Raw genomic sequence first — 115,343 nt, 5'->3', positions numbered from 1 at the left:
ATGGCATACGTACCAGCGGTTGTCGCCTTGAATACCATCGGCACCACATCGACTACTTCAAACGGAAGCGCTTTACATTGAATCGCCAACTTCTGGTTATCCACAAAAGTGTACAGTTGCGTCGTAGCTTCCACGATGGTATGCGCATCAAGCCCTTCATCATAATTATTGGTCGCACCATCCACATAACCCACTACTGTCTGGCAGAACGCACCGGTAGCATTGGTGACATTCAACCAGATGCGATGGTTTTCTGCATCGGCCGGCGAAGCAGACGCACCGGCCGGCCGGAAAAACTGATTGGCGTTATTGCCTACGCGCATGGCGTTGGTGAAACTTACGTTATTGCCGGATGCAGTGGCTTCCACGAAGAAACCTTGCCCAGTCTGAATGATACCCTGCAAATCATTTACTGCATCTTCGCCGTTGGTGACGAACGTTCCGCCTGCTGCCGGCGACCAGATACAATATGGATTGTTGTTGACGTCGCCATTGGTTTCTCGCCAGAAGTACAATGTTCCGGTAATGCCGCTATTGGCCTGTACGAACGCTTGCGCTGAGATGGGCGACGGATACGGGTTGCCCACCAGATTGTATCGTTTGCCCGCACCATTATTATACAAGGTGTAATTATAGGTTCCATTGTGCGGTACGCCATTGAACTGGCCGCTCCATATCCATGGGAATGTCGGGTGGTTGTTTGCGACACGGATCAAGTAGCCTTTTGCATCGGTGAACGATGTGGCGCCCGGAGCCGTTATCGAATTGTAAACATTGTCCTCTGAATTGTACTGGTAGAAACGGCTGTTTGGCGATGTGACGGTCAGCGGTGAAAAAGCAAGTAAACCTTGTCCTGAAACCGGCGACGCCCAAAGTGTATAATCCTGCCTGCGGATGGCCGATGAATTCCGTTTCACGATAATGTTGCCTGAATTGGCAGCGTTGGTCGTTTGCAAAAGGTTGGCGTTGTTCTCCAAGGTAAAGCTTCCCGAAGTTACCGTCAGCGGACCATTCAGGCTTACATCGTAACCCGACGGAATGACCACGACTGCATTGCCGTCAACGGTCAGGCTGCAAGCCGACAAATCCGCCGCGACGCTGTAGCTGCCCGTTATCGTTGCAGTCATATCTGACGTTGGCGCACCGTTGCTCCATGCCGATCCGTTCCACGTCGTGCTGCCGCCCAGGCCAACCATCACCGAACCCGACGTGGTCGACGGACAAACACCGCTGGTGGCCACAACCCGGTAATAGGTTGTTCCGATAATATTAGTCGCCAGATAAGTGGCGCTGGTTGCACCCGAAATGTTGGCAAACGTAACGTTGTCTGAAGAGGATTGCCACTGCACCGCGCCTGTGTAGCCCGAAACCGTCAACACAAGATCGCTGCCTGCGCAAACCGTTCCTGCACCAGAAATCGTTCCGGCGACTGACACCGGGAAAACGTCGATCACTTCGCTGGCCGAGGTCACAGAAGCGCAAACGCCACTGGTCACTCGGACCCGGTAAAATGTGGTCGCCGTCAGGTTGGTGGCCGTATAAGTTGTTCCCGTCGCGCCCGAAATATCGGTAAAAGTAACGTCGTCGGCTGAAGACTGCCATTGAATACTGCCTACATGTCCGCTTACCGACAACAGCGTACTATTGGTTCCAGAGCAAACGCTGTTCTGGTCTGCCGTTACGGTTCCAGCCACTGACGTCGGATTGACAACCACCGATACCGACGTCGTGTTCACAGATGCGCAAACGCCGCTGGTCACTACAGCCCGATAATAAGTAGTCGCGGTCAAATTGGTCGCCGTAAAAGTAACGCCAGTCGCACCTGAAATATTGGTGAAAGTCGTGTTGTCTGGTGACGATTGCCATTGGATACTTCCCATGTAACCTGAAAGCGTCAACAATGTGCTGTTGGTTCCCGAACAAACCGTCGCCGCACCACTAATGGTTCCAGATACCGAAGTCGGGCTTACGGTAATTTCAGCACTCGCAAAAGTCGTGGCTGCAGAGCATGGTGAACTGGTCACTACCGCCCTATAGTAAGTCGTCGTTGAAAGGTTGGTCGCCGTATAGGTTGCCGAGGTCGCGCCGGAAATATTCGCAAAAGTAACGTTGTTTGTAGATGACTGCCACTGAATGGTACCAGTATAACCACTTAAGGTTAATGCAGTCGTGTTGGTACCGGCGCAAACCGTTGTCGCGCCACTGATGCTCCCGGCTACAGACACAGGCGAAACGTTCACCACGACGCTAGCCGAAGTTGCCGATGAACACGGTGCACTCGTAACGACCGCGCGATAATAAGTTGTCGCAGACAAATTCGTCGCTGTATAATTAGCTGAAGTTGCGCCTGGAATATTCGTAAAGGTTGTGTTGTTGGGCGAAGATTGCCACTGGACGCTTCCGGTGTGCCCGGCAAGCGTCAAGGCCGTTGAATTGGTCCCTGAACAAACCGTACCGCCACCACCGGAAATCGTTCCTGCGACGGATATCGGCGAAACATTCACGACGACACTCGCCGAAGTCGCCGATGAACAAGGCGTGCTGGTCACGACCGCTCGATAGTATGTGGTCGCGTTGAGATTCGTCGCCGTAAATGAGGCCGAGGTCGCACCCGAAATATTGGTGAATGTCGTGTTGTTGGGCGAAGACTGCCATTGTATCGTGCCGGTGTAACCCGACACGGTGAGTACGGTGGAATTTGTCCCAGAACAAACCGTTCCGCCGCCGCCAGAGATTGTTCCTGCCACAGATACCGGCGAAACGTTTACTGCTGCTGATGTTGCAGTTGTGGTGCATCCGTAACTGTTGGTCACGGTAACGGTATATGTCGTATTTGCCGTTGGTGCCACATTAGTCGGGTTCTGCTGTGACGAGGTGAAGCCCGCCGGGGTCGATGTCCAAGCGTATGTCGCGATGATGTTCGACACGCCCGAAACCGTTACATTGTCGATACACCAATAGTAGTCAAAGGTGGCCGCGTAACGGAATCTGACGTAAACGGTTGGCTGGTTCAAATAAGCATCCAGCGAAATCGTCGGATTGGCGAAAGCACCGCCTGCGCCCTGTGTCGTATTGTACACCGCCAGGGGATTCCAGTTCGTCCCATCGGTCGATACTTCCACATTGCCCGACTCGCCACCATCCCAATACCGGTAAAAATGGTAAAACGACAACGAAGCCGTAGTCAAACCGACGGTACTGAATGCAGGAGATTGCAAAATCGTACTGGTGGTAGTACCAGTACCGGGCGCGTCACTATTAGACATGTAGAACTGGCTGTTGTCGTTGGAGTTGAAAACCACCGTGGTCGAGGTAGAATACGAATATCCATTTGGCCGCAGTGTCCAAGCCGCTGCCGTTGGCGTGCCGCTGGTCGTCCAGTTGTTGGTTCCCGCGTTGAAGTTCTCCGTCAAAACCGTCACGGGCACCGAAGAATTTGGCGAACCGGACGCCGTAAGGTTAATGGTTTGCCCAGCACAAATCGATGTGGCACTTGGCGTGGCCGTAAAAGCCGTCGGCACCGGATTGACTGTTACGGCTACGCTGGCCGATGTAGCCGCCGGACAAGGTGCACTCGTTACAATTGCCCGGTAATATGTAGTCGCTGTTAAATTGGTCGCCGTATAGGTTGTGTTGGTGGCGCCCGAAATATTTGTAAACGTCGTGTTGTCTGGAGAAGACTGCCACTGGATACTTCCTGTTTGCCCGCTCAGGGTCAGGAGTGTCGAATTTGTTCCCGAGCAAACCGATCCGGCGCCGCTAATACTTCCCGCCACCGACGCTGGGTTGACCGCAATCGTTACGCTTCCGGTTGTGGCGGCAGCACAGGTTCCGTTGGTAACCACCGCGCGATAGTACCGGGTCGCCGTAAGATTGGTTGCTGTGTAAGTAGCGTTGGTCTGGCCGGCGATATTGGTAAACGTCGTATTGTCTGGGGATGATTGCCATTGGATGGTTCCGGTGTGGCCGCTCAAAGTAAGTGTGGTGGAATTCGTACCCGTACAAACCGTTGCAGCACCTGAAATGGTTCCGGCGACAGTCGGCTGAAAAACCGTGAAAGAACTGTCACTTGAACCTGTACCATTCGCATTGGTTACGGCAACGACGCCGGTTGAATTGCCGCTTGCAACCGTAGCCGTAATGCTGGTGGCTGAATTTACAACGTACGACGCCACTGCGGTGCCGTTGATGGTCACACCGGTAACGCCAGTAAAGTTGACCCCAGTGAGCGTCACAGCAGACCCGACGCAGCCACTTGTTGCCGAAAGTCCGGTCACATCTGGGATGGCCGTTCCGGTCAAAGTTGCTGCATCTATGAGGAACGTCCGGGCGTTGTTGGCATTGGACGTTTTGTAAATCTGGATGCGCACGTCCGTATTGTTGTTGGCTGCCGACGGAAATGTGCTCGTGGTTAGCGTGCCGTTCGAGGTTGCGGGCGTAAAGGTGTTGAGCACCGTAGTCCAGTTGGTGCCACCATCGGTACTGACGCGAACAATGAATGTTCCAACGGCCACGTTATCGGTACGGTTACAAAAAGAAAACGACAAGTTACCGTAGCCTGTGGTGTTTACCGTGAACTGATGGAAATCGCCGTTGTCCCAGTCGTTGGCCGTGTACATGCGGGCGCCCTGACATGGCGTTGTAGTCGTGTAACCTGCTCCCGCGATGCCGGTTGAACTAAAAGCAGGCGTTCCCACCGCGTTGTCGGTAGATGGCGCGGTCGTGTTCTCGAAATTGAATTGAAATACCTGGGAGAACCCGGCCGTCGAAAAACACAAAAAAGCAAAAATGAAGAACGTTTTTAGTGTAGGGTTTCTTTTCATGATTTGGTGTTCGTAAAATCGCCCCAAAACTACGTTAACCAACTAGCAATCAGCAAACTTCATCGGCAAAAGACACTATTTGTCGTCCAACAACCCATTTAAAAATCCTACAAAAATTTACTAACAAATCTATTAACAATCTAATCCGTTGATACCAAGCAAAAAACCCTTCCGATGACTCGAAAGGGCTTTCAGCAAATATTAAAACAAAATTAAAATCAATTCATCACTTTACGTGTCGCAGTCTGGCCGTCAACGCTTGTGATTTTCACAATCAGGACTTGGTTGGCTTCACCCACGGTAAATGTAGCTTGTGATGCATTCACATCCTTCAATTCCGCCAACAACCTGCCACGAATGTCAAATACTTTCACGTTGTCCATGGTGGTTAAGCCACTGTTGATCACGAATGCGCCGTTGGTCTTGATGATGTTAACCGAACCCTCTAAAGTTGGGTTGGCCGTACCGAGCGCAGCTTGATAAACGATTTCAAACCTTGATGCAAACTCGCCTGTTTCCGTTGTGAAAGAATATGCGCCGTTGTTGAGCAAATGCTGCGTACCAAGTGCATTGTCCTTCAGATAAATGTTCTGGCCTGCAGTGAACAATCCGTCTACGTGGTCAATAGTGATGTTGTATGTTCCGGCCGTATTGGTATTGAATACGAGCGGCACCACATCGGTTACGTCGAACGGAAGTGCCCTGCCTTGGATGCCCAATTTTTGGCCATCTACTTGAGAATACAATCCGGTATTGGCAATGAGGATGCTGCGCGCATCGACACCTTCTTCATAGCCATTGGTCGCTTCTTCGGTATAAACTACAGCGGTCTGGCAGAAAGCACCCGCATCGCTGGTCACGTTGAGCCAAACTTTTGCATTTTCCGATGCCACAGAAGCAACTCCGGCAGGACGGAAGAATTGGTTGGCGTTGTTGCCCACACGCATCGCATTGGTGAAACTCACCGCACTTCCCGTAGCGGACGCTTCCACGAAGAATCCTTGACCGGTCTGGATGATGCCTTGCGGATCTATCACAGATGCTTCACCGTTGGTAACGAACGTACCACCGCCGGCCGGTGACCAGGTGCAATACGGGTTGTTGTTCAGGTTGCCGTTAGTTTCTCTCCAGAAATAAAGCGTTCCGGTGATGTCTGAACTGTTGGCCGACACGAAGCTGGCCGCAGAGATTGGCGACGGATATGGGTTACCCACCAAGTTGAAGCGGTTGCCGTTACCACCATTATACAAGGTGAAGTTGTAATTGCCGTTGTGCGGTACGCCTGTAAACTGGCCGTTCCAAATCCAAGGGAATGTCGGGTGGTTGTTGGCCACACGGATCAAATAGCCCTGGGCAGCGGCAAAATTCGTTGAACCCGGAGTGGTAATCGAATTGTATTGGTTTGTTGATGAGTTATACTGATAGAAACGGCTCGTTGGCGAGGTCACCGTAAGTGGTGAGAAAGCCAACAACCCTTGGCTGGCCACCGGTGAAGACCACAAGGTGTAATCTTGCCTGCGAACGGCCGATGAGTTGCGTTTTACGATGATGTTGCCCGAGTTCGATGCGTTGGTCGTTTGCAACAGGTTCGCGTTGTTTTCTAATGTAAAGCTACCGCCCGTAACGGTAAGCGCGCCGTTGAGGCTTACGTCAAATCCTGATGGAATGACAATAGCGCCACTGGTCACCGTGATGCTACACGCGCTCAAATCAGCAGCAGCGGTATAGTTTCCGGCAAATGTTACAGCAGAGGAAGACGTTGGGCTGCCATTGCTCCAGGCCGACCCGTTCCAAGTTGTGGCGGTGCCGCCTGCAACAGAGACGGACGCCGAAATATCGGTACAAGCACCGTTGGTCACCACTACCCTATAGTACATCGTGCCGCTGATGGTTGCGTTGTAGGTTGCATTGGTCTCGCCACCGATATTCGTGAACGTAATGTCATCTGATGACGATTGCCACTGGATGCTTCCGGTGTAACCGCTTACGGTAAGTGTGGTGTTGCCACCGCCGCAGAATGTGCCGCCACCTGAAATCGTTCCGGCTACCGCTGCTGAACTGACATTTACGACAACGCTGGCACTTGTATCGGCCGCGCATGACGAATTGGTCACCACAACACGATAATAGGTTGTAGCCGTCAGGTTGGTGGCGCTGTATGATGTACCGGTTTCACCGGAAATATCAGTAAACGTAGTATTGTCCGGAGAAGACTGCCATTGGATGCTTCCGGTATGGCCAGACAACGTCAAATTGGTGTTGTTGGTGCCGGTACAAACGGTTCCGCCGCCGCCAGAAATAGTTCCGGCTACAGAAGCAGGATTAACCGTAATCGTTACACTCGCCGTCGTCGCAGCCGAACACGGCGCACTGGTCACTACCGCACGGTAATATGTCGTCGCGGTCAGGTTGGTAGCCGTGTAAGTGGTTCCGGTTTCACCCGAAATATTGGTAAATGTGGTATTGTCTAGAGAAGACTGCCACTGGATGCTGCCGGTGTGGCCGCTCAACGTCAAGTTTGTGCTGTTGGTTCCGGTACAAACGGTAGTCGCGCCGCCGATACTACCCGCTACTGACGTAGGATTTACCGTGATGGTTACACTGCCTGTTGTGGCCGAAGAACACGGCGCACTCGTCACGACCGCACGATAGTAAGTGGTGACAGTCAAGTTGGTGGCGGTGTAAGTGGTTCCGGTCTCGCCAGAAATATCAGTAAATGTGGTGTTGTCTGGAGAAGACTGCCACTGGATGCTGCCGGTGTGGCCGCTCAAGGTCAAATTGGTACTATTGGTACCAGAACAAACCGTTCCGCCACCGCCAGAAATTGTTCCAGCCACAGAAGCAGGACTTACGGTTATGGCGACGCTTGCCGAAGTCGCAGATGAACACACGCCGCTGGTGACCACTACCCTATAGTAGGTAGTTGCGGTCAGGTTGGTTGCCGTATAAGTTGTTCCTGTTTCGCCAGAGATATTGGTGAACGTGCTGTTGTCTGAAGACGCTTGCCATTGGATGCTTCCGGTGTGGCCGCTCACCGTCAGGTTCGTACTGTTGGTACCGGTACATACGGTGGTCGCGCCGCCGATGGTTCCTGCAACAGAAACCGGATCTACATTGATTACAACGCTCGTGGTATTCACCGGTGTACAAACACCGTTACTTACCACTGCGCGATAATACGTAGTAGAAGTAATGTTAGTAGCGGTATAAGTCGTACTTGTCGCACCAGAAATATTGGTGAAAGTAGTATTGTCTGAAGACGACTGCCATTGGATGGTGCCAGAGTGGCCGCTCAGGGTAAGTCCTGTAGAGTTCGTACCCGCGCAAACCGTTCCGCCGCCGCCTGAAATGCTTCCGGCTGTTGGCGCCGCATCCACAGATACAGACACGCTGCCGGTCATCATCAGGTTCAAGCCGCTACAAGAACCCGTTGGATTAAACGCTTCCACGGTATAGGTTCCGGCTACAGTTTGGTTCAGGAAAGAAATGGCAGAACCGGTACCCGCAATTGGTGAATCCACGTTGGTGCCGTTGCGCTTTAATTGGTAACTGATGCCTACTTGAGAACCCGACAAGCCAACCGCTACACCACTTGGGTTTGACGAGCAATACGTACCACCACCTGTAACATTGTAAAGGTCTGGTTGGATACAAAATACATTACCCGAAAATGTAAAATCGTTAACACTATAAGTTGCACCGGAGGCCATGCTGAAACCATACAACCTAAAAGTGATCGAACCAGTTACGTTTTGATAGCTCGCCCCCGAAAGAGAGATTGTCGCCCCCGCAGTCGCCGGCGAACCGATATTGGAAACATACGAATCTTTACTCGAACGGAAAGCGAAACTAGGCGTACCAGAAGAAACTTGTCCGGTATACGTGAACGAGCTAAAATCAATCTCGTATCCAGTATTGGCTGTCAAAGTAAATTCAAAATAATCGTTGGCATCCACGCTTCCGGCGGTTGTCCATGCAGTAGCATTGTACCTGTTTGACCCAGCGTTCCCAGTAAGACCCGAACCTCTTGAAATACCTGAAACGCTAATGTTCGTATCAAAGGTTTGTCCAGTTGTATAAGGACTGGTGAGGCCTGGATCTGTCCCTGTAATTGGGTTTGTCCAAATAGTAACAGGAACAGCCGTAATCGTAATGATGCTGCTTGTTGCTTGGGCCAAGCCCGTTGAATTCGCATTCAATGTGTATGACCCCGCAGCTCCGAATTGAACCGTGCTGAACGTAGCCACGCCCGCAGACGCTGCTACCGTCAATGTTCCCGAAACACCGCCCGGGCCAGTCGCCTTGCTCAAGACAATGTTTCCGGTATAGGACGTATCGACACTTCCGTTCGGCCTTCTGGCTTCAACAGTAAATGAAGTCACGGCAGACCCGACGGTACCGCTCGATGGGAAACCAACGAAAGCGAGTTGCGATGCCGGCGCGCCCACTTCAAAAGGTGCGCTGACGCCGTCGGTCAATGGATCGCCGCTGAAACCGATAGCCGTGATGGTTACGCCAGTAGCTGCGGTTGGCAACAAAACACCGGTTACCACTTTGGTATTCGTACCTGATGCAATCACATCATTTTGTGTACCGCCGGTTAAATCGCCTGCAAGGCCATTCGTATCAAAATAAAAATCTGTATCCTGAGTGACGTTGGTTGGTACGCCTGCCGCATTCTGCGACTGTACCGTCACGCTGAAGGTTTTGCCTGCGGTAGGGGTCGACGGTGTGATTGCAGTGATGACGAACTTCGTAGCCGCCTGCACGGCAAGGCCGTTGTCTTTCCCTACACCGAAGTATTGCGTGCCCGATGTAACATCACTTGGCGTATGTGCCGTACTAGTGGTTGCCGTGAACGGATTGGCACCTGCCAGCGTTGCCGATTGAATTTGCCAAGACGATCCATTGTAAAACCCAACGTTCGGATTGCTGGCGGCATTAAATCCTGAACCCTGTTCGCCGGTATTGTATTGTGCTACAACGGTGAGGTTGCTACCGCCCGCCACCGCTTCTGAAAGCTGCCAACGGCGGTTGATGATTTTGGTCGCATCGTTTACTGTAAACGTACCGTCGAGCACATTGATGCCGTATACGTCTGACGTGCCACCTGTATTATTTAAGGTAATCGGGTTGTAAGCCGAGTTGCCCACCGGGAAGAGTACCGATGAACCGCCGACCGTCCTTTTGAGTTGGCCTGTTCCGGTGGTAGCCACATAAGCGGTTGAAGATTGACCTGAGGTGGAAGCCGAAGCGCCCAAGGTCAAGTTGTTGCTGCCCAAAGTAATCTTACCGGCAGTAAAAGTAAGTGTGCTGTTTACGGTGATGCTGCTGTTGAGCGTCAAACCGTTCGTGTTGTTGATGCGGAAGAAATCAAACGTATTGGCACCGGTTAAGGTTTGCGCGGTCGTTCCGTTGAAACTGACCTGGCGCGATGCCGGGGTAAACGTACCGCCGGTATAATTCCAATTTCCTACCAGGTTGAGGTCGCCACCTACCGAAGACGAAAGCTGAAGCGTTCCGGCCGAAAGGTTGACGTTGCCCGTTACCGTAGTGGACGATGTTGACGTATCCAATGAATACAAACCGCCCGAGATGTTCAGGTTGCCCGCCACGTTTACGGCGTTGGCTGCGCTGGTGTTCCCCAGATAAATGCTGCCCGCGCCCACATTCAGGTTACCGCCGATGGTCCAGGCGCCGGCTGCACCGCCTGTTCTTGATATCTGACGGCCCGAGGAGTTCATGGTGAAATCCCAAACTGCAATAGGCCCGAAGGCGTTGTCGTCTGATGTACTATTGAATACGTAACTGTTTCTTGAGAATGGCGGTGTAGAACTGCCTACCGTAGTCGTGCTTACGGTATAGTATCTTCCGTAACGCGCGCCCGTACCGATGCTGCCGCCTGCATTTTCTGTTGGTACTTGTCCATAGACAAAACCGCCACTGCTGGTGACATAGCCAAACCAGTTGAACGACGTTGGCCTGCCGCCGATGGCCGACCACGGAATAGAGAATTCCCTGACGTTGCTGCCGTTGTCTGCGTAGCTACCAAAAGCCGACGTTTGTGCGCTCCAACCGTTCGAGCCATCGGCCGTACGGTATTCGCGGTAATTGTCTTTTACGTAAAGGACCAAATCGGCCCTGAACTGCAATGCGGCGAAACTAGTACCATCATAATTGAAACCTACATTGGTGCCGTTGGCATTGGTACCGCCGTTGACGAGCGCCTGCGGATCTTTATCGAGATACAATACGTAAGCTTCCGCCCGGTTGGCCGCGCTCACGCCCACATACAAATTGGTGTTGTCCCAAGTCATATAGGTAACAGTCGTGCCACTCGTTTGTTGGTTGTTGCCGTCGGTGTGGGTGCCGTATTCGTTTGTGCCGATAACACCATTCTGCACAGGTGCAGCGGTACCCTGAACGGTGAAATCGTCAATCCTGAAGTTTCCGGCGACCGTTGTATTCGGCGTGGTTCCATTGAACCGGAATCTTAAATTGGCTTGACCTGCTGCACCAGCCGGCAGCGAAATCCTTGTACCACCATTAACGAGCGCCCAACTGCCATTAAAAGCCACGTTCGTGTACGTAACGTTGTTCCACGTAGTTCCGTCGCTACTCCATTGGAACGAAATGGTACCATTGAATGAAGCAGAACTTGCGCGTGCACCCCAAAGCACCGTAATGTTCGAATAACCCACGGTGGACAATGAGTTGCTATAGGTCAACGTGTGCGTGGTATTCAGTGCTCCCGTGTTGTTGAAGATAGCATTGGCGTTGCCCGACGCACCCGTGTAGCCGGAGGAAACCGATACAGTACTATTTGACCAACCATTGGTCGTGTTAGAGCTCGTCCAACCTGTGGGCAAGGTACCGGTAGTACCGAAATTTTCGGTAAGAAGCGTCGTCTGCGCATTCACCGTTCCGGCCACAAGCACACAGAGCGCAAACAAAAATTTAGAAAAAGAGCGAGTAATGATCTCCATAAATAATACGTTTTAATATGATAAACACAGTAGGGTTTGTTCAATAAACCATTGTACGCTTGCGCGTTACGGCTTGGACATGATTTGGGACGGTAAATTTAGGATTTTTTTATGAAAGACCTCATTAAGAATTAATTATTTCTACCGAAAACGTTTGCGTATTCATAAGTTGTGCGGTTTTTACCGAGAACAGCTACCGTTGCGCAGACCTTTTCCATTTTCCATCCTGGCGACTACCGCTTGGCCATTTCCACGAAAGCCCAAAGAATTTGGTTGACGATGCGCGTCTTTTCGTCGGGTTGGCCATCGTGTTCCTGTGACAAACGCATCAGTTCTCCGGTGAGCATGTTGTAATGATCTGCCGCATACCGGAAACGCGCGAGGTCTTTCTCTAACCCGGTCTGGCGCGCCGCCGAAGCATCCATGTTGCGTTTGTGTTCCTCGAGAATGGCATCGGCTGCCGCCCTGAAATTTTGCATGACTATATATTAAGGTGTAATGTGATCGATATGGCAAAAATACGGCATCGGTCGCGTATGGGTTTCCTAAATCAGGAAATAAAAAACGGCCCGGCTAAAATCTTGCTTAAAAAACGGGCAAAGATGACCGCGCGCACCAAAACGCCGGTTGCGATTTGTTACCTTTAGGACAAACACAACAACTATGGACCAGAAAGTAAACATCGACAATTATCTCGACACGCATTACATCCACCGCAGTAACTGGTTGCGGGCAGCCGTCTTGGGCGCAAACGACGGCATCATCTCGGTATCGAGCCTTGCCATCGGCATCGCCGCGGCCACGACAACCCGCGAACCGATTGCCTTGGCCACTTTGGCCGGATTGGTGGCCGGCGCGCTTTCCATGGCGGCGGGCGAATATGTATCGGTGAGTTCGCAAACCGACATCGAAAAGGCCGACATTGCCCGCGAAGCGCAGGAACTCGAGGAAATGCCCGAAGAAGAATTGAAAATCCTGGCGCAAATCTATGAACGACGTGGCCTGTCTAAGGAAACGGCCATGAAAGTGGCGTTGGAATTGACCGAAGCGGATGCCTTGGCCGCGCATGTTCGGGACGAACTCGGCATCACCGAGATGAGCCAAGCAAACCCGATACAAGCGGCATTCGCCTCGGGTGCGGCATTCACGGCAGGTGGCGTTTTGCCTCTGTTGGTGGCACTTTTTGCCCCTGTCCCGCAAATGGAATATTTCCTTTACGGATTTACGATTTTGTCTTTGGTCGTACTTGGTGCCGTATCGGCCAAGACCGGCGGCTCGGGCATGAGAAAAGCGGTGTTGAGGATTACCATCTGGGGCACGGTGGCCATGGGCGCATCGGCACTCGTGGGTTATCTTTTTGGCGTGAATGTCTAACTAAATTCCTATATCATGAATGATGCACACTGGCATTTGGTGGTGAACCACTTGCCCATTATCTTTCCAATGGCCGCGCTGATTGTCTTGGCGACTGGCTTGGTCTCTAAATCTGAAGCGGTGAAACGAACCGCGTATTTACTTTTCGTCATCGGCGCGTTGACATCGGCGGCCGCGATGGCAACCGGCGAAGGTGCCGAAGAAGTCGTGGAAAACCTCAACGGCGTGTCTGAGAATTATATTGAAACGCATGAAGAAGCCGCGGAAACGTTCGCGCTGATGTCTTACATCTTGGGCGTATTGAGCATTATCGGGCTTTGGGCGAATTTCCAAAAGAAATCGTTTTCAAAATGGGTGTCGATAGCTGTGGCCTTGTTTGCGCTGGTCGTATTGTTCTTCGCAAAAGCCACGGGAACAACGGGCGGCGAAATCCGGCATTCTGAAATCAGGGCCAATGCACCAGCGGTGGGAATCGAAAAACATCAGGAACACGAGCACGAATGATGGTATAAACCCCAAAGGTTTTGAAAACCTTTGGGGTTTCCCCACAAAAAAAGCCGCTCCAAACGAAGCGGCTTTTTTCATTAACAAACTATAACCTATCTTTTAATGACGCGAAGCGTCTTGGTTTGTTCACCCTGCGTGACGATGACGTTGTACACGCCTGCCGGATAACGTTCCCCGATCTGGAGCGATTCTACCCTTGCCGCTTTCACGCTTTGGTCTTCGAGCAACCTGCCGGCCATGTCGTAGACCTTGACGTTGATGGCTCGGTCTGACGATGTGGTGACGTTTATGCCAAAGTTGTCCGCGAACGGGTTCGGATACGCCACGGCATCGAAACGATCGTCAATAGAATCCCTGAATGCGCCCGGCGTCACAATCGTACACGCCTTGCCGAACGGCCCAATCGGGTCGGCCATATTGAATACCAACCTGACTTTTACCGTGTAAGTTGCCCCCGGAACCAAGCCCGTGAAATCGGCCAAGGTGAAGGAACGCGTTGATTTGGTGACCTCAACACCTGTCGGATAGCCCGGCCCGGTGAGCTGGAACACGTAGGCGACGGCGCCCGGATGCGAAATGGCGTACAGCGGCGTGGTCATGCTCGGCACATTGTAGCTGTTGCATTGCGAATCCTGTAGTGACGTGGTCGGGAAAATCGGCGTGGTCACGTTACAAATGCTTCCGAACGTCAGGTAGGTGCCGTCTTGATTCTTCACGGCAACCTCAACGTTGTACACTTTGCCGTACTGCACCGCAAAGGCCGTAATCTGGTTCATCCTGAACTGGCGCGTGTTCGTGTCGATGTTTTGCGTGTTCGATGGGTTTACCGGATCGGTCACTTTGAAGCGGTAACCCGCCGCGAACGATACCATGTTGGCGTTAATCGCATCGGCCATGGCCGAGAGTTGCTGGCTGCAATTCGTGAGTGACGTGCTCGGCGACGGCGTAGTAACCGTACAATTCGATACCCCGAACGGCTGCGGATAACCTGCGTAGAATACGCCAACCTCAACCTTGTATTGCGTCGCAAAGGCGTAGTTGACCAACTGCGTGAGTTTCATGGTACGTAACGCCGTATCAAGGACTTGTACTTGTCCGGTGTTCGGTCCGGTAAGTGTCGTAATTTGCCAACGGTAGCCTTGTGCGCCCGCCACGATATTGGCCACAAGCGGCGTATCGATGGAAGCGAGCGTAATTCCGCAGATCGCGCCTTGAACCACCGTCACTTTCGGCACGAAACCTTCGTCGGTCTGGCCGTCACAGTCGTCGTCAATCAGGTTGTAACCGATCTCGGTCGCACCCGGATGAACCGTATTCTTGGTATCGTCGCAATCGTCTCCATTGGCTACATACCCGACCGGCTGTTCGCAAGCGGTTATCGTTGCCACTGGGTTTCCAAAGCCATCGGCGTCGGCGTCGACATAGAAAACAGTACTGCCCGCACCATTGGTAATCGTACCGCTGGCCGTTGCCGAAAGCCCCGTGTTGTCGGTTACCGTTACGTTATAGGTTCCGGCTGCAGCGGTAAGCGTCGGGCCATTGTAGCCGTTTTCCCATTCGTAAGTATATGGTGCCGTGCCGCCCGAAGGTTGTACGGTAAGCGTACCGTTGTCTAATCCTGTACAAGCGGTTGTAGATTGGAACGTCAAGCCCATTCCGCCCAACACGGTAGTCGATTCGTTGTCATCATAAGTAAATTCAAGCACCGATGCATTGATGATTTTAACGACAATAGTCGTGGATGGATCGAGCACTGCCCAAGGGAATTGGATGTTCAGGTTGCTGTTGTTGGCCACCGAAATGTGCATTGATCCGATTAGTTCCTGCTGTAGTCCGTCAGTCATGTAAAAGAACTGTACGTCGGCCTCCACGTCTAAATCACCATTGTTGCCGATGGTGGCGTTGATGGTAATTGGCGCGCCCATCGATGGCGACGGGTTACTCGCGGCCAGACTCACGAAATACAGGTTAGCCGCTTCGCCCACGACAATCGCGCGGGTAGCTTCGTTGTTGGTTTCGTTCGATTCGGCCACTTGGTTGTTGCTGTCGATGATTGTCCGGATGATGTGCGGCCCGACTACGGTTGACGACCACGGCACCGGAATGGCGACCGTAGCATTTTCGCCCGTGCCCAAACCGGTAACCGGAACGGATGCCAGCGGCACGTCGTCTACGAGCACGCTGAGTTGCATGGTGTCGGCCAAGTTGGTCGTACCGATGTTTTCATAGGTTACCGCCAGGGAAATCGGTTCGCCCGGTTCAGGGTTCAGCAATGACGGATTGATGTATTGCGACAAGACACGCATGTCCGGCAAACGGGTCACAGTGACTTGACGCACGATGACGTTGTTGCTTTCGTTGCATTCTGTATAAGCGTTATTCGGATCGACGGTCATCGTAAAGGTGTACACGCCTTCTTGCGGGAATACGAAACTATACGGCAACACGGCACTGGCCGGACAATAACAGGTTTGCTCCAGATTGGTGGCCACGGCATTGCCCAAATCTATCGTTCCCGACAATCCAGGGCCGCTCACTTGGAAACGCACATCAACCGAGGAAGCATCGTACATGCCGTACTGGTTAACGGCTACAGATAAATACACCGGCTGGTTTGCGATTTGGGTGTAGTCCCAGAAATTGCTGCCACAAGGATATACGCGATCTACCGGTTGGAAATCCCAACACAATGAATTGCTGATGCTGTTGTTGCCTTCAGACCATTCCTCGATGGCGTTGTTGTAATCCACCGTTGCGGTCAGGGTTTGTGTAGCAGGTGCTACCGATGGCGCATTCACGCTTACCGTGACCGTTTGCCCCGCCGCGATGTTTCCGTTATAAGTGGTGTTGTACACTTGTCCGCCCGACAAGTTGAAACGCACGGCGATTGGCCCAACAGCCGTAGCGTTGCCGCCGTTCTGGATGGTGGCGGTGTAGGCTACGCTGCCCGGGAATTGCGGATCTACCGGCGACACGTCGAAGTTTTCGCAGCCTAAGAGCGATAAATCTGGCTTGAACACGCAATCATAAGCCGTTACGCTATACGTCACAGTGTTGTTGGTTTCGTTTACTTCCGATACGATTCCGTTTGGCGTTGGCACGTCGCATTGCAACTCGAAAGAATAGTTTCCGGCCGATGCATACGTGAAAGGCAAACTGAAGCCATAGAAACTCAGCGCATTGATGTTTGGAACCGTATGATGCAAAGTCGTCAATACCACATTGTCTTTGCGGACGATGACATCCACGTTGAAACTGCCGGTCACCGCGCCGCCGCCGTTGTAGAGCGTAAAGCCTAGGCTGTTGGCTGAACATACCGCCGCTGTGTTGGTTGGGCCATAGTACGGATAGATATCCGGCTGGTTCGGCAAAACGTTGATCGTGGTGCATGTGGCGTTGTTTTCATTGACTTCCGAAATGGCGTTTCCACCGTCTGCCGTTGCACAAATCATGTATTGGCCCGGCGTATTGAAGACGATGTTGCTGAAGTTCGTGCTGTAGCTCGCACCCGAAGCCAAGGCCGGAATGTTCACGTCGGCGATGGCCGAACCGCCGTTCTGCGTCACGTCAAGGATTGAGGCACCAACCGCCGCGCAGCCGTTGTACACGGTGAATGTACCCGAAATGCTTTCACCGGCCAAAATCGTATTTGGCGGGATGTTGTCAGCAACCATCGCGGTGTTGTTCGACGTCTGGATGGATGCCCAAACATCCGTCGTACACGGCTGTACATAGACAATCCTTTCGAATTGCGAAGTAAAATTGCCCAAGAACGTAAAGTCGGTCATTTCGCCCGTGATGTGATACACGCCCGGTGTGATCGGCGCCGGGAAAGACTGGCTGAAATAGCCGCTCGAATTGGTATAGGTGGAATACGTGGCGCCCGTTTCCACAATGGTGAACGTCACCGTTGCGCCGGCCACGCTTGGGTCTGGCAGCGGTGTCGGCGTGCCATAGTACAGTCCGCGTCCGAAAACAGTCACCGCATCGGACGATGACGTGATGTACGAAACCGTCGGGCTTGCACCTACGTTTACGACTTCGATGCCGCCCAGTAAATTATAGTTGCCGTTGATGAACGGACGAATGGCTGTGTTGTCGAGTTCGTCACTCTCCGAAATGACGTTGGTGTTGTCAACAATCACTTGCATCGGGCACCAAGCCGGAACAGCAGGCGTTGTGATGTTCCAGGTGACGGTCGTTGTCCCGTGCGGTGGCACATTCGACACCAGTACATCACCATACACAATGCCCGGATCAAATTGGTTGACGAGTTTCACGTAGAAGTTCTCAGCCGGGAAATCACTGATGTTGTGCACCACGGCATTCACGGTCAGTGGCGATGCCGCAGCCGGATGGTTGCTGCTGAAGGTGATGTCGTTGGCGAAGATCTGCAGGTCAGATTGGACTTGCACGTCCGGATAATTGAACGGCCCGATCTCGGTGATGCACGCGCCGTTTTGCACCTGTACGCGCGTTTGCCAGTTGGTGCCATACGCGAGCCCATTGATGGTGCCGATGTAGCGTTTGCCATCGGCTGTATTAGTATCGTTCACGTCATAAGGCGTCATGATGACCGCGCGATCGTTGGCACCGTTGAATGACCCGTTGCCTTCGTAATCCAGATACACGCGCGGGAATGTAGCCGGCGGCATTTGGTTGTTGGCGTCGTAATACGTCACTTCAAAGGTGAAATTTGTATAGAGCGTCCCGTTGGTTGGCGCGATGACCGACGAAGTGAAATTGGTCGCACCGGAAAATTCGAGTCTTTGCGCCACAGGATTGATCGTAGGATTGTTGTCGTTGCAATCTCCAGTTGGTGAAGTCAATTCGTTGGCGAAGAAACCTTGTAGCGGACGTGTACAGGAAACCACTGTCGCGCCCGAACCGTAACCGTCGTTGTCATTGTCGAGTATCCAAACCTGACCCGGATATAACTGATCGTTTGCGTCATCGCAATCGGTGTTGTCCAAGACGTAGCCAACAGGTTGTGCACAAGCCAATACGCTCACGGCAATGTTGCCAAAGTTGTCGCCGTCGGCATCGGCATAATACGTCGTCTGATTAGCCGATGCCACCGATGGATCGTTGCTGTCGATCAAACCGTCGCAGTCGTCGTCGATGCCGTTGCAGATTTCAACAGCATTCGGATTGATAAATGCGTTGCCATCGTTACAATCAGCCGAATTTGTCACGCCGCAGCCCACGAGCGTCATCGAACCGAAACTGTCGCCGTCCGCATCAAGGTATTGCAGTTGGTTGTCGTTACAGTCATTGTTGTTGGTCACACCGCACGCCACAAAGACATTCGCCCCGAAACCGTCGGCGTCCGCGTCGAGATANTGGATNTGGCTGTCGTTGCAATCTNANTTATTCGCCACGCCGCAACCCACGAGCGTCATCGAACCGAAACTGTCGCCATCGGCATCGAGGTATTGCAGTTGGTTGTCGTTNCAATCTGCATTGTTCGTCACGCCGCACGCCACNAAGACATTCGCCCCGAANCCGTCNNCGTCCGCATCGAGATATTGGATCTGGCTGTCGTTGCANTCNNANTTATTCGACACNCCGCAACCCACNANCGTCATCGAACCGAANCTGTCGCCNTCNGCATCGAGGTATTGCAGTTGNTTGTCGTTGCAATCTGCATTGTTCGTCACGCCGCACGCCACAAAGACATTCGCCCCGAANCCGTCGGCGTCGGCATCCAAGTATTGCAGTTGGCTGTCGTTNCAATCGGAATTATTCGNCACACCNCAACCCACCAACGTCATCGAACCGAANCTGTCGCCGTCGGCATCGAGGTATTGCAGTTGATTGTCGTTGCAATCTGCATTGTTCGTCACGCCGCACGCCACGAAGACATTCGCGCCGAAGCCATCGCCGTCGGCATCCAAGTATTGCAGTTGGCTGTCGTTGCAGTCGTCGGAATTCGTCACACCGCAGGCCACCAAGGTATCAGAACCGAAGCTGTCGCCATCGGCATCGAGATATTGCAGTTGGTTGTCGTTGCAGTCGCTGGAATTGGTCACGCCGCAAGCCGCCACCTGCGTGGAACCGAAGCCGTCGCCGTCATTGTCGGCATACAACACCTGATTGTCGTTGCAATCGTTGTTGTTTACTGAATAGCCTGCAGGCGCTGATGGGCCCGGTGTGCAAAGTGTAACGACATCGCCGGCGCCATAGCCATCATTGTCATTGTCCACATAGAACGGATAGCCGAGATAAATGCCCGGATCAGACGGCGCACAATCTAGATTATTCAACGAATAACCTACCGGCGGTGTGGTGGCATTGAGCGCACAGACGTTTTCAACGAGGCTTCCGCTGCCATAACCGTCGCTGTCTGCATCTACATAGAACGAATAGCCGGAATGCGCAGCCGCATTGTTGTCATTGCAATCTGTACCGTTGGTAGTGAGCGCATAGCCGGTCGGCGCGGTGTTGCCATAACAAACTGTCTGGCTGCCTGCATCATATTGGTCGCCGTCGGCATCCACGTATAGTGTTCCTTGCTGGAACGCATTGGCGTTGGCAGGCGCGCAATCCGTGTTATTGGTGGCGTAACCTACCGGTGTGATTTCGGCGCTTTGCGCGCAAGCTTGTACCACGCTTCCGGCGCCGTAGCCATCGCCATCGGAATCGGCGTAGAAAGGATAAGTGGTCTGTTTGAGCGGATCGTTGTCGTCGCAATCAGCGCCATTGGTCGTCGCGGAATAACCCACAGGAACGTTCGCGCCATAACAAACAAAGCTGTTTCCGTTGTTGTAATTGTCTCCGTCGATATCAATGTAAAGTGTCGCAGCGACAAAAATGCTTGAATTAAATGGTGAACAATCGGTATTGTTCAAAGAATAATAAGGCGGTGCAATCGCGGCACTTTCGGCGCACGCCTGTACAAGATTGCCCGTGCCGTAGCCGTCTTGGTCTGCATCGTAGTAAAATGCAAATTCCTCGTGGTATAACGGTTCGTAATCGTTACAGTCCGGGCCATTGGTCACGAGCGAATACTGAGGCGGCAGTGTCGCGCCATAGCAAACACTCGTAAGTCCGGCATCATAGCCATCTTGGTCATTGTCTGAATAGACGTTTTCCGCGTAATTGTAAATCGTCGGGTCATAGTCGTAACAATCAGTATTGTTGGTCACATAACCGACAGGCAAGCCCGCACAGGCTGCAATGGTATCATACAAGTTACCGAATGTATCGCCGTCAAAATCGCGATAATAGGTAACCGCCGGAGAAACCGTAAGCGCGACCGTATTGTCACTGGTCAGCGTCAGTGTTCCGGTCATGACATCGATCCGCTCCAAGCTGACAAGTGTCAACGTCTGCCCATTGTTGGCGACGGAAACCGTCAGGCTGAAAGGCGCGTTGCCCGAAGCATCGGCGTAAACATTCGTTGTAAACGTATCGACGCCGTTAAAGGAATAAGTGAGTAACGAAATGCTGTCCGGCACCAATCCACTCAAAGTCACACTCAGATTCTGTCCGTCGCAAACGGCTGCCGACATTGGCGAAACAGCCGTAAACGTTGGCGGTTCGCCGTTGCCGCAGGCCACTTGCACTTCCGTAGATGAATTGCAACCCGTAGCATTGCCGCTGATGTAGTTGCTGCCGCCGTTTGAGAGGAACGCACAAATATTCGGCAGTGCGCAAGTGGAAAGCGCGGTCGAAGAATACAAATTCAGTCCATACAAGTAGTTCGGATTGAGGTTTTCTATACCGGAAAGGCTGGTCAGGATGTTGTTGCCGGAAACAGAGATGTAGCGCACCTGAGTCAGATTATTCAATCCGGAAAGGCTGTTGAGCGATGCATTCTCGGAAACCGTCATGGAATACACCGAACTGAAATTGCCCAGCGACCCGAACGATACTAGTGCGTCGTTGTTGTGGATCGTGACATAGCCCGGCGTGGTGACGTTGGTAAAGGTGACGAGCGACGTGAGCGCATCGTTGTTGGATATGGTGATGTTGCCGAAAATCGGCAGGTTTTGGATGCCGTTGAGCGAGGTCAGCGCATCGTTGTTGTCGATGCTGACGCTGTAGCAATTCGTGTTTAGGTTCGACAAAGCCGCCAGCGACGTCAGCGCCGAATTGTTGCTGATGGTGAGCGCGCCCACAAAATTTAAATTATTCAGCCCGGTCAGGTTGGTGAGCAACGGGTTATTGTCGATGACGAGCGGATTGGCGATGTACGTGATGTTGGCCAGGCCATTGAGATTGGTGATGTCGGCACCCGAAATGGTCACGTACGAAGGCAGCGATGTACAACTCGGGTACGCCAAAATGAACTGGTCAATCTGCGACTGGCTCGTAAAGGTAAGCGCACCGGTCGGGCATGTCCCGGTCGGGCCGCACGCCAATTGCAGGTCAAAGGTGTTGTTGCAACCGCTCGCATTGCCCGAGATGTTGGCCGAACCGCCGTTGGTAAGATACGTACAAATGTTAGGCAAGTCACAGGTCGAAAGGCTGTTGGATGATTGTAACGAGAGGTAATACAGTTGCGACGGAAACACGTTTTCCAGACCGGCCAACGTGGTCAGTGCATCGTTGTCATTGAAGTAGAAATACCGCAGCTGCGTGAGCGACGACAAGGCAGCCAAACTGGCTAGCGACGGGTTGCTGTTGATGGTGAGGTTGTAAATCGACGTCAGGTTTTCCAGTCCCGAAAGGCTCGTCAGTGAGGCGTTCCCGATAATCTGGAATGTTGTCGATGGCGCATCGGCCAACTGCTGCAAGCCATTGAGATTGGTCAAGGAATCGTTGTAGCCCAGCTGCAAGTTATAGACTTGTGTCAAGTTGCCCAGCGCCGCCAAACTCGTCAAGGCCGTATTTCCGGAAATATTGAGATTAGACAGCGTGGTCAGGTTGTTCAAACCGGTCAGCGACGTCAACGACGTATTGTCGGTGAGGTACAAGTCATTGATGGTCACAATGGGCGACAGCGATGAGATATCGGTAAGCGACGGATTGTTCGCGATGGTCAAATTGTACAGGCTCGGCGACGACGCGTTGAAGCCCAGCGACGTCATGGCCTCGTTGCCTTCGATGGATGCATAATCGAGCGAGGTCAACCCAGACAAGCCGGCCGCCGATGGCAATGCATCATTGTTAGACAAATACAGCGACTGTACCGACGTCAATCCCGACAAAGCCGACAGCGAGGCCAGCGCCGGGTTGTTGGTGATGCTCATACTGCCGTAGACGCTGGTCAGATTTAAACCGGCCAAGCCCACGAGCGCATCATTGCCCGAAATGTTTAGGTTGCCGCCCGGAAGGCTTGTAATGTTGCCCAAAGCCGATAAACTTGTGAGCAATGGGTTGTAGTTGATGTTCAATGATCCGCCCACACTGGTCAGTGCCGACAAACCATTCAGACTGGTCATCACGGCATTGCTTTCTACATTGACGCTGTATTCTACGGATGAAAGCGCAGTTAAACCGGTCAGGCTGGTGAGCGCATTGTTATTAAACACTTGCAGATCGCCGCGAATCGTAGTAAGCGATGACAAGCCGGCCAGCGAAATCAGCGCATCATTGCTGTTGATGCTCAGCGACCCGTTGATGGAAACGATGTTGGAGAGCGGAGACAAATCCGTAATGTCTATCCCGGCTATGGTAAGCGAGCCGCCCACAATCGTACAGGTAGGGAAATTCACCGCAAAGTCGTCCACTTCGGCCTGCGTTGACAGCAAGACATCTGTTGTTGGGCAACCAGCGTTACAAACCGCTGCGAGCGCCGCGTAATCTTCGCAACCCACGGCGTTTTCACTAATGCTGTGGCTGCCGCCATTGTTCAGGAACGAACAGATGTTGGGCAGCGTACATAGCGCCAGCAACGGATTGGAATAGATATTAAGACTGTTCAGGTTGGCCGGATTCAGGTTTTCCAGACCGGTCAGGCTGGTGAGTGCGCCGTTGTTGCTGATGTATAGCGAGCCATCCACCGAAGTCACCGAACCGAATGCCGAAAGGCCGGCCAACAGGTCGTTGTCGCCGAGACTTAAATCGCCGCCGATGGTGTTCAGCAATGGCATTCCGGAAACATCCAGCAGGCTGTCGTTCGAGTAAATGTAAAATTGGCCGCCTACGGACGTTAAATTAGGCAAGCCAGGCAAATGTTCCATTGTCGTGTATTCGACGTAGAAATTGCCTCCTATGGACGTGAGAGACGGCAATGACGGAAAGGTCGTCTGCGTCTGACCGTTAATCTGGAGATTTCCGCTCAAGGAAGTGATGTTCGACAAGCCGGAAACATCGGTCAGGCCGGATACGTAAGAAAATTGGATGCTCTCGGCGGAAGTAATCATCGACAAGCCGTCGAGGTTCTGGATGTCCGAGCCCGAAATGTAGATCGTTCCTACGGCCGTGCAACCGTAATTGTAGCTGTAATTGTCCACGTCGTACTGCGAATACAAAGACACGTAACCGCAATTCTGTGGCTGGCCGCAGCCCACGCGCACCTGGGTGTAATTGCCGCAGCCGGGCGCATTTCCGTAAATGGACGCGCCGCCTCCGTTGTCGAGATACGCACAAATCGACGGGAAGCTGCAAACCGAAAGCAACGGCGAATACGCGATGTTGAGATAAGTCATCCCCGAAAGGTTGTCAATCCCGGAAAGGCTCGCGAGCGAATTGTTGCTGTAAAATTCCAACGTACCGTTCATGCTGCTCAGGTTGGACAAAGCCGATAGGTTGGTGAGCGCGCCGTTGTATGAAATGGAAATGCCCTGCCCGACCGACGCCAGATTGTTCAGCCCAGACAGCCCAATCAGCGAATCGTTGCCTTGAATAGACAAATTGCCGCCCACCGAAGTCAGGCTAATCGTGCCCGGCAACGCGGTGAGCAATGCGTTGTAGGTAATGTATACGTTTCCGCCAATGCCGGTGACGTTGCTCAGTCCGAGGAAATTGACCAGGTTGTAGCAACTCGAAATGCTTACGCTGCCGCCAATGGCAGTCACGCCCGACAAAGCATTGATGGTAGCTGCCGTAGCGCCGCCGATGTTCAGGTCTTGTGTAATCGTATGGATGTTGTTCAGCCCGGAAAAATTGGTGAGTGCCGGTACGTCATAAATGTTCAGGTAACCTACTTTCGTGACGGCCAACAGACCATTGAGGTTGGTGACATCGGCACCGGTGATGTACAAAGTGCCATTGATGATGGAACACCCAAAATTCGTCATGAAATTGTCTACGTCGGCTTGGCTGTACAAATAAACATCCGAGCAAGTGACGGGAAGCCCGCAGGCCATTTGCAGCTGTTGGATGTTGTTGCAACCCGGCGCATTCCCAAAAATATCGGCAGTGGCGTTGGCCAATACCGAACAAATGCCCGGCGCATCACAAACGGCCAACTGCGGATTGTAATAAATGGCGACGTAACTGGCCGAAGTCAAGTTCAAAAACTGCGGAATGGCCGTGAGCGTATCGTTGTAGTAGATATAGAGATTGTTTACCGATTGCAACGCATTGAAACCCGAGAGCGATTGCAAACCGCTGCCGGTCTGGATGATCAGGTTGCCGCCAACACTGGTGACGCCGTTCAACCCTGACATCGCCGTCACACCAGCATTGCCGATAAAGCAATCGTTCACGATGGTCGTCAGGTTGTTGAGCCCAGACAGGTCAGACAGCACGCTGTTCCCGTAAATGTTCAGGTAGCCCACCGATGTGATGGCATTGAGACCGGCCAGACTGGTGATGTCAGCCGAATCCAAAATCCCGAGTTCGCCCGTGATGGAGGTTACGCCGGGATAATTCACCGAAAACTGATCGACATCGGCCTGTGAATAAAGATAGATGTTGCCGTTGTATTCGACATCATCAAGTACACTTTTGGCGATTTCGCGTCCGGCATGGTGTTCAAACCCCGCGCGCGCATAAATGGTTCCGGCGCAGAACGCCCAAATCATCAACAATACGTAAAACTTTTTCATCGTGAAATGTTTTGGTAACTATTATTCGGTTTTGCCGCTTCCGGGAATGGCATTACACGCCCGGGAGACCAAGACTGGGTGCATGACAAAACTGCGACTAATGTCCAAGAGGTTCAATACGGAGAATTACGTATTTTCCGGATACGAAAAAAGGCCGCCCGCAGGCAGCCTTCTTTTTCAAAATCAAAACATTTATCGTTTCACCACACGGAGTGTCTTCATTTCGTCACCTTGCGTAACTACTAAATTGTACACGCCCGATGGCAGTTGGTTGCCGGTTTCAATGTCCGCGCCCGGTTTCACCCTGCGGTCTTCGAGCAGCCTGCCGGTCATGTCGTACACTTTGATGTTTACGTCGAGCGTCGAGGCTGACTGCAATGCAACCAAGAAGTTATCCGTAAACGGGTTCGGATAGGCCACCGCATCGAAAGCTGCCTTGGTTGCCGCTGTACGCGATGCGCCCGGTGTCGTAATAGAACACGTCTTGCCGTATGGCCCGGCAGGATCAGAAAGGTTGAAGACGAGACGCACTTTGACGTTGTAAGTCGCACCTGGGAGAATCTGCCCAGCGAAGTCGTTCAACGTGAATGTCCTAGCGCTCTTGGTGACCTCAATCGGCGATGGCAAACCGCCGCCGCTGAGTTGGAATACATAGGCAATGGCGCCCGGATACGAAATCGCATAGATTGGTGTGCTGTTGCTTGGCACGAGATAGCCGTCGCACTGCGAATCCTGCACCGATGTCGTGGGGAATACCGGCGTAGTCACTTGGCAATCTCCGCTGTATGACATCCACGAACCATCGGTATTCCTGACGCTTACTGCCACGTTATACGTCTTGCCAAACTGTACGACGAAGTTGGTGATTTGCGTCATCCTGAAATCACGTACCGAACGCTCCAATACCTGCGTATTAAGCGGGTTAATCGGGTCGGTGATCCGGAAACGATAACCCGTTGCATAAGGAACGATGTTCGCGTAAATCGCGTTGGACATCGCCGTCAAGGTTTGCGTACAATTGGTCAGGCTCGTGATGGCTTCCGGTGTGGTCACGTTACAGAACGACGCATTGTATGGCTGCAGGAATCCGGCGAAATAAACCGCCACTTCCACTTTATATTGCGTATTGAATGCATAACTGAGAAGCTGCGTGAGCTTCATCGTGCGCAATGCCGTATCCAACGTCTGGATTTGGCCTGCGTTCGGACCGGTCAAGGTCGTAATCCTCCAGCGGTATCCTGTAGCGCCGGCCACAATGTTGGCCACGATTGGCGTATCGATGGCAGCCAGCGTCAAGCCGCATTGCGTGCCATTCACAATCGTGATTTTCGGCGGGAAGCCTTCGTCAATCAAACCGTCGCAGTCGTCGTCGATCACGTTGTAACCGATTTCAGTCGCGGCTGGGTTGACAGTATTTCGGGTATCGTCACAATCTGTTCCGTTGGTGGTCAGTCGGTACCCTGCTGGAATGGTGGCGCCATAGCAAACGGTCTGTTGTCCGGCATCGTAGCCGTCGTTGTCTGCATCAACAAACAACAATGCGCTTTGGTAAATAGCGGCGTTGCCGTCATCGCAATCGGTATTGTCGGTCACATAGCCTGAAGGCGCGCCGGTGCAACTGGTTTGCGATTCACTTGGGTCGCCATACAAATCGTTGTCGCTATCGGCATAATAAACCACCGTAAGCGAACCGGTTCCCGACAGGTTGGAAAGTACCGGCGCGTTACTGCCTGGTGTGGTTGTGTCTATGGTAATGGTGGCTGTACGGTTTCCGGCTGCAGATGGTGTAAAGGTCACGTCGTAGGTTACGAATCCGCCAAACGGAACCGTGGTAGACGACAAATTGCTCACCACAAATTCTGGGTTGTCTGACACTACACTCACATCGGTTGCATCGCCGCCGGTGTTTGAAAGAATGTAGGTGATGGTCGTGGCCGCCGTGCCCACACAAGCATTCCCGTGATCGGTGCTGCCCGGGTTCAAGGCGAGTACCGGGCCTGAAGGCGCCAACTCACCCGATGGCAAGATAATGGCCGGACCCGAATATCCTTGAAAAACAATTTGCGAAAGTTGTTCGGCACTCAATCCACCAGAGCCTACCAAAATGTGTCCGCCAGTAGGGTTCATCTGATCTATGGCACCCGTCCAACCGGTAATGGTGAGCGTGCCCGACCATGGTTCCTCGCTGCTGTTGTTGAAAATCAGGTAGTGCAGGCTGCTGCCCAAAGCGATGGTCGAGTTCGAATCGACGACCAATAAGTTCATTCCTGATCCAAACCCATTGGCGTCGAATGTACCGCCGCTAAGGATCAGGTTGGACGCCAAAGGAACGGCGCCGCTGGCACCCAATCTCAACGTAGCACCAGCATTGACGACCGTATTTCCGGAATAGGTGTTTTGGGCAGATAGTGTAGTCGTTCCTTCAGCGACTTCCAAACCGCCCGATCCAGAAATGATACCCGACATGATTTTGTTGGCCGAGCCCGTCAAACGCACATTTCCCGACAAGTTAAATGTTCCTGTAAACGTTGTTTCCTGGTTTTCATAGATATCGCGTTTGGCTCCGTTATTGGCGGCAATGTTGAAGTTGTTGGAAACGGTTCCGCCCCAAAAAACTTCAAATAACGCATCGAATAGTGAATCTGCCCCCGCGTTATTCTTTCCGAGATTGATGGTGGCCGTCCCGAAAGAAGATGGGAAACCACCGTAAATCTTGCCCCTTGAAACATTATATGTCCCTGCAAAATTACTGGTAGCGCCAAACGAACATTGCTGAATGGCGTCAACTTGCCATTTTCCAGTTCCGGAATGAACGCCGTAGAGTGCAATGGTACCCGTTGAAGTCGTCGTCAGTTCTGCTGTAGCATCTACCGACACTGCATTTGGCTGTGGCAATGCCGAATTGATGGTTGCGATGGCGCCGGCCGGAAGCGTAATCTGGCCACTTCCGAAAGCGTACTCGGCATAACCGGTGAGCTTCCCTGACTGTAAGGTCACGCCGCCGCTGAAAAAACTTTCTGCGCCCAAATCGAGTTCGTTGCTGCCGGTTTTGATCAGGCTACCGGTACCGCTGATTTGGCCGCCCGAAGAAATTCTTTGCGTGCCGCCGAACGTGAGGACATTGTTGTTAAGATTAATGTCGACGCCGTCCAGGAACAGCCAATCTGAAAAGTCGGCTTGGATGCGCGAATTACTGGCCACATTGATCGTGCCGGAAAAAGAATTCAAGCCGCCAACATTCCGGATGGCACCGTTGGCGCCGTTCTGACCATTTCCGTTAAGGGTAATGTTGCGGGTTCCGTAAAAGATGCCTACCGGCGAATACAGTGAGATTGCACCATTGTTGTTTACCGTAACGCCTGAGGTCGAACCCAATGCGTTGGGCGATTGCAACTCGGCGCGGGCGAAGGCGTTCACCGTCGTCGCACCGGTGTACGTGTTGGGCTGGTTAAGGATGACCGTGGTTCCTGAATCTCCGCCTATATTGAGCGCGTTAACAGAAACTGCTGAAGTGGAATTCGCTGCCAACCCGTTGGTGATTTTTCCCGGCGTGAAGGTTCCCGAGGTTAAAAAGTAACCAAGATTAACCGATGTATTGGCGCGGACTTCGGTCACCTGTTTCCAATAGACGTTGGCGTTGGCCGAGCCGTTGTAATCGTCGGAAAGATACAAGGCGAAACCGGTGATGTTCGCGCCCGCCGTACCGTTCATGGTACGATTGAAAAGCCGCTTGGTCACCGATCCGTCAACGATAAGTTCAACGTCGCAAGTGGTTTCGGATGTGATGTACACTTTGAACAGATAGTTCCGGTACGTACTGCTGACGTTGTAGTCAAGCGTTTGGTTTCCGGCGCTGCTGTTCACATACCATGAACCGTTGGTGCCGTCTTCTTGGACATACAGTCGGCTGTTGGTGTGGCGCGTAGAATAATCGGTCGTGACATTGCTCGTGTTAAGCGAAAACCCGATGTGCCCAAACGCCGAACTGGCCCATACCTGCAGGGAAAAGATGTCTCCTACCTGCAGTGCCCTGACCGACCCGGTGTTGTCTCCTGCCGTCTTGAAATCACGGTAGGCGACGACATTCTTGGTACCGCCGCCGTTGGAATACATAGCCAATTCTGCGGTTCCGCTCGGGAGAAATGTTCCCGAAGTACCGGTTGTCCGGATGGTATAATACCCATTGTTCCCTAGCGTATAGGTAACGGTGGTTTGCGCCCCGACTTGGGTTGCGAACACCGAGACAAACAGCATCAGCAATGTCCTGGCGAAAGGCGCTTTAATAAATTGAGAGGAAATGTGCTCCATAAAATAAGGGATTAATTACTAACTTACTCTTTATGGATTTGGGGCGCACGCCGGCAGAACCGTTTGGATTCCAGCCAACTAACAGACTAAGTTAGCCTTTTCTCTTAAAAACCAAGTACGACAATTGTGAAAGTGATGCGCGAAAACGTTTTCGTGTTGATAAATTGTTATGATTGCATCACCAAAAGTGACAACATACAAAAGCCACGAATCCAAAAACAGCGGTCTGGATTTGTGGCTCAAAAAAAACGGCTGCAATTGCAGCCGTTTCTTAATTATGCTTGACCGGTCGGGCCAAAATTCAGTGGAATGGGCGGTACTTCCGATTCCTTGATTTCGCCGTTCGCCGATTCGTAGCGGTGGATGTTCTCGCCCATCGCGCGGAGCAGCCTTTTGGCGTGCTGTGGCGTGAGGACAATCCTTGATTTTACTTTCGCCTTTGGCGCACCTGGCATGATGCAGACAAAGTCCAATACAAACTCCGATGGAGAATGATTGATGATGGCCAAATTGGAATAAATTCCTTCCGCCGTCGCCTCGTCCAACTCAATGTTGATCTGGGCTTGCTGTGGTTGCTTCTGGTCCATTTTAATAATTGTATTCTTCTTTGTTCGCCATCATTTCATTGTAGTCGTCTTTTGAGCCTACGATTACGTTGTCGTACTGGCGCATACCCGTACCAGCCGGAATGCGGTGTCCTACGATGACGTTTTCTTTCAAGCCTTCCAGATCGTCCACCTTGCCGGCAACAGCCGCTTCGTTGAGGACTTTAGTCGTTTCCTGGAACGATGCCGCAGAGATGAACGACTTGGTCTGCAACGACGCACGCGTAATCCCTTGTAGGATCGGTGTAGCGGTAGCCGTGACCACGTCGCGGGCGGTGACCAGATTCTTGTCTGAACGTTTCAGGATCGAGTTTTCGTCACGCAATTCACGCGGTGTAATAATCTGTCCTGGTTTCAGGGTTTCTGAATCGCCGGCGTCTTCTACGACCTTCATACCGTACAACCTGTCGTTCTCCATGATGAAATCTTTGGTATGGATCAATTGCTCCTCGAGGAACAATGTATCGCCCGGATCTTCCACCATGACCTTGCGCATCATCTGACGAATCACTACTTCAAAGTGCTTGTCGTTGATTTTTACGCCTTGCAGACGGTACACTTCCTGGATTTCGTTCACCAGGTATTGCTGTACCGCAGCCGGGCCTTGGATGCGAAGGATGTCTTCCGGCGTGATGGCACCGTCAGAAAGCGGCGAGCCTGCGCGTACGAAGTCATTCTCCTGCACCAGGATTTGGTTCGAGAGTTTGACGAGATATTTCTTGATTTCACCGAATTTCGACTCGATGACGATCTCACGGTTGCCACGCTTGATTTTGCCGAAGGACACCACACCGTCGATTTCCGAAACGACCGCCGGGTTAGACGGGTTACGGGCTTCGAGCAATTCGGTAATCCTTGGAAGACCACCGGTGATATCGCCTGCTTTGGATGAGCGACGCGGAATCTTGACGAGGATTTTTCCTGCCTTGATCTTTTCGCCGTCTTCAACCATCAAGTGCGCACCTACCGGCAAGTTGTACGAACGGATGAGTTCGTTGTCTTTGCCATAAATGAGGAGCGTCGGGATGAGTTTCTTGTTCCTTGATTCGGAGATTACCTTTTCCTGGAAACCGGTCTGCTCGTCGATCTCCACCTGGAACGATTGTCCTTGTTCGAGGTCTTCGTACGCGATTTTTCCGGTAAATTCAGAAATGATAACGCCGTTATACGGATCCCATTTACAGATGGTGGCACCTTTGCCCACGACGTCGCCGTCTTTCACAAAAATGCTCGCACCATAAGGGATGTTGTTTGTACTTAAAAGGATTCCGGTTTTTTCGTCGATCAATTTCAGTTCGGTTGAACGTGAGATGACGATGTCTACGGTATTGCCTTCGCTGTCTTCGCCTTTTACGGTTTTCAAATCCTCGATTTCAAGACGGCCACCGAACTTCGCGATGATGCTTGATTCCTCAGAAATGTTACCTGCCGTACCACCCACGTGGAACGTACGAAGCGTCAACTGTGTACCCGGCTCACCGATGGACTGCGCAGCAATTACACCAACAGCCTCACCGATTTGCGTCATGCGTCCTGTGGCCAGGTTACGGCCGTAACACTTCGCGCAGATGCCTTTGTAAGCCTCGCAAGTGAGCGGTGAACGCACTTCGACTTTTTCTACCGGCGATTCCTCGATCAATCGGACGATTGCCTCGGTGATTTGCTGTCCTGCCGATACCATGATTTCGTTGGTCAATGGGTTGATGACATCCTGCAACGCCACACGGCCCAGGATACGCTCGCCCAAAGATTCCACGATTTCCTCATTTTTCTTGAGTGCCGATACTTCAACGCCACGTAAGGTTCCGCAATCGTCCATGTTGACGATAACGTCCTGCGAAACGTCGTGCAGACGGCGTGTCAGGTAACCGGCGTCGGCCGTTTTCAAAGCCGTATCCGCAAGACCTTTACGCGCACCGTGCGTCGAGATGAAGTATTCCAAGATCGAAAGACCTTCCTTAAAGTTAGACAAGATCGGGTTTTCGATGATCTCGCCACCGCCGGCGGTTGATTTCTTCGGCTTGGCCATCAAACCACGCATACCGGTGAGCTGACGGATCTGTTCTTTGGAACCACGGGCACCCGAATCAAGCATCATGTACACCGAGTTGAAGCCTTGCTGGTCTTCGCGGATGTTTTTCATCGCGAGTTCCGTCAAGAGCGCGTTGGTCGATGTCCAGACGTCGATGACCTGGTTGTAACGCTCGTTGTTGGTGATCAGACCCATGTTGTAGTTCATGGTAATGCCTTCCACTTGTTCGTTGGCGTCGGCGATGAGTTCTTCTTTGCGTTGCGGGATGATGATATCACCCAATGAGAACGACAATCCGCCCTTGAATGCGAATTTGTAACCCATGTCTTTCATCGAATCGAGGAACGCAGCCGTAGTCGGTACGTCGGTTACGGCCAAGATTTTACCGATGATGTCACGCAATGACTTCTTGGTCAAGACTTCGTTGATGTAACCGGCAGCTTCCGGCACCACTTCGTTGAAGAGCACACGGCCTGCGGTAGTCTGGATGATTTTCCAGACCAGTTCTCCGTTTTCGTTGAAATCCTTCGCACGGATTTTCACGCGGGCGTTCAATTCCAAACGGCCTTCGTTGAGGGCGATATTCACTTCCTCCGCCGAATAGAACGTCAAGCCTTCACCTTGGATTTTCAATTCAGGGGTTGACAAACGCTCTTTGGTCATGTAGTACAGACCGAGTACCATGTCCTGAGATGGAACGGTAATCGGCGCACCGTTGGCCGGGTTGAGGATGTTGTGTGAAGCAAGCATCAAAAGTTGCGCTTCCAGGATTGCTTCAGGGCCGAGTGGCAAGTGAACCGCCATCTGGTCACCGTCGAAATCCGCGTTGAACGCCGTACATACGAGCGGGTGCAACTGGATTGCTTTTCCTTCGATGAGTTTCGGTTGGAAGGCCTGGATACCCAAACGGTGAAGCGTTGGGGCACGGTTCAGGAGCACCGGATGTCCTTTGATGACGTTTTCCAGGATGTCCCAAACTACAGGCTCTTTCTTATCGATGATTTTCTTTGCAGACTTTACCGTCTTCACGATGCCGCGCTCGATGAGTTTGCGGATCACGAATGGTTTGTAGAGTTCGGCGGCCATGTCTTTCGGCAAACCGCATTCGAACAATTTCAATTCAGGCCCCACGACGATGACCGAACGCGCAGAATAATCCACACGCTTACCGAGCAAGTTCTGACGGAAACGGCCTTGCTTTCCTTTCAATGAATCGGAAAGGGATTTCAACGGACGGTTCGATTCGGTCTTGACGGCCGAAGCTTTACGCGTGTTGTCGAACAATGAATCCACAGATTCCTGCAACATACGCTTCTCGTTACGCAAAATCACTTCCGGCGCCTTGATTTCCATCAATCGCTTCAAACGGTTGTTGCGGATGATGACGCGACGGTACAAATCGTTCAGATCCGAAGTCGCGAAACGGCCACCGTCCAGCGGCACGAGCGGACGCAATTCAGGCGGAATGACCGGAACGACTTTCATGATCATCCACTCTGGCTTGTTCTCACGGTTTTCGTTGGCTTCACGGAACGATTCCACCACTTGCAAACGCTTCAACGCTTCGGTTTTACGCTGCTTGGAGGTTTCATTGTTGGCCGAGTGACGCAACTCATAAGACAAGGCGTCGAGGTCGATGCGCGCGAGCAAATCCATGATGCACTCTGCGCCCATCTTTGCGATGAACTTGTTCGGATCGTTGTCGTCGAGGTATTGGTTTTCCTGCGGCAACGAATCGACGATGTTCAAATACTCTTCTTCGGTAAGGAAGTCAAGTTTGTGCAACGGTTCGCCGTCCGGGCCGGCAGCAATACCAGGCTGGATCACGACATAACGCTCATAATAGATGATCATGTCGAGTTTCTTCGATGGCAATCCGAGCAAGTAACCGATTTTGTTCGGCAATGAACGGAAATACCAGATGTGCGCAATCGGGACGACCAAGTTAATATGGCCGACACGGTCGCGACGGACTTTTTTCTCGGTTACTTCGACACCGCAGCGGTCGCAGACGATGCCTTTGTAACGGATGCGTTTGTATTTACCGCAGGCACATTCAAAATCTTTTACCGGGCCGAAGATCCTTTCACAGAAAAGGCCGTCGCGCTCTGGCTTGTGCGTACGATAGTTGATGGTTTCCGGCTTGAGGACTTCCCCGCGCGACTCGGCGAGGATGGATTCAGGCGACGCGAGGCCGATTGAAATCTTGTCAAACCTTTTGACCATTTGTTTTTCTTTATTATTTCTAGTGTTCATCATAATGAATGACTCTTGATATTAAATTGAAAGCTGTTGATTTTAGTTGCTAGTTGTTAGTTGCTAGTTGCTAGAAAAATCTTCTAACAACTAACAACTATAAACTATAAACTATTCCTCCAAACGAATATCCAAGCCCAAGCCCTTCAATTCGTGCATCAATACGTTGAACGATTCTGGCAAGCCCGGTTCCGGCATGGTTTCGCCTTTCACGATGGCTTCGTAGGTTTTCGCTCTTCCGATGACGTCGTCAGACTTCACGGTCAGGATTTCACGGAGTGTGCTCGACGCGCCGTACGCTTCAAGCGCCCAAACCTCCATCTCACCGAAACGCTGGCCACCGAACTGTGCTTTACCACCGAGCGGTTGTTGCGTGATGAGTGAGTATGGTCCGATAGAACGGGCGTGCATCTTGTCGTCAACCATGTGGCCGAGTTTCAACATGTAAATCACGCCTACGGTAGCCGGCTGGTGGAAACGCTCTCCGGTGCCGCCGTCGTACAGGTACGTGTGGCCGAAACGCGGCACGCCTGCTTCGTCGGTCAGGGCATTGATCTGGTCTAAGGACGCACCGTCGAAAATCGGGGTCGCGAACTTCTTGCCCAGCTTCTTGCCTGCCCAGCCCAGTACGGTTTCGTAAATCTGCCCAATGTTCATACGCGATGGTACGCCCAGCGGGTTGAGTACGATGTCTACCGGTGTTCCGTCTTCGAGGAACGGCATGTCTTCTTCACGGACGATACGCGCTACGATACCTTTGTTACCGTGACGGCCCGCCATTTTATCACCTACTTTCAGTTTGCGTTTCTTCGCGATATAGACTTTCGCCAGTTTCAGGATTCCGGCAGGCAATTCGTCACCTACGGTAATCGTGAACTTCTCGCGGCGCAATGCACCCTGAAGGTCGTTCAATTTAATCTTGTAGTTGTGGATCAAGTCATTCACCAGCTTGTTGGTCTCGTCGTCGGCAACCCACTGACCTTTCGAAAGGTGTGCGAAGTCTTCTACGGCGTTGAGCATTTTCTGGGTGTATTTCTTGCCTTTTGGCAACACTTCCTCACCCAGATCGTTCATGACACCTTGCGACGTTTTACCATTGACGATGGCGAACAATTTGTCTACTAACTTGTCTTTCAATTCCTGGAACTTCACCTCGAATTCCATTTCAAGCGCGCCCAAATCGTCTTTGTCTTTGGTGCGTTTGCGCTTGTCTTTCATGGCGCGGGCGAAGAGTTTCTTATCGAGCACGACACCGTTGAGCGATGGAGAAGCTTTCAATGAAGCGTCTTTTACGTCGCCGGCCTTGTCACCGAAGATCGCGCGGAGGAGTTTTTCTTCCGGCGTCGGGTCAGACTCGCCTTTCGGGGTAATCTTACCGATCAGGATGTCGCCAGGCTTGACTTCGGCACCGATACGGATCATACCGTTTTCGTCCAAATCTTTAGTGGCTTCTTCCGAAACGTTCGGGATGTCGTTGGTCAATTCTTCGTTACCCAGTTTGGTATCGCGGACTTCGAGCGAGTAATCATCGATGTGGATCGACGTAAAGATGTCGTCGCGCACCACTTTCTCAGAGATTACGATCGCATCCTCGAAGTTGTATCCTTTCCATGGCATGAACGCCACTTGCAGGTTGCGGCCCAAGGCCAATTCACCGTTCTGCGTCGCATAACCTTCGCACAACACTTGCCCCGGTTTCACGCGGTCGCCCTTGCGGACAATCGGCTTGAGGTTGATGGACGTGCTCTGGTTGGTCTTGCGGAACTTGATGAGTTGGTAGGTTTTTTCATCCGGATCAAACGAAACCATACGCTCTTCTTCGGTACGGTCATATTTAATCGTGATGATGTTGGCATCTACATATTCTACGGTACCGTGGCCTTCGGCGTTGATCAAAACCCTAGAGTCTGAGGCTACCTGCTGCTCGAGCCCGGTTCCGACAATCGGTGCTTCAGGACGCAACAATGGTACGGCCTGGCGCATCATGTTCGAGCCCATCAACGCACGGTTCGCGTCGTCATGCTCCAAGAACGGAATCAACGATGCCGAAATCGAAGCGATCTGGTTCGGGGCAACGTCGGTGTAATGTACCACATTCGGCTCTACTACCGGGAAGTCGCCTTCCTCACGGGCAATAACGCGTTCTGCAGTGATGTCTCCGCCGTCGTTCATTTCGATGTTGGCCTGCGCAATCATTTTGCCTTCTTCCTCTTCGGCAGAAAGGTAAATGGGTTCTGAGGTCAAATCTACTTTGCCGTTCTTCACTTCGCGGTAAGGCGTTTCAATGAAGCCCATACCGTTGACTTTCGCATAGACGGAAAGCGACGAAATCAGACCGATGTTCGGACCTTCCGGCGTTTCAATCGGACACAGACGGCCGTAGTGTGTATAGTGTACGTCTCGGACCTCAAAGCCTGCACGCTCACGTGACAAACCGCCTGGCCCGAGGGCAGACAGACGACGCTTGTGCGTAATCTCGGCCAATGGGTTGGTCTGGTCCATGAACTGCGACAGCTGGTTGGTGCCAAAGAACGAGTTGATGACAGAGGAGAGTGTCTTCGCGTTGATCAAATCGATCGGAGTAAACACTTCGTTGTCGCGGACGTTCATCCTCTCGCGGATGGTACGCGCCATACGGGCCAAACCTACGCCGAACTGTTGGGACAATTGCTCGCCTACAGTACGCACACGACGGTTTGACAAGTGGTCGATATCATCGATTTCCGCCTTAGAGTTAATCAACTCAATAAGGTATTTTACAATCGTGATGATGTCTTCCTTGGTCAAGACCTGTTTCTCCATCGGGATGTCCAGGTTCAACTTTTTGTTCATCCGGTAACGGCCCACTTCGCCGAGGTTGTAACGCTGGTCGGAGAAGAACAACTTCTCGATGATGCCGCGCGCGGTTTCCTCATCAGGCGGTTCTGCGTTACGCAACTGGCGGTAGATGTGCTCGACGGCTTCCTTCTCGGAGTTGGTCGGGTCTTTCTGAAGCGTGTTGTGGATGATGGCGTAATCGGCTTGATTGTTATCTTCCTTGTGCAACAAAATCGACTTCACGTTGGAGTCAATGATTTCCTCCACGTTGTCTTTGTCGATGATGGTGTCGCGGTCGAGGATGATCTCGTTACGCTCAATCGATACGACTTCTCCAGTATCTTCGTCCACGAAGTCTTCGTGCCAAGTGTTCAAGACACGTGCAGCGAGCTTGCGGCCGACATACTTTTTCAGGCCTGTTTTAGACACTTTGATCTCTTCGGCCAAGTCGAAAATCTCGAGGATGTCTTTATCCCTTTCGAATCCGATGGCACGGAACAACGTGGTTACAGGTAATTTTTTCTTACGGTCGATATACGCGTACATGACGTTGTTGATATCGGTCGCGAATTCAATCCATGAACCCTTGAACGGGATGACACGTGCTGAATATAATTTGGTTCCATTGGCATGGAATGACTGTCCGAAGAACACGCCCGGCGAACGGTGCAACTGCGATACAACAACGCGCTCGGCGCCATTGATCACGAAGGTTCCGCTTGGCGTCATGTACGGAATGGTACCGAGATACACATCCTGTACGATGGTTTCAAAATCCTCATGCTCCGGATCTGTACAGTACAGCTTGAGGCGCGCCTTAAGCGGCACACTGTAAGTCAGTCCTCTCTCAATACACTCTTGAATGGTATAACGCGGCGGATCAACAAAGTAATCCAGGAACTCCAATACAAATTGATTTCTGGTATCTGTAATTGGGAAATTTTCCATGAAGGTGTTGTAGAGACCTTCGTTGCTCCTTTCGTCGGATTTGGTTTCCAATTGGAAGAAATCCTTGAAAGATTTGACCTGAACATCAAGGAAATCCGGGTAGTCCGGGATGTTTTTGGTCGAAGCAAAATTTAATCTTTCAGTCTGATTTGTTATCATCAATGGATAAAATTTTGATTTAAAAAAAAGTAGTTTTTTGTGTGGACACACTGTTTTTGATACTTTCTTTTATTGCGGGTACATCTTTGAAAATGACTAAAGTATCGTTTCATTTTCTGTCTTCGTACCGGCTAAAAGGGGTTTCGTATTTCTGAAAATTCATTATACGAAAAATGGTTTAGGCCGTTGGACGCTTTGTCCAAGGCCTAAACCTGGTTTTTCAGAACGTGTAAGCTTACTTAAGCTCTACAACAGCTCCGGCTTCTTCCAAAGACTTTTTCAGGCCTTCAGCCTCATCTTTAGAAACGCCTTCTTTTACGTTGGCTGGAGCAGCATCAACGAGATCTTTAGCTTCTTTCAAGCCCAAACCTGTAAGTTCTTTTACAGCTTTAACGACTGCCAATTTAGAAGCACCAGCATCTTTCAATACTACGGTGAACTCAGTTTGCTCAGCAGCGGCTTCGCCACCACCAGCAGCACCACCAGCTGCAGGACCAGCAACTACAGCAGCAGCTGCAGGCTCGATACCATACTCTTCTTTCAAGATTGTAGCCAGTTCGTTAACTTCTTTTACTGTCAAGCCAACCAACTGTTCTGCGAATTGTTTCAAATCTGCCATTTTTTCTATCGTTTTAAATAGTTCGTAAAATATAATTTATTAATAGTGCGCTATGCATTGTCGAAAGTCAAAAGTCGAAAGTCAAAAGAAAGCGACCCGACTTTTAATCTTTCAATGTTATCTTTCGGATAACGTTTTAACGAGTCCCGCAATTGTAGCTCCGCCAGACTTAAGGGCAGAAACAACGTTCTTCGCAGGCGACTGCAACAAGCCGATTACTTCGCCGATCATCTCTTCTTTAGATTTCAGGGCTACGAGTGCGTCAAGTTGGTTGTCACCGATAAAGATCGCCTGATCGATAAACGCGCCTTTCAACAAAGGCTTGTCAGACTTCTTGCGGAATTCTTTGATTACTTTCGCAGGAGCGTTTCCGTTGGTAGCAATCATAATAGAAGTATTTCCTGCCAACACCGACGGCAAATCGCCGTAGTTGTTTTCAGACGCTTCCATGGCTTTTTCAAGCAGGGTGTTTTTCACTACATTCAACTGGATGCCTGCTTTGAAGCAAGACCTTCTCAGGTTTGAAGTGGTTTCTGCGTCCAGACCAGAAATGTCGGCCAGATAGACGACATTGGTTGCGGCCAATTGTGCAGTCAAATCTTCAATAACTCTTGATTTTTCTTCTCTTGTCATGATTTAAAATTTTAACTGCCCGTTAGACTGCTTTTGGATCCAGTGCAATCGCAGGACTCATTGTGCTAGACAAATGGATACTCTTGATGTACTGGCCTTTGGCAGCTGTTGGCTTCAATTTAATTAATGTCTGGATGATTTCGTGGGCGTTGTCTGAAATCTTGTCGGCGTCAAAAGACACGCGGCCGATTCCGGCGTGAACGATACCGGTCTTGTCAACTTTAAAGTCGATTTTACCAGATTTGATGTCGTTAACTGCCTTACCAACTTCCATCGTAACGGTACCAGTTTTTGGGTTTGGCATCAATCCGCGAGGACCGAGGACACGGCCGAGTGGGCCGAGTTTACCCATAACTGCAGGAACAGTAACGATTACATCGATGTCTGTCCAGCCGTCTTTGATTTTCTGGAGATAGTCGTCCAAACCTACGTGGTCTGCACCAGCTGCCTTTGCTTCGGCTTCTTTATCTGGCGTAACCAGGGCCAAAACCCTTACGTCTTTACCAGTACCGTGCGGCAAGGTTACAACGCCACGTACCATTTGGTTTGCTTTACGCGGGTCAACGCCCAAACGTACTGCGATGTCAACAGACTCGTCAAACTTTGCAGAAGCAACTTGTTTTACGAGCGCTGAAGCTTCCTTCAGGTTGTACAGCTTGTTCTTTTCGATCTTCGCTGCAGCTTCTTTTTGTTTCTTCGTCAATTTTGCCATGTCTTAAGCTTTTAATGGAGATTCTCCAGTTACTGTAATACCCATTGACCTGGCTGTACCTGCGATCATGCTCATGGCTGACTCAACGGTGAAAGCATTCAAATCGGCCATTTTGTCGTCAGCGATCGTGCGGATTTGATCCCACGAAATGCTGCCCACTTTCTTACGGTTTGGTTCACCTGAACCTCCTTTAAGTTTAGCGGCTTCCATCAACTGCACGGCAGCTGGTGGCGTTTTTACGACGAAATCGAACGATTTGTCTTTGTACACGGTAATGACTACCGGGCACACTTTACCGGGCTTATCCTGGGTTCTCGCATTAAATTGCTTACAGAACTCCATGATGTTAACGCCGGCAGCTCCCAAAGCAGGTCCAACCGGTGGCGATGGATTCGCGGCACCTCCCTTAACTTGTAGTTTAACTACTTTACTAACTTCTTTTGCCATTGTTTAAGAAAATTTAGCACATCTATCAATTGGAAGCGATTGATGTGAATATTGATTGTAACAAATTATACTTTTTCAACTTGCATAAAGCTGAGCTCCAGCGGCGTCTTCCTTCCGAAGATTTTCACCATCACTTCCAGCTTACGCTTCTCTTCGTTGATCTTCTCAACGGTACCGTTGAAGCCGTTGAATGGCCCATCGACCACTTTTACGGTTTCGCCGATATTGAATGGGATCGCATGCGTATCTGCCTTGACAGACAACTCATCGACTTTGCCCAACATACGGTTCACCTCGGCCAAACGCAATGGCACCGGATCGCCGTTTTTGGTTTCGCCCAAGAACCCAATCACACCCGTAATAGACTTGATGGTGTGCGGGATTTCTCCGACGAGCGTGGCTTCAATCATTACATAACCTGGAAAGTACACCCTGTCTTTGGTGATTTTCTTCCCGTCGCGCACTTGGACTACCTTTTCGGTCGGTACGAGTACTTGCGAAACATAGTCTGACATGCCCAGCCTGTTGATTTCGGTTTCGATGTAATTCTTAACCTTGTTCTCCTGGCCGCTCACAGCCCTGACAACATACCATTTCTTTACGTTATTGTCTGACATGACCATGAATTAAGAACCTTTTATCCAGTTAAAGAAACCGGCCAATGCTTTAGTGAAAAGCTCATCGACACCGGCTGTGGCCAGCGCGAACACTACCGAAAACACCGCCACGATGATGGTCAATCTTTGGACTTCTGCCCAAGCTGGCCAAGTCACGTTGTCTTTCAGTTCGGTGAACGCTTCACCTATGTAATTAAAAACCTTCATTGTATCTTGTTTTTGCACGGGCAGAGGGATTCGAACCCCCATCAACGGTTTTGGAGACCGCTATTCTACCCTTGAACTATGCCCGTTTGTTAAAAGCCAGTAGCTTCCGCAGAAACTACTGGCTTCATTTTATGCTAATGGTAATTAGTCAAGGATTTCAGTTACCTGACCAGCACCAACTGTACGGCCACCTTCACGGATTGCGAAACGCAAACCTACGCTCAAAGCGATTGGGCTCAACAATTGTACTTCGATAGTCAAGTTATCACCTGGCATAACCATCTCAACACCTGCAGGAAGCGAAATTGTTCCTGTTACGTCAGTTGTACGTACGTAGAACTGCGGACGGTAGTTGTTGTGGAATGGCGTGTGACGGCCACCTTCTTCTTTTTTCAAGATGTAAACCTCAGCCTTGAATTTAGCGTGTGGCTTAACAGATCCCGGCTTGATGATAACCATACCGCGTTTGATGTCTGACTTGTCGATACCACGCAACAACAAACCTACGTTGTCACCAGCTTCGCCACGGTCAAGGATCTTACGGAACATCTCAACACCTGTGATGGTAGATGTCAACTTCTCAGCACCCATACCGATGATTTCAACAGCGTCACCAGTGTTGGCGATACCAGTTTCGATACGGCCTGTTGCTACAGTACCACGACCAGTGATCGTGAACACGTCTTCAACCGGCATCAAGAATGGCTTAGCGTTGTCACGTACTGGCTCTTCGATCCAGTTGTCAACAGCTTCCATCAATTCAAGGATTTTTGGAACCCAGTTCGGGTCAGCGTTCAAGCCACCCAAAGCAGAACCTTGGATAACTGGGCTGTTGTCTCCGTCATATTCGTAGAAAGACAAGAGGTCACGGATTTCCATTTCAACAAGCTCGAGGAGCTCAGCATCGTCAACCATGTCCACTTTGTTCATGAACACAACAATACGCGGAATACCAACCTGACGGCCCAAAAGGATGTGCTCGCGGGTTTGTGGCATTGGTCCGTCAGTAGCAGCTACTACCAAGATAGCGCCGTCCATCTGAGCAGCACCAGTAACCATGTTCTTTACGTAATCCGCGTGACCTGGACAGTCAACGTGTGCGTAGTGACGGTTAGCAGTTTCGTACTCAACGTGTGAAGTGTTGATGGTAATACCACGCTCTTTTTCTTCCGGAGCGTTGTCGATCTGGTCGAAAGATTTTGCAGCAGTTTTAGAGAAACCAGCTTCAGCCAAAACTTTAGTGATAGCAGCGGTCAAAGTGGTTTTCCCGTGGTCAACGTGACCAATCGTACCGATATTCAAGTGCGGCTTGGTCCGGTTAAAATTCTCTTTTGCCATTTTAGTTAATTTTTAATCTTAGTTATATATTAGTGTTCAATTTAATACAGTTGAGCCAATGACGGGATTTGAACCCGTGACCTCTTCCTTACCAAGGAAGCACTCTACCCCTGAGCTACACCGGCAAGTTTAAAATTCTAATTTTGAACCAGAAACAAGTGGAAGCTGTTTAAGGTTCAAAAGTTAGAATCTGGCAAGCCCGAAGACTTGCCGTAAAACCTTTGTAACAAGGTTTATTTTTTTAGGGATAATCTGAATTTCAGAAGTATTACCTAATTTTCGGGTGACGAGCCCGACAGTTTTATGTCTGTTTGGATCCACAGGATTACAAGCGAAGCCTGTGATCCGTAAGGGTGAACCCTTACTACTTTTTTTGAGCTCATGCGCTTACGAAAGTGAAACTTTCGACGCGCGTTCGCTCAAAAAAACTGTGGGAAGAGCAGGATTCGAACCTGCGAAGGTTTCCCAACGGATTTACAGTCCGTCCTCGTTGGCCGCTTGAGTATCTTCCCTAACCTTTTCATTATTTATAAGAACATCACCGAGGTGATTCTATTGAGCCGATGGAGGGACTCGAACCCACGACCTGCTGATTACAAATCAGCTGCTCTAGCCAACTGAGCTACACCGGCGGCACAATAAAAAAAGTCCGCTATTTCTAACGGACTGCAAATGTATATCTTTTTGTTTGTTAAACCAAACAGAAAATTAAAAAAAAATTCTTATCAGATGTAAGTCCTGATTTTTTCTTTTCTTTTCAATAATAACCGCTCTAATGCTTCTGCAGATTGGTCTGTCGCCTCTTCAAAACTCTTGCATTGTTTGGTCACCAAAAAGTCGTCTCCAGGAACAATCATTTTAATCTCTACCACTTTATTTTCCTTCTCACTTGTCTTTTCCACTTTCAGATAAACGTCGCACGAAACGAGTTTGTCATAGTATTTTTCAAGTTTGTCAATGCGCTCTTGGATAAAATCTACCAATTTTCTGTCGACAGTAAAGTTAACTGCATGAACATTTACCTTCATAATCTAAATTTTTAGGGTTAAACATCGCGAAGTCATTTTTGGTTTCTCGGATGCGCGGCACCATACACTTTCTTAAGCTCAGCCAAGCTGCTGTGCGTATAAACCTGTGTAGAAGCCAGGCTGGAGTGTCCTAATAATTCCTTCACTGAATTGAGGTCGGCTCCGTTGTTTAGCATGTGTGTGGCAAACGTGTGCCTCAGGATATGCGGGCTTTTTTTTACCTTCTCGGAGACATTACTAAAGTAGGTATTTATTAATCGATACACAAAAGAATCCGACAATTTAACGCCTTTTTCGGTCAAGAAGAAATAATCAGGATCCGCAATCCGCTCAAGTTTAGCACGCTGCGAAAGATACACGCTACATTGCGCTGCGGTAACTGTTAAAACAGGAATGATGCGTTCCTTATTGCGTTTGCCCAACACCTTAAGTGTTGTCGTGTCGTAGTTGCTGATTTTCAGGTTTATAAGTTCCGCGCGCCTGATACCCGTCGTATAAAACAAGTCGATGATGAGCTTGTCGCGGATGCCTTCAAAACCGTCCGGATATTTGATTTCGTTCAATACCGCATCCAGCTCTTTTTCGGAAAACGGGATTTGCAGTTTCTTCGGCACCTTTAAAGATTGGTGCTTCAAAAGCGGGCTCACTTCAATCTGCTTTATTTTCAGCAGGAATTTATAAAAGGCTTTGAGCGACGAAATTTTCCGGTTCACCGAACGGTTAGACACGCCCGAATCCACCATCGACACGATCCAGTTCCTGATTTGCGGATACTTCACGGCAACCAAATCAGCCTCGCCAAACTCCGTCTCCAAGAATTCGGTAAAAAATTGGATGTCCTGCAAATACGCATGGACCGTGTGGAGCGAATATTTCTTCTCCAATTGCAGATAGTTCCGGAATGCCTGAACGTTGTCCATAAAAAAACTGTTGGTCAAATGTAATGAATTTGCCGACGGTTCCGGTCTCAACGTGATTTCCCGCACTCCCATTTTTGACAGTCTCGGTTTTGCCGTCGGAAAAGACTTTACCATTCGCGCCCTTTCCAGCCATAAAAAAACCGCCAAGCCTGAACTTAGCGGTTTCTATATGTTGCAAAAACATTTTCTAGTTCTCTGCGCTATCACGCAATCCCTGAATGTAAGAAGCTTTCTGTACTTGAGCCCTACGCTTCACAGATGGTTTAACGAAAGCCTGGCGCGCACGCAACTGACGTACAGTTCCGGTCTTGTCAAATTTCCTTTTGTAGCGCTTCAACGCGCGGTCAATGTTTTCTCCGTCTTTAATTGGAATAATCAGCATAATCGAGACACCTCCTTTCGTTTGGACGGCAAAGGTAGGATTTTATTTTAAATTAGAAATTTTAAATTTTAAATTATTTTTTTGGGCGTTGCCTGCGGCCCGGGCTATCGGCAGTCGCTTTGCAGACCTCTGAGGTTTTAAAAACCTCAGAGGTCTTGCAAGAGCTCCAACACCCGAGCCCGAAGGGCGAACTGAGCGTTAGCTAATGCCTCTATCCCTAACGCAGCCTATTCAAGTGCTGACGCACGAGACAGACTCCAAAAAAAACGACCACACAAAGTGGCCGCCTTTATCTTCCTATATTAAGAATTATGCCTTCATCAGATTCCGAGAAATCACCAACTTCTGGATTTCGGTCGTGCCTTCGCCAATCGTACACAGTTTCGAGTCGCGGAAGAATTTCTCCACCGGAAAATCCTTGGTGTAACCATATCCGCCGTGAATCTGAATCGCCTCGGTTGACACCTTTACGCAAACCTCTGATGCATACATTTTGGCCATCGCACCGGCAGAAGTCACCGGCTGGTGCGCTTCTTTCAAATAGGCCGCTTTGTGCAACAACAATTCAGACGCTTCGATTTCGGTCGCCATATCGGCCAATTTAAACCCAATCGCCTGGAATTCGCCAATCGGTTTCCCAAACTGGTGGCGCTCCTTGGCGTATTTCAACGACGCTTCATACGCGCCTTTCGCGATGCCTAACGACAACGCGCCGATGGAAATGCGTCCGCCGTCCAGAATCTTCATCGCCTGGATGAAACCCTCGCCTACTTCGCCCAAACGGTGCGAATCCGGCACGCGGCAATTGTCGAACACCAATTCTGCGGTTTCGCTGGCGCGCATACCCAATTTATTTTCCTTTTTGCCAGACGAGAATCCGGGCATTCCTTTTTCAAACACGAAGGCCGTCATGCCGCGCGAATCGCCTTTGGCACCGGTACGCACAATCACTACGGCAATATCGCCCGAAATGGCGTGCGTGATGAAATTCTTCGCCCCGTTCACGATCCAGTGGTCGCCGTCTTTCACCGCCGTCGTAGACATGCCGCCCGCGTCAGAACCGGTGTTGTGCTCGGTCAAACCCCAAGCGCCGATGTGTTCTGCTGTGGCCAGTTTCGGGATCCAGCGTTTCTTCTGCTCTTCATTCCCGAAGGTCAGGATGTGGTTCGTACAAAGTGAATTGTGCGCCGCCACAGACAACCCGATAGACGGATCCACTTTCGAGATCTCCTCGATCACCGTGATGTATTCGTGGTAACCCAAACCCGATCCGCCGAGCGATTCCGGAACCAAGACGCCCATAAAGCCCATTTCGCCCAACTTCTTGAAAAGCGGCACCGGAAAGGTTTGGGCTTCATCCCATTCCATGATGTTCGGACGGATGTGTTGTTCAGCGAAGTCTCTGATGGATTGGGCAATCATTGATTGCGTTTCATTGGATTGGAAGTTCATGGATTTGCTTGTTTTTTCAGAACTCCAAATATAAGGCAATTATGCTGATTTTATCAAGCGGAAAATTTTTGATGTTTTTCAAATCATCGGCGTTTCGTATCGCGCCGTTCATGCTCCGACAGGTCACGATTTCCTTGGCCAACGCATAACGGAAATACGGAAATTGCGCCAATTCCTTTATCGACGCGTCGTTGATCTTGATTTTCTTCACAGCAGGAATTGCCCTAACGGCAAATCGTTGTTTTAGCTTTTCGACCACATCGCCCTGCAAACCCCAGACGTCGTGCATTTGATCCATCGAAACGAAACCACCCAAGATGTCACGCTGTTTTAGGATGCGGTCAGACAGCGCATCGCCAATGCCGTACACAGCCATCAGTTCATCTTTCGTGGCCGCATTGATGTCAATCTGCGGTTTGCGTTCTTCCCTGAACACGGGCGCCTGAACTTTGCGGCTTTTCCTGACCCAGTCCGGGAATTTGAAATCAGCAGAAATGACGGCCAATAAAGAATCAGACACTTTGGTCACCGATTGAAACTCGGCAGCCGAATTCACAAATTGGCCTTGCGCCCGGAACGCATGCAGCCGGTCAATCTCCGCTACCGACATCCCAATTTTGTAGCCTTTGGCATCCGAGATGAAATTGGGGTTGTACGGAAACCTTTGGAATTTCGGCTTTGCCCGTTCGAACGAATCAATCTTTCGCTCCAAGGCCAGCCACTGCGCCTGCTCCGGCGGACAGGTTTCAACAAAATTAAAATCAATGAAATAATACGCGAGCTGTACAGAAACCATCAGGAAAACAAGCAACAGCAAACCGTTGCGCTGTGACCGCGTAAAAATAAAAAGGGATTGAAAGGTATTCATGGCGTATAATCATCTGGTTGGCGTATAAAAAGGCAAATGTCGAATGTCGAATGCCGAAAGTCGATCCTAACCGCAGGGCAAATTGTTCAGCGGTAGCGACGAAAAATCAAAGGTCAAAAACCGAACTTCGTTTCGCCCGGACCAAATCCTTCAGCCGGAGCCAAAAGGCCAGCGTCAGGTAAACACCAAACCACAAGCCCGCGGTCACGAACGTAATGTAGATGAAAAATATCCTCACGCTACTGGCGCGCATGCCAAGCTTGTCGGCCAGACGCGACGCGGCATTGAAGCCATGCTTCTCGAAAAAATATTTCAGGTTCAGTACAAACGACACGGTTTGACTTTTCGGTTATTGGATACAAAATTAGCTAAAATCAACGTTGTTCGTTACGGTTTTACCGCATCAAATACAAAAGTGCACAGGCACGCGCGTCGGACAACGCTTCGTGGTGATTGAGTTCGATGTTGTTCCGCTCGCTGCAATACTTCAGGTTGGCCGGCTTGTAGCCTTTCGCACGGTAAATCCGGCAAGTGCATTCCCAGCGGTCGCCGATTTCGAGTTCATCGTAATACAGCCCGTAATGTTTCATCGTCCGGATCAATACATTGCGGTCAAAGGCTTCGTTGTGCGCCACGATGGTACGGCCAAAAAGACGTGCGCGGATTTCGGGAAACACGCCGTCAAAAGTCTTTTCATTTTCGGTCATCGACGGATTGATGCCGTACACCTTGATGTTGAAATACGAATAATGATTCCAAGGCGGTTGGATGAGCGTGTAATATTCGTCGGTGATGACGCCGTCTGTCACCGTCACAATGCCCACGGCGCAGGCGCTTTCTGGATGGCCGGTGGCCGTTTCGAAGTCGATGGCAGTAAAAGTCATGGCGCAATTTACCAATTCGGGCAAAAATTCCCAGCGGGCAAAATGTTATATTTGTTGCACAACCTAAGACCAATGCGAAATTTGTTATTGCTGTTATGCTGCCTAGCCGGCTGCTTCGGCTTTTCCCAGAAAACCCCGGCGGCGTTGAAGATTACCTATATCCGATCCTCGAACGGAAACGCGATGGAAAACCAAGATCCGATTGTCGTCTTCACGGACCAATCGCAAACCGTGATCACATCGCAGAAAATCCTGGACAAGAAAGCCGATTATCCGTTCGAGCAATCTGTCGTAGACCGGGCGTCACTGCTGTATTCGCAATTCGCACAACTGTCCAAAACCAGAAGTGCGGCAACCCTGGACAGCACAGCCATCGGCAAGCAAGTGTTCGAGGAAACGCCAAAGACCAAAACAATCCTGGGTTATCCGTGCAAAATGGCCAAAACCGTCATCAATTCCAATACGATTGAAGTATGGTACACCGATGCCGCCGGAATCAAAGGCGCACCTTCCGTGCTGGGCCAGAACCTTGGCTTGGTGCTGGAAGTTACGCGCAACGGCAACTTCACGATTGCGGCTACGAAAGTCGAAAAGTTGAAATCGATTCCAAAACCTGCTATTCCGGTGGCGCAGAAAACAAAGGTCGATTTGCTGACCTACCGCGATTTGTTGTGGAAAAGCCGCTTTACGCAAATTCCTGTCTTCCGCAAGGAAACGATTAACTTCTCGGATGATTTCGGCTCGAACGACAGCATCCTGCGTTTTGCGAAAGGCACGATCATCGTCCGGAAAATCAAGCTGCCGACCATCTCCAAGAACAGCCGCATATTCATTGATGCCACCGAACAATCTGCCGGAGACGCATACGACCGCACGGGCTCGGTGTTTTTGATCCCGACCGACAACAAACTGTCTTTCCTGGACGGCTTGAAGGAAACCGCGGGTTCGCTTCCGGTGTATGAAAATGGGAATGGCAAGAAATACCAAGGCGTCGTGAGAACCGGGAATTATTCGCCGTTGCTGGAATTGATGCGTTTCTTTACCCCGTTCGGCATCAAACAATACAATACCATCCAACTCAAAGGAAAAACCTGGCAGGACAGCGTATATTACCGCCAAGACGTGACGGATTTGCTCCCTGTACTGTCGGACAAAGAAATCTGGATCGGGGCAAACATCGCCAATTACGACAAAGGCGGCCACAAACTATCGGTGAACATTACGATCCATCCTGAAGAAGAATCCGCAGAGACTGACAACTTCGTGCTGCCGTTGTTCAATACGAACAATGTGATGGAAATGGCGGGGCAGGAATACGCCACCATGTTCGACTCCGAGAAAGGACTGGAACTCACTTTTACGCTGGCTTCGGCGGTTAAAGGCGCCAAATTGCGCTACATCACCACAGGCCACGGCGGCTGGGAAAATGGCGATGAATTCCTGCAGAAGACCAACACCATTTTGCTCGACGGGAAAGAGATGTACAGTTTTATCCCGTGGCGGACCGATTGCGGCTCCTATCGCATGTACAATCCGGCATCGGGGAATTTCAACAACGGGCTGTCATCATCAGACTACAGCCGCTCCAATTGGTGTCCGGGCATGACGACAAGCCCGGTTTACATTCCGCTCGGCGATTTGGCTGCGGGCGAACACAAAATCCAAATCAAGATTCCGCAGGGCGCGCGGGAAGGCAACAGTTTTAGTTCGTGGAATGTGTCGGGTGTGTTGCTCGGAAGGTAAATCCTTAAAATAAAAAATCCTGCTCGTGCAGGACTTATTTGTTTTTGACTTCGGCCGCTTTTACGGTCATGATCTTTCCGTTGTGCATGATTACCATGGATTGGTTTTTCTCGGCCTTGGTCTTGACCAGTTTCTTGTACGACTGTTGCAGGCCTTTGGTGACCTTGCGGATGAAATCTGATTGTTCGTGCAACGCGGTTTTCATACTAATCTGTAATTTTTGAGCGCCGTCCATTTGTGGAAATCGATGACATCGGTCCGTGTGGGCGTGCCGTCTGCGATGAGCAAAGGTTTGTCTGAATTGTCAAACACCACCCACTCGTCGCACAAAGGTATGTAAATTTCAAATAGGTTGTTGATGCCGCGCACATACCGACGACGAATGACATCAATCGGGATGTTATGACCGCCTTCCTTGACGCGCATGCCAACGCGTTTGATGGCCATTTCGGGCGTGGGCAACCAGAAGAAAAGCAACCGGACGGCATAACCGTTGGCTTTTGCGCGCTCCAATTTGGACCGATACGACCGCGTGGACAGCGTGGTTTCGAAGGCAAAATTATCGTCTTGCGTCAACAGCAGGTTGATGCGTTCCATCATGATGCGTCCGGCCTCGAACGAAACCTTGTCGGGCTGAAATGGCGAAAGTCCTTTTGCAATCTCATCGGCATTCACGAATTCCCGACAATCCAATATCTCTGGCAAGATGGAATAAGAAGCCGTTGTTTTTCCGGCGCCATTGCAACCCGCGATGATATAGATGGTCTTGGAATCCAAATTACCTGATGGAACCGATGATATCGTATTTGGTGATGATGTGGTGTTTCCCGTTTTCGAGTGCCACCAAAACCGCCTGGTTGTCTTTTGAAATAAGCTTGGACACTTCTTCGATGGCCGTTCCCGCTTTTACGATTGGATACGGTTTACCCATGACGTCTTTAATAGGCGTGTCGAGCACATTTTTGTCTGACACATAATGCTGGAACAAATCGGTTTCATCAACGGAACCCACAAAACCTGTGGTATCGATAACCGGTATCTGCGAGATTTTGTATTTGCGCATGCGGTCTATGGCGTGCGACACCAGCTCTTCGGTACGCACCGTAACGAGCGGTTTGTCTATATGGTCTTTGATGACATCTTCTGCTTTCTTGAAGTCTTCGTCCAGGAAACCACGCTCGCGCATCCAGTCGTCGTTGAACATCTTGCCGACATAACGGCTGCCCGAATCGTGAAACAAAACCACCACAACATCACCCGGCTTAAAATGTTCTTTGAGTTGCAACACACCCTTGACGGCAGATCCAGCGGAATTGCCCACGAAAATGCCTTCTTCAAGCGCCAGCCTGCGTTGGTAAACGGCGGCGTCTTTATCGGTGACTTTGGTGAAGCCGTCGATGAGGGAAAAATCTACGTTTTTAGGAAGAATGTCCTCGCCGATGCCTTCGGTGATGTACGAATAGATTTCGTTCTCGTCAAAGATGCCGGTTTCGTGGTATTTCTTGAACACCGAGCCGTAGGTATCGATGCCCCAGCATTTGATGTTAGGGTTTTTCTCTTTTAAATATTTTGCCACGCCCGAAATGGTGCCGCCCGTGCCTACCCCGACCACGAAATGCGTAATCTTTCCGCCGGTTTGTTCCCAGATTTCGGGTCCGGTAGATTCATAGTGCGCTTGCTTGTTGGATAAGTTGTCGTATTGGTTGACGTACCAGGAGTTCGGGGTTTCTTCGCCCAAACGTTTTGATACTGAATAATAGGAACGCGGATCTGACGGTTCAACATCTGTTGGGCAGACAATCACTTTTGCCCCGACGGCGCGCAGGATGTCCATTTTTTCCTTGGATTGTTTGTCTGTAATGACGCAGATGAGTTTGTAGCCTTTGACGATGGCGCCCAAGGCCAATCCCATTCCGGTGTTGCCTGATGTGCCTTCGATAATGGTACCGCCTGGTTTGAGGCGGCCGTCCGCTTCGGCGTCTTCAATCATTTTGACGGCCATGCGGTCTTTGACGGAATTGCCCGGGTTGAAGGTTTCGACTTTGGCCAGGACGAGCGCCGGGATTTCGGCGGTTATTTTATTGAGCTTGACCAATGGCGTGTTGCCGATGGTGCCGAGGATGTTTTCTGCGTAGTTCATTTTAAATGCTTATCGAAGGGCAAAGATAAGGAATCAATTGACAATGGATAATGGACAATTGATAATTGATAGCCCGCGTTAGGGATGGAGGCGTTGTTGGAGCTCTTGCGGAGACCCGAAAGGTTTTTGAAACCTTTCGGGTCTGGCAAAGCGACTGCCGACAGCCCGACGGCGCAAATGACCTTGCTGGATAGATTTAGTCTGTTGCGCCGGAACGCCCAAAAAATTACTGGAAAAAGTTCCAGACGAGCCCGAACCGGATCATGAAATCGCGGTATGGGTAATGCGGCGCTGAATAGAATTTGTTGCCCGTGAAGCCCGAGTTGAAGTGCTCGGCCTTGAGGAAGAAACGCGTTTGGCGTACGCGGGCGTTCACAAAGAAATCAAGCATCGGAAAACTGCCGATTTCCTTTTGGTTCTGGACAAAAAATTCGCCGAGCATCGGGTTGTATTCGTTGGCGTAATACTTTGTGAAATAGTTGAACGTGACGCCGGTTTGGATGTACAATGCGCGCTTGAAGAAATAATCTGAGTAGTAAAGTGTGTTGCGCGTGGTGAATTTGGGCACGTTCAAAATGTCGTCTTCCTGATCGACTTGCTGGTACAGAATGGTGTTGTCCAGCGCGAACTTGCCGAGCCTGAACTCGCGTGCCACTTTCACCGCAAGGTAATTGATGGCTTTGTCGTACTGCTTTGGCGTAACGAGCTGTAGCGTATCGTTGATGCCGTCTGCGTCGTCGGAGAAAAACAATTGGTCCTTGATGGTGCGCAACTGGAGCGACGCAGTAAGCCATTGGGTTTGGGCTTCGGCTTCGAGCGTATTGATTTTTACGTTCTCGAAATCATTGAACCAGTTGTAGGCGCGGTAACTGCTTTGGTGCAAGTTATAGATGTGATCCGGGATTTTACTTTGGTTCTGGTAGCGAAACGTGAGTTTGTTTTTGTCGTTGATTTGGTAGGACGCCGATGCTTCCGCATTTGAAGTGGCCGGGCCGGCAATGGCGACACTGTACAACAACGCGCCATTCCAGTTGCCTTTGCGGTAGTCATATTGGCCGCCGATGCTGTTGATCTGGTCGTTGAGCGATGAAGGAATCGTGCCGCTGCTGAGCGTGATGATTTTGTCGAAATAGTAATTGTAGCGGAAATCGTCGGCGAAGAAACTGAAACGGCCGAGTGTAGCATTTTCATACACGAGACCGGCTTTGTTGTACATGTGGTTGTATCTGACTTGATCTATCAGTGTTGACGTCACGAAAGCTTCGCCAAACCTTTGGATGGTATAAGTCTGGCCTTGATCGTCGGTAATGGCCGATGCGATGGTAGGCTGGCTGTATTCAAAGAATTTTCGCTCGTAACTGAACTGATGCGTCACATACAGGTTGTTGCTGCCTTTCTTGCCGTTGACCAGAAAACTGTGGTCCACGAAACCTCGGTAACCTTTCAAAAACGATTTGGCGTCCTTGAAATACACTTCGAGCCGTGCACGGTTCCGGAAGGCATTGTCTTCGCCTTCAAAATTTTCATCGCTCACGATGCCGCCGTTCTCGCCGTTGAGCATGTCCTGCGACACATAATGGATGTTAACGGCATAGCGGTCGTTCTTGGTGCGATAACTTGTAGTCATCCGGAAATTGCCGGTACTGGAAAGTTGGTTGATGTATTTTCCGAGGGAACGCAATCCCTTGTAGGCGATGGACATGTTCAAGCGTTCGGACGTGTTGACCGTCAGGAAAGCATCGATGTTCTGGCCCTGTTCCATGACGCTTTTGAAATACAACTCGGTGAGCGGCGTGGCCACGGAATAGTAGCGTACGTCATTCGCTTCGAGATAATTGAAATGCTTGGCTTTGTAACCGGATTCGGGATACGGTGTCTGGCGCGTCAGGCCATAGTATAGCGTGGTATACGTCTGTCCTTCATTGGCGAATGGCATCAACCCGAAGATGTCACGGCGCAGGTAATTGAACTCGTATTCTTTTTTAATGGTCAGCGACGTGTCCACATAAGTCGTGTCTTTGTTTAAGCTGATGATGCGGTATTGGTCGATGGACGCTTTGGGCGCTTCGGCAACTTTGTCGGTGAGCAGCTTGCGCTCTTTGGGCTTGGGTTCCGGCTTGACTTGTGCGAAGCCATGAAGCGAAAGCAAAAGAAAGAATATCAGCGCGTACAATCTCATCGAAAGGTCATTACAAGTTGGGCAAAGGTAATTGGATTTGCCGTATAAAAAAACATCCTGAACGAGTCAGGATGCTTTTACTATGCTAATGTTTTGTTATTCTTTGATGAACTTCTTGGTGAAGGAAGCGCCGTCATAGGTGAAGCGCGCCATATAAATACCACCTGCAAGGTCTGAAAGATCGATGCTGTTGTTCACCAAACCTGCTGCCGTTTTCACTTGTTTGCCCAAGATGTCATAGATGCTGACATCGGTGACTTCGCCATTGTTCGGCACCGCGAAACCAAGTGTAGATTTTACTGGGTTTGGATACAGGACGATGTTGTCTTTGAAGTCAACGCTGTTTGCGGACAAGCCCGCACCATTGTTTCCGCTGGCAATCAGCGAAAAAACCTGTGAACCGCCTGCGAGCGATCCTTTATGGGTAACTTGAATCGTGTACACGCCAGGCGTAGCCAAATCAATCTGTACTTTCTCAATATTGTCAACATCATTATCCGCGTCACGGGTTGCTTCGCTAGTGACGTCTTCAGGATTTAAACGCCACGGAAAATAAGTATTGCCATCTTTCAATACTTTCAGGTCCAAGTTGTTCTTCAAACGTGGAACACGGGAATCGACTGCACCTGTCAGGTTCGTCGCGCCTACTGGGTCTGTCCAGCATATGGTAACAGACAATTTTTGTGGCGCTGTTATGGTTATTTGCTTGGTGAACGTTCCTCCGCCAGACAAAGTATTCTCTTCCAGAACCGTTGAAACATTTCTATTTGAAATGATAGTCGCCGCTGTCTGTCCGTCGGCTAAACCCCAACCGTATTCATAATCTGGTCCGTCTGTCATTCCTGCTTCCCGGGCAGAATGGCAAATCAGGCCCCTTACGGTGGAAGCCCGCATAAAAGCACTATTTAAATTGTTGTAGTGCTTTTGCAACAATACGATAAGCCCTGTAATTGCAGGCGCCGCCATGGATGTTCCATTGAAAATTTCGTAGGCAACGTTTGACGAACTAACGCATGAACTCGTGCCCACACCCTTCGCGGCAATATCAGGCTTGATTCTACCATCATCGGGAGGTCCGAAATTACTAAAACTGCTCATTACCACACTTGATGGATCGACATAATTAAGTTGCTCCTCTACCGCCGCTACAGTTATTCCGTTCTTAGATAAATTTGTTCCTGACAATAGGTCATATCCGCCTTTCAGTCCGTTTTGTTCCAACACCCCATTGTCGCGGTCATTGCCAGCCGCAAGTACAACTTGATAATAGGGATTCAAATTGGATACTTGATCTACTTCTACGGACGAAGAGTCATATGAACCGAACTTCCAACTCGGCAATGACGCGGTGTCATAACCATAAGAATGGTTAGAAACCAAATAGCCACTAGCCCCGAAAGCCAGCATTTCAGAATAGTCGTCGTCCCAGTCATAGCTAAGGCCGGATGCTCCGTATGCCACGCCTCTTCTGGGCGCACTGATACCCGCAGCCAATATTGTTCCCGTGACGTGGGTGGCATGGGCACTAAGGTCTGTGGCACCATCGCCCAAGGTGAGCTTCCCGGTGAGTTCTACATGCGTATTTCGAACTTTCCCTCCATCCCACACCCCGGCAGTAATACCTGCCCCGGTCACGCTAAGACCCAACAATCCGCCCGGATAAAGCCGGTTCGCGCGAATGGTCTTGGAAGAACCGTCATTAAAAATGGTAAAAAAGATAGGCAGGCCGTCTTCAATACGTTGTAGAGAATGACGCTCGCTGTCTACGACACCGAAGCGTTCCTTATAATCGGCAATTAGTTGCTTTTGCGTTGCACTCTTTTCCTTTGCCGCCTGAACTTCAGCAGCAATTGCGTCCTGATCATAAGTGGCCGCTATCTTGTTTCGTTCAGCTTCGGTTTGAGCGAGGCATAACGCTGGCAAAAAGAGAAGTAATATCGTCTTCATAAAAATCGAATAAAAAATTTGCTAAATGTAGTAACATTAAGTATTATTAAATAAAAAAAGCTGTTAAAAAATTAACAGCTCTCTTTACTTAAAAATCCGAAAATCTTAGTACTCAGGATTTTGTTGTATTGCAGAGTTACCGATAATCTCATCGATTGGAATCGGTAAAACATAACGATGATCGTCCAATTGAAGCTCACAAACAGGAACAGCGTTCTCTGAACAATCTCTCTCGTAACGATTAATCGACACGCCACCGGCCAAAGCCCCTAAGCGCCTCAAGTCAATATAACGGTGTCCTTCGAAACAAAGTTCTTTCCTTCGTTCGAGCAAGATATCAGCCCATGCCAGAGTGGCAGAACTGTAAGAAGGCAACGGCTGTGCCTGTCCGCCAGCCATCGTCCTTTGATCACGGAAATCTTTCAACATAGTTGCCACAGTGGCCAAGTCACCAGCCGCAGCACGCGCTTCCATTTTAATAAAAAACATTTCTGACAACCTGAATACTTTCAAGTCATTGGTCAACGCAAAACCAGTAGGACCGCTTAATTTGCCAGGATACTTGTCAATGGTAAGGTTATCCGTTTGTTTGTAGTTTGCAACGGTAGCGTAATCTGGGCGAATGGTGGCAGTTCTATCAATGAATGACCTTACACGAACGTCGCGGTCGTCCGAATCATTCGCAGCATTCGTCGGAGGCTGCTGGAAGTTCGTTGAGAGCAAGCCGTCCTGATCCTGATCGTTCAACAGGTTAAACAAGTTCCTTCCCATATCGTGCAGTACGGAACCACCAGCAGTTGTTGCATTGGTTGTCCAAACGCCCGCAATTGCACCGTCTCCCGGGAACCTGCTCAAGCCCCAGATAATCTCGCCTCTGTTGGTGTCAACCCACATAGCGCGGTAAGGACTGGTTGTTCCAGTAGCAAATGTGGTGGCGGTTGTAAAAGAGCCGGCTGATGCCAAACTCAGACCAGAGTTATTGATTACCCAATCGGCAGCCGCTTCGGCAGCCGGATAATTACCACGATAAGCATACATTCTGGCACGAATCGCATAAATCAGGTTTTTCGAAGCATAGAAATACGCATTAGCTCCTGTTCTGTCAACGATACTGGCCTCAGCGTCGTCGAGATCGGACTCAATCAAGGCGAAGACCTCACCAGTAGTGTTTCTTGGTAGCTGCTCTTGCAAATCCGGTACGCGATCCATCAGGATTACACCCAATGAACTGTCGTCTGTCATATCTTCAGCAAAGTAAGACATCAATTGCAAGTGACAAAACGCACGAATAACCTTCGCTTCTGCAATGATTGAATTATAGCGTGACAAATCAGCGGCCGACGGAGTGATTGTAGCAGCGCCTTTCAGCAAACGGTTAGAATAATTGATCGCTGAATAATGGCTCAACCATATGGATGAAGCGTTGCCATTGTTGTTGTTCAATACCAATTTATACAAATCGAGATTCTGACCCGCATTGGCAGGGCCGAAACCTACTTCATCAGTAAAAATAGAGGTGAAAGCGATTTCGCTCGTAGTCGTCAATTGTGAATACGTACCTGTAAGGTATTGATCCATATCGTCCACCGTACGGAATGTAGCGTCTTCATTAAATTCGCCATCCTGTACGATGTCGCGGGCGTCGTCGCACGAAAAGAACAACGTTCCTGCAGCAAAAAGTGCAATTAATCTGAATTTTTTCNTTTTCTTTTTTTTAGAATTGAATATCAACACCAACAGAAGCAATTTTCGGAGACGGATAGCCACCTTGGTTGCTTGCGTTCAAGTTTTCAGGATCAAAACCTCTCCACCTTGTCCAAGTAAGATAATTCTCAAATTGTCCAAATACACGCACGCTGGTCAGGAAAGTCTTTTCCAGCATTTTCTTCGGTACGTCATAACCTACAACGAGGTTTTTCAAACGGAGGTATGAAGCGTCCCTGAGGAAACGGTCAGAAATTCCGTCGAAGCTGGTGTTAGTAGCGGTAAGCGATGGATAGTTAGAATCTGTGTTGGTTGGAGACCAAGCATTGAGATAATCCGTGGTTCCTGGATACTGTCCGATAACTTCCGGGGCAGACAAGTTCGCCAAGTCAAAGTCGAAACGATAGATATCTGTCACAAACGAGAAGTCGGTGTTTACGAAAATACCTTTATAGTTTACATTAAAACCAAAGCCACCTTGGTACTTCGGCAGGTAGGTTTTACTTAGAAAACGCCTGTCTTCGTCAGTCGGTGTCTCTGTCAAACTTCCGTCAGCAGCCAAGAACAAAAGGTTACCGTTTTCTTGGTTCACTCCTACGTAAGGCACCAAGTAAAATGCATTCAACGGCTGGCCATTTGCCTGGGAAATGTTCCCCTCGAACTGGAGGTCTTCACCCGGCGCATAAATAATGCCTTCCCTAGTATTTTTGTTGTAAGAACCGTTAAAATAAAGGTTGATTTTCCAGTCGCTTTTTTTCAAGAGGTCATAACGGAGGGTCAATTCCACGCCCTCGTTCAAAAGTGTACCCTGTGTATTGGCAGCGTAACCATATTGCGTGGTCACACCCGAAACGTTATCAGTGTCGAACAAGTCCTTTGTCTCTTTCCTATACACGTCGATGCTACCACTCAAACGCTTTTTAACTGAAAAGTCAACACCCAAGTCAACTTGCGTGGTGGTTTCCCATTTGAGATCCGGGTTGCCGATTTGCCCAATATAATAAGCCGCCGGCGCATTGTCATAGCCGCCTCCAATGGCGGTAAGGTCGCGGGTATAAGATCCGCCGATGTAAAGTGGGTTCACACCGTACCCGGCATACAGAAAGTTTTGGTTACCTGTAGTACCATAAGATGCCCTGAGCTTCAGACCATCAAACCAGGTATTGTCCATAAACTTCTCTTCGTCAATGTTCCACCTACCGGCGATCGACCAGAAAGTACCCCATGCATTGTCAGCAATAAATCGGTAAGACGAGTCACGACGAAGCGTTGCCACCAAACCATATTTACCGTCATAATCATAATCAAAAGTTGCAAAATAAGAGAACAATCCGGCAGTAGCTTTCGAAGCACTTACGGTTGGCCTGTACAAATTGTTGACTTCGTCGAACGGCACGTAGCCTGTTCCCGCTCCAAATGACCATGTCTGCGGGTTCAAACCGTCCTGACGCTGCGCCTGAGTGTTCGCGTGACTCTTAATATACTCGACAAAAACCGACGCGTCGATAGTGTGCTTGTCTTTGAATGTTTTTACAAAGTTTAAGCGCTGTGTAGCAGTAAACCCAAAGTCACGTGCATAAGACATGTCTTCGATGCCACCAAACTCCGTCCCGTTTGTTTCAGCAACTGCACGAGCCAGGAATGACCAAGGCGCCCTTGCAAACAACCTGCGGCTTTCATTAAAATCGATACCGGCGGTAGAGGTAAATTTCAAATAATCGGTAAACTTATAGGTACCCGAAGCATTGAACAACAATTTGATTTCACCATACTCGTTTGGAATATTTCCGGGCGCAATGTAATCGAGCAAAGCCATCGGGGCTTGGTATAAGTCGTTCTCTGCATCTTCAGGATCATTGTATTCCGGAAGGTTCGCATAAAACTCATCCCAGATGCGCTGGCCGTTTACGTAACGGCTTGGGTCAACCCATGGCATGGAAGCCAAAATACCTTGCAAAGGGTTTTGCACCACGTTTGCATTCAAACCTGAATTGGTTTCTTGGTTCAACTGGCTTCTTTTTGAGTACGAACCGGTAAAGTTGGTTGAATAGTTGAACTTGTCGTTCGACGTCTTACCGGTGAAATTCGTACGAACCGTAAATCTCTTGAAATAAGTAGTTGGCACGATACCGTCTTGATCAAAATAACTCAAAGACGTAAAGTTGGACATATTCTCACCACCTTGCGTAAAGCTTAAGTTATGAGTACGTGTTACGCCAGTTTGGAAAAAGTAGTCTTCCCAATCCGTATCGACATCCCATGCGTTAATTTCATCGTCGGTCAAACCAGCACCGTCGTGTGCGGCTGTAGCATAACCCACGCCCAATTGCTTTTCAAGTCTAAGCTCCTGCCTAGCGTTAAGCAAGTTGTAACGGTTTTGTTGCAAAACAGAAAAACCAGTGCTTCCGTTATACCGAACCTGCAATTTCGAATTGTATTTCCCTTTTTTGGTTGTGATAACCACCACACCACTGGCACCACGGTTACCGTAGATTGCAGTAGCCGAAGCATCCTTCAACACGGTAATGGATTCGATATCTTCGGCGTTCAAAGCCCTGAATACAACAGAGTTTGTAGCCACGTTATCAATTACATAAAGTGGATCTGTAGCACCATTTACCGATGAATAACCCCTCAAAACAATGTCAATTTTTGCGGAACCTGGCGTACCAGATGCACTGGCGATATTCAAACCGGCCACTTGCGATTGAAGCGACTGCAAAAATGAAACGTTCGGTCTTCCCTCAACGACATCGGCACTCACAGTAGTTTGAGCAACGGCAGCCTTTTTACGACTAACCGTACGGTAACCGTCAATAACAACTTCCGCCAATTTTGTTGCACTTTGGCTCAAAGTTACATTGATGGTGTTCGATGCGCCGACGGTTGCTGTCTGGTCAGCCAAACCTACGAATGAAAATATCAACACATCGCCTGTTTTTGCCTGGATGGAATACTTCCCATCGATGTCTGTTTGCACGCCTTTATTCGTACCACGTACGACTACATTCGCGCCAGGCAATGTTCCTGTGGCATCAGAAACAACACCTGTAATCGTTTTCTCCTGTGCAAAAGAAAACTGAAGTGTTAACGCCAATAAAAGCGTAAAAATCCATTTCAACTTCGATCTCATATTACATTTATTTGAGTTAGTTATTCCGCAAACTTCATAATTATTTCTTAATTACGCAAATATTACCAAGTAATAATCATTTTTAACGTTTGTTAAGCCTGCACTTTAAAATCGGGTCATTTTGACTTAATTTTCTAGATGCACTTACTGTGTGGAAGGTTGCGATGTTTTTATAATTTTGTAAAAATTAACAGAATGCTTGGCAGAAAATTTTCCGAATTCACCCTCGAAGCCGGCACCGACGAAGCTGGCCGTGGCTGTCTTGCCGGGCCGGTTACCGCTGCCGCAGTCATTCTTCCCGAAAACTTCTCGCACGATTTACTCAACGACTCCAAACAATTGTCAGAAAAATCACGCGACACACTTCGCCCATTGATCGAAGCCCAAGCACTCTGCTACTCGGTGACACATATTGAACATCACATTATAGACGAAATCAACATCCTCAACGCCTCAATCCGGGCCATGCAGGAATGTGTACAAAAGCTGAATCCTACACCGAATTTCCTGATTGTAGATGGCAATCGTTTTAAGCCTATCCAGGACATCCCACACAGTTGCATCGTCAAAGGCGATTCAAAATTTATGAGCATTGCCGCGGCGTCTATCCTCGCGAAAACCTGGCGCGACGACTACATGAACCGCATCCATGAAGAATTCCCGATGTACAATTGGAAACAAAACAAAGGTTATCCCACCGAAGAACACCGCGCAGCCATCAAAAAATATGGCGTGACGAAATACCATCGGATGTCATTCAGGCTTTTACCGGAGCAACTGGCGCTTGACTTTGAGGAAGATTTGAGTTTTGACGGAGTTCGGCTTCAAATAACACGCTGAAGTGCGCGAGGATTTTCGCTTTGACTTCGTCCATATCCACGGCCTCGACACCCAATTCCACATGTAAAGACGTCACTGCTTTTCCGCGGATGCCGCAGGGAATGATGTTGTCGAAATAGCCCAAATCCGAATTCACGTTCAACGCAAATCCGTGCATCGTCACCCAACGCGACGCGCGAACGCCCATGGCGCAGATTTTCCTGGCGAACGGCGTACCCACATCGAGCCACACACCTGTTTCGCCTTCGCTCCTAACGCCTTTCAGTCCGTATTCGGCTAAGGTCAAGATGATGGTTTCCTCCAGCAATCGCAGGTATTTGTGGATGTCAGTAAAGAAATTTTCAAGATCAAGGATTGGGTAACCCACAATCTGCCCGGGACCGTGATAGGTAATGTCGCCGCCACGGTTGATTTTGTAGAACGTCGCGCCCTTCGCTTCGAGTTGCTTTTCGTTCAACAACATGTTCGATTCGTCGCCACTTTTGCCCAGTGTGTACACGTGCGGATGCTCAACAAATAAAAAGTGGTTGGGAGTAGCTTCTGGAAACTCGCGGTGTCGGTTGCCCATTTTCACACCCACGATTTCCTGAAACAGCATTTCCTGGAAATCCCAGGTTTCCTTGTAGTCTTTCCGGCCGAGGTCGCGGACGTTGACAGTCTTGTTCATGCCGCAAAATTACGAAGTTATTTCTTCTTCTCGAGCACGACTTCCAGGTTGAGTTTTTCCGGATCGTCCAGGTATTCCGTAAACGGGTATTGAATGGTCACGACTTTACGGTCATCGCTAAACATCGCCGTTTTATTCGACACCGATTTCACCTTTCGCGGAAAATGGTATTTCAACGTGTAGTTCGACCCTGCGAACATCATTGCAGTCATGCCGGTCGTGTCTTTCTTCGCTGCCAACGCCGCTTTGTCCTTCACGACAACATTGCGTTTGAACGATGTGCCATCGAACGAAAACTTCAAATCCGTAGCATTGCCGTTCCCGATGGACGACAACGGATTGTCTTCGCCTGCGCCCGGCTGTTTGGGTTTGACGGCATTCATCGCCTGCATCATGTCCATGAGTTCGTCGGCTTTCTTAAAATCCATAAACATCGAAATGAGGAATTGCTTGTCTGCGGCTTTCATCTTCATATTGACCGACACGTTTTCCAACTTCTTCAATCGGGCCTGTTCGTCGGCCGGCAACTTGGAAATACTGTCGCGCTTGGCATCGAACATTTCCTTGAACGTGAAAGTCGAATCGACATCTTTTTCGCCGCCCATCTTATCGCCCGCCATCGCCATCAATCCGGATGCATCGATATCGAAGGACAGTTTGCCGCTGCCGTCTTCATTGACATATACATTTTCTGTGATTTGGCAACTGGTAAAAAACACGCAAACCAGCGCGGCCAGGAACAACCGGATTTTCATAAGATTGGATTTTGTTTCCGCCAAATATACAAATTACGTTCACGCCGGCGCCGTTGCAACTGTGCAACTTATGCGTTATCTTTGCGCACTTAAAAATCACAGCAATGGCTTTATCAGAACAGGAATTGTTGCGCCGCGAAGCAATGGCGGAACTGCGCAACATGGGCATCGAACCTTATCCGGCAAACGAATTCACCGTGACGGCACATTCCAAACAAATCCTTGAACATTTCGAGGAATTCGACGGAAAAGAAGTCGTGCTCGCCGGCCGGATGATGTCGCGCCGCATCATGGGCAAAGCGTCGTTCGCCGAACTCAAGGACAGCGAAGGCCGCATCCAGGTGTACATCACCCGCGACGATGTTTCTGATGACGAAGAAAAAACGATGTACAACGTCGTGTTCAAGAAATTGCTGGACATCGGTGATTTCATTGGCGTGCGCGGCACGGTATTCAAGACGCAGGTCGGTGAAATCTCGGTACACATCCACGAGATGAAAGTCTTGGCGAAAGCCTTGCGCCCGTTGCCGATCGTAAAGGTCGATGCCGATGGAAAAGTCCACGATGCGTTTGCCGATGCCGAACAACGCTACCGCCGCCGTTATGTGGATTTGACCGTAAACGATCACGTCAAGGAAACGTTCATCAAGCGCACGAAACTCTTCAATGCGATGCGGAGCTTTTTCAACGACAAAGGTTATCTGGAAGTGGAAACGCCCGTATTGCAACCCATTCCCGGCGGTGCGGCAGCGCGTCCGTTCGTGACGCATCACAATGCGCTCGACGTGCCTTTGTATATGCGCATCGCCAACGAATTATACTTGAAAAGACTGATCGTCGGCGGGTTCGACGGCGTGTATGAATTTTCCAAGAACTTCCGCAACGAAGGCATGGACCGCACGCACAACCCGGAATTTACCGCCATGGAAATCTACGTCGCGTACAAGGATTACCACTGGATGATGAATTTTACCGAGAACCTGCTGGAGCATTGCGCGATGGCCGTCAACGGCACGACCGAAGCCACTTTCGGCGAACATACGGTAAATTTCAAAGCGCCGTATGCCCGCGTATCGATGACCGATGCCATTAAGCAGTATACCGGCTTTGACATCACCGGAAAATCGGAGCAAGAATTGTTCGAGGCCGCAAAATCAATGGGAATCGAAGTCGATGCGACCATGGGCAAAGGCAAGTTGATCGATGAAATCTTCGGCGCGAAATGCGAAGGCAACTTCATCCAGCCGACGTTCATCACCGATTATCCGAAGGAAATGTCGCCGCTGTGTAAATCACACCGTGACAATCCTGACCTTACAGAGCGATTCGAACTGATGGTCTGCGGTAAGGAAATCGCCAATGCGTATTCGGAACTCAACGACCCGATTGATCAACGCGAACGCTTTGAGCACCAGTTGTTGTTGGCCGAAAAAGGCGACGACGAGGCCACGCAATTCATCGATACGGACTTTTTGCGCGCCCTGGAATACGGCATGCCGCCAACGTCCGGACTCGGCATCGGCATGGACCGACTCATCATGTTCCTGACCAACAATTCGTCAATTCAGGAAGTGTTGTTCTTCCCGCAAATGCGTCCGGAGAAAAAAGCAGTACAACTCACCGATGATGAAAAACTCATTTCGGAAATGCTCAAGGCCACCAAATCATTGGCACTCGACTTACTCAAGGCGCAAACCGGCCTGAGCGGCAAAAAATGGGATGCGGCCATGAAAGGATTGTCTAAACACGGATTGGTCAAAGTTGTCGTAGAAGGCGACAACAAGACCGTCGAACTAATCGGATAAAGATGAAAAAGATTTGGCTTTTGCTATTGTTGTCATCGCTCACCGGCATGGCGCAACAATTTTCATGGAGTGAAGAACCGACAGCCGTGCAAGACGAATCGGCATTCCAGATCAGTCGTTTTTTCACGGGCAGGCTGTTCGTGGTGAAAACCAAATACAACATGGAAACGTTCAACAAAGACGTTTTCGTGGACATTCTCGACCCGCGCGACGATTTTGAAAAAGACACGATGAATTTGTCTGTGGAACAACCGCTAATGGGCTTGAACATGTCTACGCTGTTGGAGATATTCCCACTCACCGACCGCGATTATGTCTTTTTCCAGAGCGAGTTCGACCGCAACACCAAAAGCACGACGCTTTCGTGGCTGAAGGCCAATATGGATACCGGCAAGAAATCCAAGTTGGAAGCCATTACATCGATGCCAGGCAAAAACGCCGTTAACCCTGGGAATATGTTCGTGGCGCAATCGCCGGGAAAAACGCATTACGCCGTATTGAAAGAGCCATCCTATGACAAGAAAGTGAACCAAAAAATCACTTTTGCCCTGCTCGACAAGAACTACAAAGTCTTGAAGGAAAAGGAATACGAGTTTCCGTTCAGTTCCAAGCAATCGGGCAATCATGAAATGTTCGTATCGGACGCGGGCATCGTCTATCTGGTCAAGGAAATTGACTTGCCGAAAATGAAGCCGTACAAATCGGTTTACATCTGGAACCCGGCCACCGATGCTGTTACCGAACAGACGCTCAAACTCGACAACGACTGGCAAATCCATCAAATCAAAGGCAATTTCAACAACGACGAATTTTACCTTTACGGATTGTATACCGATGCCGGCTCGCGCAATTTCCAATTCCGGGCATCGTTCAATGGCTCGTCGGGCGTGACCAGCCTCGGCATTATGGTGGCGAAATTCGGAACCGACGGTTTGAAGAAATACATGATGTTGAACGACACCGGACGCATTTCGGATTTAAACATCAAGGATTTTGTTCCGGCTGGCGACAAAACGTGGGCGCTGCTCGACCGCTTGAATGCCAATGGGAAAAGGCGTCCGCTGAACCAGACGAACATGCAGATCATCTACGATTATACCTACACCGATCAAGGCATCGAGATCGGGATGATTGACAACGCCACGGGCAAACTCGATTGGCGCAACAGCATCAAGGTTGATCGGCCGGCGACGGTAAACGACAACGGCAATTTGCATTCGTATATGTATTTCATCGGAAACGACGGCATCGACATCATCTACAACCAATACCAAGGACAGAACCTGAGCCAGCTGCCGGTACTGAAAAGATATTCGAAATCCGGACAATTGACCGGAACGACGAACATCCCAGGTATGCTTCCGCAGAAGTATTCGCTCGATACGTCAATGGCCGTAAAAATGCCTGACGGCAAATACATCGTAAGGGCAAAACTCGGCAACAGCCGCGCCGTGTACGGCTTTTTGAATTTCTAGCTGTTAATTTTCCGCCAATTTCAAAACGCCCTTAAACCCTTTATGGGGCATTGCGTCCTACGGCGGAATTTTAAAAATTTACACCATGAAAAAACTGATTGCCGTTGCAATCCTGATGACCGGACTGGCATCGTTTGCACAAGAAGGAAAACCGATGCAGAAACGCGACAAAGCCGAGCAACTTACACCGGCGCAACGCAACGAACTTCACTTGAAGAAACTCACGCTCGAACTCGGACTTAATGACGCACAACAGAAGGAAATGGCCAAAGTCATCGCCGACGAATCAGCAAAAAGGGAAACGGTAAAAGCCGAACGCGAGAAGAAAGTCGCAGCCGGACAAAAACCTACCGCCGATGAACGTTTCGCAATGAAAAGCAAAATGCTCGATGAGCAAATCGCCGTGAAGGAGCGCGTCAAAAAAATCCTGACACCGGAGCAATTCGAGAAATGGGAGAAGATGAAAACCGCGCAACGTCACCACATGAAACAAGGCGCTAAAAAGCGTCAGATGAAGCCGGAAGACAAAAAATAATTTTGTCGGTTCGCAAAAATAAGTTAGCTTTGGTTGCTAATTCCAATAAAAAATTATACTAATGAAAAAACTAGTTGCCTTCGTTACCTTGTTTTTTGCGTTTGCTGTTTCGGCCAATGCGCAAGAAGATAAAAAGATGGACGCCGTCAATGCCGCTAAAGCCGACGCCGTTAAAATGACCGAGACTTTGGGCCTTACGGGAGAACAGCAAAGTGCATTCGTGAACCTGTTCGTGATGAAACACAACGTGATGAACGATGCAACTGCGCCGGAAGCTAAGAAAAAAGAAATCACTGAAGTGATGAATGCGAAAATCAGGGCTACGTTGAACGCCGAACAAAATGCGAAACTCGATGCAAACCCTGCATTGCTTGACGAATTGACCGGAACTGCCGAACTCAAGAAAGCGAAAGCCAAGAAGTAATCAAAGAATACTCTTAAAAAAAGCGACCCGAAAAGGTCGCTTTTTTTGTTTATAAATTCTTGGAGACTTTGTCTATTGCGGCTATGGTAAAATCCAGATCGTCATAGGTCAGCGCATCGGTAATGAACCAGGTTTCGTATGCCGACGGCGCAATGTAAACGCCTTCGGCCAACAATCCGTGAAAGAACTTCTTAAAAGTGTCATTGTCGCCTTTGGCCGCAGAAGTAAAATCAGTTACGACATCTGGCGCAAAATGGACCGAAATCATAGACCCTTTCCTATTGATGGTATACACTACGCCGTTTTTGTCTAACACCTCGCGGATGCCATTCTCTAGGTAGGCGGTTTTCTCTTCTAATCTTTGGAATATCTCGGCGTCGGCGTTCAAGGCTTCCAACATAGCCAAGCCAGCCGCCATCGCCAATGGGTTGCCTGACAAGGTTCCGGCCTGATAGACCGGACCAACGGGCGCCAGATAATTCATGATCTCGTTTCTTGCCGCGAATGCACCCACGGGCAATCCGCCGCCAATCACCTTTCCGAACGCCACGATATCGGCTTCGACATCATACAATTCCTGAGCACCGCCTTTGGCCAGTCGAAAACCGGTCATCACTTCGTCAAAAATGAGCAAGATGCCGTTGGCCGTACACAACTCGCGTAGACTTTCCAAAAACCCGGGAACCGGCGGGATGCACCCCATATTCCCGGCGACCGGCTCAATGATGATGGCCGCAATTTCATTCGGATTGGCAGCTACCAGGGCCGACACATTCTCGATGTCGTTGTATCGTGCCAACAGCGTGTCTTTGGCCGTACCCTGTGTTACGCCCGGGCTGTTCGGGACGCCAAACGTACTGGCACCGCTCCCGGCCTGGATCAAAAAAGAATCGGAATGACCATGATAGCAACCCGCGAATTTGATAATTTTATCCCGTTTCGTATAGCCACGGGCAAGCCTGATGGCGCTCATACAAGCTTCCGTACCCGAATTTACGAACCTGATCTTGTCGATGTTCGGCACCATGCTGATGGCCAATTTTGCAATCTGCGTTTCGAGTTCAGTCGGCATCCCGAATGAAGTACCCGATTTGGCGCGCTGCGTTACCGCATCCACAACCGGATCGAACGCGTGGCCCAATATCATCGGACCCCAAGAATTGATGTAATCGACAAGCCTGTTGCCGTCTTCGTCGTACAGGTAAGCGCCTTTGGCACGCCGGACGAAAATCGGGGTTCCACCGACGCCCTTAAATGCGCGCACAGGTGAGTTCACGCCGCCTGGAATGACTTTCTCGGCTTCGGCGAAGAGTGCGCTACTCCTTTGGTATAGCATATTATTTTATCTTGAGGATTTGGCCGATGGAAATAGCATTCTCCGACAAGTCGTTTTTGCGCCTGAGTTCATCGACACTAAGATTGAATTTTTTCGAAATCGAATACAACGTGTCGCCTTTCACAACTTCGTAGGTATCGATATTGTTGGCTTTCACGCCTTGGCTTGCCGTGAGCGGGCCAGTGTTCAACGGAACGAATTCGTCGCCCATGACTTCCGCGTCGTACCGGTTCAGCTGGTAACGTTCGATGATGCCAATGAGTTTTTCCGGGTATTTTGGGTCGGTGGCATATCCGGCCGCCTTCAACCCGCGCGCCCAGCCTTGGTAATCGCGTTTATCCAAATTGAACAAAAAAGCATACCGGTCTCGCGTAGTCAGGAACAGCGAATGGTCTTGATAAGACTGGCTCGGATCGTCATATTTCCGGAAGCATTCCTGGGCTGCGTCGTCGTCGTAAGCCACGCTCGGCCCAGTCCATTCTTTATGGCATTTGATCCCGAAATGATTGTTGGCCAATGCACTCAACGGCCCGGTACCGGCACCAGATTCAAGAATGCCTTGCCCTAATGTTATACTGGCCGGAATCCCGAATTTGTTCATGTTGCTTTTCGCGATGTCTTTGTATTGCCCGATGTAATCCAGTACCATTTGCGTGGTTACCCGTACACGAGTAGTCGCTTCCAGGATTTCCTGTTTGGAATATACGGTCGTATTTCCGGATGACTTCTCGGGCTCTTTTGCGCCTTCGTATTGCGCTTCGATTTTCTTCATTTCTCCGGATTGGTTCGATGAAGATTTTTGTGCCACCGGTTTGGCCGTTGCTGTTGCGGGCTTCTTTGTTACAGGCTTTCGGACATTTCTGGCAACGGGTTGCGGTTTTTTATACGTTGTCGTCTTTGCTACCGGTTTGTTTCCGCCGCAGGAAGCCAGCACAATGACCATCATTAAAAGAAAAAGTCTCTTAAACATTGGTTGTTATTAGTGGTTGTTTGTTGCGTTTCAGTTTGTTGTTCATGCCTTCGATTCCTTGAAGCCCACCGGTATGGATGGCCAGGATTTTTGAGCCTGTCGGAAAACTTCCTCGGTTGATCATGTCCATAACGCCGAAAAGCATTTTCCCAGTATAAACCGGATCCAGCGGCACGCCGTTTTCCAGATGAAAACGGTTGATGAACGACACCAATTCTGGCGTAATCCTTCCGTAGCCTCCGAAGTGATAATCAGGAATGATGCGCCAGTTTTTCCCTGAGGTAAACTTCCGGATTTCGTCACCTAAGAAATTTCCTTTCAACGACGGGAACACCAAAACCTGTTGTCCTTCTTGACTGGCATTAATCAATCCGGCCGCCGTTCCGCCCGTCCCTGCGGCACAGCAAAGATAATCAAAATCGGCATCCGCTTGGGTTAAAATTTCCTCACAGCCTTTTACGGCAAGCGCGTTTGTTCCGCCCTCGGGCAGCAAATAAAATGACCCGAACTGCTCCTGCCATGCGGTAATGTTATCAGCATTGGCCTTTTGTCGATACGCTTCGCGGGACACGAACACCAACTTCATCCCACAATTCGCCGCAAATGAAAGCGTAGGGTTTTCGCGCACTTTCCCTTCTAACTCTTCTCCTCGGATAATCCCGATCGTATCAAACCCATGCATTCTTCCTGCTGCCGCGACCGCCGCGATATGGTTGGAAAAAGCGCCGCCAAAAGTTAGCAACCGGGTATGGTTTTGCTTGGCAGCTTCCAAGAGATTGTATTTGAGTTTGCGGAATTTATTGCCCGAAACCACCGGATGAATCAGGTCTTCGCGCCGTATGGATAAAGTGACGCTTCGGTCTGGAATGTGAACGGTTTGGGTCGTGACTTCCATGTCACAAAAATAGCAATAAAAAAAGCGGCCAAAGCCGCTCTGATGTTATAATTTTCTGAAGATGGACACCTTTCGGCTAAAGCTTTGCCCTTTGTCCGTAAGTAGTTTCACGATGTAGATACCTTCACTCAGACCGCTGGTAGAGAACCGGTATTCTGCCTCAGTCCCAAGTTTGTTCTTGTGCATCACCAACTTTCCGGTGATGTCGTACAAACTGCAAGAATTAAGCTCGAGCATGTCCGGATTGGCAATTACCAATTGCTGCGCATCGTTGTCCTGAAGGATGTCAAAAGCATTTTCGTCTACACCCGGAACGCCGAGCGATGAGTTGATGAAAGTAATCTCATAACGACTGGTTTCGATCCCCGCAGGCAATGTGACATCAAAATCCGCTTCCTTTACATCATAGTAAATGTCGGTAAGTTTGTCGTGAACATATACATTTTCGGCATCGGTAAAATTGAGCATTTCAGCCACACGGATCCTAAAAGTACCTTGCCCGTCGCTCTTTAATCCGAGTGGAATTTTTTTGTTGATGTCAAAATCGATGGCGGCAATGACATACTCGCCACTTTCCAAGGCAAAGAAACCATCGGTATTGCCGCCGCCTGGCGACTTGGCATCCATCGCGCGGTCGATACCATCGGTCGCCAACGGATTGAACGTCAAGGCCAATTGTCGCACGCCTTGATTGTTCAGCAAGATGTTAAACCTGATTTGCGGATTCGGCAACATGCTCACTTGCGTGTAATCAAACCCAGAAACCGATGGGATTTCCGGATAGTTAGTGTCGCCCAAACCCGGTGAAGCAGCGCCATGCCCTGCAGAAGCCGGGCGTTCGAAATGTGAAATCACGCCTTCTTTCTGGAATACGCGGTAGACATTTTCCATCGTCACGGTTCCGTCCACGCTGCCTTCTATCATGAAACCTTGTCCCACGGGAGAGAATTTCCGTGGATAATTTGTTCCCGTGCCGACAACACCCAATTGTGTTCCGGCACCATTGTACGCGTAAAAGGTTGGCGGTGTATAGGTATTGGTTCCTGCGGCATACGTCCCGTAACCTCCTTGATAAGAAGCTATTAAATGAGAATTTACGGTCTTGTCTTGCTCCCAAAAATACGCCACGCCAGTACAGTTGGTCGCGGCCAGTAGGAATGCTTGCAAATCAATGGCGGATGGGTATGGATTACCGGTCAAAGTCAATTTTCCCGCACCCACGGTAATCGAAATATCTCCGTCATTGGGTTTGCCGCGGAAATCATAACGTTGCGCAGCGCCAGGATTGTTGGACACGCCACCTTCCGAAAAAGAGGCATCGGTTCCAGATGTGCCTTTCATCGTAAAACCTTCCCCGGCACCGATTGTAGACGCCGCGCCTACCGAAACCCACTGAGAATACGTGGAAGACGACAGAAACTTAAATATCCACCGCGGCGCGATGTTCAAGCCTGGGTTGGAAGCTTCGCCGTTGAGCGCCGTCATTGATAACATGGTTGCAGGCGTGCTTGCCGTCACCGACGACGGGCGATTCAACATCGTCACACCAAACGCCTCATTGCCTGTAGCCGCAGAAGCATTGCCCACCGGCGAACACCAATAATTATATTCAAAATTATCGACGGTGCCTTCCTGGAAAACCGACAGCTTACCTTGGCCTTGGTTGGTCGATGTCGCCGTTGTGCCCTGCAACAGCTGTCCGCCATTGCGCAAATACAGGTTCGAGTTGTTCTGCAGGTTTACATCTTGTTTGACGAACAAGTATTGGTCGCCCACATACACGTAACTGTTCGGGTTCGCTGCAATGTACAGCTGCGCCGTCATGGCAAAACCGCTAAGAATAGAGAGCAAAGTAAATATCTTCTTCATGGCCTCATTGTTTCTGATAAAAATACAAATATAAATACATCATTCACAGCTTTTTATAAAAATACGCGCAATTACGTATAAAAAAGTTGTTCGTCCATCCATAACGTCGTTCGTCTAAAATTGTGGAAAACTTTTACAAATATTGTAGGAATTTCCACCATGTTCTAGAGGGCAAATACACGAAATTGGCTTCGTGCGCATACGCTTCGCGCTCGAAACTGATGTTCCGGTAGGCCTTGTCATAGTTTCGGTATTGTGCGAGCCGCCACAAGAATTCAATCCCGTACCAAATAAAAAAAGGCAGTATACCCAGTTCCAATTGCTGCCGCAAGTGGATTTTTTCATGATTGACATAGGCTGCATCGGCGGCCTGCGCTTTATGCCGCAAAATCACGAACGGGAAAATCGCGATTCCGTCAAAACCTTTCGGCACCAAATATTTCGAAACCAGCAAAAACATCCTATTTTTGTAGAAATGGAGGAACAAAGTAAGGAAAATAAACTCATTGAAGGCGAAGATTATTACCTCACGCCCGAAGGATTCAAGGTTTTTACCGAAAATTTCCACCTTAAGCGCGGCTATTGCTGCCGTTCCGGATGCCGGCATTGCCCGTACGGCTTCGACAAAAATACGGGTACGATCAGGAAGAAAAATTAAATGGGCGTTGCCTGCGGCCAGGCTTTCCGCACTCGCTTTGGGAAAAACCTCACAGGTTACAAAAACCTGTGAGGTTTCCCAAGAGCTCAAACAGTGCTGCAATCCTTAACGCGGTTCGCACTAATCTGAAACATATGACTTTTCAAGAACAAATCAAACAAGGCATTCCGCAAGAACTGCCACAACCCAAACCCTACGACCCGAACATCAACCACGCGCCCAAACGCAAAGAAATCCTTTCACCCGAGGAGAAAAAACTCGCCCTCCGCAACGCGCTGCGCTATTTCGACAAAAAACACCACGCGGTGTTGGCCCGGGAATTCGCCGACGAGCTCAACACCTACGGCCGCATATATATGTACCGGTTCCGGCCGGATTATGAGATGAAAGCCCGTCCGATTTCGGAGTATCCCGGAAAATCGGAGCAAGCCAAAGCCATCATGCTCATGATCCAAAACAATCTCGATTATGCCGTGGCGCAGCATCCGCATGAACTCATCACGTACGGCGGCAACGGCGCGGTGTTCCAGAACTGGGCGCAATACCTGCTCACGATGCAATACCTTTCGGAAATGACGGACGAACAAACCTTGGTCATGTATTCCGGCCACCCGATGGGATTATTCCCGTCGCATACCGAAGCGCCACGCGTGGTCGTGACCAACGGCATGATGATCCCGAACTATTCCAAACCAGACGATTGGGAAAAATTCAATGCACTCGGCGTTACCCAATATGGCCAGATGACCGCGGGCAGTTATATGTACATCGGGCCGCAGGGCATCGTCCACGGCACGACAATTACGGTGTTGAACGCCGGTAGAAAAATCGCCAAGAACGGCGAAGATCTCACCGGAAAAGTGTTCGTCACTTCAGGTCTAGGCGGTATGTCCGGCGCACAACCCAAAGCCGGAAACATCGCAGGCTGCATCACGGTTTGCGCCGAGGTCAACCCGAAAGCTGTACACACACGTCACTCGCAGGGTTGGGTTGATGAAGTCATCAAAGATCTAGACCAACTCGTGGCCCGTGTCCATTCAGCAAAAGCCAACAAAGAAGTCGTATCCATCGCTTATGAAGGCAACGTAGTTGACGTCTGGGAAAAATTCGATGCCGAAAACCTTCACATTGATTTGGGTTCAGACCAGACTTCACTGCATAATCCGTGGGCTGGCGGCTATTATCCGGCCGGGCTTACCTTTGAGGAAGCCAAAAACATGATGGCCGAAAACCCGTCATCGTTCAAGGAAAAGGTACAGGAATCGCTTCGACGTCATGCAGCCGCCGTAAACAAACATACCGCAAAAGGCACGTATTTCTTCGACTATGGCAACGCGTTCCTGCTCGAAAGTTCACGCGCCGGCGCCGATGTCATGGCATCAAACCACATCGACTTCAAATACCCGAGTTATGTTCAGGACATTTTGGGTCCGATGTGTTTTGACTATGGATTTGGTCCATTCCGCTGGGTTTGTTGCTCCGGAAAACAGGAAGACTTGCAAAAGACCGACAACATCGCCCGTGAAGTCCTGGAAGAAATGGCCAAAACCGCTCCGGCGCGCATCCAGCAACAAATGCAGGACAACATCCGCTGGATCATCGGTGCGCAACAAAATAAACTGGTCGTTGGCTCCCAGGCCAGAATTCTTTATGCTGATGCCGAAGGCCGCATGAAAATCGCCGAAGCGTTCAACGAAGCCATCGCCAATGGCCACATCGGCCCCATTGTTCTCGGCCGCGACCACCATGATGTTTCCGGTACCGATTCGCCCTACCGCGAAACATCCAATATTTATGACGGTTCAAGATTTACCGCAGATATGGCCATACACAATGTCATCGGAGACAGTTTTCGGGGCGCCACTTGGGTATCCATTCACAACGGCGGCGGCGTAGGTTGGGGCGAGGTTATCAACGGCGGTTTCGGTATGGTTCTTGATGGCTCGGCAGCGGCTGAAAAACGCCTGAAATCCATGCTTTTCTGGGATGTCAACAACGGCATTTCCCGACGAAGCTGGGCCAGGAACGATGAAGCCATGTTTGCAATCAAACGCGCGATGGAATCCGAGCCTTTACTCAAGGTCACCATCCCGAATCTGGTTGACGACGCCATCCTCAATAATATATAAATGAAAAAACCTGACAGCATCGGGCTGATGATCATGGGAATCGGACTTTTACCGGTAGCCTTGCTCATGAGTTCTTTGTGGTTGCAGGCGATTGTGCTGGTGGCTTCGATGGTCTTAAACATCTTGGCGATTGCCCGGAGTTTCAAAGAAAAAAAGAAAAATAAATTATAAACCACCGCTATGAAAACATTTAAATTACTTCCCCTGTTGCTGCTCCTGATTGCGAGCAGTTGCGCGTCAGTCAGCGTGAATACCGACTATGACAAACGCGTAGATTTTACACAGTTTAAGACCTATGCGTTTTACAAGACCGGCATCGATAAAGCCGAAATCTCCGATCTTGACAAAAAGCGCATCCTACGTTCCATCGACGAAGTCATGGCCGCCAAAGGATTTACCAAAAGCGACAATCCAGACTTACTCGTAAACTTCTTCACCAAAGCCCGCGAAGAAGTAAATGTCAATCAATTCAATGCCGGCTGGGGTTACGGCTGGGGCTGGGGTTGGAACCCGTTCTTCTGGGGCGGCTACAATACGGTTTACACAACTACCGAAGGCACGCTCTATATTGACCTGATCGATGCGAAGAAGAAAGAAATGATCTGGCAAGGCCAAGGCATCGGAAACCTCACGAAAGACGCCGAAAAGAAAGACGAAGTCATCAAGGAATTCGTATCGAGCATACTGGCAAAGTATCCGCCGGAAATAAAAAAGTAACATTTGAAACCGCCGCAATTGGCGGTTTTTTATTGACGATTCCGCAACAATTTCTTTACCGATGAAAAAGTTTGGTTTACCTCTTTTATTTTTGGCACGCCAACCAATAGAATATTTTTGGCCGCTAACTTAATGAAGATGAAGAAACTGTTCCCTTTTGCGCTCTTGACGCTTCTCGCAGCGCAAACCGCAACAAGCCAATCGCTGCCGCAGGAAATGTATTTTTCGGCCGATGGCAAAATCCTCTATACGGGCGGCCAGGCGCCAACCGGATTTTACGACCGCACCACCATCAAGGACGTGTATCTCACTTTCGCACAAACCAACTATTGGAGTTTGTTGCAGGCCAACTACAGCAGCGAAACGGAAATCCCGGCGTCGCTGACTTATGATGGCATAACGTATGAAAATGTCGGCGTGCGTTTCCGCGGAAACACTTCGTACCAGCAAACCGGCACATCGCAGAAAAAATCATTTGCGGTTTCCACAGACTTCGTCGATCCAGACCAAACCATCGCGGGCTATAAGAATTTCAAATTCAACAACGGCCACCAGGACGCGACGTTCATGCGCGAAGTGTTGTACAACCGGATGGCCCGTCGTCACACCCCGATTGCGAAGGCCAACTACATCCATTTGTACATCAATAACCAGGATTGGGGCATTTACCCAAACGTCCAGTCAACAGACAAAACGTTCATTGAACAGTGGTTCACCAGTAACAATGGTGCAAACTTCCGGGCCAATCCAGACGATGGCATGCCCGGCGGCGGCTGGGGAGATGGCACGGCAGGCATGAATTATCTCGGCGCGTCGGCAACAACATATCAGAATTATTACAACCTCAAGTCGTACGATTTTACCGATGTGGAATCAGAAGCCTGGCAAAAACTAATCGATGCGTGCCAGACCTTGAGTGCAGCCACCAACGCCAACAAGGAAGCTACCCGTGCGAAAATCGACATCGATAAAGCGCTTTGGTTTCTGGCCGCGGAAAACATTTTCACCGACGATGACAGCTACGTCATGAAAGGCAAGATGGATTACATGGTGTATTATGCACCGGAAACCGACCGTACCGTCCCGTACGAATACGACGGCAATTCTACTTTTGAAAGCGCCGCCGCAACCTCATGGACACCATTCAAGAATGCCACGAGCGTGAACTATCCGCTGCTCAACAAATTGCTCAACATCCCGGAATGGCGCCAGCGTTACCTCGCACACTACCGCACCATTTTGAACGAAACTTTTACGACGACAAATGCAAATGCAATCATCGATGAAATGAACGCACAAATCGCCTCGCTTGTCGCCGCCGACCCGAAGAAATTGTACACGACCGCACAATACACCAGCGGCGTCACGCAACTCAAGACCATTGTAGCCAACCGCAGGAATTACCTGATGGCCAACACCGAAGTGGCGCAAGTCGCACCGGTCATCGCATCGGCACCTTTTTACAATAGCGTTATGGCGGAAACTGTCCCGCTGGCTGGCGAAGTGGCCAATATCAAAGCCACTGTAACTTCCACCAACGGCATCAACAAAGTAAATTTGTACTATGCCACCGGATTGGTCGGGAACTTCACCGTCACACAAATGTTCGATGACGGCGCGCACAACGACGGCGCCGCTGCAGATGGCGTTTACGGCGCATCAATCCCGGGTTATGCCGCCGGTACGTTCGTACGGTATTACATCGAAGCCATCGCCAACAATGCGGCCTTGTCTGCTTCTTACCTGCCGGCGGGTGCCGAACACGACATTTTCGTTTACACCGTAACGGCCGAACAAGCTTCGAATGGCGTAGTCATCAACGAAATCCTGGCGAGCAATTCTGCCGGTGCCACAGACGAAGCCGCCGAACTGGAAGACTGGATTGAACTTTATAACAATAATGCTACAGCCGTTGACCTCAGCGGTTTTTACCTGACCGACGATGCCACCAACCTCATCAAATGGCAGTTTCCTTCTGGAACAACGATTCCTGCCAACGGTTACCTGATTGTCTGGGCCGACGAAGACCAGGATCAAGGACCGCTGCACAGCAATTTCAAATTGTCGGCGAGCGGCGAAGTCGTTGTGTTGTCTGATCCGTCGCAAGGCTTAGTGGATTCGGTGACTTTCGGTGCGCAAACCGCCAACACGGGTTACGCCCGCGTGCCGAACGGTACCGGAGATTTCGTTTCGCAGGCGCCGACATTCAATGCGAACGATGAAATTCCGCTGGCCAATCCGTCGGTGTCGGTGAGCGATTTGGTCGTCTATCCGAATCCGGCGAGCAACGTCCTTTACATTGCAAATGCCCAAGCGCTTGACGGAAAGAAAGTCGTTTTGTACAATGCGCTCGGTCAGAAAGTATACGAAGCAACGGCTTCCGCGAGCATGGAAATCAATACCTCAGGGTACGCTTCAGGTTTGTATTTCTTGAAATCTGACGGTATCACCAAAAAGATAATCATCAGGAACTAAACCGAACCTGATTTTTTTGTTTTTTGTTTAATGAAAAAACCGCAGCTAATTGGACTGCGGTTTTTTTTGTCGGTAATGGGATTGCAAAATCAATACTGTATCAACTCTTCGATTTTCGCCCTGACTTTATCGGCACTCGGAATCATGGTTTGTTCCAGCGTACTGTTGAGCGGAATCGCCGGCAAATTCTCCGAACCGATGACCATGACCGGCGCGTCGAGTTGTCGGAAACACTTTTCCTGGATCATTCCGGCCAAGCCTCGCGCAAAAGAATTGTTCACCGGTTCTTCCGTGACCACCAAACACTTCTTCGCCTTTTTGACCGATTTTATAATGGTTTCTTCGTCGAGCGGATACAGCGTCCGCAAATCGACGATCTCGACTTGATTTTTCCTATCGGCCGATGCATTCAACGCCCAATGCACGCCCATGCCGTAGGTAATTACGGTCACGGTTTCGTCTTCGTCCTGCGGCCAGATTTCCTGTACGATGTTCGCCTTTCCGAACGGCAAGACGTAATCTTCAGACGGTTCGTTCACGCGCGCCATGTCGGTGCCTTTTACTTTTGACCAATACAAACCTTTGTGCTCGAGGATGACCACCGGATTGGGGTCGTAATACGCTGCTTTCATCAAGCCTTTCAAGTCGGCGCCGTTGCTCGGGTATGCAATCTTAATCCCGCGGATGTTCGTCAAAACACTTTCCACCGACGAGGAATGATACGGGCCGCCGCTGCCATACGCGCCAATCGGTACCCGCAAAATCATCGACACCGGCCATTTTCCGTTGGTCAGGTAACACGAACGCGCCACTTCGGTAAAGAGTTGGTTCAGTCCGGGCCAGATGTAATCGGCAAATTGGACTTCCACAATCGGTTTTAGCCCGACCGCACTCATGCCTACTGTTGACCCTACGATAAATGCTTCCTGGATCGGCGTATTGAACACGCGCTCGTCCCCGAATTTCTGCGCCAATGTCGCCGCTTCGCGAAACACGCCGCCCAATCGGCCGCCGACATCCTGCCCGTAAAGCAAACATTCTTTGTTTTCGCGCATCAACTCCTCGACGGCAAACAACGCGCAATCTACCATCACGACTTTATCTTCACGCGCCGGATTTCGTTCGCCTTTCTCTTCTGTTATCGGCGTCGGTGCGAAATCGTGTGTAAACAAATCTTCAGGCCTCGGATCTTCGGCCTGTAATGCTTTTTCGTAATCGGCTTTGACTTTTTGGAAAGCGTCTTTTTCGATCTTCTCTATTTGGCCCGACGTAAATCCTGCGTCTAAGAGTTGTTTGATCAACACCGGATACGGATCGCGGCTTTTGGCTTCGTCCAAATCGTCGCGGTACCATTCCATACGTACACCCGAGGTGTGATGGTTCAACAACGGAACTTTCGCATGCACCAAAAAAGGGCGGCGTTCTGTTCGGATTTTATCGAGTACATTTTGGATTGCCAGGTAACTTTCTGTGAAATCGGCGCCATCAATAGAAATGGCCTCGATGCCGTGGAAACCTTTCGCATACTCAAAAGCATTCTGTGCGCGTGTTTCCTTGGCGTTGGCCGAAATGTCCCAGCCGTTGTCCTGCACCAGATACAAAATCGGGAGTTGCTTGAGCGCGGCCATCTGGAACGCTTCGGCAATTTCACCTTCGGTGACCGATGCGTCGCCCAGCGAGCAAACCACTACAGGTTTCACCTCGTCCATTGAAAGCCCGACACTTTCCTTATACCAGAAGCCCATCGCCGCGCCCGTAGCAGGGATAGCCTGCATCCCGGTGGCCGATGACTGGTGTGGAATTTTTGGTTTGTCGGCATCGCGCAGGCTCGGATGGCAATAGTACGTGCGGCCACCCGAAAACGGATCGTCGCGCTTGGCCATCAATTGCAGCATCAAATCGTACGGCTGCATCCCGATGCCCAGCAACATCGAGTCGTCGCGGTAATACGGAAACGCATAATCCTGAGGCAGCAACTGCATTGCCACGGCAATTTGTATGGCTTCGTGCCCGCGCGAGGTGGCGTGGACATATTTGGAAACGGTCTTAAAATTCTCCTCGTACCATTCGGTCATCGACTTGGCGGTGGCCATCGTGGCGAAGGCTTTTTCCAGGATTGTTTTATTCAAAGTGAGTTCGGCTGTTTGCATAGTACGTCTAGATAAGCCTGCGGCAAATGCAGTTTTTCAGGCCTACGGGCAAAGTTACCGAAAACTTTACAAAACGCTTCAAAAAATAGCGCTTTGACGGTAGGGAAAATCGAATTGCGGTTGTTATCCTATCGACGGTTTCCCTACAAAACCACGGCTAACTACTTACACCATGAAACAAAATTTTACCCTTGCTTTTTTCTGTTGTTATTTGATTGCCTTCGGACAAACTACAACATCGTGGCGCTTCTATCGACCCGGAAATACAGGCATCCAAGGTGATTCGGCCACCGCACTCTGGATTGACCATGACGGAAACCCATACATTGCCGCCAATACAGGCAATTGGGGCGAAGGCGGCTTTGCGAAATACGACATTAGTCACGACCAATGGACCAATTTCTCCAATGTTGACTTGCCCGTTCTGGGCGGCTTCGACAATGGCGACATCCACATCAACGAGATTATCCAAGATGCGAACGGCGTGGTTTGGATGGCTAAAAATACCGGCCTCATCAAATTCAATCCTGAAGTAGGCAGTGCATCGATTGAGAGTTTTTCGCAGGCCGATTTCCCGTTTCTCGGTTTGGCGTCAGACGTCGACCGCGCTCCGGACGGCACGCTTTGGGTGGCCAGCCAAGGCTTGATTCGGTACAACCCTCAAAACGACACTTGGAACAATATGGGCGGGGCGCAACTCTACGTAAGCGTGCAACCCAAAACCAGTGGCGGCTATTTGGTTTGGTCCGGCGATGCGTATTATGGCCAAGTATCAAAGTTTGACAGTGAAACCAATACAACTACGTACACCTACCCTGCGTCGGTGGGCGATATTGCCGGTCTTCCCGGAAAAGATTGCGTGGACGACGACGGGAATTTCTGGGCTTTGCGGTTGGCCGCCGACGGCGCTTTCGAAACCTTGGAATACCAAGATCAGAACGGTGTTTGGCACCATCCGTTGCATCCTTATTCCAACCTGACTTTTTACATTGATTCCTTTAAGGCGTTTGGGTCAAAGCAAGCTTTGCTGGTGACGGCTACGGGCGAAGTCTGGCGGTTTGACGGTGCCAATTGGCAGAACTACGGCATTTGGCGCGACGGCAGCAACAATACGGCAATTGACATCGACGCTGACGGGAACGTATGGGTTTGCGGCCTTGAGGGTGCGGCAAGACGCGACGCCGCCACCGGCAACTGGCAACGTTATCGGTTGACCAACACCTCACAGCTTGACTACTTTGTGGAAGATTTGTGCATCACGCCAGATGCCATCTGGTTTACGGGCAACGCCGGCACGGGTGTTGGCGGCATCCAAGCCTTCGATGGTGACCGATGGAAATCACACAACCCCTACACCTATGGACTAGGACAAGATTTTCCGTTTCTGGCAGACAATGCAACCGCCATTTGTTACCGACCTTCCAACCACAGTATAGCATTCAGCCCTACATTCAGTGGCATTTACGCATGGGACGACACGCAATATGCGACACTCGACGGCGATCTGGTTACCGCAAAAGGTTTGGTTGAAGATGCGGCGGGCAGGCTTTGGCAGTTGGGAGAATATTACCACATCCGCTACTATCACCAAGGGCAATGGACGCTACTCCCCATCGTCGGCTGGGGCCGAAAAATTATGGCCGACCCAACAGCCAGCGGCGGCATTTGGGCCATGACCGACGACGAAATCCAGCATACCGACGCCGTGAACACACATTCTTTCACCGTCGCCGATTTCGAAGCCGCATCGGGCGTATTCACCGGTTTGGCGGCAGACTCATCAGGGAATCTCTGGACTGGAAATTGGCTGCCGGGAAACAGCAACGGCAGCGTCCTGATCAAACACGACATCAATACGGGACAATCCACGACCTGGTCTTATGACGAAGGCTGGCCATTTCCAGGCGAACACGTACGGCCGATGGCCGTTACGCCTGACGGAAAAGTCTGGATGCAGTACGACTCCGAATTCCCGTCGTTGGAATCAGGATTGCTGTCGTTCGATGGCGCCAACGTGGAAGTATTCCCATCGGCTCCGGGCGGCGAACCAGCCTGGAATATGTTGCCAAACAGCAACATCAAAGACCTGGAAGTGAAAATCATCTCCGGCGGTTACGAACTGTGGATGAGTTGTTTGGGTCGGGGCATTGCTGTGTTGAAAGTGCTTACAGAAAACTTGGGCACCAACCCCATAACCTCCAATACCAATCAAGGTTTATCGGTATTTCCGAATCCGACGGCAGGTCACACCACGTTACATTTCCCGGCCAGCGCAGGCGAAAACTGCGACATCCGTGTGTATGATTTGGCCGGACGACTCGTTAAAACCCTGTCGCAGCAAGCCACAGTGGGCATGCAAACCGTCCCGCTCGATTTATCCGCCGAGATGCCATTCCAAACTGGTTTGTATGTGGTGAAAATCACAAAGCCTTCCGGTATGCTCAACGCGAAGATTGCGGTAAATCCATAGAAGCTGACAGATTAAAAAAATAAAAACCGCGAATTCACGATGATAGCCTGGGTGATTTCGCGGTTTGCTTATTTAGTATGGTCGAGACGGTAAATGGCGGCCTATTGTCAATTATCCCTTGTCAATCGCCATTGGCTCCGCCGGTACAATCCAGCCGAATTTGTCATCTAACTGCTGCGTCTTGATGGCGTCGAGTGTGGCCTTGATGTCTTTGCCCACGGGCGCATGTTCGGGGAACGTAATGTTCAGGTCTTTATATCCGATTTCGGCCACCGGCGCAATAGAAACTGCGGTTCCCACGCCGAAAGCTTCTTCGAGCGTTCCGTTTTTAAAGGCTTCGACGATTTCCTGCATCGATACCGGGCGTTCCTCAACCGAAAAGCCTTTGTCGCGTAGCAAGTCAATCACGCTCAAACGGGTAATCCCGTTCAAGACCGCGCCGCCCAAGTTTGGTGTGATGAATTTGCCGGCCACCTTGAAAAAAATGTTCATGGTGCCCACTTCCTGTACGTACTCAAAATCGCGCGCATCAAGCCACAAGACTTGGTCGTAACCCTTTTTCTTGGCCATTTCGGTCGGGCGGATAGCAGCAGCGTAGTTTCCGGCTGCTTTGGCTTCACCCGTCCCGCCAATGGCTGCGCGGATGTAATGGGTTTCTGCCCACAGCTTAATCGGTTTGGCGAAAAACGGTCCGCTCGGCGACGCAAAAATGATGAATTTGTATTTGGTTGCGGCGCGCATGCCGATGAAGGCTTCGTCAGCGTACATGAACGGACGCAGATATAAAGCGGTGCCTTCGGCCGTAGGAATCCAATTTTTCTCGATGGCCACAAAACGTTTGAGTGCTTCTACGAAAAGATCTTCCGGAAAGGTAGGCATGCCCATGCGGTCTGCGGAAAAATTCAATCGCTTGGCATTTTCATCGGGCCTGAACAACAACGGCGTTTCGTCTTTACCCAACGTGGCTTTCATGCCTTCAAAAATCGCTTGTCCGTAATGCAAAGCCATCGCCGCCGGATGCGTGGCAATGGGCTCGAGCGGCTCAATCCTGGGGTTATGCCATGCGCCATCGTAGTAATCGCAGATGAACATGTGGTCGGTGAACACCGTTCCCATGACGCTGGTGTTCAGGTCAACATTTTTTTCGCGGCCACTGTGGCGGATGTTTTCTTTGATGTCGTGTAACATGTCGGTTATTTATATAGTTGTGTTTGTATCGAACTTTTCGAGATAATCGCCCACGCGTCGCAAGAATGATCCGCCCAGGAAACCGTCCACGACGCGGTGGTCGAAAGACAGCGAGAGGAACATCATGCTCCGGATGGCTATTTCTTCGCCCTTATCGGTCGTGATGACCTCAGGCCTTTTCTTGATGATGCCGAGCGCTAAAATGGCCACTTCCGGTTGGTTGATGATGGGTGTTCCCATCAAACTCCCGAATGTACCCACGTTGGAAATCGTAAATGTGCTGCCTTGCACTTGGTCTGGTTTCAGTTTGTTGTTGCGTGCGGCGTCGGCGAGTTGGTTGACTTCCTTCGCCAACACATCGAGTGCTTTTTTGTCGGCATTGCGCACCACCGGCACTATCAAATTCCCGCTCGGAAGCGCCGTAGCCATCCCGATGTTGATGTCGCCGCGGGCAATGATCTTCTTTCCGTCGATGGCCACGTTGATCAACGGGAAATCGACAATTGCCTTCGCCACCGCGTCTACGAAAATCGGTGTAAACGTAAGCTTTTCGTTGTATTTTTCGACAAAAGCATCTTTGTTTTGCGCCCGCCATTGCACCAAATTGGTCACGTCTATTTCGAGGTACGACGTAACATGCGGCGAAGTTTGTTTGGAATACACCATACGCCCGGCAATCATCTGGCGCATGCGGTCCATTTCTATGATGCGGTCGTTTTCTCCGACAGAAACTTTTGGATTGGAATAGCCTAGTTGTTCCCAGGCGGTGGCTGGTGGCTGGTCGACTGGTCGACTGGCCAGCGGATATTTCCTATTCTTCAGATAATTGAAGACATCGCTTTTTTGGATGCGGCCGTCTGCACCCGAACCCGGAATGCTTTGCACTTCTTCGAGCGACAGGTTTTCCTTTTGCGCGATGGAAATGATCAGCGGCGACAGGAATGCGTCGGGGTTGGATTTTAAATTTGGTCGCTGGTGGCCGGTGGCTGGTGGCTGGATTTGAGTTGACGAGCCGGTTGATCTTTCTTCACCTTTTGTCGTTTGACCTTCGAGGTTTGACTTTGGACTTTCGAGTTTCGAGTTTTGACTTTCGTCTGTGTCAATCAACGCCAACACCTCTCCCACTTTCACGACATCGTTCTTGCCATAACGGATTTCGGTAATTACGCCCGATACCGGCGACGGTACATCGCTATCGACTTTATCGGTGGCCACTTCCAGCAACGTGTCTTCAGCTTCCACGCGCTCACCGACATTTTTCAGCCAGTTGATGATGGTTGCTTCCGAAATACTTTCACCCATTTTGGGCAGTTTTAGCTCAAACATATTATTTAGTTTAAGTTTCGGAGGTTCAAAGTTCAAAGTTAGCATACACCAACATTGGACTTTGAACCTCAAACTTTGAACATTATTTCTTTCTTGTTTCCTCCAACGTCATATAATTTCGCTCCTGTACCGGACGATTCGCCGGGATTTCACGTAGCGGTTCCACCGGTTTCCACGTCTCATACATTTCCTTGGGCAACTGTTGGTAAAGCTGTGTGCCTTTGGTTTTCCAGGCCAGCATCTCGTCTGACACCGACTTCACGATCACACCCGGATTGCCCACCACAATGCTCCGCGGCGGGATTTTGGTTTCAGCCTTAACAAAACACAACGCGCCCACGATGCTTTCGTCGCCGATGTCGGCATCATCCATGATCACCGCATTCATGCCGATGAGACAATTCCTGCCGATATTCGCGCCGTGGACAATCGCACCGTGGCCAATATGCGCGCCTTCCTTCAAGACGATGTCTTTCCCCGGAAACATGTGTATCGTGCAATTCTCTTGCACATTGCATCCGTCTTCAATGATGATTCCGCCCCAGTCTCCACGGATGGCCGCGCCCGGCCCAATATAGACGTCCTTGCCGATAATCACGTTACCGGTAACAGCGGCCTGTGGATGGATGAAGGCCGACTCATGGATGACGGGAATGAAACCCTTGAATTCGTATATCATAGTTGCCAGTGGTTAGTTGTTAGTGGCTCGATAAAACCGCTAACCGAAACCTCTTCCTTTTATTTGAACTTTTCCAGTGTTTTTTTGGTGAACGCTGACAGAACCAAACGTCCGCTGATGGCGGCGCGTTCTGCGAGCAAATGGTCCCAGTCGTCGGTGCCTTTCCAGAAGATCTTCTTCATTTCTGTCATCGCTTCCGGGTTGTAGGTACACAAATGCTGGGCGAATGCTGCCACTGCATTGTCCATTTCCTCGATGTCCTCATAGACCTGTGCGAACAGGCCTTTGCCCCTGGCCCATTCAGCTTCGTAAAACGTGTTGGCGTCAATCGCGATCTGCGACATGGCCGACACGCCCATTTTGCGTTCAATGGCCGGCGACACCACGAACGGCCCGATGCCGACATTGAGTTCGCTCAGTTTGATGGCCGCGAATTTGGCCGCGAAGCAATAATCGGTGGCCGCCGCAATGCCTACGCCGCCGCCCACGGTTTTCCCTTGGATGCGCCCGATGATGAACTTCGGGCATTTGCGCATGGCGTTGATGACGTTGGCAAAACCCGAGAAAAATACTTTCCCTTTCGCCGGGTCGTCAATCGCGATCAGTTCGCGGAAACTGGCACCGGCGCAAAACGTCCGGTCACCGCCGCTTTTTAGGATAATGACTTTCACCTCCGGATTGTTGCCCGCATCGGTAATGGCTTGCGCCAGCTGTGCGAGTATATTTCCCGGCAACGAGTTCTGTTCCGGATGAAAGAATTCAATCGTCGCGATGTGGTTTTCGGTATTTGAGTGTACGTATGCTTCCATGTTTTCAATTAATAATGGATAATTAATAATTAATAATGGTTGATGGCGGCCGCTATTAATTATTAACTATTAATTATTCATTAATCCAATATTCCAAATTGCTCAAAATGATGCGTGAAATGTTTATTCGCCAGCAAATCCCACTCGAATTTGTCCATCATGCCAAATACAACGTTTTTCGTGCGCACCTCGGGATTTTCCTTAAAGAACGCCTCGTACGCGTCCATGGCTTCGATGAGCTTGGCTTTCGCGGCGTCCAGATCGGCGTGTTTCAAAGGCTCATTCTCGCCTTTTTTCATCAGCGGATGCTGGTGTCCTTTCGGCATCGGCTTGTGGTTGAAAATCGTCTCGCGGTATTTCTCCAGGTGTTCGGTCGGGGTCGCAATCTCGAACTCGCCCATTTGCGCGGCGGCGTAACGGTATTGGTCTTCGAGGTGCTCCACCATGTGTTGCGGCGTCATCGTGCCCCAGTTGGCCTTGTGGTTCACGGTCAACTTTGAGATATAATGATCGATGGTACTGCGGTTGATCTCCGGGAACGGCGAGCGTTTCTGCACCATCGTTAAAATCGTCGCAACGGCGGTCAGCTCGTCGTTTTGGTCGAACACTTCCACGAACCATTTCACGATGCCCGACGGCATTTCTTCGCCGCGGTGGTCGCGTTCGATTTTTTGTTTGCACGTCAAACGCACATACATCGTATCGTTGTGGTAAATCGGACGCAGGAATCGGCATTCCTCCAAGCCATAGTTTGCGGCCACCGGGCCTTTGTTCGGCCAGACGAAAAGCCCTGCGGCTGCGGCCAAAATGAAATAGCCGTGCGCCGTGCGCTTCTCGAAAATGCTGCCTTTTAAAGACGTGATATCGGTATGGGCGTAAAAATGATCCCAAGTGAGGTTCGCGAAATTGATGATGTCGGTATCGGTTACCGTGCGCTTGTGCGTCTTGAGCGACATGCCCGGCTCGATGTCGTCCCAGTAATATTGGAACGGATGCTGCGCCGTTTCTTTGTATGCGGAATTTGGCTGGTAAATGCCTGTGATTTCGGTCAGCGTCGTCGGCGAACCTTGGATGGCGCAACGTTGCATGTAATGCTTGATGCCGCGCAGTCCGCCCATTTCCTCGCCGCCGCCCGCTCTGCCCGGGCCGCCGTGGACCAGTTGTGGCATCGGTGAACCATGGCCGGTACTCTGCTTGGCGTTTTCGCGGTTCAGCACCAAAATACGTCCGTGGTGCGATGCTGCACCCACAACATATTCCTTTGCAATTTTATCTGAATTCGTGACGATGGATGACACGAGCGAGCCTTTGCCCATTCGGGCCAATTCAGTCGCTTCGTCGATGTTTTTATACGGCATGATCGTAGCCACAGGGCCAAATGCCTCGGTTTCATGGACAGCGGTATTCTTGAACGGATTGTCTTCGCGCAACACCATCGGGCTGATGAACGCACCTTTTGACGGGTCGGCGCCAATGGCATCGATTTTATCCTGTCCGCCATAAACGATGGAAGCCGTTTTCGCGATTTCCTGTGTACGGAGTTTGACTTCATGTACCTGATCCTGGCTCACGAGCGAACCCATCCGGACTTCCTTCATGCGCGGGTCGCCGATGGTGACTTTGTCGAGCGCCTTGCCGAGTGCGATCTGTACGTCTTCCACCAAACCTTCCGGAACAATGATTCGGCGGATGGCGGTACATTTCTGCCCACATTTCACGGTCATTTCCGAGCGGACTTGGTTGACGAACAAATCGAACTCTGGCGTGCCGGGTTTGGCGTCTTCACCTAAAATAGAAGCGTTAAGCGAGTCGGCTTCCATGTTGAACGGCACCGATTCGGATATGATCTTCGGATGCGCTTTCAGTTTTCTTCCGGTATCGGCCGAACCTGTAAAGGTCACCACGTCTTGCGACTCGACATAGTTGAGCATGTCGCCCGCCGATCCGCAAATGAGTTGCAAGGCACCTTCGGGCAAAATCCCTGACGCGATGATTTCCTTGACAACCGCTTCGGCCAAATACGATGTCGATGTGGCGGGCTTTACTACGGCTGGCATTCCGGCCATCCAGTTCACCGCACATTTCTCGAGCATGCCCCAAACCGGAAAGTTAAAGGCATTGATGTGTACGGCCACGCCCGGTTTCGGCACCAAGATGTGATGCGCCATGAAACGGCCGCCGCGCGAAAGGTCAATCGGGTCGCCTTCTACGTCATAGGGTTGGTTCGGGAACAATTTCCGGAGCGATGCGTTGGCGAACAAGTTGCCGAATCCGCCTTCGATGTCAATCCACGAATCCACGCGGGTTGCGCCGGTGCGGTAGCTGATTTCGTAGAACTGCTCTTTGCGCTTGCTGAGATACATCGCCAGTTTCTTGAGCATGTTGCCGCGTTCCTGGAACGTCATCTTGCGGAGTTTTGCCCCGCCGGTTGTACGTGCATAGTGCAGCACTTTTTCGAAATCGACGCCTTCGGTCGAGGCATGCCCGATCAAATCGCCCGTCACCGAGTCAATCAACGCGGTTCCGTTGCCGGCGCCTTCGACCCATTGGCCGTGTATATAGTTTTGTATTTTCATAGTTAGTTGCTAGTGGCTAGTTGTTTTTTTACGCTGCGCTCCAAACAGTTCGGCTGCGCCTCGAGTGTTGCTAGAAGAATCTAGCCTCAATCCCTCATTATCAATTATCCATTGTCAATTGTCCATTCTTTCGATGATCATCGCGTAGCCTTGCCCGACGCCAATGCACATCGTGACAAGCGCGTATTTTTTTCCGGTCAGGGAAAGTTCCAAAGCCGCGGCGTAGGTGATGCGCGCTCCGGTCATGCCCAGTGGGTGCCCGATAGCGATGGCGCCACCGTTGGGGTTAATCCGCGGGTCGTCGTCTTTAAGCCCCAGTTCGCGGATGCAGGCGATGCTTTGTGCCGCGAACGCTTCGTTGAGTTCGATGATGTCGATTTGATCCAATGTCAAACCCACTTTGTCCAACGCTTTTCTGGTGGCTTCCACCGGACCTATACCCATGATTCTCGGTTCGACCCCGACAACCGCCGAGCTGACGATTTTCGCCAGTGGTTTCAGGTTGTATTTCTTGACTGCGTCTGCCGAAGCGACCAAAACCGCAGCCGCGCCATCGTTCAATCCCGATGCATTCCCTGCCGTGACACTGCCGTCTTTCCGGAAGGCACCGCGCAATTTGGCAAGACCTTCCATCGAAGTACTGGGCTTTATGAATTCATCTTTGCTGAAAACAACCGGATCGCCTTTGCGTTGCGGGATTTCGACAGGAATGATTTCTTTCGCCAATCGGCCGCTTTCCTGCGCTCTGGCAGCTTTTTGTTGGCTGTGCAGGGCAAACCTATCTTGGTCTTCGCGCGAAATTTGGTATTTGTCGACGAGATTCTCGGCCGTTTCTCCCATCGCATCCACGCCGTACATTTCTTTCATTTTCGGGTTGATGAAACGCCATCCGAAACTGGAATCATACATTTTGGAATCGGTACCATAGGCCGACGACGGTTTGGAAACCACCAGCGGGCCGCGGGTCATGTTCTCGACGCCGCCCGCGATGAACAAATCACCGTCACCTGATTTGATGGCGCGGTTGGCTTGCACGACTGCCGACAATCCGGACGCGCACAAGCGGTTGACGGTTTCACCCGGTACGGTTTGCGGCAAACCTGCCAAAAGCAGCGACATTCTTGCCACATTGCGGTTGTCTTCTCCGGCCTGGTTGGCGCAACCGAATATGACGTCGTCATACACCTGGGCCGGGATTTCCGGATGGCGTTCCACTAAAGTCTTGATCACGTGCGCAGCCAAGTCATCGGCCCGAACAGCCGACAACGCACCTTGGTAACTTCCGATGGGCGTTCGTACGCCGTCTATGATGTATGCTTCCATAGTTGTTAGTTGATAGTGGCTAGTTGTTAGATGAATTGTCTAGCCTCAACATTTAATTCTTATTAATATTTTAATCACAAAACTATCGGCAACTGTGAATATCTAGCCACCAGCAACTAAACCCATTCTTTCTCACTCCTATATACCGTTCCTTTGAACAGCGCCACAATCACATCGCCTTTCTTCACTTTCACCGTGTAAAACCCGAATTTGTTCTTGATGGCGTTCTCATATGCCGTGGCCGTAATTATATCGCCAGCCTTCAATGACTCGATGTGGTTGACCGAAGTATCGATGCTCACCGATTGGCGTCCGTGGGCGTTCGACGCGAAAGCCAGCGCACTGTCGGCCAAGGCGTATGTGATGGAACCGTGTGCGATGCCAAATCCGTTGGTCATTTCCGGGCGGATGGTCATCGACAGCACGCAATGTCCTTGCGAAACCTCATCGACCGAAATGCCCAGCCATTGGCTGAACGCATCGTTGGTGAACATCTTATCGACAATTTCCTGTGGTGTCATGAAAAGAACGTTTTATGTTCACGCGCCATGTTCCGGAGCAAAACGCTGCAACGGTAACGGTCTTCGTGGTATTCGTTATACAATTCGTCGAGCGTTTCCACGCAACGACGGATTCCGATCTCGTCGGCCCAAGCCAGCAATCCTTTCGGATAATTGACGCCTTTGGTCATGGCATTGTCGATGTCTTTTGCCGATGCGATGTTCAGGTGCAAGGCATCGGCGGCCTCGTTGATGAGCATGGCCAAGACGCGGTTGCAAATTTGCTTTCCGAGCGTTTCATCCTGCGTCGGCACCGGCATTTCGGACGCATAGTCGTAAAAACCGCGTCCGGTCTTTCGGCCCAAAAACCCAGCTTCCACCAGGCGTTTTTGCGTAAACGACGGCTTGTAGCGCGGGTCGAAATAGAACGCCGTGAACACCGTTTCGGTCACGGTGTAATTGATGTCGTGCCCAATGAAATCCATGAGTTCAAACGGCCCCATGCGGAAACCGCCGAAGGTTTTCATCGCCCAGTCAATCGTGGCCATATCGGCGATGCCTTCTTCATAAATGCGGAGCGCTTCGCCGTAAAAAGGACGCGCCACGCGGTTGACGATAAAGCCCGGCGTGTCTTTGGCGACGGCCACGGTTTTCTTCCAACTTGAAATGGTCTCGACCGTTTGCGCGAGGATTTTGCCATCTGTTTGTACGGCCGGAATCACTTCCACCAATTGCATGAGCGGCGCCGGATTGAAGAAATGGATGCCGATGACGCGACCCGGTTTTTGGCAAGCCGATGCAATAGACGCAATCGACAACGACGAAGTATTAGAGGCTAAAACGGTATGCTCCGAAACGATGGATTCCAAATCTGAAAACAACTTTTTCTTCACCTCAAGATTTTCGACAATCGCTTCAATGATAAGCCCTGCGTCGAACAATTCCTCGAGTGCATTCACGTAGGAAATGTTCCCGGCGATGCGCGATTTTTCGGCCGCGTCAATTTTGCCTTTTTCCACCAGTTTCAGCAGTGTGGCATCGAGTGACTTTTCGGCACGCGACAACGCTTCTTTATTGGTGTCGTATAATTTCACGGCGCACCCCGCGGTGGCTGCCACTTGCGCGATGCCACTGCCCATGGTTCCGGAACCGATTACAGCTACATTCATTTAATTTGGAAATTTGAAAATGTTCTCATGCTCCGATTAATCACCGTCGTTTTGTTTACAATACCTTTTCTTTCGACGTTCGACATTTGACGTTCGACCTCCAACATCATTCTCCTTTAAAAATGGGCTGGCGTTTCTCGATGAACGCGTTGACGCCTTCGTTGTAATCGTATGAATCGCTGGCCTCGATCTGCAGGTCTGACTCCATGGCCAATTGTTCCTGCAGGTTGTTGATCATCGATTTGTTGAGCAAACGCTTGGTCAGCGCGAGTGCATGTGTCGGCATTTTCGATAAGGTCAAGGCGAGTTTTTCGACTTCTTCCTCGAACAACGCTGTCGGGTAGAATTTATAGATCATGCCCATTTCAAACGCTTCGCGTGCCGTTACTTTATCGCCCAACATCATGAGCGCCGATGCTTTCTGGAAACCTATCAAACGCGGCAGGAAAAACGTCCCGGCGCTGTCCGGCACCAAACCGATTTTGCTGAATGCTTGTATGAACGCCGCATTCTCATTGGCCACGACGATGTCACAAGCCAACGCAATGTTCGCGCCCGCGCCGGCCGCAACACCGTTCACCGCCGCCACGATAGGTTTGTCTATAGTGCGGATGCGTTCAATGATGGGGTTGTAATGTTCTTCGAGGATTTTGCGGAAACCCGGCATCAGTTCGGGTGTGGTGACTTCCTTCAAATCCTGTCCGGCGCAAAACGCCTTGCCTTCACCCGTGATCACGATGGCGCGCACGGTTTTATCATTGGCGCAATTGTCGAGCGTCGCTTGCATTTCGAGCGCCATCTCGCGGTTGAAACTGTTGAATACATCTGGCCTGTTGAGCGTGATGTAGCCGATGCCGTTTTTTATGTTTAGTATGATTGAACTCATTTTAGTTGTTAGTCGTTAGTTGTTAGTGGCTAGATGCTTGATCTGGCCGTAAACATCAATTTCAAGATTAAAATTCTTCCAATTATCAATTGTCAACTGTCAATTATCAATTATTTCAGGCATTTAAAATAGTCGAACGGTTCATGGCAATCGTTGCATTGGAACAAAGCCTTACACGCGGTTGACCCGAATTGGCTCACCAAACGCGTATTGGTTGACTTGCACAACGGGCATTTCACCATTTTGGCGTTGCCGAGCAATACCATTTTGTCGTGCGATTCGTCGAGCGGTGCAGCAATGCCATAATCCTCGAGCGCTTTGCGTCCTTTTTCGGTAATCCAATCGGTTGTCCAGGCTGGCGACAAAACGAGTTCAACGGTAGCATCGATCCCTTGTTCGCGCAATGCTTTTTTGATGTCGTCGCCAATAACGTCCATGGCCGGACAGCCGGAATATGTTGGGGTAATCGTAATGTGTGCGATGCCATTGCTCACCGATGCCGTGCGGACGACACCCATGTCCATGATGGAAAGCACCGGAATTTCCGGATCGGAAACCGTGGAAAGGATTTCGGCAAGATGCGCGTCAATATGTGCACTTGTATCTGTCATACCCCAAAGACAAAGTTCAACAAAGTTCGCAAAAATTACCAGGTCATGTTTGGATAGGCGCGCTGCATGTATTGCATGTCGGCCAGCAAATAACCCATATGCTCAGTATGGATGCCCATTTTTCCGCCTTTTTGGAAGAATTTCAAATCGGGCACTTTCAGCGTGGCTTCTTCGAGCAACGCCGCCACTTTATCGTAATAATCTTGTTTGAATTGCGATACATCGACGCCAATGCCTTGTGCGGCCATTTCCCTATCGGCATCGGTCATGTGGAACAATTCGTCTGTAAATGTCCAGAGATTGTCTATGCCCGACTGCATTCGCTGGTGGCTTTCGGGCGTACCGTCGCCCAATCGTTTCACCCAATCAGAAGAAAAACGCCTGTGATACGACACTTCCTTCAACGACTTTTTCGCGATGGCCGACAAGGTAGCGTCCTTGCTGTATTGCAATTGTTCGAGCAGCATCAAATGAAACTCGTCGAACAAATATTGGCGCGCTACCGTAAAGGCGAAATCGTTGTTGGGTTGTTCCACGAGCAATACGTTTCTGTACTGGTTTTCGTTGCGCAGGAATGCTACCGTGTCTTCGTTGGCATTGCCGCCGATGAGTTTGGCTGCGTACTGGTAATAGCTGCGCACCTGCCCGAAAAGGTCAAGCGACATATTGGTCATGGCGATGTCTGTTTCCAGATTCGGGCCGTGGCCACACCATTCACCGAGCCGTTGCCCGAGGATGAGCGCGTTGTCGGCGACGCCGTAAATGTATTGGACGAGATTGTTCATTTCTTAGTCAAAAGTCGAAAGTCAAAAGTCGAAAGATTCGCCTCCTGAAGCTCGAATTAATAATTAGTCCTAACGTTGGTCGAATATAAAGACGAAGGGCAAAAAAATTAAACCTCTGTTACCTTTCGACTTTACACTTTCGACTTACATATGTTTCAATTCCTCCGGCAAAATGTAAAATGTCGGATGGCGGTACGCCTTGTCTTTTGCAGGCTCAAAAAATTCCCCGTTGTTTTCAGGGTTTGATGCCGTAATCGCCGTGGACGGCACAACCCAGATGCTCACGCCTTCCATGCGGCGGGTATAAACATCACGGGCATTTTCGAGCGCCATCGTGGCATCGCTCGCGTGCAGGCTACCGCAATGACGGTGTTCCAGTCCGTTCTTGGAGCGGATAAATACTTCCCAAAGTGGCCAATTTTTCATGATTATCAGTCTATTGTCGAATGTCGAAAGTCGAACGATTGAATCCGTACCTCAGATTTCGACGGGTTTATTGATTTGATAGTGTCGTTAGGCGTTTGCCATTTCAAGATTGGCTTCTTGCTTTTCAGCGTAAGCCACGGCTGCGTCGCGTACCCATTTGCCTTCGTCCCAAGCGCCTTTGCGGGCATCCATCCGGCTTTTGTTGCACGGGCCATAGCCTTTCACGACCTGCCAGAATTCATCCCAGTTGATTGGGCCGAAGTCATAGCCGCCTTTGGCCTCGTTCCATTTCAGGTCAGGGTCTGGAATCGTAAGTCCGATCAAGTGTGCTTGCGGCACGGTTTGATCGATAAATTGCTGGCGAAGTTCATCGTTGGTTTTGCGCTTGAGTTTCCATTTCATGGATTGCGCGGTGTGTACAGATTCTGCATCAGTCGGGCCGAACATCATCAAAGACGGCCACCACCAGCGGTTGAGCGCATCTTGTGCCATCGCTTTTTGTTCCGGCGTGCCTTCGGCCAATGTCATCATGATCTCAAAACCTTGTCGTTGGTGGAAACTTTCTTCCTTGCAAATCCTGACCATGGCGCGTGCATACGGCCCATAAGACGTATTGGTAAGCGCTACTTGGTTGATGATCGCCGCGCCGTCCACGAGCCAGCCAATGGCGCCCATGTCGGCCCAAGTTACAGTCGGATAATTAAAGATGGAAGAGTATTTGGCTTCGCCCGAATGCAATTGGTCGTACAATTCATCGCGCGAAATACCGAGCGTTTCGCAGGCACTGTACAAATACAGCCCGTGTCCGGCTTCGTCCTGCACCTTGGCCAGCAACGCCACTTTACGGCGAAGCGAAGGCGCGCGGGTAATCCAGTTTCCTTCCGGCAACATGCCTACAACTTCTGAATGCGCGTGCTGTGAAATTTGCCTGATGTGCGTTTGGCGGTATTTCTCAGGCATCCAATCTTTGGGTTCGATCTTCTGGTCGTTGACTATTTTTTGGTCGAACGCCGCTTCTAATTGTTGCAATTCAAGCTCAGACATAGTTTTTTCAATTAATAGTTAATAATTAATAATGAATAATTGGGTTCGCTATTAATTATTAATTGTTCATTATTCATTATCTACACGTCAAAATCCACGACGACTTTCCCCGATGTCGGGACAGACTGGCAACTGAGCACCAGATTCTGCGCGACCTCTTTGTCATCGAGTGCGTAATTGGTTTTCATCTGGACGCTGCCTTCCACCACGCGACATTTGCACGTGCTGCATACACCGCCTTTGCAGGCGTAGGGCAAATCGGCACCGGCAGCGAGTGCGCCATCCAAAATATTATCGTAATCGTCATCCATCACAAAATGGAATTCCTTTCCGCCATCGATAATGGTGACTTCTGTTCCCGTTACTTTGTTTTCCAGCGCTTTGCTGGCGCGGGCTTTATCGGCTTCCGAATGACCGGTATTGAACAGTTCGAAATGGATTTTTTCCTTCGGCAACCCGGCGGCGACCAACGCGTCGCGGATCAGGAAAATCATGTCTTCCGGGCCACAGATGAAACATTCGTCGGTGTCGTCTATATCCATCAACGCTTTGGTGATGACTTCCATTTTCTCCTTGGTAAACCGCCCGTTGAACAATTCTACGTTACGGCGTTCCTTGGTCAGGAAATGGAAAATCTCAAACCGCCCAAAATATTTGTTCTTGAGCTGTTCAATTTCTTCCTTAAAGATAATTGACTTCACGCTGCGGTTCAGGTAAAAAAGCTTGAACGTGCTTTTGGGTTCGAGCGCCAAATGGGTTTTGATGATCGACAAAATCGGGGTAATGCCACTTCCGGCAGCAAACACGATGTAATTCTTGGCTTTCTCGGGTTCAATCGGCGTATGGAATACACCAGACGGCGGCATGACATCCAGCGTATCGCCTTTGCGGAGCGTTTCATTCACGTAGGACGAGAACAGCCCGCCATTTATTTTCTTCACCGCGACTTTCCATTGGTTTTCGGTTGGGCTGGTGCAGAGCGAATAGTTTCGGCGCACTTCCTGACCGTCAATCATGGCGCGAATCGTAAGGTGCTGGCCATGCGTGAAACGGAAATCTTCGCGGATGTCATCGGGAATATCCAGTGCAATTACCGAACAATCCTTGGTTTCCTTGTAGAGGTCGCGTACTTTGACCGGATGGAACTTTGCCATATCGAACACTTTTGATTACAACTAACATTTGTTAGTCAAATATGCAAATTTAATTATTATTTGCCAAAAGTTTACGACAACGTTTGAAAAATTGCATCACTGTTGAAAACCAACAATTTACACGCAATCGAAACAGTCCATCAAATGGGTTTAAACGATACCGCGCAACAAGATTTCAGGCAGGTTTTCCTTGAGGATTTTCGGGGTAAAATCCTTCTTTTTGCCGTACCACAAATAAAGCGTCCGGAGGGTTGACAGCATCGAGAAAATAATTACTTCCGGGTTTTGCTTCTTGAATTCGCCATCGGCAATGCCTTTCTTGATGATGCTCCGGAACATTTCCTCATATTCTTCCCGCATCTTCAGGAAATACGCCAATTCCGCGGGCGGCAAATGCATCCAATCATTGTTGAGCGACGCCAATGCTTCCGGATTCCGGACGGTAATGTCAATATGCAACTGGATGACTTTCTCGAGTTTCTGTACTGCGGTTTGGTCTGACGCGACAATGTCCGAAATAGTGTGGGTATATTCCTCGGCAATCGCGATGACAATCAACGACAGGATTTCGTGCTTGGATTTGATGTGGTTGTACAAACTCGCCGCCTTGATGTGCATGGCCTGCGCGATATCTCGCATGGTTACGGCGCTGTAGCCTTTCTCCTTGAAAAGGATTGCGGAAATGTTGATGATTTCGGTTTTCCGGTCGGGCTTCATGCAGCAGCGAGTGGCTAGATAATTTGTCTAACATTAAAAGGCTCGTAAAAATATAAAAAAATTCGGCTTAAAAACAATACTGAACCGCTTGTCCGATTCGAATCGTTCCAACAAGGTGAAACATCTAACCACTAGCCACTATCAACTAGCCACTACCAACTAACCACTAAAAACCTAAATCAAATTGTTGTTCTTCGCCTTCTGTATCGCCTCTATTTTGTTGTGCACCTGCAATTTGGCGTAAATATTCTCGATGTGTTTGCGTATCGTCCCGACAGACAGCACCAAGTTTTCTGCGATATGGTTGTATTTCAAACCTTTACTCAATTGTTCGAGCACTTCGATTTCCCGCGCCGTAAGGTTAACTTCCTCGGACTGTTGCTGGTTGTCAAAAACCATTGGGTTGCGGAATAATTTCAGGGTTTTCAGGGCAATCGATGGCGTCATCGTAGCACCGCCGTTCATGGTTTCCAGGATGCCTTGGTGCAAGTCTTTTGGGTTGACTTCCTTGAGCAGATAACCATCGGCGCCGGCCTTGATCGATTTAAAGATGTTTTCATCGTTGTCAAAAACGGTCAGCATGATGATTTTCAAGTGCGGGTATTTCTGCTTGACGATTTCGGTGGCTTCGATGCCGTTCATCTTGGGCATTTCGATGTCCATCAAAATCAAGTCGATCTTTGCCGTGCCGTCGAGTTTCTCGAGCAATTCCAAGCCGTTCGAAGCAGTGAACCGACAGTTAAGGTCATCAAAAAAAGAGAGCTTTTCCGCAATGGCTTTTTGCAGGAAAACATTGTCGTCAACGATGGCTAATTTGATCATGATCGTAGTGCTTGCTGGTCCAGAACCAGTGTGATTGTTGTGCCCTTTCCGGGCGATGAGGCAAGTGAAAATTTACCGCCGACCGCTTCCGAGCGTTTCTGCATATTCAATAGCCCGTTGCCTGATGGCGCCTGCGCAGGGTCAAAACCACGGCCATTGTCGGTTACCACAATATCGATATTATTTCCTGATTTTGAAATGCCGATGGCAATGTTTTTCGCATCGGCATATTTCAGGGCGTTGTTCACCGCTTCCTGGATGACGCGATACACGTTCATGCCTTGCACCGAGGTGAGCCGGACGCCGGACAAATCGTCGGCTATGGTAAAACTGAATTGCACGTCGGTTGCGGCTTCCTGCGCCTTATCGATAAAATTCGCAATCCGGACGCGCAAATCCTCCAGCCCGATATCATTGTGGTTCATGGCCCAGATCGTGTCGCGCAATTCCACGATGGTATCCCGTGTAAAACTGCCGATGCTTTGGAGTTTTTGCCCGATTTTGCTGTCGCTCAAATCAAATCCGAACCGCAGGTTGTCCAATGAAGAAATGATGAACGTGAGTTGCGACCCGATGTTGTCGTGCAAATCGCGTGAAATCTCAAGCCGCTGCTGCTGCAATTGGTTCTGCATCTCGATTTGCGCAATCGCCGCCCGGAGTTCGTGTTCCTGCGCCTGTTGCCGGTTTCTGATTTTTTGTTGCCGATAGAGCAAATACCCAATGGCAGCGACGCAAATCGCAATGAGCGAAACCACCAGGATGTATTGCCGCTGCTGGTTGACTTCGGCTTGTTTTTCCAGCAGCATTTTCTCTTTTTTCTGGCTCTCGAACTGCACCTCCAGCTCCGCGATCAGGGCATTGGTTTCCTTGTTGAGCACGCTGTCTTTGTAGGTGACATACTGCTTGTAGCTGTCGTAGGCCAAATCAGTCTTACCCTGTTTTTCATACACGTCGGCCAAACTCCGAAAGGTCAAAGCGGCGTGATGGATGTAGCCGTTCTGCTGCGCCGACGCGATGGATTTCCGGTAATTTTCCACGGCTTTGTCTAGCTGTTTCGTCTCTGCGTACAACGCGGCGATGCTGGCGTAAGTCTCGGCCATCCCGGCAAAATCCCGCCTGGCCACGCGAATCTGTAGCGCTTTCTCATACACTGGCAAGGCATCATCATAACGCTTCCTCATGGCATACAATCCAGCGATGTTGTTCAAACTGTACGGAATCCCGATGCTGTCGGCGAATTGCTCTTTCAACTGCAAGCCTTTCCGATAGAATAGCATGGCGCTGTCGAGCTGGTGTTGCATTTCCTTGAGCACGCCGTAATTGTCGTAAATCCCGCAAAGTTCAAAGCGCAATTGGTCTTGTTCCGCAATGGCGATGGCTTTGCGCATGTAACCCTGGGCGCGCGGCATGTTGCGGCGTTTCATCGCATAACCCAATTCGCCGTATTCGTGGGCGAGTTTTTGGCGGTTGCCGATGTTTTCGTAAAGTGCGATCGCCTTGAGCCGGAATGCCACCGATTGCTCGTACTTGCCACGGTAATAGTAAATCAATCCAAGGTTGGCGTAACTGTCGGCCTCGCCCAAAGCATACCCAATTTTCTTTGCGGCGGCGGCATTCGCGTGAAACAATTTGCCGATCGTGGCCGCGCGGTTGGTCTTGGTATCGAACGAAAGGTTGTTGAGTGAATCGATGGATTTCCTGTCCTGCGCCCAAAACAGCGCCGGAGCAAAAAGAAACGCTATCAACAACCGCTTGCTCATAGCTGTGCTGTGGATTTTCCCGGAAGCGTGATCTCGACGGTCGTGCCCGTGCCCGCTTCAGAGGTAATGGTCAGCGTACCGCCAATGTCGGCGATGCGTTTTTCCATGTTGCCGATGCCGTTCCCGCGGGCGACGTCTGCCGTGCTGAAACCGCGCCCGTTGTCGCGAACCGTAATGTTCAATGCCCTATCCGATACGGATTGTTGCGCCACATCGATCACGATGTCACGCGCTCCGGAATATTTAATGGCGTTGTGAATGGCTTCCTGCACGGTGCGGTAGATGTTCATCCCGATGAGCGACGTAAACGGCACATCTTGCAACGATTCGGGCATGTTGAATTTAAACGACACCAACCCGTTGGCTTCCTTCGCCTTTTCGATGAAATTCATAATTCTGGACCGCAATTCCTCGAGCGTGATCGTACTGTGGTTCATGGCCCAAATCGTGTCGCGCAGTTCGATGATGGTTTCCTTGGCAAACACGCTGATGTTCTGCAGTTTGTCGTCGAGTTTGGCATTCTTCAGGTCGAAGGCATATTTGATGTCGTCCACGGAAGAAATGATGAACGTGAGTTGCGCGCCGATGTTGTCGTGCAAGTCGCGTGAAATCTCGAGCCGTTGCTGCTGCAGTTTGTTCTGCGTCTCGATTTGCGCAATGGCCGTCTTGAGTTCGTGTTCCTGCGCCAATTGGCGGTTTTTCATTTTTTGCTGGCGGTTGATGAGCAACCCGACGAGCGCGATGAAAAACACCAGCAAAGACAACACGATCAGCAAATTATTACGGTTGCGGACTTCGGCATCTTTCTGGACGAGTTTGAGCCGGTTCTCCGCCAGTTCGCGCTCTTTACGGTCTGTCTCGTGCAAGATGCGGAACTCGGCCAAAGACGCTTCCTTTTTCTCGTTGACCAGTTTTTTGTATTCCTCGAAAAATAGGCGTTCGGCGGCAAGGGCATTTTTGTGGTCGCCTTTGCGTTCATAGATTTCCGATAGGATTTGATAGGATTTCCCCAGGTTGAATTTGTTGTTGACGTCTTTTAAGATGTCGATGCTTTTAAGCGTCAGTGCGATGCCTTTGTCGTGGTCGCCGCGAAACGATGCCAAATTTCCCAGGTTGCTGTATGAATCGGCGATTTGCTTTTTGCTGCCAGAAGCCAAATCAAGTTTGAGACATTCGTTGAAATAATAATCTGCGCTGTCGAGTTTTCCGCTGAACAAGTAGCAATTGGCTTTGTTGTCGTAAAACGTGGACTTGGTGCGCGGAGACCGGATGCTGTCCGAAATCCTGATGCCAATCTCATCCAGTTTGAGTGCACTTTCGTAATCGCCGCTCATGCCATACACATTGGCCAATGTATGCGCCGCACTTAACCAACCGGTTTCGGCCTTATGCCTATCGAGAATCCTGAGTGCGGTTTCAAGGTTTTCCTTGGCGGCTTTCAAATCTGCCTTCTGCAAATGAAGTTCGCCGATGAATGCCGTCACGCGCCCGATGCTGATACTGTCCCGTCGGTTTTCAAAAATCCGGAGCGCATCGTACAGATACCGTTGCGCCTTCGGATAGTCGCCGGTATGCCGATAGCCGTTGCCGATGCCGGTGAGCGCGAACGCCTTTAACGTATCCGATTCTGCTTGTCTGGCTTTTTTCAGTCCTTTCTCGAAGTGTTTCTTACCGAGTTCGTATGACGACTGTCCGGAATAATAAATCCCCGAAATGATGTGCGCCATCGCTTGAAATTCGGCCGATTCCTTTGTAGCGATTTTTTCGATCCGAGTCACTGTCGAAGAATCGATACCCCGATCGCTCATGGTGCGCGCGGCATTAAAAACTTTGATGATGGATTTCTGCGTGGCACTGTGCGCGATGACTTCAGGCTTGGTTTCCTTGGTGCACGACAGGAGCAATGTCGCCAAAATCAATGCGGTATAAAAGGCGAATGTCGCGCGTTGGGTTTGCATCGTCCGGGATATTTTACGCCTAAAATAACAAAACCTGAACAGAAATTGTCCAGGTGTATTAATCGACCAGTCCATGCTGTACTATTTTGCCTACCAAGTCGTGTTGCAGTTCCAGGATTTGGCGGTCGAGCTTATCCCGCGCCGATTGCAACGTCAGCCGGAGTTCGTCCGAGAGTTCCAACTGCGCCAGTTTTTCATCGTTGTCGGCGGTCAATTGTGCAATCACGTAATGCAGATCGCTCACTTTCCTATTGTGGCTGAGTTGCGCTTTCCGGAAATTGATGCTGAGCACTACGATGGTGACACTCAGTAAAACGATGATGGCAATCAGCAAATAAATCATTCTTCTAAAGGTTATCATGTAGGTCGGTTATTAATGGGGAAAGCCGGGACTTTAATGCCCCGGCTGCTGTCATACATTACAAAAACTCGCCGCGGAATGAACCCTGCGTCACTGATTTTGAATCCGTACAATTCTCGTCGTCTTTGCCGGTAAAGCTAAACGTGCCTTCCACTTTGGAATCGTTCAAGGTCGTGATGTTGATGGTTCCGGTGGCGCCTTCGCAATTGCTGGTGTCGTAGCTTACGCCAGATCCGGTCAGGACAAAAGCCAATGTGCTGTCACTGTCTGGCCCGATGGTGTATTCGCCCGTACTGTTGATGCCGAGCAGGTTGATGGAAAACGAGGTAGCGCCAGACATGTCGTTGCTTCCCGAAATCATGATCAGCCTGCCGCTGCCCGAACCGGTAGAAGTGGCCACGCCCGCGGAAAATCCGCTGATGTTGTACGTCACGTATTGCGTGCCATCAACTTTGGCTTTGATGTACGTGCCGGATGGTGTTGAACCGCCGCCGCCATCATCATCGCTGCTGCAGGAGAGCGCGAGCATCGACAGAGAAAAAAACAAACATTTTCCGAATAGTTTAACTGCTTTCATTTGTAAATTTTGTTGGTTTATGAAAGCAAAGTAACCTTATCGAGGCGTGCCGTTCAATACGGACTTTTTCGTATTTTGATCAGAATGCCATGTGCGGAAACCGGACTTGCAACGCGGCGATTTTTTCAGTTGTGGCCTGAACGAACTTCCTGTAACTGTCGGCATCAGGGTTGAACGGCCGGTGTGACTGCGCCTTGCGGACGGCATCGACTTCGGCCATAACCGGAAATACTTCGGGCGAAACCCAACTTGCCGCAAATTTTTCCCAGATGCAGTTGATGGCCATTGGGCTCGGATGCAGCAAATCGTCGGCGTAGAAACGGTAGTCGCGGAGTTCGTCCATCATGATTTCGTAGGATGGAAAATAGTGGCTGGTGACCGGCGGTTGGTGGCCGGATTGTTTGTCCAAAACAGTATGAAGCGCCGCGATCAAATGTGCTTTGCTGCGTTGGTTTTCCACAAAACCGTCTTTGAGGTGACGCACCGGCGACACGGTAAAAATGAGTTGCGCCGATGGGTTATCACGACTCACAAGCGAAACGATCCGCGAGAGGCTTTCCGCAATCGCCTCTATGGGAAGCAGTTCTTTAGTGAATTCCGTTTGCGGGATTTTGTGGCAATTGGCGACGCGATTCCCTGAAGATTTATGCCGATACACCCAAGCCGTGCCGAGTGTAACGATGACATGCGACGCTTGCTGCAAATGGCCTCGCGTTGTAGCCAAAGCCTCGTTCAACCGATGTAGAAAAATCGTGGCGTCTGGATGGCTCAAATCTGAATGGACGTCAAAACATTGCCAGCGGTCGTTCGCATAAAAAATGTCTGTCTCGTTGAATGGGCTGTCATTGATCGCGCGTTCCAGAAGTTTTTCGATGGCCGTCGGTTGGAACAAAATCCCAAACGGATTGACGGTTTGCCGGAACTGGAAATAGCCCAGTTTTTCGGCCATGTTCACCGCGAAACACGACCCGAGCGACAACACCTGCGAATCATAGCCAATCGGGTTGGGCGAAACAGCAATCGGGATGCGGGTAAACAATTCCAATTTACTTGTAGAAATACTTGATGTATCCGTCGTCGATGACCACCGTGCCGCTGTCGTCGTACGTAAAAAATGTGGGCGCACCATCGTCATTGTATTCCCAAACGTGCGCATAGTTGTCAATAGCTGGGCTGTTGGAATACGTCTGCGTCACGGTCACGATGTTGTGGCTGATGCCTTTGTATTTTTCAGGGTCGAACGACCTGATTTGATCCATGCCGAGAATGTCATGTTCGGGCACGAGTTTGTCGTCATAGGTGTACGTATGGGTTTGTGTGGCGCCATCGGTACCGATGTAAATGGCATGCGACACTTCGCCACCGGCAAAGAAGAACTCGCGCGTGCCCAAATAACTTTCCTCCGAAACGCCGAACGTATTATACCGAAGTTCCGTCACCGAACCGTCGGGATTGTAATTGTAAATACTTCTGTCGCGGCCGCCATTGGCGTAATCGAGTAATTTACGCCGGATCAATCGCCCCGAGTCGTCGTAGGTGAATTGTTGCTCGCTCGCCAAATCGGTATCGTCGTAAGTCTTGATGTTGACGATGAGGTCGCCGTCGTAATAGTAAAACGTACGCACGTCGTTCGAGGCCTCGGTCCGTTCGAGTTTACGCCCATCGTAATAATACCGGATTTCAAACGCATCGCCCACAAAAGGCTGCCGCACCACTTTCCGGAGCATGCCTTGCGGTACGTTGCCCGTGTCGTCGGTCGTACATGAAAACGTTACGACGACCAGCAGAAACGCAAACAGTTTTTTCATGGCTTATATTTTCGGATAAACTTAAGGAATTGCCGCCAATAAAAAAATCCAAACACTTGCGTATCTGGATTTGTGATTTCGTGTCTGAACGCGATTAATAGTAAGTAAATGTCGTGGTCACTTCATTAATGCCTGAGCCTTCCACGGCCACGGTCGGGTAATTGTCGGCATTGTAGGTATAGATGATTTCGTCGGCACCAAAACTCATTTGGTCCAACACTACATTGTGCATGATGCCCGACGCGCCGATATCCGTAAAGGAAATTTTGCCATATCCAGTAACATTCTTGAACGGGTTGTTCTTGTTGTCGTACGTGTAGATGTGGCTCTCGCCCATGCTTGTCGTGATCGTGGCGACTTCGCCATTTGGAAGAAACGTGATTACGCCCGTGCCGTCGCTGGTGGTTTGCGATGTGGTGTCGCCGTTAAAATAGCTTACCGAGATCGTACCGTCGCCATTATACACATAGTTTTCCTTACGGCCGTAGTCATCTTCGAGTTCGAGCATGACATACGAAGTAAGCTGACCACTGCCGTTATAAGTATAAGTTTCCTTTTGGAAGAGCACGCCGCCCAATTTGTATTCAACTTTTGTGATCAGGTCACCGGTATAGGTGAATTGCACGACGTAACCGCCGTCGGAGGTTACTTTGTTGATTTTGGTGCCGTTGTAGGTCGCAGTAGAAGTAAATGTACTGCCGTCTGCGTCCGTTTCCACGGTTTGTTTGAGCAACACCACGCCTGATGCGTTGTCGTCGTCGTCCGAAGAAGACGAGCAAGATTGCAAAGCCAACGCACCGATGGCCAGAAAACATAAGATTTTTTTCATGATTGTTTTTTTTTGTGGACGCAATAATCCGAAAAAAAGTTGAAGGAAAAAACCTGCAATGAAAACTTTAAGAAAAATCCGCGAACTATTCCGGACTGTTTGCCGACGCCGTTTCAGATTATTCTTCCCGAAATTTTACGTTATCAAGACGTGCCAAGTGAAGGCAAAAAATTATTTGCTTCCCGGTTGCAGGTTCACAACGCTAATAAACACAAGTGAATTTGTATCGAATCAATGAATCCTTGACTGTCATTTCTGTCGGATAATTGTCCTGGTTATACGTGTACTCGAAGGTTTTTAGGGCTTGGCCTGTTTCTGGATTATTTTGTGAGAGCAAGTTTTCTTTGTTGCCCCAAAGCATTTGAGAACCTCCACCCACAAAATACTCAACGCGGTAAGCCAACATGATTTTATCGAAACCTGTTATATTTTTAAGCGGACTATTCATTTCGTCATAATTAATAATCGTTCCTTCTGGCAACAAAGTATTTTGATCACCTTCGGTGAATGAAAACCTATCGAAACTATAATAGAAATAATTGCCCTCATAACGATAAGTGTGTCGGTCTACAATACCGTCGGCGACATAATTATAAAACATACGATAATCTGCACCATAATTACTCGTTTTTAAACACTTTATAAGTCTATGGTACATATCATAAGATAATGAATATTCATATTGTGCGGAAGATTCCAGCAATTCTCTTCTTTCCTTTATACTTGTAATCAAGTTGCCAGTATAGGTAAAGTCAACACTACCACCGTCTGGATTGATAATGCGCAACAACTTATTTCCGTCATAGATAAAATCAAAAGGATAATCGTGGAGCCAAAATCCATCAGAATACCAATGATTGATCATTTGCTTCACAAGAACGCCACCTTGAGAGGTTGTCTGTAGGGGTGAAATTTCGGCAGACGATTGTTCGTCTTCGCTCGAGCAAGCCATAGCCATCAACACGACCGCTCCGATCAAGATTCGATTAAAGGCAAGACTACTCATAAAAATATTGTTTATTGTATGTCGTACTTCTTACAACGTTCAACGGATAGTCGTACTCGTTGTAAGTATATGCGCCAGCAATAGTTCCAACTACGTTATTTGGACCGCCAACATAAATTCCATCATACATCCTGATATTGACGAGATTCAACAGCGTAATTTTATCCAGACCAATTACGTTGCGTAGCGGATTCTTCTTATAATCGTACATGTAGTACAAAACCTCATGGACAACATAGGAGTTGCTTGCGCCACTTGGACTGTAAACAAATACCCAATAATGACGTTCCAACTTTGTGGGTCGCCCCTGCGACAAAGTAATCTGTCCCCATTCGGTAGGGGTCGTATCATTTACGTTATTGATTTCGTATGTCACCGTATTGTCTTCATTGTAAACAAAATCAATGGTCCGGGAAAAAACAGATGCGAAATAAACGGCAACTCCACTCAACCTGCCGGCGTCGTCGTAGTCCAGCAAATCCAATCTATTCGAAAAATCAAAACTATGAAAGATTTGAGTGATTAGCGAATCGGTATAGGTAAACTCCACGTTTTCATCGCCTTGAATTTTCGTCAATTTCAAGCCGTCATAAACGTAGTCCAACGTGTCCACCGACCCAATCACGGTAGCGCCACTAATCACAAGCCGCTTCAATAAAATCGAATCCGGTGTCAACGGCGCAATCGGAGGAGGATTAGGAATGGAGTCATTAGGTGTGGGTATTGAATCGGTAGGCGTCGTCGATGGATCAACTATCGCAACATCATCTGTACTACACGAGGCAATAATCGTGAGCGTCAACAATATCAAGATTTGCTTTAGCATCGCATTCATTAAGGCAATATACGTAGTTTTTTTTGCCTAACAAGTTTTTTACTTAACAAACCCTGCAGCCTGCTCCAACGCCGCCGGAATGCCCAAAACATCCTTGCCGCCAGCGGTTGCAAAGAACGGTTGTCCGCCGCCGCCGCCTTGGATGTGTTTGCCCAATTCGCGGACGACCTGCCCTGCGTTGTAGCCTTTCTCGGCAACGAGTTCCTTGGAAATGTAGCACGTCAGCATCGGTTTGCCCTCATCGGCAGTCGCCAAAACCAAGAACAAATTCTGCCCAAGCTTGCCGAGTTCATACGCCAGGTCTTTCGCGCCTTCGGCATTCAAATCAACTTGTTTGGCCAGGAAACGGACGCCATTGATCTCGCGGAAATCATTCATCAATTCGCCCTTGAGGCTTTTGGCTTTGTCTTTCAAAAGCGCCTCGACCTGTTTCTTCAACTTGGCGTTTTCATCCTGCAAAGACATCACGGCCTTGAGCGAGTCTTGCGGGTTTTTCAACGCGACTTTGATTTCGGAAAGCAACGCTTCGTGCTCGGCGAAATAACGCTTTACCGCTTCGCCCGTAATGGCTTCGATACGACGGATGCCCGCAGCCACCGCGCCTTCGCTGACAATCTTGAAATGCCAGATGTCGGCCGTGTTCTTCACATGTGTTCCGCCACACAATTCCATACTCTCGCCGAACTTGATGGCGCGCACATGGTCACCGTATTTCTCACCGAAAAGCGCCATCGCACCTTCTGCAATCGCATCGGCAAAAGCCATATTGCGGCGTTCCATCAGCGGGATGTGCTCGTTGATACGCGCGTTGACGAAGGTTTCCACGTCGGCGATCTCGTCTTCGGTCATCTTCGCGAAATGCGAAAAGTCGAAACGCAGATAATCCGGTGCCACGAGCGAACCTTTTTGCTCGACGTGCGTCCCCAAAATGGTACGCAATGCCTGATGCATCAGGTGCGTAGCCGTGTGGTTGGCCATGGTTTCCTCGCGGAGTTCGCGGTTCACTTTCGCCGTAAACGTGCCGTCGAGATGTTCGGGCAATTCGCGGCTAAAGTGCAAAATGAGGTTGTTCTCTTTTTTGGTATCGATGACTTCGATGGAATCGTTGATGTTGTACAGCGTGCCTTTGTCGCCAACCTGGCCGCCGCCTTCCGGATAGAACGGCGTGTGGTCAAGCACGATCTGGTACAACGTGCCGTCCTTTTTCGAATCGGTCTTGCGGTAACGCAGGATTTTCACTTCGTTGACCAAAGTATCATAACCCACGAATGGTTCCGATCCGTCGCCTTCCGACACGGTTACCCAGTCGTCGGTGGATACTTCGGAGGCCGCACGCGAACGGGTTTTCTGTTCGAACATCGCCTTGTCGAAATCGGCTTCGTTGTAGGACATGCCTTTTTCCTTGAGGATGAGCGCCGTCAAATCTTTCGGGAAACCAAAAGTATCGTAGAGTTCAAAAGCCTTTGCGCCCGGTACTTCTTCGCCATTGGTTTCGGTCACGACATTCTCGAGCAATTGTAAACCTTGGTCGAGCGTACGCAGGAACGACGTTTCTTCTTCCTTGATCACGTTCATCACCAAGTTTTTCTGCGACCTGATTTCCGGGAACGAATCGCCCATTTGAGCCGCAAGCGTATCGACCAATTGGTAGATGAACGCTTCTTTTACGTTCAGGAATGTAAAACCGTAACGGATCGCGCGGCGCAAAATCCTGCGGATGACGTAACCTGCGCCGGTGTTCGACGGGAGTTGTCCGTCGGCGATGGCGAATGCTACCGCACGCACGTGGTCTGCGATGACGCGGATGGCGATGTTGGTTTTCTCTTCGGCGTCGTTGGAAGCCTTGATCGTATATTTTGCACCCGTGATTTTCTCGATGTGCTGGATCAGCGGCGAGAAAACGTCCGTGTCGTAGTTGGATTGTACGCCTTGCAAGACCATGCACAACCGTTCGAAGCCCATGCCCGTATCCACGTGTTGCGCAGGCAATTTTTCCAAAGAACCATCGGCTTTGCGGTTGAATTCCATGAACACGTTGTTCCAGATTTCCACGACTTGCGGATGGTCGGCGTTGACGAGTTCGCGGCCCGACTGCTTGGCTTTTTCTTCGGCCGAACGGATGTCGACGTGGATTTCGGAACACGGCCCGCACGGACCTTGGTCGCCCATTTCCCAGAAATTGTCTTTTTTGTTGCCCAGCAAAATGCGGTCTTCGGCAATGAGGGTTTTCCAGATGTCGAACGCTTCCTGATCGAATGGGACGTTTTCGGCTTCGTTGCCTTCGAACACGGTCACGTAGAGAATGTCCTTATCGATTTTGTAGACTTCAGTCAACAATTCCCACGCCCAATGGATCGCTTCCTTCTTAAAGTAATCGCCGAAAGACCAGTTGCCCAGCATCTCGAACATCGTATGGTGATACGTATCGATGCCCACTTCTTCGAGGTCATTGTGTTTTCCCGAAACGCGCAAACATTTCTGGGTGTCTGCGATGCGCGGGCTTTTGGGCGTGCCGTTGCCCAGAAAAAACTCCTTGAATTGCGCCATGCCCGAATTGTTGAACATGAGCGTCGGGTCGTCTTTCAAAACGATGGGCGCAGACGGCACGATTAAATGCCCTTTGCTTTTAAAGAAATCGAGGAATTGCTGGCGGATGTCTTGTGACTTCATTTTAATTTGGAAATTTGAAAATTTGGAAATTTGAAGATTACAAAAACCTGGAATCGAAAACGAATGTTCGTTCTATCAACGCACATATAGATCATTTTCCAACTCTCAAATTTTCAAATTTTCAAATTTGACCGGCAGACGGAAACATTTTACTAAATTTGCTTTCGCCCGCGTTTTGCAAGCGCAAAAATAGGAATTTTAACTGATGAAGAAAGTAAAATATTACTACGATCCGGAGACGTTGGCTTACCGCAAAATCAAGCCGCGGAAAAGGACGAAGTTGGCATATGCCGGGCTGTTTCTGCTTTCATCGGCGCTGTTCGGTTTTCTAGGATTCGTGCTCTTGTTGAACACCTCTTTTTTTGAGACGCCGAAAGACCGGTTGCTGACCCGCGAAATTGAAAACCTCAAGATCAATTACGATATCGTCAACCGGAAGATGGACCAGATGGACGAAGTCATGGCCAGCATCGCGGAGCGCGACAACAATTTGTACCGCACCTATTTTAACGCCGCACCGATTCCTGAAGAACAACGCAAAGCGGGTTTCGGCGGCGTGAACCGCTACAAGGAATTGGAAGGTTACAACAATTCGCAGCTGGTGACAGATACGCGCAAAAGGGTCGATGTGTTGTCTAAAGAACTCGCGATCCAATCAAAATCACTCGACGAAATATACCGCTTGGCCAAGGAAAAAAGCAAACTGCTCGCGGCCATCCCGGCCATTCAACCGGTACAGAACGAAAAACTGCGCGCCGTGGCCTCGGGCTTTGGGTACCGCAGCGACCCGTTTACGAAAGTGCGGAAATTCCACGCCGGAATGGATTTCTCGGCACGTACCGGCACGCCTATTTTTGCCACTGGCGACGGCGTTGTGGCGCGGGCCGACGCAGGCGCATCGGGCTATGGCAACCACATCGTCATCCGTCATGGCTATGGCTATGAAACCTTGTACGGCCATTTGAGCAAGTATAAAGTGCGCGCCGGGCAACGGGTAAAACGCGGCGAAATCATCGGCTATGTGGGTTCCACCGGACGGTCTGAAGCACCGCATTTGCATTACGAAGTGCACAAGGGCGGCGTGGTCGTGAACCCATTAAATTTTTATTATGGCAATATTTCGGCGGCAGAATACGTAGCAATTGCTAAATTAGCCAACCAAGAGAACCAATCATTAGATTAATGCACCTCGATTTATCACCAGACAAAAGATATTACAGCATCGGCGAGCTGGCCAAGGCGTTCAATGTGAATGCGTCGCTGATCCGGTTTTGGGACAAGGAGTTTGACATCCTCAAGCCAAAGAAAAACGCCAAGGGCAACCGGATGTTCACGCCCGAAGACGTCAAAAACCTCCAGCTGATTTACCATTTGGTGAAGGAACGCGGCTTTACGCTCGACGGCGCGAAAACGCATTTGAAGGAAGGCCAGAAAAAAACGCTTGACAAATTCGAAATCATCCGTAAATTAGAAGGGATTAAGGCGCAGTTGGTGAGTATTAAGAACGAACTTTAGCGGTAGCTTAGTGGCTAGTTATTAGTAGTTAGTGGCTAGATATCGCCTCTAAAATGAATTTTTCACTTTTACACATGAATCGGAAATAAATCTTTAACCCAGAACAATTATCTAGCTGCTAGCAACTAGTCACTAGCAACTTAATTTTTTAACCTAGAATAACTTTGCAGCTACTAGCCACCAGCTACTAGCAACTAACAACTAAAAACAAACATCATGAGAAAATTTTTGCCTTGGATTATCGGAATCGGACTTGTCTTAATCTTGTTTTTCTGGATTAAGGGAATCAACAACTCCGCAGTATCGCTCAACCAGAACATCGAAGAAGCTTGGGGTAATGTGGAAACGTCTTACCAACGACGCAATGACCTCATCGGCAACTTGGTCAATACCGTGAAAGGTGCCGCAGACTTTGAGAAATCAACGCTCACCGCCGTGATTGAGGCCCGCGCGAAAGCGACTTCCATCCAAGTTGACCCAACGAACATCACACCGGAGCAATTGGCGGCATTCAGCCAGGCGCAAAGCGGCGTGTCGTCGGCATTGTCTCGACTGTTGGTTACCGTTGAGCAGTATCCGGACTTGAAGGCGAACCAAAACTTCCTGAAACTGCAGGACGAATTGGCCAGCACCGAAAACCAAATCCTTACCGCGCGTACCCGTTTCAACGAAGCCGTGAAACCATACAATACACACATTTCAACATTCCCGAATTCGATTTTCGCGGGCATGTTCGGCTTCCAGAAAAAAGAATACTTCAAGGCGGTTGAAGGTGCCGAAAAACCGGTAGAAGTCAAGTTCTAAAACACCTACAAATGTCTAAAGTAGAAAACTTCCTGACCGCAGCCGAAGAAGCCGAAATCGTCGAAGCCATTCGGCTGGCCGAGAGGGAAACCTCGGGTGAAATCCGGGTGCACATCGAAAAGACGGCATCGGGCGACGCCTTTGACCGCGCGCGGGAAGTTTTCCACTTGCTCAAGATGGACAACACCGAACTCAAGAACGGCGTCCTGATTTATATCGCCGTAAAAGACAAGCATTTCGTGATTTGTGGCGACAAAGGCATTGATGATGTCGTGGCCGATGATTTTTGGGATTCCACCAAAGACGTCATGGCGGCGCATTTCAAAAACGGTGATTTCAAGCAAGGCCTGATTGAAGGCATCGCGCGCGCCGGAGAAGAACTGCGGCACTATTTCCCGTGCCAGGACGATGACCGGAATGAACTGTCCAACGAAATATCAAACGGCGGCCTATGACACCAAAGGCGCACCGAAATTCACCAGCACCAAATACATTAAACGACGTGCTTAAAAAAATACTGTTCATGTTGGCGTTGCTGGCATTCCAGTTTGGCCATGCGCAGTTCAACATTCCGCCCAAACCGGAATTCCAGACCAGCCTATACGATTACGCCAAATTGCTGAGCGATTCCGAGGCCAAGGCGCTCGAGGAAAAACTCATCCGGTATTCCGATTCGACTTCCACGCAAATCGTCGTGGTGACGGTAGAAACCATCAACGGCGAAGACATTGGATTGCTGGCCCCGAAATGGGGACACGAATGGGGCGTCGGGCAAGCCAAGGAAGACAACGGCGTGTTCATCTTGCTCGCCGAAAAAGAACGCAAAATCTGGATTGCGCCGGGCTATGGTCTTGAAGACCGACTCACGGCCGGCATCAACGGCGAAATCGTCCGGAACGTCATCATTCCTGAATTCAAGGCCGGAAGCTATTACCGCGGGCTCGACAAAGGTGCAGACGAACTATTCAAGGTCTTTAAAGGAAAATACAAAGGTGAGCGTAAAAAGAAAGCCAAGGAGTTTCCGATTGGCGCATTCGTGTTCATCATTTTCGTGATCATCATCATTATTGCCATTGCCACCAAAAACAAAGGCGGCGGCGGTGGCAGCGGCGGACGCGGCGGTTTTGACCTCGGCGATTTTATCATCCTGAGCAGTCTGGGCCGTGGCGGCGGAAGCGGTGGCTGGGGCGGTTCATCAGGCGGCGGCTTTGGCGGCGGTTTCGGTGGCGGCTTTGGCGGCGGCGGTTTCTCCGGAGGCGGCGCGGGCGGCGGATGGTGATTTTCTTAATGAATAATNNATAGTTAATAATGAATAATTAATAACG

The 115,343-nt window shown here is 50.0% G+C and carries 82 protein-coding genes, 4 tRNA genes and 1 pseudogene (1 of these 87 running past the window's edge); 19 read left to right on the top strand and 68 right to left on the bottom strand.

Annotation, left to right across the window (positions count from 1 at the left end):
• The 3 genes from ACM9J1_RS08720 to ACM9J1_RS08710 form a co-directional block, all read right to left on the bottom strand.
• On the bottom strand, positions 1-4,823 hold the 5' portion of the coding sequence (locus tag ACM9J1_RS08720; RefSeq protein WP_415581648.1) for a hypothetical protein. It extends 412 nt beyond the left edge of the window; the window shows 4,823 of its 5,235 coding nt (coding positions 1-4,823); the start codon lies at positions 4,821-4,823; its stop codon lies beyond the left edge, outside the window.
• 218 nt (positions 4,824-5,041) lie between these two features.
• Positions 5,042-11,809 carry a T9SS sorting signal type C domain-containing protein gene (locus tag ACM9J1_RS08715; RefSeq protein ID WP_415581647.1) on the bottom strand — a complete coding sequence of 2,256 codons (6,768 nt, stop codon included), beginning with the start codon at positions 11,807-11,809 and terminating at the stop codon, positions 5,042-5,044.
• Between the two features lie 233 nt (positions 11,810-12,042).
• Positions 12,043-12,288 carry a hypothetical protein gene (locus ACM9J1_RS08710; protein WP_415581646.1) on the bottom strand — a complete coding sequence of 82 codons (246 nt, stop codon included), beginning with the start codon at positions 12,286-12,288 and terminating at the stop codon, positions 12,043-12,045.
• 184 nt (positions 12,289-12,472) lie between these two features.
• On the opposite strand from ACM9J1_RS08710, the gene ACM9J1_RS08705 reads away from it, so the two are divergent.
• The gene (locus tag ACM9J1_RS08705; protein WP_415581645.1) at positions 12,473-13,183 is read left to right on the top strand and encodes a VIT1/CCC1 transporter family protein; all 711 of its coding nucleotides are present in this window, start codon (positions 12,473-12,475) and stop codon (positions 13,181-13,183) included.
• A gap of 15 nt (positions 13,184-13,198) precedes the next feature.
• Positions 13,199-13,687, top strand: coding sequence for a DUF2231 domain-containing protein (locus ACM9J1_RS08700; RefSeq protein ID WP_415581644.1), 489 nt, complete (start codon positions 13,199-13,201; stop codon positions 13,685-13,687).
• Between the two features lie 95 nt (positions 13,688-13,782).
• Here ACM9J1_RS08700 and ACM9J1_RS08695 read toward each other — a convergent pair whose 3' ends face one another.
• The 24 genes and pseudogenes from ACM9J1_RS08695 to ACM9J1_RS08580 form a co-directional block, all read right to left on the bottom strand.
• Positions 13,783-18,906 carry a CARDB domain-containing protein gene (locus tag ACM9J1_RS08695; RefSeq protein WP_415581816.1) on the bottom strand — a complete coding sequence of 1,708 codons (5,124 nt, stop codon included), beginning with the start codon at positions 18,904-18,906 and terminating at the stop codon, positions 13,783-13,785.
• 568 nt (positions 18,907-19,474) lie between these two features.
• Positions 19,475-23,730, bottom strand: a pseudogene (locus ACM9J1_RS08690) (hypothetical protein); the annotation flags it as partial.
• Between the two features lie 2,094 nt (positions 23,731-25,824).
• Complete coding sequence (locus ACM9J1_RS08685) at positions 25,825-29,940, bottom strand: T9SS type A sorting domain-containing protein (RefSeq protein ID WP_415581643.1); 4,116 nt, start codon at positions 29,938-29,940, stop codon at positions 25,825-25,827.
• Between the two features lie 275 nt (positions 29,941-30,215).
• Positions 30,216-30,527 carry a DUF3467 domain-containing protein gene (locus tag ACM9J1_RS08680; RefSeq protein ID WP_415581642.1) on the bottom strand — a complete coding sequence of 104 codons (312 nt, stop codon included), beginning with the start codon at positions 30,525-30,527 and terminating at the stop codon, positions 30,216-30,218.
• A 1-nt stretch (position 30,528) separates the two neighbouring features.
• Entirely contained in the window at positions 30,529-34,836 is a 4,308-nt protein-coding gene (gene rpoC, locus ACM9J1_RS08675; protein WP_415581641.1) for a DNA-directed RNA polymerase subunit beta', read from the bottom strand.
• Between the two features lie 108 nt (positions 34,837-34,944).
• Positions 34,945-38,757 (bottom strand): DNA-directed RNA polymerase subunit beta, encoded by a 3,813-nt coding sequence (gene rpoB, locus ACM9J1_RS08670; protein ID WP_415581640.1) that lies wholly within the window; start codon positions 38,755-38,757, stop codon positions 34,945-34,947.
• Positions 38,758-38,992: 235 nt separating this feature from the next.
• Positions 38,993-39,376, bottom strand: coding sequence for a 50S ribosomal protein L7/L12 (gene rplL / locus ACM9J1_RS08665; protein ID WP_415581639.1), 384 nt, complete (start codon positions 39,374-39,376; stop codon positions 38,993-38,995).
• A gap of 117 nt (positions 39,377-39,493) precedes the next feature.
• Positions 39,494-40,009: a 50S ribosomal protein L10 gene (gene rplJ, locus ACM9J1_RS08660; RefSeq protein WP_415581638.1), complete on the bottom strand. Its 516-nt coding sequence runs from the start codon at positions 40,007-40,009 to the stop codon at positions 39,494-39,496.
• 22 nt (positions 40,010-40,031) lie between these two features.
• Positions 40,032-40,721 carry a 50S ribosomal protein L1 gene (rplA, locus tag ACM9J1_RS08655; protein WP_415581637.1) on the bottom strand — a complete coding sequence of 230 codons (690 nt, stop codon included), beginning with the start codon at positions 40,719-40,721 and terminating at the stop codon, positions 40,032-40,034.
• Between the two features lie 3 nt (positions 40,722-40,724).
• Positions 40,725-41,168 carry a 50S ribosomal protein L11 gene (rplK, locus tag ACM9J1_RS08650; RefSeq protein WP_415581636.1) on the bottom strand — a complete coding sequence of 148 codons (444 nt, stop codon included), beginning with the start codon at positions 41,166-41,168 and terminating at the stop codon, positions 40,725-40,727.
• Between the two features lie 65 nt (positions 41,169-41,233).
• Positions 41,234-41,785, bottom strand: a complete 552-nt coding sequence (nusG, locus tag ACM9J1_RS08645) for a transcription termination/antitermination protein NusG (protein WP_415581635.1) — start codon at positions 41,783-41,785, stop codon at positions 41,234-41,236.
• A gap of 9 nt (positions 41,786-41,794) precedes the next feature.
• Complete coding sequence (gene secE, locus ACM9J1_RS08640) at positions 41,795-41,992, bottom strand: preprotein translocase subunit SecE (RefSeq protein ID WP_415581634.1); 198 nt, start codon at positions 41,990-41,992, stop codon at positions 41,795-41,797.
• Between the two features lie 15 nt (positions 41,993-42,007).
• Positions 42,008-42,078: transfer RNA gene (locus ACM9J1_RS08635), tRNA-Trp, on the bottom strand.
• A 58-nt stretch (positions 42,079-42,136) separates the two neighbouring features.
• Positions 42,137-43,330 (bottom strand): elongation factor Tu, encoded by a 1,194-nt coding sequence (gene tuf, locus ACM9J1_RS08630; protein ID WP_415581633.1) that lies wholly within the window; start codon positions 43,328-43,330, stop codon positions 42,137-42,139.
• Between the two features lie 53 nt (positions 43,331-43,383).
• Positions 43,384-43,455: transfer RNA gene (locus ACM9J1_RS08625), tRNA-Thr, on the bottom strand.
• 306 nt (positions 43,456-43,761) lie between these two features.
• A tRNA-Tyr gene (locus tag ACM9J1_RS08620) sits at positions 43,762-43,842 on the bottom strand.
• A 46-nt stretch (positions 43,843-43,888) separates the two neighbouring features.
• Positions 43,889-43,962, bottom strand: a tRNA-Thr gene (locus tag ACM9J1_RS08615).
• Between the two features lie 93 nt (positions 43,963-44,055).
• Positions 44,056-44,358 (bottom strand): ribosome hibernation-promoting factor, HPF/YfiA family, encoded by a 303-nt coding sequence (gene hpf, locus ACM9J1_RS08610; protein ID WP_415581632.1) that lies wholly within the window; start codon positions 44,356-44,358, stop codon positions 44,056-44,058.
• A gap of 32 nt (positions 44,359-44,390) precedes the next feature.
• Positions 44,391-45,278 carry a tyrosine-type recombinase/integrase gene (locus tag ACM9J1_RS08605; RefSeq protein WP_415581631.1) on the bottom strand — a complete coding sequence of 296 codons (888 nt, stop codon included), beginning with the start codon at positions 45,276-45,278 and terminating at the stop codon, positions 44,391-44,393.
• 187 nt (positions 45,279-45,465) lie between these two features.
• A complete protein-coding gene (gene rpsU / locus ACM9J1_RS08600; RefSeq protein WP_415581630.1) occupies positions 45,466-45,660 on the bottom strand; it encodes a 30S ribosomal protein S21 in 195 nt (64 codons plus the stop codon).
• A gap of 309 nt (positions 45,661-45,969) precedes the next feature.
• On the bottom strand, positions 45,970-47,112 hold the full coding sequence (locus ACM9J1_RS08595) for an acyl-CoA dehydrogenase family protein (RefSeq protein ID WP_415581629.1): 1,143 nt from the start codon (positions 47,110-47,112) through the stop codon (positions 45,970-45,972).
• A 16-nt stretch (positions 47,113-47,128) separates the two neighbouring features.
• Positions 47,129-47,980 (bottom strand): ComEA family DNA-binding protein, encoded by an 852-nt coding sequence (locus ACM9J1_RS08590; protein WP_415581628.1) that lies wholly within the window; start codon positions 47,978-47,980, stop codon positions 47,129-47,131.
• 106 nt (positions 47,981-48,086) lie between these two features.
• Entirely contained in the window at positions 48,087-48,314 is a 228-nt protein-coding gene (locus ACM9J1_RS08585) for a PspC domain-containing protein (RefSeq protein WP_415581627.1), read from the bottom strand.
• A 61-nt stretch (positions 48,315-48,375) separates the two neighbouring features.
• Complete coding sequence (locus ACM9J1_RS08580; RefSeq protein WP_415581626.1) at positions 48,376-48,864, bottom strand: 3'-5' exonuclease; 489 nt, start codon at positions 48,862-48,864, stop codon at positions 48,376-48,378.
• Positions 48,865-48,936: 72 nt separating this feature from the next.
• Here ACM9J1_RS08580 and ACM9J1_RS08575 point away from each other — a divergent pair, with 72 nt between their 5' ends.
• Positions 48,937-50,607: a PNGase F N-terminal domain-containing protein gene (locus ACM9J1_RS08575; protein ID WP_415581625.1), complete on the top strand. Its 1,671-nt coding sequence runs from the start codon at positions 48,937-48,939 to the stop codon at positions 50,605-50,607.
• 34 nt (positions 50,608-50,641) lie between these two features.
• Here ACM9J1_RS08575 and ACM9J1_RS08570 read toward each other — a convergent pair whose 3' ends face one another.
• The 7 genes from ACM9J1_RS08570 to ACM9J1_RS08540 all read right to left on the bottom strand — a co-directional run bounded on the left by ACM9J1_RS08570 (position 50,642) and on the right by ACM9J1_RS08540 (position 61,710).
• Positions 50,642-50,812, bottom strand: a complete 171-nt coding sequence (locus ACM9J1_RS08570; protein WP_415581624.1) for a hypothetical protein — start codon at positions 50,810-50,812, stop codon at positions 50,642-50,644.
• Entirely contained in the window at positions 50,809-51,384 is a 576-nt protein-coding gene (locus tag ACM9J1_RS08565; RefSeq protein WP_415581623.1) for a zeta toxin family protein, read from the bottom strand. The genes ACM9J1_RS08570 and ACM9J1_RS08565 overlap by 4 nt, the downstream gene beginning before the upstream one ends.
• 1 nt (position 51,385) lies before the next feature.
• The gene (locus ACM9J1_RS08560; protein WP_415581622.1) at positions 51,386-52,747 is read right to left on the bottom strand and encodes a pyridoxal-phosphate dependent enzyme; all 1,362 of its coding nucleotides are present in this window, start codon (positions 52,745-52,747) and stop codon (positions 51,386-51,388) included.
• A gap of 226 nt (positions 52,748-52,973) precedes the next feature.
• On the bottom strand, positions 52,974-54,926 hold the full coding sequence (locus ACM9J1_RS08555; RefSeq protein WP_415581621.1) for a putative porin: 1,953 nt from the start codon (positions 54,924-54,926) through the stop codon (positions 52,974-52,976).
• Positions 54,927-55,022: 96 nt separating this feature from the next.
• Positions 55,023-56,873 (bottom strand): S8 family serine peptidase, encoded by a 1,851-nt coding sequence (locus ACM9J1_RS08550; RefSeq protein ID WP_415581620.1) that lies wholly within the window; start codon positions 56,871-56,873, stop codon positions 55,023-55,025.
• Between the two features lie 105 nt (positions 56,874-56,978).
• Positions 56,979-58,460, bottom strand: coding sequence for a RagB/SusD family nutrient uptake outer membrane protein (locus ACM9J1_RS08545; RefSeq protein ID WP_415581815.1), 1,482 nt, complete (start codon positions 58,458-58,460; stop codon positions 56,979-56,981).
• Between the two features lie 127 nt (positions 58,461-58,587).
• A complete protein-coding gene (locus ACM9J1_RS08540; protein ID WP_415581619.1) occupies positions 58,588-61,710 on the bottom strand; it encodes a SusC/RagA family TonB-linked outer membrane protein in 3,123 nt (1,040 codons plus the stop codon).
• A 195-nt stretch (positions 61,711-61,905) separates the two neighbouring features.
• Here ACM9J1_RS08540 and ACM9J1_RS08535 point away from each other — a divergent pair, with 195 nt between their 5' ends.
• Entirely contained in the window at positions 61,906-62,550 is a 645-nt protein-coding gene (locus ACM9J1_RS08535) for a ribonuclease HII (protein ID WP_415581618.1), read from the top strand.
• On the opposite strand, the gene lipB is transcribed toward ACM9J1_RS08535, so the two are convergent.
• Positions 62,468-63,217, bottom strand: a complete 750-nt coding sequence (gene lipB / locus ACM9J1_RS08530; protein WP_415581617.1) for a lipoyl(octanoyl) transferase LipB — start codon at positions 63,215-63,217, stop codon at positions 62,468-62,470. The two genes, ACM9J1_RS08535 and lipB, sit on opposite strands and share 83 nt — an antisense overlap.
• Before the next feature lie 17 nt (positions 63,218-63,234).
• Positions 63,235-63,972 (bottom strand): hypothetical protein, encoded by a 738-nt coding sequence (locus ACM9J1_RS08525; protein WP_415581616.1) that lies wholly within the window; start codon positions 63,970-63,972, stop codon positions 63,235-63,237.
• Between the two features lie 104 nt (positions 63,973-64,076).
• On the opposite strand from ACM9J1_RS08525, the gene lysS reads away from it, so the two are divergent.
• From lysS to ACM9J1_RS08505, 4 genes are all read left to right on the top strand, one after another.
• Positions 64,077-65,777, top strand: a complete 1,701-nt coding sequence (gene lysS, locus ACM9J1_RS08520) for a lysine--tRNA ligase (RefSeq protein ID WP_415581615.1) — start codon at positions 64,077-64,079, stop codon at positions 65,775-65,777.
• Between the two features lie 2 nt (positions 65,778-65,779).
• A complete protein-coding gene (locus ACM9J1_RS08515) occupies positions 65,780-67,252 on the top strand; it encodes a hypothetical protein (RefSeq protein ID WP_415581614.1) in 1,473 nt (490 codons plus the stop codon).
• Between the two features lie 85 nt (positions 67,253-67,337).
• Positions 67,338-67,787, top strand: coding sequence for a hypothetical protein (locus ACM9J1_RS08510; RefSeq protein ID WP_415581613.1), 450 nt, complete (start codon positions 67,338-67,340; stop codon positions 67,785-67,787).
• A 61-nt stretch (positions 67,788-67,848) separates the two neighbouring features.
• Positions 67,849-68,211 (top strand): hypothetical protein, encoded by a 363-nt coding sequence (locus ACM9J1_RS08505; protein ID WP_415581612.1) that lies wholly within the window; start codon positions 67,849-67,851, stop codon positions 68,209-68,211.
• 49 nt (positions 68,212-68,260) lie between these two features.
• On the opposite strand, the gene hemL is transcribed toward ACM9J1_RS08505, so the two are convergent.
• From hemL to ACM9J1_RS08480, 5 genes are all read right to left on the bottom strand, one after another.
• Positions 68,261-69,547, bottom strand: coding sequence for a glutamate-1-semialdehyde 2,1-aminomutase (gene hemL, locus ACM9J1_RS08500; protein ID WP_415581611.1), 1,287 nt, complete (start codon positions 69,545-69,547; stop codon positions 68,261-68,263).
• Position 69,548: 1 nt separating this feature from the next.
• Complete coding sequence (locus ACM9J1_RS08495; RefSeq protein ID WP_415581610.1) at positions 69,549-70,517, bottom strand: glucosaminidase domain-containing protein; 969 nt, start codon at positions 70,515-70,517, stop codon at positions 69,549-69,551.
• Positions 70,510-71,412: a 1-aminocyclopropane-1-carboxylate deaminase/D-cysteine desulfhydrase gene (locus ACM9J1_RS08490; protein ID WP_415581609.1), complete on the bottom strand. Its 903-nt coding sequence runs from the start codon at positions 71,410-71,412 to the stop codon at positions 70,510-70,512. The genes ACM9J1_RS08495 and ACM9J1_RS08490 overlap by 8 nt, the downstream gene beginning before the upstream one ends.
• Positions 71,413-71,457: 45 nt before the next feature.
• Entirely contained in the window at positions 71,458-73,281 is a 1,824-nt protein-coding gene (locus ACM9J1_RS08485) for a T9SS sorting signal type C domain-containing protein (RefSeq protein WP_415581608.1), read from the bottom strand.
• Between the two features lie 133 nt (positions 73,282-73,414).
• Positions 73,415-73,741 (bottom strand): hypothetical protein, encoded by a 327-nt coding sequence (locus ACM9J1_RS08480; protein ID WP_415581607.1) that lies wholly within the window; start codon positions 73,739-73,741, stop codon positions 73,415-73,417.
• A gap of 15 nt (positions 73,742-73,756) precedes the next feature.
• On the opposite strand from ACM9J1_RS08480, the gene ACM9J1_RS08475 reads away from it, so the two are divergent.
• The 5 genes from ACM9J1_RS08475 to ACM9J1_RS08455 all read left to right on the top strand — a co-directional run bounded on the left by ACM9J1_RS08475 (position 73,757) and on the right by ACM9J1_RS08455 (position 79,260).
• On the top strand, positions 73,757-73,939 hold the full coding sequence (locus ACM9J1_RS08475) for a DUF5522 domain-containing protein (protein WP_415581606.1): 183 nt from the start codon (positions 73,757-73,759) through the stop codon (positions 73,937-73,939).
• A 134-nt stretch (positions 73,940-74,073) separates the two neighbouring features.
• Positions 74,074-76,068, top strand: coding sequence for a urocanate hydratase (locus ACM9J1_RS08470; protein ID WP_415581605.1), 1,995 nt, complete (start codon positions 74,074-74,076; stop codon positions 76,066-76,068).
• On the top strand, positions 76,069-76,239 hold the full coding sequence (locus ACM9J1_RS08465) for a hypothetical protein (protein WP_415581604.1): 171 nt from the start codon (positions 76,069-76,071) through the stop codon (positions 76,237-76,239).
• A 9-nt stretch (positions 76,240-76,248) separates the two neighbouring features.
• Positions 76,249-76,785 carry a DUF4136 domain-containing protein gene (locus ACM9J1_RS08460; protein ID WP_415581603.1) on the top strand — a complete coding sequence of 179 codons (537 nt, stop codon included), beginning with the start codon at positions 76,249-76,251 and terminating at the stop codon, positions 76,783-76,785.
• Between the two features lie 138 nt (positions 76,786-76,923).
• Positions 76,924-79,260: a CotH kinase family protein gene (locus tag ACM9J1_RS08455; protein WP_415581602.1), complete on the top strand. Its 2,337-nt coding sequence runs from the start codon at positions 76,924-76,926 to the stop codon at positions 79,258-79,260.
• An 89-nt stretch (positions 79,261-79,349) separates the two neighbouring features.
• On the opposite strand, the gene ACM9J1_RS08450 is transcribed toward ACM9J1_RS08455, so the two are convergent.
• Positions 79,350-81,410 (bottom strand): alpha-ketoacid dehydrogenase subunit alpha/beta, encoded by a 2,061-nt coding sequence (locus ACM9J1_RS08450; protein WP_415581601.1) that lies wholly within the window; start codon positions 81,408-81,410, stop codon positions 79,350-79,352.
• A gap of 172 nt (positions 81,411-81,582) precedes the next feature.
• Between ACM9J1_RS08450 and ACM9J1_RS08445 the strand changes: the two genes are divergently transcribed.
• Positions 81,583-83,880 carry a Periplasmic ligand-binding sensor domain-containing protein gene (locus tag ACM9J1_RS08445; RefSeq protein WP_415581600.1) on the top strand — a complete coding sequence of 766 codons (2,298 nt, stop codon included), beginning with the start codon at positions 81,583-81,585 and terminating at the stop codon, positions 83,878-83,880.
• A gap of 111 nt (positions 83,881-83,991) precedes the next feature.
• On the opposite strand, the gene ACM9J1_RS08440 is transcribed toward ACM9J1_RS08445, so the two are convergent.
• The 26 genes from ACM9J1_RS08440 to alaS all read right to left on the bottom strand — a co-directional run bounded on the left by ACM9J1_RS08440 (position 83,992) and on the right by alaS (position 111,699).
• On the bottom strand, positions 83,992-85,068 hold the full coding sequence (locus ACM9J1_RS08440; protein ID WP_415581599.1) for a branched-chain amino acid aminotransferase: 1,077 nt from the start codon (positions 85,066-85,068) through the stop codon (positions 83,992-83,994).
• 9 nt (positions 85,069-85,077) lie between these two features.
• Positions 85,078-86,370 (bottom strand): dihydrolipoamide acetyltransferase family protein, encoded by a 1,293-nt coding sequence (locus ACM9J1_RS08435; RefSeq protein WP_415581598.1) that lies wholly within the window; start codon positions 86,368-86,370, stop codon positions 85,078-85,080.
• A 106-nt stretch (positions 86,371-86,476) separates the two neighbouring features.
• The gene (locus ACM9J1_RS08430) at positions 86,477-87,073 is read right to left on the bottom strand and encodes an acyltransferase (RefSeq protein ID WP_415581597.1); all 597 of its coding nucleotides are present in this window, start codon (positions 87,071-87,073) and stop codon (positions 86,477-86,479) included.
• A gap of 59 nt (positions 87,074-87,132) precedes the next feature.
• Positions 87,133-87,882 carry an enoyl-CoA hydratase/isomerase family protein gene (locus ACM9J1_RS08425; RefSeq protein WP_415581596.1) on the bottom strand — a complete coding sequence of 250 codons (750 nt, stop codon included), beginning with the start codon at positions 87,880-87,882 and terminating at the stop codon, positions 87,133-87,135.
• A gap of 80 nt (positions 87,883-87,962) precedes the next feature.
• Positions 87,963-90,458: a phenylacetic acid degradation bifunctional protein PaaZ gene (paaZ, locus tag ACM9J1_RS08420; RefSeq protein WP_415581595.1), complete on the bottom strand. Its 2,496-nt coding sequence runs from the start codon at positions 90,456-90,458 to the stop codon at positions 87,963-87,965.
• Positions 90,459-90,572: 114 nt separating this feature from the next.
• Positions 90,573-91,781 carry a 3-oxoadipyl-CoA thiolase gene (gene pcaF, locus ACM9J1_RS08415; RefSeq protein WP_415581594.1) on the bottom strand — a complete coding sequence of 403 codons (1,209 nt, stop codon included), beginning with the start codon at positions 91,779-91,781 and terminating at the stop codon, positions 90,573-90,575.
• Positions 91,782-91,897: 116 nt separating this feature from the next.
• Positions 91,898-92,302 (bottom strand): PaaI family thioesterase, encoded by a 405-nt coding sequence (locus tag ACM9J1_RS08410; protein WP_415581593.1) that lies wholly within the window; start codon positions 92,300-92,302, stop codon positions 91,898-91,900.
• The gene (locus tag ACM9J1_RS08405) at positions 92,299-93,450 is read right to left on the bottom strand and encodes a 3-hydroxyacyl-CoA dehydrogenase NAD-binding domain-containing protein (protein WP_415581592.1); all 1,152 of its coding nucleotides are present in this window, start codon (positions 93,448-93,450) and stop codon (positions 92,299-92,301) included. Before ACM9J1_RS08405 ends, ACM9J1_RS08410 begins: the two co-directional genes overlap by 4 nt.
• A gap of 106 nt (positions 93,451-93,556) precedes the next feature.
• Positions 93,557-94,336 carry an enoyl-CoA hydratase-related protein gene (locus tag ACM9J1_RS08400; RefSeq protein ID WP_415581591.1) on the bottom strand — a complete coding sequence of 260 codons (780 nt, stop codon included), beginning with the start codon at positions 94,334-94,336 and terminating at the stop codon, positions 93,557-93,559.
• 110 nt (positions 94,337-94,446) lie between these two features.
• Complete coding sequence (gene paaD, locus ACM9J1_RS08395; RefSeq protein ID WP_415581590.1) at positions 94,447-94,947, bottom strand: 1,2-phenylacetyl-CoA epoxidase subunit PaaD; 501 nt, start codon at positions 94,945-94,947, stop codon at positions 94,447-94,449.
• Between the two features lie 35 nt (positions 94,948-94,982).
• Positions 94,983-95,732, bottom strand: coding sequence for a 1,2-phenylacetyl-CoA epoxidase subunit PaaC (gene paaC / locus ACM9J1_RS08390; RefSeq protein WP_415581589.1), 750 nt, complete (start codon positions 95,730-95,732; stop codon positions 94,983-94,985).
• Positions 95,733-95,876: 144 nt separating this feature from the next.
• Complete coding sequence (gene paaB, locus ACM9J1_RS08385; RefSeq protein WP_415581814.1) at positions 95,877-96,161, bottom strand: 1,2-phenylacetyl-CoA epoxidase subunit PaaB; 285 nt, start codon at positions 96,159-96,161, stop codon at positions 95,877-95,879.
• 84 nt (positions 96,162-96,245) lie between these two features.
• Positions 96,246-97,202, bottom strand: coding sequence for a 1,2-phenylacetyl-CoA epoxidase subunit PaaA (gene paaA / locus ACM9J1_RS08380; protein ID WP_415581588.1), 957 nt, complete (start codon positions 97,200-97,202; stop codon positions 96,246-96,248).
• Between the two features lie 80 nt (positions 97,203-97,282).
• The gene (gene paaE, locus ACM9J1_RS08375) at positions 97,283-98,356 is read right to left on the bottom strand and encodes a 1,2-phenylacetyl-CoA epoxidase subunit PaaE (protein WP_415581587.1); all 1,074 of its coding nucleotides are present in this window, start codon (positions 98,354-98,356) and stop codon (positions 97,283-97,285) included.
• A 150-nt stretch (positions 98,357-98,506) separates the two neighbouring features.
• Complete coding sequence (locus tag ACM9J1_RS08370) at positions 98,507-99,073, bottom strand: TetR/AcrR family transcriptional regulator (protein ID WP_415581586.1); 567 nt, start codon at positions 99,071-99,073, stop codon at positions 98,507-98,509.
• Positions 99,074-99,247: 174 nt separating this feature from the next.
• Positions 99,248-99,895 carry a response regulator transcription factor gene (locus ACM9J1_RS08365; RefSeq protein ID WP_415581585.1) on the bottom strand — a complete coding sequence of 216 codons (648 nt, stop codon included), beginning with the start codon at positions 99,893-99,895 and terminating at the stop codon, positions 99,248-99,250.
• Positions 99,892-101,655 carry a tetratricopeptide repeat-containing sensor histidine kinase gene (locus ACM9J1_RS08360; RefSeq protein ID WP_415581584.1) on the bottom strand — a complete coding sequence of 588 codons (1,764 nt, stop codon included), beginning with the start codon at positions 101,653-101,655 and terminating at the stop codon, positions 99,892-99,894. Before ACM9J1_RS08360 ends, ACM9J1_RS08365 begins: the two co-directional genes overlap by 4 nt.
• Positions 101,652-103,613, bottom strand: a complete 1,962-nt coding sequence (locus ACM9J1_RS08355) for a tetratricopeptide repeat-containing sensor histidine kinase (protein WP_415581583.1) — start codon at positions 103,611-103,613, stop codon at positions 101,652-101,654. Before ACM9J1_RS08355 ends, ACM9J1_RS08360 begins: the two co-directional genes overlap by 4 nt.
• A 58-nt stretch (positions 103,614-103,671) precedes the next feature.
• The gene (locus ACM9J1_RS08350) at positions 103,672-103,974 is read right to left on the bottom strand and encodes a hypothetical protein (RefSeq protein ID WP_415581582.1); all 303 of its coding nucleotides are present in this window, start codon (positions 103,972-103,974) and stop codon (positions 103,672-103,674) included.
• Positions 103,975-104,032: 58 nt separating this feature from the next.
• Entirely contained in the window at positions 104,033-104,551 is a 519-nt protein-coding gene (locus tag ACM9J1_RS08345) for a DUF6252 domain-containing protein (RefSeq protein WP_415581581.1), read from the bottom strand.
• A 79-nt stretch (positions 104,552-104,630) separates the two neighbouring features.
• Entirely contained in the window at positions 104,631-105,596 is a 966-nt protein-coding gene (locus ACM9J1_RS08340; RefSeq protein WP_415581580.1) for a GSCFA domain-containing protein, read from the bottom strand.
• Position 105,597: 1 nt separating this feature from the next.
• Positions 105,598-106,359, bottom strand: a complete 762-nt coding sequence (locus ACM9J1_RS08335) for a hypothetical protein (protein ID WP_415581579.1) — start codon at positions 106,357-106,359, stop codon at positions 105,598-105,600.
• Positions 106,360-106,453: 94 nt separating this feature from the next.
• A complete protein-coding gene (locus ACM9J1_RS08330) occupies positions 106,454-107,188 on the bottom strand; it encodes a hypothetical protein (RefSeq protein ID WP_415581578.1) in 735 nt (244 codons plus the stop codon).
• Between the two features lie 202 nt (positions 107,189-107,390).
• The gene (locus ACM9J1_RS08325) at positions 107,391-108,194 is read right to left on the bottom strand and encodes a hypothetical protein (RefSeq protein WP_415581577.1); all 804 of its coding nucleotides are present in this window, start codon (positions 108,192-108,194) and stop codon (positions 107,391-107,393) included.
• A complete protein-coding gene (locus ACM9J1_RS08320; protein ID WP_415581576.1) occupies positions 108,187-108,849 on the bottom strand; it encodes a hypothetical protein in 663 nt (220 codons plus the stop codon). Before ACM9J1_RS08320 ends, ACM9J1_RS08325 begins: the two co-directional genes overlap by 8 nt.
• 219 nt (positions 108,850-109,068) lie before the next feature.
• A complete protein-coding gene (gene alaS / locus ACM9J1_RS08315) occupies positions 109,069-111,699 on the bottom strand; it encodes an alanine--tRNA ligase (protein WP_415581575.1) in 2,631 nt (876 codons plus the stop codon).
• Between the two features lie 205 nt (positions 111,700-111,904).
• Here alaS and ACM9J1_RS08310 point away from each other — a divergent pair, with 205 nt between their 5' ends.
• From ACM9J1_RS08310 to ACM9J1_RS08290, 5 genes are all read left to right on the top strand, one after another.
• On the top strand, positions 111,905-112,882 hold the full coding sequence (locus ACM9J1_RS08310; protein ID WP_415581574.1) for a M23 family metallopeptidase: 978 nt from the start codon (positions 111,905-111,907) through the stop codon (positions 112,880-112,882).
• The gene (locus tag ACM9J1_RS08305; RefSeq protein WP_415581573.1) at positions 112,882-113,214 is read left to right on the top strand and encodes a MerR family transcriptional regulator; all 333 of its coding nucleotides are present in this window, start codon (positions 112,882-112,884) and stop codon (positions 113,212-113,214) included. The genes ACM9J1_RS08310 and ACM9J1_RS08305 overlap by 1 nt, the downstream gene beginning before the upstream one ends.
• 216 nt (positions 113,215-113,430) lie before the next feature.
• Positions 113,431-114,018, top strand: coding sequence for a LemA family protein (locus tag ACM9J1_RS08300; protein WP_415581572.1), 588 nt, complete (start codon positions 113,431-113,433; stop codon positions 114,016-114,018).
• An 11-nt stretch (positions 114,019-114,029) separates the two neighbouring features.
• Complete coding sequence (locus ACM9J1_RS08295; RefSeq protein WP_415581571.1) at positions 114,030-114,473, top strand: TPM domain-containing protein; 444 nt, start codon at positions 114,030-114,032, stop codon at positions 114,471-114,473.
• Positions 114,470-115,297 (top strand): TPM domain-containing protein, encoded by an 828-nt coding sequence (locus tag ACM9J1_RS08290; RefSeq protein WP_415581570.1) that lies wholly within the window; start codon positions 114,470-114,472, stop codon positions 115,295-115,297. The genes ACM9J1_RS08295 and ACM9J1_RS08290 overlap by 4 nt, the downstream gene beginning before the upstream one ends.
• The last annotated feature ends 46 nt before the right edge of the window (positions 115,298-115,343 follow it).

The sequence above is a fragment of the Flavobacterium longum genome, from assembly GCF_965137575.1.
GTDB classification, from domain to species: Bacteria; Bacteroidota; Bacteroidia; order Flavobacteriales; family Flavobacteriaceae; genus Flavobacterium; species Flavobacterium longum.
Note: the sequence above shows the minus strand (reverse complement) of the source record. Positions and strands in the feature narration are given on the sequence as shown.

What these genes read in the sequence shown, in the direction of transcription:
- ACM9J1_RS08715 (WP_415581647.1), bottom strand. Translation starts at nt 11,809, where the DNA reads ATGGAGATCATTACTCGCTCTTTTTCTAAATTTTTGTTTGCGCTCTGT.
- ACM9J1_RS08710 (WP_415581646.1), bottom strand. Translation starts at nt 12,288, where the DNA reads ATGCAAAATTTCAGGGCGGCAGCCGATGCCATTCTCGAGGAACACAAA.
- ACM9J1_RS08705 (WP_415581645.1), top strand. Translation starts at nt 12,473, where the DNA reads ATGGACCAGAAAGTAAACATCGACAATTATCTCGACACGCATTACATC.
- ACM9J1_RS08700 (WP_415581644.1), top strand. Translation starts at nt 13,199, where the DNA reads ATGAATGATGCACACTGGCATTTGGTGGTGAACCACTTGCCCATTATC.
- ACM9J1_RS08695 (WP_415581816.1), bottom strand. Translation starts at nt 18,906, where the DNA reads ATGACGCTCGTGGGCTGCGGCGTGACAAATTCGGCTGATTGTAACGAT.
- ACM9J1_RS08685 (WP_415581643.1), bottom strand. Translation starts at nt 29,940, where the DNA reads ATGGAGCACATTTCCTCTCAATTTATTAAAGCGCCTTTCGCCAGGACA.
- ACM9J1_RS08680 (WP_415581642.1), bottom strand. Translation starts at nt 30,527, where the DNA reads ATGGACCAGAAGCAACCACAGCAAGCCCAGATCAACATTGAGTTGGAC.
- rpoC (WP_415581641.1), bottom strand. Translation starts at nt 34,836, where the DNA reads ATGATGAACACTAGAAATAATAAAGAAAAACAAATGGTCAAAAGGTTT.
- rpoB (WP_415581640.1), bottom strand. Translation starts at nt 38,757, where the DNA reads ATGATAACAAATCAGACTGAAAGATTAAATTTTGCTTCGACCAAAAAC.
- rplL (WP_415581639.1), bottom strand. Translation starts at nt 39,376, where the DNA reads ATGGCAGATTTGAAACAATTCGCAGAACAGTTGGTTGGCTTGACAGTA.
- rplJ (WP_415581638.1), bottom strand. Translation starts at nt 40,009, where the DNA reads ATGACAAGAGAAGAAAAATCAAGAGTTATTGAAGATTTGACTGCACAA.
- rplA (WP_415581637.1), bottom strand. Translation starts at nt 40,721, where the DNA reads ATGGCAAAATTGACGAAGAAACAAAAAGAAGCTGCAGCGAAGATCGAA.
- rplK (WP_415581636.1), bottom strand. Translation starts at nt 41,168, where the DNA reads ATGGCAAAAGAAGTTAGTAAAGTAGTTAAACTACAAGTTAAGGGAGGT.
- nusG (WP_415581635.1), bottom strand. Translation starts at nt 41,785, where the DNA reads ATGTCAGACAATAACGTAAAGAAATGGTATGTTGTCAGGGCTGTGAGC.
- secE (WP_415581634.1), bottom strand. Translation starts at nt 41,992, where the DNA reads ATGAAGGTTTTTAATTACATAGGTGAAGCGTTCACCGAACTGAAAGAC.
- tuf (WP_415581633.1), bottom strand. Translation starts at nt 43,330, where the DNA reads ATGGCAAAAGAGAATTTTAACCGGACCAAGCCGCACTTGAATATCGGT.
- hpf (WP_415581632.1), bottom strand. Translation starts at nt 44,358, where the DNA reads ATGAAGGTAAATGTTCATGCAGTTAACTTTACTGTCGACAGAAAATTG.
- ACM9J1_RS08605 (WP_415581631.1), bottom strand. Translation starts at nt 45,278, where the DNA reads ATGGACAACGTTCAGGCATTCCGGAACTATCTGCAATTGGAGAAGAAA.
- rpsU (WP_415581630.1), bottom strand. Translation starts at nt 45,660, where the DNA reads ATGCTGATTATTCCAATTAAAGACGGAGAAAACATTGACCGCGCGTTG.
- ACM9J1_RS08595 (WP_415581629.1), bottom strand. Translation starts at nt 47,112, where the DNA reads ATGAACTTCCAATCCAATGAAACGCAATCAATGATTGCCCAATCCATC.
- ACM9J1_RS08590 (WP_415581628.1), bottom strand. Translation starts at nt 47,980, where the DNA reads ATGAATACCTTTCAATCCCTTTTTATTTTTACGCGGTCACAGCGCAAC.
- ACM9J1_RS08580 (WP_415581626.1), bottom strand. Translation starts at nt 48,864, where the DNA reads ATGACTTTTACTGCCATCGACTTCGAAACGGCCACCGGCCATCCAGAA.
- ACM9J1_RS08575 (WP_415581625.1), top strand. Translation starts at nt 48,937, where the DNA reads ATGCGAAATTTGTTATTGCTGTTATGCTGCCTAGCCGGCTGCTTCGGC.
- ACM9J1_RS08570 (WP_415581624.1), bottom strand. Translation starts at nt 50,812, where the DNA reads ATGAAAACCGCGTTGCACGAACAATCAGATTTCATCCGCAAGGTCACC.
- ACM9J1_RS08560 (WP_415581622.1), bottom strand. Translation starts at nt 52,747, where the DNA reads ATGAACTACGCAGAAAACATCCTCGGCACCATCGGCAACACGCCATTG.
- ACM9J1_RS08555 (WP_415581621.1), bottom strand. Translation starts at nt 54,926, where the DNA reads ATGAGATTGTACGCGCTGATATTCTTTCTTTTGCTTTCGCTTCATGGC.
- ACM9J1_RS08550 (WP_415581620.1), bottom strand. Translation starts at nt 56,873, where the DNA reads ATGAAGACGATATTACTTCTCTTTTTGCCAGCGTTATGCCTCGCTCAA.
- ACM9J1_RS08540 (WP_415581619.1), bottom strand. Translation starts at nt 61,710, where the DNA reads ATGAGATCGAAGTTGAAATGGATTTTTACGCTTTTATTGGCGTTAACA.
- ACM9J1_RS08535 (WP_415581618.1), top strand. Translation starts at nt 61,906, where the DNA reads ATGCTTGGCAGAAAATTTTCCGAATTCACCCTCGAAGCCGGCACCGAC.
- lipB (WP_415581617.1), bottom strand. Translation starts at nt 63,217, where the DNA reads ATGAACAAGACTGTCAACGTCCGCGACCTCGGCCGGAAAGACTACAAG.
- ACM9J1_RS08525 (WP_415581616.1), bottom strand. Translation starts at nt 63,972, where the DNA reads ATGAAAATCCGGTTGTTCCTGGCCGCGCTGGTTTGCGTGTTTTTTACC.
- lysS (WP_415581615.1), top strand. Translation starts at nt 64,077, where the DNA reads ATGGCTTTATCAGAACAGGAATTGTTGCGCCGCGAAGCAATGGCGGAA.
- ACM9J1_RS08515 (WP_415581614.1), top strand. Translation starts at nt 65,780, where the DNA reads ATGAAAAAGATTTGGCTTTTGCTATTGTTGTCATCGCTCACCGGCATG.
- ACM9J1_RS08510 (WP_415581613.1), top strand. Translation starts at nt 67,338, where the DNA reads ATGAAAAAACTGATTGCCGTTGCAATCCTGATGACCGGACTGGCATCG.
- ACM9J1_RS08505 (WP_415581612.1), top strand. Translation starts at nt 67,849, where the DNA reads ATGAAAAAACTAGTTGCCTTCGTTACCTTGTTTTTTGCGTTTGCTGTT.
- hemL (WP_415581611.1), bottom strand. Translation starts at nt 69,547, where the DNA reads ATGCTATACCAAAGGAGTAGCGCACTCTTCGCCGAAGCCGAGAAAGTC.
- ACM9J1_RS08495 (WP_415581610.1), bottom strand. Translation starts at nt 70,517, where the DNA reads ATGTTTAAGAGACTTTTTCTTTTAATGATGGTCATTGTGCTGGCTTCC.
- ACM9J1_RS08490 (WP_415581609.1), bottom strand. Translation starts at nt 71,412, where the DNA reads ATGGAAGTCACGACCCAAACCGTTCACATTCCAGACCGAAGCGTCACT.
- ACM9J1_RS08485 (WP_415581608.1), bottom strand. Translation starts at nt 73,281, where the DNA reads ATGAAGAAGATATTTACTTTGCTCTCTATTCTTAGCGGTTTTGCCATG.
- ACM9J1_RS08480 (WP_415581607.1), bottom strand. Translation starts at nt 73,741, where the DNA reads ATGTTTTTGCTGGTTTCGAAATATTTGGTGCCGAAAGGTTTTGACGGA.
- ACM9J1_RS08475 (WP_415581606.1), top strand. Translation starts at nt 73,757, where the DNA reads ATGGAGGAACAAAGTAAGGAAAATAAACTCATTGAAGGCGAAGATTAT.
- ACM9J1_RS08470 (WP_415581605.1), top strand. Translation starts at nt 74,074, where the DNA reads ATGACTTTTCAAGAACAAATCAAACAAGGCATTCCGCAAGAACTGCCA.
- ACM9J1_RS08465 (WP_415581604.1), top strand. Translation starts at nt 76,069, where the DNA reads ATGAAAAAACCTGACAGCATCGGGCTGATGATCATGGGAATCGGACTT.
- ACM9J1_RS08460 (WP_415581603.1), top strand. Translation starts at nt 76,249, where the DNA reads ATGAAAACATTTAAATTACTTCCCCTGTTGCTGCTCCTGATTGCGAGC.
- ACM9J1_RS08455 (WP_415581602.1), top strand. Translation starts at nt 76,924, where the DNA reads ATGAAGAAACTGTTCCCTTTTGCGCTCTTGACGCTTCTCGCAGCGCAA.
- ACM9J1_RS08450 (WP_415581601.1), bottom strand. Translation starts at nt 81,410, where the DNA reads ATGCAAACAGCCGAACTCACTTTGAATAAAACAATCCTGGAAAAAGCC.
- ACM9J1_RS08445 (WP_415581600.1), top strand. Translation starts at nt 81,583, where the DNA reads ATGAAACAAAATTTTACCCTTGCTTTTTTCTGTTGTTATTTGATTGCC.
- ACM9J1_RS08440 (WP_415581599.1), bottom strand. Translation starts at nt 85,068, where the DNA reads ATGTTACACGACATCAAAGAAAACATCCGCCACAGTGGCCGCGAAAAA.
- ACM9J1_RS08435 (WP_415581598.1), bottom strand. Translation starts at nt 86,370, where the DNA reads ATGGGTGAAAGTATTTCGGAAGCAACCATCATCAACTGGCTGAAAAAT.
- ACM9J1_RS08430 (WP_415581597.1), bottom strand. Translation starts at nt 87,073, where the DNA reads ATGATATACGAATTCAAGGGTTTCATTCCCGTCATCCATGAGTCGGCC.
- ACM9J1_RS08425 (WP_415581596.1), bottom strand. Translation starts at nt 87,882, where the DNA reads ATGGAAGCATACGTACACTCAAATACCGAAAACCACATCGCGACGATT.
- paaZ (WP_415581595.1), bottom strand. Translation starts at nt 90,458, where the DNA reads ATGAAAATACAAAACTATATACACGGCCAATGGGTCGAAGGCGCCGGC.
- pcaF (WP_415581594.1), bottom strand. Translation starts at nt 91,781, where the DNA reads ATGGAAGCATACATCATAGACGGCGTACGAACGCCCATCGGAAGTTAC.
- ACM9J1_RS08410 (WP_415581593.1), bottom strand. Translation starts at nt 92,302, where the DNA reads ATGACACCACAGGAAATTGTCGATAAGATGTTCACCAACGATGCGTTC.
- ACM9J1_RS08405 (WP_415581592.1), bottom strand. Translation starts at nt 93,450, where the DNA reads ATGAATGTAGCTGTAATCGGTTCCGGAACCATGGGCAGTGGCATCGCG.
- ACM9J1_RS08400 (WP_415581591.1), bottom strand. Translation starts at nt 94,336, where the DNA reads ATGAGTTCAATCATACTAAACATAAAAAACGGCATCGGCTACATCACG.
- paaD (WP_415581590.1), bottom strand. Translation starts at nt 94,947, where the DNA reads ATGACAGATACAAGTGCACATATTGACGCGCATCTTGCCGAAATCCTT.
- paaC (WP_415581589.1), bottom strand. Translation starts at nt 95,732, where the DNA reads ATGAACAATCTCGTCCAATACATTTACGGCGTCGCCGACAACGCGCTC.
- paaA (WP_415581588.1), bottom strand. Translation starts at nt 97,202, where the DNA reads ATGTCTGAGCTTGAATTGCAACAATTAGAAGCGGCGTTCGACCAAAAA.
- paaE (WP_415581587.1), bottom strand. Translation starts at nt 98,356, where the DNA reads ATGGCAAAGTTCCATCCGGTCAAAGTACGCGACCTCTACAAGGAAACC.
- ACM9J1_RS08370 (WP_415581586.1), bottom strand. Translation starts at nt 99,073, where the DNA reads ATGAAGCCCGACCGGAAAACCGAAATCATCAACATTTCCGCAATCCTT.
- ACM9J1_RS08365 (WP_415581585.1), bottom strand. Translation starts at nt 99,895, where the DNA reads ATGATCAAATTAGCCATCGTTGACGACAATGTTTTCCTGCAAAAAGCC.
- ACM9J1_RS08360 (WP_415581584.1), bottom strand. Translation starts at nt 101,655, where the DNA reads ATGAGCAAGCGGTTGTTGATAGCGTTTCTTTTTGCTCCGGCGCTGTTT.
- ACM9J1_RS08355 (WP_415581583.1), bottom strand. Translation starts at nt 103,613, where the DNA reads ATGCAAACCCAACGCGCGACATTCGCCTTTTATACCGCATTGATTTTG.
- ACM9J1_RS08350 (WP_415581582.1), bottom strand. Translation starts at nt 103,974, where the DNA reads ATGATAACCTTTAGAAGAATGATTTATTTGCTGATTGCCATCATCGTT.
- ACM9J1_RS08345 (WP_415581581.1), bottom strand. Translation starts at nt 104,551, where the DNA reads ATGAAAGCAGTTAAACTATTCGGAAAATGTTTGTTTTTTTCTCTGTCG.
- ACM9J1_RS08335 (WP_415581579.1), bottom strand. Translation starts at nt 106,359, where the DNA reads ATGAAAAAACTGTTTGCGTTTCTGCTGGTCGTCGTAACGTTTTCATGT.
- ACM9J1_RS08330 (WP_415581578.1), bottom strand. Translation starts at nt 107,188, where the DNA reads ATGAAAAAAATCTTATGTTTTCTGGCCATCGGTGCGTTGGCTTTGCAA.
- ACM9J1_RS08325 (WP_415581577.1), bottom strand. Translation starts at nt 108,194, where the DNA reads ATGAGTAGTCTTGCCTTTAATCGAATCTTGATCGGAGCGGTCGTGTTG.
- alaS (WP_415581575.1), bottom strand. Translation starts at nt 111,699, where the DNA reads ATGAAGTCACAAGACATCCGCCAGCAATTCCTCGATTTCTTTAAAAGC.
- ACM9J1_RS08310 (WP_415581574.1), top strand. Translation starts at nt 111,905, where the DNA reads ATGAAGAAAGTAAAATATTACTACGATCCGGAGACGTTGGCTTACCGC.
- ACM9J1_RS08305 (WP_415581573.1), top strand. Translation starts at nt 112,882, where the DNA reads ATGCACCTCGATTTATCACCAGACAAAAGATATTACAGCATCGGCGAG.
- ACM9J1_RS08300 (WP_415581572.1), top strand. Translation starts at nt 113,431, where the DNA reads ATGAGAAAATTTTTGCCTTGGATTATCGGAATCGGACTTGTCTTAATC.
- ACM9J1_RS08295 (WP_415581571.1), top strand. Translation starts at nt 114,030, where the DNA reads ATGTCTAAAGTAGAAAACTTCCTGACCGCAGCCGAAGAAGCCGAAATC.
- ACM9J1_RS08290 (WP_415581570.1), top strand. Translation starts at nt 114,470, where the DNA reads ATGACACCAAAGGCGCACCGAAATTCACCAGCACCAAATACATTAAAC.